Annotated in this window: 119 protein-coding genes and 3 tRNA genes (2 of these 122 running past the window's edge); 84 read left to right on the plus strand and 38 right to left on the minus strand. The window is 69.5% G+C overall.

Features of this window, described 5'->3' with window-relative positions; translation table 11 throughout:
* The 3 genes in view from IEZ09_RS10780 to IEZ09_RS10790 are tightly spaced (at most 15 nt apart) and all read right to left on the minus strand, a layout consistent with a single transcriptional unit that may run on beyond the window.
* On the minus strand, window positions 1-2,080 hold the start of the coding sequence (locus IEZ09_RS10780; protein ID WP_189253503.1) for a hypothetical protein. 2,393 nt of this gene lie to the left of the window's left edge; 2,080 of the gene's 4,473 nt are visible here — the first part of the coding sequence; its start codon is at window positions 2,078-2,080; its stop codon lies off the left edge, out of view.
* On the minus strand, window positions 2,080-2,994 hold the full coding sequence (locus IEZ09_RS10785) for a CobW family GTP-binding protein (RefSeq protein WP_189253504.1): 915 nt from the start codon (window positions 2,992-2,994) through the stop codon (window positions 2,080-2,082). The genes IEZ09_RS10780 and IEZ09_RS10785 overlap by 1 nt, the downstream gene beginning before the upstream one ends.
* A gap of 15 nt (window positions 2,995-3,009) precedes the next feature.
* Window positions 3,010-3,831, minus strand: a complete 822-nt coding sequence (locus tag IEZ09_RS10790; RefSeq protein WP_189253505.1) for an LLM class F420-dependent oxidoreductase — start codon at window positions 3,829-3,831, stop codon at window positions 3,010-3,012.
* 92 nt (window positions 3,832-3,923) lie between these two features.
* On the opposite strand from IEZ09_RS10790, the gene IEZ09_RS10795 reads away from it, so the two are divergent.
* From IEZ09_RS10795 to IEZ09_RS10805, 3 genes are read left to right on the plus strand one after another with little or no spacing between them, the layout of a single operon-like run.
* Window positions 3,924-4,451 carry a hypothetical protein gene (locus IEZ09_RS10795; RefSeq protein ID WP_189253506.1) on the plus strand — a complete coding sequence of 176 codons (528 nt, stop codon included), beginning with the start codon at window positions 3,924-3,926 and terminating at the stop codon, window positions 4,449-4,451.
* 1 nt (window position 4,452) lies between these two features.
* Window positions 4,453-6,378: a flotillin family protein gene (locus IEZ09_RS10800; RefSeq protein WP_229812440.1), complete on the plus strand. Its 1,926-nt coding sequence runs from the start codon at window positions 4,453-4,455 to the stop codon at window positions 6,376-6,378.
* Window positions 6,375-10,781, plus strand: coding sequence for a DNA repair ATPase (locus IEZ09_RS10805; protein ID WP_189253507.1), 4,407 nt, complete (start codon window positions 6,375-6,377; stop codon window positions 10,779-10,781). Before IEZ09_RS10800 ends, IEZ09_RS10805 begins: the two co-directional genes overlap by 4 nt.
* On the opposite strand, the gene IEZ09_RS10810 is transcribed toward IEZ09_RS10805, so the two are convergent.
* Both IEZ09_RS10810 and IEZ09_RS10815 read right to left on the minus strand, forming a co-directional pair.
* The gene (locus IEZ09_RS10810) at window positions 10,778-11,254 is read right to left on the minus strand and encodes a hypothetical protein (RefSeq protein ID WP_189253508.1); all 477 of its coding nucleotides are present in this window, start codon (window positions 11,252-11,254) and stop codon (window positions 10,778-10,780) included. The genes IEZ09_RS10805 and IEZ09_RS10810 overlap by 4 nt on opposite strands.
* Before the next feature lie 92 nt (window positions 11,255-11,346).
* The gene (locus IEZ09_RS10815; RefSeq protein WP_189253509.1) at window positions 11,347-11,757 is read right to left on the minus strand and encodes a PPOX class F420-dependent oxidoreductase; all 411 of its coding nucleotides are present in this window, start codon (window positions 11,755-11,757) and stop codon (window positions 11,347-11,349) included.
* Window positions 11,758-11,791: 34 nt separating this feature from the next.
* On the opposite strand from IEZ09_RS10815, the gene IEZ09_RS10820 reads away from it, so the two are divergent.
* Window positions 11,792-12,613, plus strand: a complete 822-nt coding sequence (locus tag IEZ09_RS10820) for an oxygenase MpaB family protein (protein ID WP_189253510.1) — start codon at window positions 11,792-11,794, stop codon at window positions 12,611-12,613.
* A gap of 84 nt (window positions 12,614-12,697) precedes the next feature.
* On the plus strand, window positions 12,698-13,513 hold the full coding sequence (locus IEZ09_RS10825; RefSeq protein WP_189253682.1) for a glutamate ABC transporter substrate-binding protein: 816 nt from the start codon (window positions 12,698-12,700) through the stop codon (window positions 13,511-13,513).
* An 18-nt stretch (window positions 13,514-13,531) separates the two neighbouring features.
* Here the strand turns inward: IEZ09_RS10825 and IEZ09_RS10830 are convergent, their stop codons facing one another.
* Entirely contained in the window at window positions 13,532-14,644 is a 1,113-nt protein-coding gene (locus IEZ09_RS10830) for a L,D-transpeptidase (protein WP_229812441.1), read from the minus strand.
* A gap of 359 nt (window positions 14,645-15,003) precedes the next feature.
* Here IEZ09_RS10830 and IEZ09_RS10835 point away from each other — a divergent pair, with 359 nt between their 5' ends.
* Window positions 15,004-15,207, plus strand: coding sequence for a cold-shock protein (locus tag IEZ09_RS10835; protein ID WP_030473173.1), 204 nt, complete (start codon window positions 15,004-15,006; stop codon window positions 15,205-15,207).
* A gap of 84 nt (window positions 15,208-15,291) precedes the next feature.
* Here the strand turns inward: IEZ09_RS10835 and IEZ09_RS10840 are convergent, their stop codons facing one another.
* From IEZ09_RS10840 to IEZ09_RS10855, 4 genes are all read right to left on the minus strand, one after another.
* Window positions 15,292-15,591: a hypothetical protein gene (locus IEZ09_RS10840; RefSeq protein ID WP_189253511.1), complete on the minus strand. Its 300-nt coding sequence runs from the start codon at window positions 15,589-15,591 to the stop codon at window positions 15,292-15,294.
* A gap of 256 nt (window positions 15,592-15,847) precedes the next feature.
* Complete coding sequence (locus IEZ09_RS10845) at window positions 15,848-18,019, minus strand: heavy metal translocating P-type ATPase (protein ID WP_189253512.1); 2,172 nt, start codon at window positions 18,017-18,019, stop codon at window positions 15,848-15,850.
* Window positions 18,019-18,225, minus strand: a complete 207-nt coding sequence (locus tag IEZ09_RS10850) for a heavy-metal-associated domain-containing protein (RefSeq protein ID WP_189253513.1) — start codon at window positions 18,223-18,225, stop codon at window positions 18,019-18,021. Before IEZ09_RS10850 ends, IEZ09_RS10845 begins: the two co-directional genes overlap by 1 nt.
* Before the next feature lie 55 nt (window positions 18,226-18,280).
* Complete coding sequence (locus tag IEZ09_RS10855; RefSeq protein WP_189253514.1) at window positions 18,281-18,541, minus strand: hypothetical protein; 261 nt, start codon at window positions 18,539-18,541, stop codon at window positions 18,281-18,283.
* 154 nt (window positions 18,542-18,695) lie between these two features.
* Between IEZ09_RS10855 and IEZ09_RS10860 the strand changes: the two genes are divergently transcribed.
* From IEZ09_RS10860 to IEZ09_RS10880, 5 genes are all read left to right on the plus strand, one after another.
* Window positions 18,696-18,941, plus strand: coding sequence for a hypothetical protein (locus IEZ09_RS10860; protein WP_167977708.1), 246 nt, complete (start codon window positions 18,696-18,698; stop codon window positions 18,939-18,941).
* Window positions 18,942-19,067: 126 nt separating this feature from the next.
* Window positions 19,068-19,706: a ScbR family autoregulator-binding transcription factor gene (locus IEZ09_RS10865; RefSeq protein WP_189253515.1), complete on the plus strand. Its 639-nt coding sequence runs from the start codon at window positions 19,068-19,070 to the stop codon at window positions 19,704-19,706.
* Window positions 19,707-19,836: 130 nt separating this feature from the next.
* Window positions 19,837-19,909: transfer RNA gene (locus tag IEZ09_RS10870), tRNA-Glu, on the plus strand.
* Window positions 19,910-19,951: 42 nt separating this feature from the next.
* Window positions 19,952-20,025, plus strand: a tRNA-Asp gene (locus IEZ09_RS10875).
* A gap of 16 nt (window positions 20,026-20,041) precedes the next feature.
* Window positions 20,042-20,115, plus strand: a tRNA-Phe gene (locus IEZ09_RS10880).
* Between the two features lie 72 nt (window positions 20,116-20,187).
* Here IEZ09_RS10880 and IEZ09_RS10885 read toward each other — a convergent pair.
* Complete coding sequence (locus tag IEZ09_RS10885) at window positions 20,188-20,892, minus strand: protein phosphatase 2C domain-containing protein (RefSeq protein ID WP_229812442.1); 705 nt, start codon at window positions 20,890-20,892, stop codon at window positions 20,188-20,190.
* Between the two features lie 61 nt (window positions 20,893-20,953).
* Between IEZ09_RS10885 and IEZ09_RS10890 the strand changes: the two genes are divergently transcribed.
* Window positions 20,954-21,163 carry a helix-turn-helix domain-containing protein gene (locus IEZ09_RS10890; protein ID WP_030473166.1) on the plus strand — a complete coding sequence of 70 codons (210 nt, stop codon included), beginning with the start codon at window positions 20,954-20,956 and terminating at the stop codon, window positions 21,161-21,163.
* Window positions 21,160-21,687 (plus strand): Clp protease N-terminal domain-containing protein, encoded by a 528-nt coding sequence (locus IEZ09_RS10895; RefSeq protein ID WP_229812443.1) that lies wholly within the window; start codon window positions 21,160-21,162, stop codon window positions 21,685-21,687. The genes IEZ09_RS10890 and IEZ09_RS10895 overlap by 4 nt, the downstream gene beginning before the upstream one ends.
* Here IEZ09_RS10895 and yczE read toward each other — a convergent pair.
* On the minus strand, window positions 21,653-22,291 hold the full coding sequence (yczE, locus tag IEZ09_RS10900) for a membrane protein YczE (RefSeq protein WP_189253517.1): 639 nt from the start codon (window positions 22,289-22,291) through the stop codon (window positions 21,653-21,655). The two genes, IEZ09_RS10895 and yczE, sit on opposite strands and share 35 nt — an antisense overlap.
* 61 nt (window positions 22,292-22,352) lie before the next feature.
* On the opposite strand from yczE, the gene yczR reads away from it, so the two are divergent.
* Window positions 22,353-23,789 (plus strand): MocR-like transcription factor YczR, encoded by a 1,437-nt coding sequence (yczR, locus tag IEZ09_RS10905; RefSeq protein WP_189253518.1) that lies wholly within the window; start codon window positions 22,353-22,355, stop codon window positions 23,787-23,789.
* A gap of 296 nt (window positions 23,790-24,085) precedes the next feature.
* On the opposite strand, the gene IEZ09_RS10910 is transcribed toward yczR, so the two are convergent.
* On the minus strand, window positions 24,086-24,871 hold the full coding sequence (locus IEZ09_RS10910; protein WP_189253519.1) for a hypothetical protein: 786 nt from the start codon (window positions 24,869-24,871) through the stop codon (window positions 24,086-24,088).
* 404 nt (window positions 24,872-25,275) lie between these two features.
* Here IEZ09_RS10910 and IEZ09_RS10915 point away from each other — a divergent pair, with 404 nt between their 5' ends.
* Window positions 25,276-25,962 (plus strand): S8/S53 family peptidase, encoded by a 687-nt coding sequence (locus IEZ09_RS10915; RefSeq protein WP_189253520.1) that lies wholly within the window; start codon window positions 25,276-25,278, stop codon window positions 25,960-25,962.
* Here IEZ09_RS10915 and IEZ09_RS47420 read toward each other — a convergent pair.
* From IEZ09_RS47420 to IEZ09_RS10935, 4 genes are all read right to left on the minus strand, one after another.
* On the minus strand, window positions 25,932-27,947 hold the full coding sequence (locus IEZ09_RS47420; RefSeq protein ID WP_189253521.1) for a CHAT domain-containing protein: 2,016 nt from the start codon (window positions 27,945-27,947) through the stop codon (window positions 25,932-25,934). The two genes, IEZ09_RS10915 and IEZ09_RS47420, sit on opposite strands and share 31 nt — an antisense overlap.
* Complete coding sequence (locus IEZ09_RS10925) at window positions 27,944-28,300, minus strand: hypothetical protein (protein ID WP_189253522.1); 357 nt, start codon at window positions 28,298-28,300, stop codon at window positions 27,944-27,946. The genes IEZ09_RS47420 and IEZ09_RS10925 overlap by 4 nt, the downstream gene beginning before the upstream one ends.
* Window positions 28,297-28,827, minus strand: a complete 531-nt coding sequence (locus tag IEZ09_RS10930) for an RNA polymerase sigma factor (RefSeq protein WP_189253523.1) — start codon at window positions 28,825-28,827, stop codon at window positions 28,297-28,299. Before IEZ09_RS10930 ends, IEZ09_RS10925 begins: the two co-directional genes overlap by 4 nt.
* Window positions 28,828-28,923: 96 nt before the next feature.
* Entirely contained in the window at window positions 28,924-30,087 is a 1,164-nt protein-coding gene (locus IEZ09_RS10935; RefSeq protein WP_189253524.1) for a pyridoxal phosphate-dependent aminotransferase, read from the minus strand.
* 113 nt (window positions 30,088-30,200) lie between these two features.
* On the opposite strand from IEZ09_RS10935, the gene IEZ09_RS10940 reads away from it, so the two are divergent.
* Both IEZ09_RS10940 and IEZ09_RS10945 read left to right on the plus strand, forming a co-directional pair.
* Complete coding sequence (locus IEZ09_RS10940) at window positions 30,201-31,343, plus strand: RNA-guided endonuclease InsQ/TnpB family protein (RefSeq protein WP_189253525.1); 1,143 nt, start codon at window positions 30,201-30,203, stop codon at window positions 31,341-31,343.
* Between the two features lie 124 nt (window positions 31,344-31,467).
* Window positions 31,468-32,715, plus strand: coding sequence for a DUF445 domain-containing protein (locus IEZ09_RS10945; RefSeq protein WP_370467692.1), 1,248 nt, complete (start codon window positions 31,468-31,470; stop codon window positions 32,713-32,715).
* On the opposite strand, the gene IEZ09_RS10950 is transcribed toward IEZ09_RS10945, so the two are convergent.
* Entirely contained in the window at window positions 32,688-33,185 is a 498-nt protein-coding gene (locus IEZ09_RS10950; RefSeq protein WP_189253527.1) for a CGNR zinc finger domain-containing protein, read from the minus strand. The two genes, IEZ09_RS10945 and IEZ09_RS10950, sit on opposite strands and share 28 nt — an antisense overlap.
* A gap of 86 nt (window positions 33,186-33,271) precedes the next feature.
* On the opposite strand from IEZ09_RS10950, the gene IEZ09_RS10955 reads away from it, so the two are divergent.
* Genes IEZ09_RS10955 through IEZ09_RS10965 form a run of 3 tightly spaced genes read left to right on the plus strand, consistent with a single transcriptional unit; the run spans window position 33,272 to window position 36,698 of the window.
* The gene (locus tag IEZ09_RS10955; RefSeq protein WP_189253528.1) at window positions 33,272-33,796 is read left to right on the plus strand and encodes a PadR family transcriptional regulator; all 525 of its coding nucleotides are present in this window, start codon (window positions 33,272-33,274) and stop codon (window positions 33,794-33,796) included.
* A complete protein-coding gene (locus IEZ09_RS10960) occupies window positions 33,793-34,467 on the plus strand; it encodes an ABC transporter ATP-binding protein (RefSeq protein ID WP_189253529.1) in 675 nt (224 codons plus the stop codon). The genes IEZ09_RS10955 and IEZ09_RS10960 overlap by 4 nt, the downstream gene beginning before the upstream one ends.
* The gene (locus IEZ09_RS10965) at window positions 34,464-36,698 is read left to right on the plus strand and encodes an ABC transporter permease (protein ID WP_189253530.1); all 2,235 of its coding nucleotides are present in this window, start codon (window positions 34,464-34,466) and stop codon (window positions 36,696-36,698) included. Before IEZ09_RS10960 ends, IEZ09_RS10965 begins: the two co-directional genes overlap by 4 nt.
* On the opposite strand, the gene IEZ09_RS10970 is transcribed toward IEZ09_RS10965, so the two are convergent.
* Window positions 36,634-38,652 (minus strand): NACHT domain-containing protein, encoded by a 2,019-nt coding sequence (locus IEZ09_RS10970; protein WP_229812444.1) that lies wholly within the window; start codon window positions 38,650-38,652, stop codon window positions 36,634-36,636. The genes IEZ09_RS10965 and IEZ09_RS10970 overlap by 65 nt on opposite strands.
* A 71-nt stretch (window positions 38,653-38,723) precedes the next feature.
* Entirely contained in the window at window positions 38,724-39,791 is a 1,068-nt protein-coding gene (locus IEZ09_RS10975) for a methyltransferase domain-containing protein (RefSeq protein ID WP_189253532.1), read from the minus strand.
* 118 nt (window positions 39,792-39,909) lie between these two features.
* On the opposite strand from IEZ09_RS10975, the gene IEZ09_RS10980 reads away from it, so the two are divergent.
* From IEZ09_RS10980 to IEZ09_RS11000, 5 genes are all read left to right on the plus strand, one after another.
* Window positions 39,910-40,287 carry a helix-turn-helix domain-containing protein gene (locus tag IEZ09_RS10980; protein WP_189253533.1) on the plus strand — a complete coding sequence of 126 codons (378 nt, stop codon included), beginning with the start codon at window positions 39,910-39,912 and terminating at the stop codon, window positions 40,285-40,287.
* A gap of 5 nt (window positions 40,288-40,292) precedes the next feature.
* A complete protein-coding gene (locus IEZ09_RS10985; RefSeq protein WP_189253534.1) occupies window positions 40,293-40,952 on the plus strand; it encodes a hypothetical protein in 660 nt (219 codons plus the stop codon).
* 134 nt (window positions 40,953-41,086) lie between these two features.
* Window positions 41,087-41,362 (plus strand): DUF2516 family protein, encoded by a 276-nt coding sequence (locus IEZ09_RS10990; protein ID WP_189253685.1) that lies wholly within the window; start codon window positions 41,087-41,089, stop codon window positions 41,360-41,362.
* Entirely contained in the window at window positions 41,359-42,015 is a 657-nt protein-coding gene (locus IEZ09_RS10995) for an alpha/beta fold hydrolase (protein ID WP_189253535.1), read from the plus strand. The genes IEZ09_RS10990 and IEZ09_RS10995 overlap by 4 nt, the downstream gene beginning before the upstream one ends.
* 9 nt (window positions 42,016-42,024) lie before the next feature.
* Window positions 42,025-42,573, plus strand: a complete 549-nt coding sequence (locus tag IEZ09_RS11000) for a type 1 glutamine amidotransferase domain-containing protein (protein WP_189253536.1) — start codon at window positions 42,025-42,027, stop codon at window positions 42,571-42,573.
* Between the two features lie 28 nt (window positions 42,574-42,601).
* On the opposite strand, the gene IEZ09_RS11005 is transcribed toward IEZ09_RS11000, so the two are convergent.
* Window positions 42,602-43,357 (minus strand): MerR family transcriptional regulator, encoded by a 756-nt coding sequence (locus IEZ09_RS11005; RefSeq protein ID WP_189253537.1) that lies wholly within the window; start codon window positions 43,355-43,357, stop codon window positions 42,602-42,604.
* A gap of 74 nt (window positions 43,358-43,431) precedes the next feature.
* Between IEZ09_RS11005 and IEZ09_RS11010 the strand changes: the two genes are divergently transcribed.
* Entirely contained in the window at window positions 43,432-43,992 is a 561-nt protein-coding gene (locus tag IEZ09_RS11010) for a YbaK/EbsC family protein (protein WP_189253538.1), read from the plus strand.
* Here IEZ09_RS11010 and IEZ09_RS11015 read toward each other — a convergent pair.
* Window positions 43,969-45,036 (minus strand): LOG family protein, encoded by a 1,068-nt coding sequence (locus IEZ09_RS11015; protein ID WP_189253539.1) that lies wholly within the window; start codon window positions 45,034-45,036, stop codon window positions 43,969-43,971. The two genes, IEZ09_RS11010 and IEZ09_RS11015, sit on opposite strands and share 24 nt — an antisense overlap.
* A gap of 125 nt (window positions 45,037-45,161) precedes the next feature.
* Between IEZ09_RS11015 and IEZ09_RS11020 the strand changes: the two genes are divergently transcribed.
* Together IEZ09_RS11020 and IEZ09_RS11025 are read left to right on the plus strand one after the other, a co-directional pair.
* Window positions 45,162-46,136 carry an aminotransferase class III-fold pyridoxal phosphate-dependent enzyme gene (locus IEZ09_RS11020; RefSeq protein WP_189253540.1) on the plus strand — a complete coding sequence of 325 codons (975 nt, stop codon included), beginning with the start codon at window positions 45,162-45,164 and terminating at the stop codon, window positions 46,134-46,136.
* 197 nt (window positions 46,137-46,333) lie between these two features.
* Window positions 46,334-46,738, plus strand: coding sequence for a YbaB/EbfC family nucleoid-associated protein (locus IEZ09_RS11025; protein ID WP_189253541.1), 405 nt, complete (start codon window positions 46,334-46,336; stop codon window positions 46,736-46,738).
* A 4-nt stretch (window positions 46,739-46,742) separates the two neighbouring features.
* Here IEZ09_RS11025 and purU read toward each other — a convergent pair whose 3' ends face one another.
* From purU to IEZ09_RS11045, 4 genes are read right to left on the minus strand one after another with little or no spacing between them, the layout of a single operon-like run.
* A complete protein-coding gene (gene purU, locus IEZ09_RS11030) occupies window positions 46,743-47,594 on the minus strand; it encodes a formyltetrahydrofolate deformylase (protein ID WP_308202388.1) in 852 nt (283 codons plus the stop codon).
* Between the two features lie 37 nt (window positions 47,595-47,631).
* Complete coding sequence (locus tag IEZ09_RS11035) at window positions 47,632-48,357, minus strand: maleylpyruvate isomerase family mycothiol-dependent enzyme (protein WP_229812445.1); 726 nt, start codon at window positions 48,355-48,357, stop codon at window positions 47,632-47,634.
* A gap of 9 nt (window positions 48,358-48,366) precedes the next feature.
* Window positions 48,367-49,173: a class I SAM-dependent methyltransferase gene (locus IEZ09_RS11040; RefSeq protein ID WP_189253543.1), complete on the minus strand. Its 807-nt coding sequence runs from the start codon at window positions 49,171-49,173 to the stop codon at window positions 48,367-48,369.
* Window positions 49,152-49,640 carry a DUF2505 domain-containing protein gene (locus IEZ09_RS11045; RefSeq protein WP_189253544.1) on the minus strand — a complete coding sequence of 163 codons (489 nt, stop codon included), beginning with the start codon at window positions 49,638-49,640 and terminating at the stop codon, window positions 49,152-49,154. The genes IEZ09_RS11040 and IEZ09_RS11045 overlap by 22 nt, the downstream gene beginning before the upstream one ends.
* On the opposite strand from IEZ09_RS11045, the gene IEZ09_RS11050 reads away from it, so the two are divergent.
* Together IEZ09_RS11050 and IEZ09_RS11055 are read left to right on the plus strand one after the other, a co-directional pair.
* Complete coding sequence (locus tag IEZ09_RS11050) at window positions 49,639-50,739, plus strand: UDP-N-acetylmuramate dehydrogenase (protein WP_229812446.1); 1,101 nt, start codon at window positions 49,639-49,641, stop codon at window positions 50,737-50,739. The genes IEZ09_RS11045 and IEZ09_RS11050 overlap by 2 nt on opposite strands.
* A 77-nt stretch (window positions 50,740-50,816) precedes the next feature.
* Window positions 50,817-51,830, plus strand: a complete 1,014-nt coding sequence (locus IEZ09_RS11055; RefSeq protein ID WP_229812447.1) for a chymotrypsin family serine protease — start codon at window positions 50,817-50,819, stop codon at window positions 51,828-51,830.
* Here the strand turns inward: IEZ09_RS11055 and IEZ09_RS11060 are convergent.
* Window positions 51,784-52,515, minus strand: coding sequence for an SDR family oxidoreductase (locus tag IEZ09_RS11060; protein WP_189253546.1), 732 nt, complete (start codon window positions 52,513-52,515; stop codon window positions 51,784-51,786). The two genes, IEZ09_RS11055 and IEZ09_RS11060, sit on opposite strands and share 47 nt — an antisense overlap.
* Window positions 52,516-52,608: 93 nt before the next feature.
* On the opposite strand from IEZ09_RS11060, the gene IEZ09_RS11065 reads away from it, so the two are divergent.
* The 20 genes from IEZ09_RS11065 (at window position 52,609) to IEZ09_RS11160 (ending at window position 70,760) form a co-directional block, all read left to right on the plus strand.
* Window positions 52,609-53,748, plus strand: coding sequence for a L,D-transpeptidase (locus IEZ09_RS11065; protein WP_189253547.1), 1,140 nt, complete (start codon window positions 52,609-52,611; stop codon window positions 53,746-53,748).
* Between the two features lie 43 nt (window positions 53,749-53,791).
* Window positions 53,792-54,556 carry an alpha/beta fold hydrolase gene (locus IEZ09_RS11070; RefSeq protein ID WP_229812448.1) on the plus strand — a complete coding sequence of 255 codons (765 nt, stop codon included), beginning with the start codon at window positions 53,792-53,794 and terminating at the stop codon, window positions 54,554-54,556.
* Window positions 54,553-55,800: a D-inositol-3-phosphate glycosyltransferase gene (mshA, locus tag IEZ09_RS11075; RefSeq protein WP_189253548.1), complete on the plus strand. Its 1,248-nt coding sequence runs from the start codon at window positions 54,553-54,555 to the stop codon at window positions 55,798-55,800. The genes IEZ09_RS11070 and mshA overlap by 4 nt, the downstream gene beginning before the upstream one ends.
* Window positions 55,797-56,276, plus strand: coding sequence for a type III secretion system chaperone family protein (locus IEZ09_RS11080; RefSeq protein ID WP_189253549.1), 480 nt, complete (start codon window positions 55,797-55,799; stop codon window positions 56,274-56,276). Before mshA ends, IEZ09_RS11080 begins: the two co-directional genes overlap by 4 nt.
* Window positions 56,277-56,314: 38 nt before the next feature.
* On the plus strand, window positions 56,315-57,175 hold the full coding sequence (locus IEZ09_RS11085; RefSeq protein WP_189253550.1) for a DUF4349 domain-containing protein: 861 nt from the start codon (window positions 56,315-56,317) through the stop codon (window positions 57,173-57,175).
* 399 nt (window positions 57,176-57,574) lie between these two features.
* Window positions 57,575-59,140, plus strand: a complete 1,566-nt coding sequence (locus IEZ09_RS11090) for a 4-coumarate--CoA ligase family protein (RefSeq protein WP_189253551.1) — start codon at window positions 57,575-57,577, stop codon at window positions 59,138-59,140.
* Between the two features lie 186 nt (window positions 59,141-59,326).
* Entirely contained in the window at window positions 59,327-59,482 is a 156-nt protein-coding gene (locus IEZ09_RS11095; protein ID WP_189253552.1) for a hypothetical protein, read from the plus strand.
* A gap of 88 nt (window positions 59,483-59,570) precedes the next feature.
* Entirely contained in the window at window positions 59,571-60,317 is a 747-nt protein-coding gene (locus IEZ09_RS11100; RefSeq protein ID WP_189253553.1) for a phosphoglyceromutase, read from the plus strand.
* 187 nt (window positions 60,318-60,504) lie between these two features.
* Window positions 60,505-61,677, plus strand: a complete 1,173-nt coding sequence (locus IEZ09_RS11105) for a sensor histidine kinase (protein ID WP_189253554.1) — start codon at window positions 60,505-60,507, stop codon at window positions 61,675-61,677.
* Window positions 61,674-62,354, plus strand: coding sequence for a response regulator (locus IEZ09_RS11110; RefSeq protein ID WP_053737067.1), 681 nt, complete (start codon window positions 61,674-61,676; stop codon window positions 62,352-62,354). Before IEZ09_RS11105 ends, IEZ09_RS11110 begins: the two co-directional genes overlap by 4 nt.
* A 27-nt stretch (window positions 62,355-62,381) precedes the next feature.
* Entirely contained in the window at window positions 62,382-63,362 is a 981-nt protein-coding gene (locus tag IEZ09_RS11115) for a Ppx/GppA family phosphatase (protein WP_189253555.1), read from the plus strand.
* On the plus strand, window positions 63,362-64,618 hold the full coding sequence (locus tag IEZ09_RS11120; RefSeq protein WP_189253556.1) for an Rv0497 family membrane protein: 1,257 nt from the start codon (window positions 63,362-63,364) through the stop codon (window positions 64,616-64,618). The genes IEZ09_RS11115 and IEZ09_RS11120 overlap by 1 nt, the downstream gene beginning before the upstream one ends.
* A complete protein-coding gene (locus IEZ09_RS11125) occupies window positions 64,615-65,427 on the plus strand; it encodes a sugar phosphate isomerase/epimerase family protein (RefSeq protein WP_189253557.1) in 813 nt (270 codons plus the stop codon). The genes IEZ09_RS11120 and IEZ09_RS11125 overlap by 4 nt, the downstream gene beginning before the upstream one ends.
* 10 nt (window positions 65,428-65,437) lie before the next feature.
* Window positions 65,438-66,334, plus strand: a complete 897-nt coding sequence (locus IEZ09_RS11130) for a proline dehydrogenase family protein (RefSeq protein WP_189253558.1) — start codon at window positions 65,438-65,440, stop codon at window positions 66,332-66,334.
* Window positions 66,331-67,113: a thioesterase family protein gene (locus IEZ09_RS11135; RefSeq protein WP_189253559.1), complete on the plus strand. Its 783-nt coding sequence runs from the start codon at window positions 66,331-66,333 to the stop codon at window positions 67,111-67,113. Before IEZ09_RS11130 ends, IEZ09_RS11135 begins: the two co-directional genes overlap by 4 nt.
* A gap of 10 nt (window positions 67,114-67,123) precedes the next feature.
* Window positions 67,124-67,933 (plus strand): pyrroline-5-carboxylate reductase, encoded by an 810-nt coding sequence (gene proC / locus IEZ09_RS11140; RefSeq protein WP_189253560.1) that lies wholly within the window; start codon window positions 67,124-67,126, stop codon window positions 67,931-67,933.
* Window positions 67,934-68,050: 117 nt separating this feature from the next.
* On the plus strand, window positions 68,051-68,263 hold the full coding sequence (locus IEZ09_RS11145; RefSeq protein ID WP_030477960.1) for a helix-turn-helix domain-containing protein: 213 nt from the start codon (window positions 68,051-68,053) through the stop codon (window positions 68,261-68,263).
* Between the two features lie 130 nt (window positions 68,264-68,393).
* The gene (locus IEZ09_RS11150) at window positions 68,394-68,495 is read left to right on the plus strand and encodes a 30S ribosomal protein bS22 (RefSeq protein WP_015105422.1); all 102 of its coding nucleotides are present in this window, start codon (window positions 68,394-68,396) and stop codon (window positions 68,493-68,495) included.
* A 252-nt stretch (window positions 68,496-68,747) separates the two neighbouring features.
* Window positions 68,748-69,785: an NAD-dependent epimerase/dehydratase family protein gene (locus IEZ09_RS11155; protein ID WP_189253561.1), complete on the plus strand. Its 1,038-nt coding sequence runs from the start codon at window positions 68,748-68,750 to the stop codon at window positions 69,783-69,785.
* Between the two features lie 15 nt (window positions 69,786-69,800).
* Window positions 69,801-70,760: a lysophospholipid acyltransferase family protein gene (locus IEZ09_RS11160; protein ID WP_189253562.1), complete on the plus strand. Its 960-nt coding sequence runs from the start codon at window positions 69,801-69,803 to the stop codon at window positions 70,758-70,760.
* Here IEZ09_RS11160 and IEZ09_RS11165 read toward each other — a convergent pair.
* Window positions 70,729-71,997, minus strand: a complete 1,269-nt coding sequence (locus IEZ09_RS11165) for an isocitrate lyase/PEP mutase family protein (RefSeq protein WP_189253563.1) — start codon at window positions 71,995-71,997, stop codon at window positions 70,729-70,731. The two genes, IEZ09_RS11160 and IEZ09_RS11165, sit on opposite strands and share 32 nt — an antisense overlap.
* Before the next feature lie 65 nt (window positions 71,998-72,062).
* Here IEZ09_RS11165 and IEZ09_RS11170 point away from each other — a divergent pair, with 65 nt between their 5' ends.
* A complete protein-coding gene (locus tag IEZ09_RS11170) occupies window positions 72,063-72,713 on the plus strand; it encodes an ArsR/SmtB family transcription factor (RefSeq protein ID WP_189253564.1) in 651 nt (216 codons plus the stop codon).
* Here IEZ09_RS11170 and IEZ09_RS11175 read toward each other — a convergent pair.
* Together IEZ09_RS11175 and IEZ09_RS11180 are read right to left on the minus strand one after the other, a co-directional pair.
* Window positions 72,710-72,946, minus strand: coding sequence for a glutaredoxin family protein (locus IEZ09_RS11175; protein ID WP_189253565.1), 237 nt, complete (start codon window positions 72,944-72,946; stop codon window positions 72,710-72,712). The genes IEZ09_RS11170 and IEZ09_RS11175 overlap by 4 nt on opposite strands.
* A 3-nt stretch (window positions 72,947-72,949) precedes the next feature.
* Window positions 72,950-74,425 carry an AMP-binding protein gene (locus tag IEZ09_RS11180; protein WP_189253566.1) on the minus strand — a complete coding sequence of 492 codons (1,476 nt, stop codon included), beginning with the start codon at window positions 74,423-74,425 and terminating at the stop codon, window positions 72,950-72,952.
* A gap of 192 nt (window positions 74,426-74,617) precedes the next feature.
* Between IEZ09_RS11180 and IEZ09_RS11185 the strand changes: the two genes are divergently transcribed.
* From IEZ09_RS11185 to IEZ09_RS11195, 3 genes are read left to right on the plus strand one after another with little or no spacing between them, the layout of a single operon-like run.
* Window positions 74,618-75,211: a sigma-70 family RNA polymerase sigma factor gene (locus IEZ09_RS11185; protein ID WP_370467694.1), complete on the plus strand. Its 594-nt coding sequence runs from the start codon at window positions 74,618-74,620 to the stop codon at window positions 75,209-75,211.
* Window positions 75,212-75,265: 54 nt separating this feature from the next.
* On the plus strand, window positions 75,266-76,336 hold the full coding sequence (locus tag IEZ09_RS11190) for a DUF5667 domain-containing protein (protein ID WP_189253568.1): 1,071 nt from the start codon (window positions 75,266-75,268) through the stop codon (window positions 76,334-76,336).
* Between the two features lie 41 nt (window positions 76,337-76,377).
* Window positions 76,378-77,274: an HAD family hydrolase gene (locus IEZ09_RS11195; RefSeq protein WP_189253569.1), complete on the plus strand. Its 897-nt coding sequence runs from the start codon at window positions 76,378-76,380 to the stop codon at window positions 77,272-77,274.
* A 234-nt stretch (window positions 77,275-77,508) separates the two neighbouring features.
* On the opposite strand, the gene IEZ09_RS11200 is transcribed toward IEZ09_RS11195, so the two are convergent.
* On the minus strand, window positions 77,509-77,871 hold the full coding sequence (locus IEZ09_RS11200; protein WP_189253570.1) for a hypothetical protein: 363 nt from the start codon (window positions 77,869-77,871) through the stop codon (window positions 77,509-77,511).
* A gap of 65 nt (window positions 77,872-77,936) precedes the next feature.
* On the opposite strand from IEZ09_RS11200, the gene IEZ09_RS11205 reads away from it, so the two are divergent.
* From IEZ09_RS11205 to IEZ09_RS11275, 15 genes are all read left to right on the plus strand, one after another.
* On the plus strand, window positions 77,937-79,406 hold the full coding sequence (locus IEZ09_RS11205; protein WP_189253571.1) for a molybdopterin-dependent oxidoreductase: 1,470 nt from the start codon (window positions 77,937-77,939) through the stop codon (window positions 79,404-79,406).
* Window positions 79,407-79,731: 325 nt separating this feature from the next.
* A complete protein-coding gene (locus IEZ09_RS11210; RefSeq protein WP_370467702.1) occupies window positions 79,732-80,460 on the plus strand; it encodes a redox-sensing transcriptional repressor Rex in 729 nt (242 codons plus the stop codon).
* A gap of 37 nt (window positions 80,461-80,497) precedes the next feature.
* Window positions 80,498-81,814: a glutamyl-tRNA reductase gene (locus IEZ09_RS11215; RefSeq protein ID WP_189253572.1), complete on the plus strand. Its 1,317-nt coding sequence runs from the start codon at window positions 80,498-80,500 to the stop codon at window positions 81,812-81,814.
* Window positions 81,811-82,746 carry a hydroxymethylbilane synthase gene (gene hemC, locus IEZ09_RS11220; protein ID WP_189253573.1) on the plus strand — a complete coding sequence of 312 codons (936 nt, stop codon included), beginning with the start codon at window positions 81,811-81,813 and terminating at the stop codon, window positions 82,744-82,746. The genes IEZ09_RS11215 and hemC overlap by 4 nt, the downstream gene beginning before the upstream one ends.
* 18 nt (window positions 82,747-82,764) lie before the next feature.
* Entirely contained in the window at window positions 82,765-84,297 is a 1,533-nt protein-coding gene (locus IEZ09_RS11225) for a bifunctional uroporphyrinogen-III C-methyltransferase/uroporphyrinogen-III synthase (protein ID WP_189253574.1), read from the plus strand.
* A 186-nt stretch (window positions 84,298-84,483) separates the two neighbouring features.
* Complete coding sequence (gene hemB, locus IEZ09_RS11230) at window positions 84,484-85,458, plus strand: porphobilinogen synthase (RefSeq protein ID WP_189253575.1); 975 nt, start codon at window positions 84,484-84,486, stop codon at window positions 85,456-85,458.
* Window positions 85,443-85,952 carry a hypothetical protein gene (locus IEZ09_RS11235; RefSeq protein WP_189253576.1) on the plus strand — a complete coding sequence of 170 codons (510 nt, stop codon included), beginning with the start codon at window positions 85,443-85,445 and terminating at the stop codon, window positions 85,950-85,952. Before hemB ends, IEZ09_RS11235 begins: the two co-directional genes overlap by 16 nt.
* A 9-nt stretch (window positions 85,953-85,961) precedes the next feature.
* On the plus strand, window positions 85,962-86,405 hold the full coding sequence (locus tag IEZ09_RS11240; protein ID WP_189253577.1) for a hypothetical protein: 444 nt from the start codon (window positions 85,962-85,964) through the stop codon (window positions 86,403-86,405).
* Window positions 86,402-86,800 carry a hypothetical protein gene (locus IEZ09_RS11245; protein ID WP_189253578.1) on the plus strand — a complete coding sequence of 133 codons (399 nt, stop codon included), beginning with the start codon at window positions 86,402-86,404 and terminating at the stop codon, window positions 86,798-86,800. Before IEZ09_RS11240 ends, IEZ09_RS11245 begins: the two co-directional genes overlap by 4 nt.
* Window positions 86,797-87,417: a hypothetical protein gene (locus IEZ09_RS11250; protein ID WP_189253579.1), complete on the plus strand. Its 621-nt coding sequence runs from the start codon at window positions 86,797-86,799 to the stop codon at window positions 87,415-87,417. Before IEZ09_RS11245 ends, IEZ09_RS11250 begins: the two co-directional genes overlap by 4 nt.
* Window positions 87,417-87,836 (plus strand): transport-regulating membrane protein Mce1N, encoded by a 420-nt coding sequence (mce1N, locus tag IEZ09_RS11255; RefSeq protein ID WP_189253580.1) that lies wholly within the window; start codon window positions 87,417-87,419, stop codon window positions 87,834-87,836. The genes IEZ09_RS11250 and mce1N overlap by 1 nt, the downstream gene beginning before the upstream one ends.
* 5 nt (window positions 87,837-87,841) lie before the next feature.
* Window positions 87,842-88,201, plus strand: coding sequence for a hypothetical protein (locus IEZ09_RS11260; protein ID WP_189253581.1), 360 nt, complete (start codon window positions 87,842-87,844; stop codon window positions 88,199-88,201).
* Window positions 88,202-88,212: 11 nt separating this feature from the next.
* The gene (hemL, locus tag IEZ09_RS11265) at window positions 88,213-89,508 is read left to right on the plus strand and encodes a glutamate-1-semialdehyde 2,1-aminomutase (protein ID WP_189253582.1); all 1,296 of its coding nucleotides are present in this window, start codon (window positions 88,213-88,215) and stop codon (window positions 89,506-89,508) included.
* A complete protein-coding gene (locus IEZ09_RS11270; protein WP_189253583.1) occupies window positions 89,505-90,134 on the plus strand; it encodes a histidine phosphatase family protein in 630 nt (209 codons plus the stop codon). The genes hemL and IEZ09_RS11270 overlap by 4 nt, the downstream gene beginning before the upstream one ends.
* Window positions 90,131-90,688, plus strand: coding sequence for a TlpA family protein disulfide reductase (locus IEZ09_RS11275; RefSeq protein ID WP_189253584.1), 558 nt, complete (start codon window positions 90,131-90,133; stop codon window positions 90,686-90,688). Before IEZ09_RS11270 ends, IEZ09_RS11275 begins: the two co-directional genes overlap by 4 nt.
* Before the next feature lie 12 nt (window positions 90,689-90,700).
* Here IEZ09_RS11275 and IEZ09_RS11280 read toward each other — a convergent pair whose 3' ends face one another.
* Window positions 90,701-91,675: a M64 family metallopeptidase gene (locus IEZ09_RS11280; protein WP_189253585.1), complete on the minus strand. Its 975-nt coding sequence runs from the start codon at window positions 91,673-91,675 to the stop codon at window positions 90,701-90,703.
* A 128-nt stretch (window positions 91,676-91,803) separates the two neighbouring features.
* Between IEZ09_RS11280 and IEZ09_RS11285 the strand changes: the two genes are divergently transcribed.
* The 4 genes from IEZ09_RS11285 to IEZ09_RS11300 all read left to right on the plus strand — a co-directional run bounded on the left by IEZ09_RS11285 (window position 91,804) and on the right by IEZ09_RS11300 (window position 96,478).
* The gene (locus IEZ09_RS11285) at window positions 91,804-92,580 is read left to right on the plus strand and encodes a cytochrome c biogenesis CcdA family protein (RefSeq protein WP_189253586.1); all 777 of its coding nucleotides are present in this window, start codon (window positions 91,804-91,806) and stop codon (window positions 92,578-92,580) included.
* Between the two features lie 41 nt (window positions 92,581-92,621).
* Window positions 92,622-94,097 (plus strand): cytochrome c biogenesis protein ResB, encoded by a 1,476-nt coding sequence (gene resB / locus IEZ09_RS11290; protein WP_189253690.1) that lies wholly within the window; start codon window positions 92,622-92,624, stop codon window positions 94,095-94,097.
* Entirely contained in the window at window positions 94,097-95,014 is a 918-nt protein-coding gene (ccsB, locus tag IEZ09_RS11295) for a c-type cytochrome biogenesis protein CcsB (RefSeq protein WP_189253587.1), read from the plus strand. The genes resB and ccsB overlap by 1 nt, the downstream gene beginning before the upstream one ends.
* 102 nt (window positions 95,015-95,116) lie before the next feature.
* Window positions 95,117-96,478: a MinD/ParA family ATP-binding protein gene (locus tag IEZ09_RS11300; protein ID WP_189253588.1), complete on the plus strand. Its 1,362-nt coding sequence runs from the start codon at window positions 95,117-95,119 to the stop codon at window positions 96,476-96,478.
* A 54-nt stretch (window positions 96,479-96,532) separates the two neighbouring features.
* Here the strand turns inward: IEZ09_RS11300 and IEZ09_RS11305 are convergent, their stop codons facing one another.
* Both IEZ09_RS11305 and IEZ09_RS11310 read right to left on the minus strand, forming a co-directional pair.
* Complete coding sequence (locus IEZ09_RS11305) at window positions 96,533-96,700, minus strand: hypothetical protein (protein WP_086667950.1); 168 nt, start codon at window positions 96,698-96,700, stop codon at window positions 96,533-96,535.
* A gap of 57 nt (window positions 96,701-96,757) precedes the next feature.
* Complete coding sequence (locus IEZ09_RS11310; protein ID WP_030473853.1) at window positions 96,758-96,964, minus strand: BldC family transcriptional regulator; 207 nt, start codon at window positions 96,962-96,964, stop codon at window positions 96,758-96,760.
* Between the two features lie 162 nt (window positions 96,965-97,126).
* Here IEZ09_RS11310 and IEZ09_RS11315 point away from each other — a divergent pair, with 162 nt between their 5' ends.
* Genes IEZ09_RS11315 through IEZ09_RS11355 form a run of 9 tightly spaced genes read left to right on the plus strand, consistent with a single transcriptional unit; the run spans window position 97,127 to window position 104,858 of the window.
* Window positions 97,127-97,591 carry an Lrp/AsnC family transcriptional regulator gene (locus IEZ09_RS11315; RefSeq protein ID WP_189253589.1) on the plus strand — a complete coding sequence of 155 codons (465 nt, stop codon included), beginning with the start codon at window positions 97,127-97,129 and terminating at the stop codon, window positions 97,589-97,591.
* A 4-nt stretch (window positions 97,592-97,595) separates the two neighbouring features.
* Window positions 97,596-97,865: a DUF4229 domain-containing protein gene (locus tag IEZ09_RS11320; protein ID WP_229812452.1), complete on the plus strand. Its 270-nt coding sequence runs from the start codon at window positions 97,596-97,598 to the stop codon at window positions 97,863-97,865.
* Between the two features lie 26 nt (window positions 97,866-97,891).
* Window positions 97,892-98,980: an L-cysteine desulfhydrase Cds1 gene (gene cds1, locus IEZ09_RS11325; RefSeq protein ID WP_229812453.1), complete on the plus strand. Its 1,089-nt coding sequence runs from the start codon at window positions 97,892-97,894 to the stop codon at window positions 98,978-98,980.
* 54 nt (window positions 98,981-99,034) lie between these two features.
* A complete protein-coding gene (locus IEZ09_RS11330) occupies window positions 99,035-99,340 on the plus strand; it encodes a hypothetical protein (RefSeq protein WP_189253590.1) in 306 nt (101 codons plus the stop codon).
* The gene (locus IEZ09_RS11335) at window positions 99,337-102,645 is read left to right on the plus strand and encodes a hypothetical protein (RefSeq protein ID WP_189253591.1); all 3,309 of its coding nucleotides are present in this window, start codon (window positions 99,337-99,339) and stop codon (window positions 102,643-102,645) included. The genes IEZ09_RS11330 and IEZ09_RS11335 overlap by 4 nt, the downstream gene beginning before the upstream one ends.
* A complete protein-coding gene (locus tag IEZ09_RS11340; RefSeq protein WP_189253592.1) occupies window positions 102,621-103,040 on the plus strand; it encodes a hypothetical protein in 420 nt (139 codons plus the stop codon). The genes IEZ09_RS11335 and IEZ09_RS11340 overlap by 25 nt, the downstream gene beginning before the upstream one ends.
* Complete coding sequence (locus tag IEZ09_RS11345; protein WP_189253593.1) at window positions 103,037-104,008, plus strand: hypothetical protein; 972 nt, start codon at window positions 103,037-103,039, stop codon at window positions 104,006-104,008. The genes IEZ09_RS11340 and IEZ09_RS11345 overlap by 4 nt, the downstream gene beginning before the upstream one ends.
* Window positions 104,008-104,457: a hypothetical protein gene (locus IEZ09_RS11350; protein ID WP_189253594.1), complete on the plus strand. Its 450-nt coding sequence runs from the start codon at window positions 104,008-104,010 to the stop codon at window positions 104,455-104,457. Before IEZ09_RS11345 ends, IEZ09_RS11350 begins: the two co-directional genes overlap by 1 nt.
* Window positions 104,457-104,858 (plus strand): hypothetical protein, encoded by a 402-nt coding sequence (locus tag IEZ09_RS11355; RefSeq protein WP_189253595.1) that lies wholly within the window; start codon window positions 104,457-104,459, stop codon window positions 104,856-104,858. The genes IEZ09_RS11350 and IEZ09_RS11355 overlap by 1 nt, the downstream gene beginning before the upstream one ends.
* A 6-nt stretch (window positions 104,859-104,864) precedes the next feature.
* On the opposite strand, the gene IEZ09_RS11360 is transcribed toward IEZ09_RS11355, so the two are convergent.
* The 4 genes from IEZ09_RS11360 to IEZ09_RS11375 all read right to left on the minus strand — a co-directional run bounded on the left by IEZ09_RS11360 (window position 104,865) and on the right by IEZ09_RS11375 (window position 108,894).
* Window positions 104,865-105,737 (minus strand): 1,4-dihydroxy-2-naphthoate polyprenyltransferase, encoded by an 873-nt coding sequence (locus IEZ09_RS11360; RefSeq protein ID WP_189253596.1) that lies wholly within the window; start codon window positions 105,735-105,737, stop codon window positions 104,865-104,867.
* A 46-nt stretch (window positions 105,738-105,783) separates the two neighbouring features.
* Entirely contained in the window at window positions 105,784-106,875 is a 1,092-nt protein-coding gene (locus IEZ09_RS11365; RefSeq protein ID WP_189253597.1) for a DUF8814 domain-containing protein, read from the minus strand.
* Window positions 106,876-106,950: 75 nt separating this feature from the next.
* A complete protein-coding gene (gene menE, locus IEZ09_RS11370; RefSeq protein WP_189253598.1) occupies window positions 106,951-107,982 on the minus strand; it encodes an o-succinylbenzoate--CoA ligase in 1,032 nt (343 codons plus the stop codon).
* A gap of 9 nt (window positions 107,983-107,991) precedes the next feature.
* On the minus strand, window positions 107,992-108,894 hold the full coding sequence (locus tag IEZ09_RS11375; protein ID WP_370467696.1) for a 1,4-dihydroxy-2-naphthoyl-CoA synthase: 903 nt from the start codon (window positions 108,892-108,894) through the stop codon (window positions 107,992-107,994).
* A gap of 19 nt (window positions 108,895-108,913) precedes the next feature.
* Here IEZ09_RS11375 and menD point away from each other — a divergent pair, with 19 nt between their 5' ends.
* Both menD and IEZ09_RS11385 read left to right on the plus strand, forming a co-directional pair.
* Window positions 108,914-110,485, plus strand: coding sequence for a 2-succinyl-5-enolpyruvyl-6-hydroxy-3-cyclohexene-1-carboxylic-acid synthase (gene menD / locus IEZ09_RS11380; protein ID WP_189253600.1), 1,572 nt, complete (start codon window positions 108,914-108,916; stop codon window positions 110,483-110,485).
* A 54-nt stretch (window positions 110,486-110,539) separates the two neighbouring features.
* Window positions 110,540-110,747 carry the beginning of a M1 family metallopeptidase gene (locus IEZ09_RS11385; protein ID WP_189253601.1) on the plus strand. 1,313 nt of this gene lie beyond the right edge of the window, so the window shows 208 of its 1,521 coding nt (coding positions 1-208); its start codon is at window positions 110,540-110,542; its stop codon lies beyond the right edge, outside the window.

A 110,747-nucleotide genomic window follows, 5' to 3' on the forward strand; every position in this document is an offset into this window, starting at 1 on the left:
GATCATCACCTCTGCGGTAGAAGTGATCGACGAGCGGCGCCAGCAGGACAGGATCTCCGACTCCGCCGGTCGTGTAGCGGTCCTGACCGAGCCGCAGGAGAACACCGCGTTGCTCGACGGACAACGTGGGCCAGGCCAGCTCGATCTCCGTCGCCGCACGGCTGGAGGTGAGCAGGGCTTCCAGCGGCAGTTCGGCCCACCTGCGGCCGTGCCCGTCCGCCAGCGTCTCGAACACCGCACGCACCTCGGCCTGGTCGGCGCCGTCCAGCGAGGCCTGGCACGCGAGTTTCGCCGCCCGCAACGCCCACCTCGGTGCTCCGGCGTCCGCGAGCACGGACCAGCCGTCGACGAGCAGCAGACGTGCGACCGCCATGTCCCGCACGAGGTCGCTGGCGAACTCCTCGCCGCGGCTCCACGCACTCAGCGGGCTGATGCCCAGCAGGAGTCCGTCCGACCGCAGCGATGCCAGCGCGGCCGGATCGAGTGCGGATCTAGCGCCGGTCAGGAGAGCCCGCGCCAGTGCCAGCAGGGCCTGCTCCCTGCCGTCCGGCGGGCTCTTGTCAGGGCTGCGCACGAGGCCGTGCCAGATCAGCGCGAACACGTCCGCCTCCGACACGGCTTCGTCGGGGCGCACCTGAACGGGGTGACTGCGCAGCAGGAGATCGATCAGACCGGGCCGGCGCAGGACCCAGGCCGATCGCCGGTCGTTCGCGAGGTGGTGCAGGCCGGTGAAGGTGCCGACGAGTTCCGCCGCCTCCGCGTCGTCCAGGCCGGGCACGACGTGTTCGAGCGGTGTTGTGGCGGCGCCGACCGCTCGTTGCGCGGCGAGCACGCAGTCCGCGACCGCGGCGGCGCCATCGGTGCGCGTGACGGCGGCGACCCCTGCCCCGGCACGCACGGCGCTCACCAGAACGTCGATCAACAACGACCGACGGCCCTCCAACACGGCTTCTGCGCCGTCCACGACCAGCAGGGATCCCGCCGACGTGCGGATTTCGCCGAGCACCTCGGTGAAGGCGGAGCCCAGTTCCGCCTCGAACTCGAACATCGTTGCCGGGAGGTCGCGCAGGCTCAACGCCACCACGCCCTGTGGCAGTTCCTCGACGGCCCGCAACGCGAGCGCGGACTTCCCGACGTCCGGCTCGCCGGTGATCACGAGAGGCCGGCGCTCCGCCACGGCCGCGTGCATGGCGGCGCGGAGGTCGGCCCTGGCGGTGCTTCTGTCGATCTCCAGTTCGCCGTCGCGGGTCAGCAGGCCCGCCGGTGTCCTGTCCCGCACCAGGACGGCGAGCCGATCGAGCAAAGACCACGCCCTGGGCACCGAATCCGGCTTTCGCAGCGGCCATCCGGCGAGATCACGACGCAGGACGACCTCGTCGACCGACGCACCCGCCGGCGCGTAGTCACCGGCCAGCTCAGCAAGTCTGCCGAACAACGCGCTCGCCGCGCCGACGGTTCGCTCCCTGGTGACGGCCCGCAACCCGCCCACGGCAGCACTCCGGCTCGCCTGGTCGGTGGCTTCCAGCCGCAGGTCGATCGGCCACAGCGCGACCAGCAACCGCCACGAGAGGTCATGATCGCCGACGAGCCGGTCGAAGCTGTCCAATTTGGACCGCAAGGTGCGGCTGAACCGCCTCGGCGTGCTCACCCGGTTGCGAAAGGCGGCGCGGTCGTGGCTCCTGCGCGCGATGTTCGCCAGTTCCGCCAGCTGCCGCACACCCGACGCGGCGGCGAGCCCCAGCCGCAGTCGGCCCGCTTCGATCTCCGCCCACTGCTCGCGCACTGCCCGCAGGTACGTGGCGATGAGCGCGGTGGTCGGGCCTGAGCTGACGGTGAGCTTCGGCGTTCGGCGCACCCCGACGGACAGCACGCGTTCCTCGCCGTCCGGGGCGCGGCCCACGACGGTGAGGTCGTCGACGGGGCTGAACTCGGTGGTCTGGAAGTGGATCCGGAGCGGTGTCACGTCGTCGCCGAGCGCGGGTATCGGGTCGCCCGTCAGCAGATGCGAGAGCAACGTGGCGCCGTACCGGTGTTCCAGGACGACGCCGCCGCCCCCGGTCGCGACGGCGCTGACCGCCATCAGCTCCTCCGCAGATAACGCTGCACGTACAGCAGGTCCTGATCGCTGATCGGCCCGTCCGCCACGCACGCCATCAGCCAGTCGGTCAACGAGTCCGCGTCGATGCCGGTGCCGATCAGCACCAGCTCGGTTCTGGCATGGTCGGTCTCTTCGAACGACACGAACCCGCCGACGGTGTGCATCGACAGCGACAGCGTCCCGAAGTTCACGAAACCCTTGGCGCGGAACAAGCCCTCGGGCCGAGCTCGGACGAAGTCCATGAACAGCTTGGGATGCATGGGGTCGGACGACTCGAAGGACACGCTGTCGTACGAGGCGTGGGCGTGCGTCGAGTGGTCGTCCAGGTCGTCGAACGACAGCTGGCGCGGCCCCATGTCCGGCGGCCGCACCTCGAACAGCAACGCCGGATCGATCCGCCCGTAGGACACGGGCAGCACCGGCGCCTCACACGGCAGCGAAGGCAGCGCGGACACCCGGTCGACCTTGTTCAGCACCACCAGATCCGCCAGCGCGAGGTCGCGGTCCAGATGCGGCACGGCGCCGAACTCCACGGCGTCGACCACGTAGATCAGCCCGCCGTAGGTCACCCCCGGCGCCTGCAGCACCATGCGGACCAGCGTCGACGGCTCGGCGAGACCGGACGCCTCGATCACGATGACGTCCAGGTCCGCCGCGGCCAGCTTCTCCAGCATGGCGTCGAGCTCGGTGCCGTCGACCGCGCAGCACAGGCAGCCGTTCGACAGCGACACCATCGAGTCGACCTGGGCCGAGACCGCGAAGGCGTCGATGTTGATCCGGCCGAAGTCGTTCACCACGACGCCGATCCGCGTGCCGCCTGACGTGCGCAGCAGGTGGTTGAGCAGGGTGGTTTTGCCGGAGCCGAGGAAGCCTGCGAGGACGACGACGGGGATCACGGCCGTCCAGGCTACCTACCGCAGCGCGATCAGCTTCGCCAGTGCCTCGTCCAGCGGCATGTCGATCGCCGAGGGGAACACGATCAGCTGGTCGACGCCGAGGTCCTCGTACTGGCGCACCACCGAGGCGTCCAGCTCGGCCGTCGCCACGATGTTGATCTCCAGTGCGCCGAGCGACTCCGGTCGTTCGGTCATCGCGGAGAGCCTGCGGATCCGCTTCAGGTTGGTCGCGGTCTCCTCGGGCGTTCCGATGCCGATCCACGCGTTGCCGCGGGTCAACGCGCGGCGCAGCGCACCGTCGGACGCACCGCCGACGGCGATCCGGGCGTTGGACGGTCGCGGATGGGCGTCGATGCCGCTGAACGACACGTGCTTGCCCTCGAAGGCCGGCGCGGGCGCCTCCCAGAGCGTCCGCATGGCGTCGATGTACTCGTCGGTGCGTTGGCCGCGACCCGCGAACGGGGCGCCGACCGCGGCGAACTCCTGGTGCAGGTAGCCCGCGCCGACTCCGAGCGTGAACCGGCCGTTGCTCAGGACGTCCAGCGACGCCACCTGCTTCGCGAGCACCACCGGGTTGCGCTGCGGCAGGATCACGATGCCGGTGCCCAGCTCCAGCCTGGTCGTGGCCGCTGCCACGAAACCGAGGCTCACCAGCGGATCGAGGATCGGCGTGTCCGGCTCCGACGGCGACGGGTCGACCCGCGGGCTCGGCAGCACGACGTGCTCCGACGCCCACCACGACCGGTAACCGAGCTGCTCCACCAGCTCGGCGAGCCGAAGGGTCTCCGCGGGGGCGACCGTGTCGCCCATGTTCAGTCCCTGCACCCCCATGTCCATGATCACTTCAACGACCGAGTGACGGCGGTCATTCCCCCGGACTCAACAAATCCGCTCCCCAAGACATCTAGTCGGCAAGAAAGGGGGCGATGATGACCGAGTTCGTGGCTGCCGCGCTGGCTTTTCCGACCGTGCTGTTCAGCTTCCTGGTGCTCGTGGTGCTGGCGTACTGGCTCACGGTCGCGCTGGTGGGCCTGGACTTCGACGCCCCGGTGCTGCCGATCTCCATCTCGATGTTCGTCGTGATCACGTGGTTCGCGGCGCTGGTCGGCACGGTGCTGACGCCGGAGGGCAAGCTCCGGTACGCCGTCCTGGCCGGCGCACTGCTGGTGGGCGCGTTCGCGACGAAGATCCTCAGCATCCCGGTGAGGAACTGGACCAAACCGGAGAAACCCGCCTCCCGCAACGACTTCGTGGGCCGCACGGCGATCGTGCGGACGGCGCGGGTCACCGAGAACTACGGACAGGCCGAGGTCACGGCCGACGACGGCGGTACGGCTGTTGTGCAGGTGCGAGCCGCGAAGAGCACCGAACTGCAGGCGGGTCAAACCGCGCTGATCTTCGACTACGACGCGGAAGGCGAGTTCTTCTGGGTCGTGGACATCACCACAGGGGGCTGACATGGGTGCTATTTCGACGGGTTTGCTCGTGCTGATCGCCGTGGTCGTCGTCGTGCTGATCCTGGCGATGATCACGTTGAGCAGGCTGTTCAAGAAGTGTGAGCAGGGCAAGGCGCTGATCGTCTCGAAGATGCGCAAGGTCGACGTGACCTTCACCGGCACAGTCGTCCTACCCGTGCTGCACAGATGCGAGACGATGGACATCTCGGTGAAGACCATCGAGATCCGCAGGGCCGGCAACGAAGGCCTGATCTGCAAGGACAACATCCGCGCCGACATCCGCATCACGTTCTTCGTGCGGGTGAACAAGACGGTCGAGGACGTCATCAAGGTGGCGCAGGCGATCGGCACCGAGCGCGCGAGCCACGAGAGCACGCTGCAGGAGCTCTTCAACGCCAAGTTCTCCGAGGCGCTCAAGACCGTCGGCAAGCAGCTCGACTTCGTCGACCTCTACACCCACCGCGACGAGTTCCGCGACCGGATCGTCCAGGTCATCGGCACCGACCTCAACGGCTACAGCCTCGAGGACGCTGCCATCGACTACCTGGAGCAGACGCCGCTCAAGCAGCTCGACCCGGCGAACATCCTGGACGCGCAGGGCATCCGCAAGATCACCGAGCTGACCGCGATCGAGCACGTCAAGACCAACGAGTTCACCCGCAACGAGGAGAAGGAGATCACGCGCCAGAACGTCAGCGCGCGTGAGGCGATCCTCGAGCTCGAACGGCGCCAGGCGGACGCGGAGATCAAGCAGAAGCGCGAGATCGAAACCGCCCGCGCGCAGCAGGAGGCGGAGACCCAGAAGGTCCAGGCCGAGGAACGACTCAAGGCCAACACCGCGTTCCTGCGCACCGAGGAACAGCTCGGCATCCAGGCCGAGAACAAGGCCCGCGAGATCGCCGTGGCGGAGAAGAACCGCGAGCGCGTGATCGCCGTCGAGACCGAGCGCATCGAGAAGGACCGCATGCTGGAGGTCATCGCCCGCGAACGCGAGACCGCGCTGCGCATGATCGAGAAGGACAAGGAGCTCGAGCACGAGCGCCGCGCCATCGCCGACCTGGTGCGCGAGCGGGTCGCGGTCGAGAAGACCGTGGCCGAGCAGGAGGAGAACATCAAGCGCCTGCGTGCGGTGGAGGAGGCCGAGCGCGAGCGCCAGCAGATCGTGATCCGTGCCGAGGCCGAGGCGCAGGAGTCGCTGGTCAAGGACATCAAGGCCGCCGAGGCCGCGGAACAGGCCGCGCAGCACAAGGCCCGCGAGGCCGTCGTGCTCGCCGAGTCCCGCCAGCAGGCCGCCGACCTCGACGCCCGCGCCAAGATGCGGCTCGCCGAGGGCATCCAGGCCGAGACCGCCGCGGCCGGCCTCGCGAACGTGCAGGTCAAGGAACGCGACGCCGAGGCCATCGAGAAGATCGGTCGTGCCGAGGCAGTGGTCGACCGCGAGAAGGCGCTGGCCGATGCCGAGGGCATCAGGGAACGCCTCAAGGGCGAGGCGGAAGGCCTGTCGCACAAGGCGGAGGCGATGGCCGCGCTCGACTCCGCGACCCGCGAGCACGAGGAGTACCGCCTGCGTCTGGAGGCCGAGAAGGAGATCAGGCTGAAGGGCATCGACGTGCAGCGCCAGGTCGCGGAGGCCCAGGCGATGGTGCTGGCGTCCGGACTGGAGAAGGCCAACATCGACATCGTCGGTGGCGACACGATGTTCTTCGACAAGATCGCCAGTGCGATCACCGCGGGCAAGCAGGTCGACGGGTTCGTCGGCGGCTCCGACGTCGTGCAGGCGCTGGGTGCCAAGTGGATGGACGGGACGGCGAGCTTCCCCGAGGACCTGACCAAGATCCTCAGCTCGTTCACCACGGGTGACGCGCAGAACCTGGCCGCCGCCCTGGCCCTGACCCAGATGGCCAAGAACAACGGCCAGCCCGCATGACTCAGTTGGACGCCGGCACGTACGAGGTGCTGCGGGCGAGGCTGGCCGACCAGGCCGCCGAACTCGCCCGCAGCACCGAGGCGCTGAACGCCCAGCGCGTCGAGACGTTCGGCAGCACCGCGCTCGAACTCGTTGCCACGGAACGGATCCGCACCGAGAACAACTGCGTGCCGCGTGACATCGTCCCGCTCGGCGAGCAGATGTTGTTCGGCTACAACGTGTTCCTCGGTCTCAAGCAGGAGACCACGGTCGCCGACGTCTTCGCGGTCCACGGCAAGGACTTCGGCGCGGTGCACGCCGACTTCCTCGAAGACCCGAGGTTCCTCAAGGACTTCGCCGAGCTCTACCGCTACTACCGCGACACCCGGCTGCTCCAGCTGCGGATCGTCGAGTCGCGGCTGCTCGCGGTGTTCCAGACCGGCGCGCGGATCGAGGACATCCGCGTGCTGCGCTGGGACGTCGCGGTCGACGGCACCGTCACCTACCTCGACAACCGGGGCGACCGCGACCACGTGTTCCCGCCCGCGCACGACTTCACGTGGGTCGAGACCACCCGTGAGCAGCACGTGCTCGGCAGGCACCCGCACATCGCGATCGAGAACGAGGTCTTCGTCGAAACGGTCGGCGGCACGCTGACCGTCAAGATCGAGAACAACACCGAGACCGGCGAGGGCGTTTACGACGAGCCCGTCGACGAACCGTTGCAGAGCCTCGCGGACGCCGACGTGCACTACGCCCGCGTCGGCCCGCTGATCCTGCTGCGCATCCGCCCGTACAACGAGACGGTCTGGCGGCACCTGGTCTTCAACACCCGCACCAAGGCCGTGGCCAGGCTCGACGGCATCGGCCAGGCCTGCCAGCGGCTGCCGGAGGACCAGGGGATCATCTTCCCCGGCGGCTACTACCTGGTGACCGGCGCGGACAAGACGTTCGACGTGGACACGGAAGACCTGGAGTTCGAGCGGGTCATCCGGTCGGCGAACGGCGAGGACGTGCTCTTCGTCTACCACGCCCGCCGCGAGGGTCGCAGCTTGTTGTTGCCGTACAACGTGATCCGCAAGGAGGTCGCGACCCCGATCACCTGCCACGGCTACTCGCTCTTCGCCGACGGCACGCTGGTGATCTTCCGCGAGACGAGTTCCGAGCCGGTACGCGTGCACCCGATGCAGGTGTGGCGCACGCCGTTCGTCCAGGACGAGGTGCTGCCGGAGCAGGCAGGTCCGCTCGCCCGCATCGGCAACGCCGAACTGGTCCGCGGCATCTCGGACTGCCTGAGCGTCACCCGCATGGCCGCCGAGATGACCCCGAGCGCACCGGTGTTCGAGGGCCTGATCGCGTTGTGCACCAGGGTGATCGACAGCGTCCACTGGCTCGCCGAGCTGGGGCTCAAGGACGACGTGCTCGCCGTCCGGGCCACGGCCGAGCAGGTGCTGGACGAGTTCGAGGCCGTCCGCAAGCTCACCGAGCACGCCGCAGAGCAACTCCACACGGCGTCCGAGAAGCTCTCCTCGCTGATCAGGCTCGCCAGGTCCGCCGCACCGCGCAGCGCGGACGAGTGGGTTCGCCTGCTGGCCGATCTGCGGTCGGCCCAGGGTCGCCTGATCACGCTCAAGGACCTGAAGTACGTCGACCTCGCCGAGATCGACCGCCGCGAGGCCGAACTGGTCGAGGAACTGGGCGCGTCGGCACGCCGCGCCGTCGCGTTCCTCAGCGGCGAGGGCGCGTTCGCCCAGTACCACGAGGAGATCGAGCAGATCGCGGCCGCGGAGCTGAAGACCGCCGCCGAGGCCGAGCCGCTGCGCGAACGCCTGGCGCAGCAACAGGCAGGCCTGGAGGTGCTGACCGAGGTCGTCAGCACGCTCGACGCCGCCGACACGACCACCCGCACCGCGATCCTGGCCAGCATCAGCGAGGTCCTGGCCGCGGTGAACCGCGCACGCGCCACTGTGGACGGTCGCCGCTCCCAGCTCGCGAACGCCGAGGGCAGGGCCGAGTACGCCGCGGAGTTCGCGCTGCTCGGCCAGGCCATCACCGGCGCGCTGTCGGTCGCGGACAGCCCGCAGCGCTGCGACGACCAGCTCGGCCGCCTCCTCCTGCAACTGGAGAACCTGGAGTCGCGGTTCGGCGAGTTCGACGACTTCCTCGCCCAGATCGGTGCCAAGCGGACGGACGTCTACGAGGCCTTCTCCGCCCGCAAACAGACGCTGCTCGACGAACGGGCGCGCAAGGCCGACAGGCTCGTGCAGTCGGCCGAACGCGTGCTCGGTACGATCCGCCGTCGCGTCGGGAAGCTCACGTCGACCGACGAGATCAACACGTACTTCGCGGGCGACCCGATGGTCGCCAAGGTCCGCACGGTGGCCGAGGAGCTGCGCAGCCTCGGCGACGTGCGGGCGGACGAGCTCGACGCGAGTCTGCGCGATGCCCGGCAAGAGGGAGGCCGGGCACTGCGGGACCGGGCCGATCTGTACGACGGCGCGTCGATCGTGCTCGGTCGTCACCGCTTCCCGGTGACGACCGAGCCGATGAACCTCACCCTGGTGCCGCGCGACGGCCGGTTGTTCTACGCCGTCACCGGCACCGACTACCGCAGCGAGGTCACGGGTTTCCAGCACACCCGCGGGTTCTGGGACCAGCTGCTGGTCTCGGAGACGCAGGACGTCTACCGCTCGGAACACCTCGCCGGATGCCTGCTCGGAGAGGGCCGCACCGACGTCGCCGACGCTGCGGCCGAACGCTACGACGAGGGCTACGAGAAGGGCGTCCACGACCACGACGCCGCGAAGATCCTCGCTGTCCTGCAACGACTGCACGCCGGTGCGGGACTGCTGAGGTACCCGCCGGCCGCCCGTGCCGCAGCCCAGATCTTCTGGTCCGAACAGCCGGAGGACCAGCGTGCGGTCTGGGCGCGGAAGGCCGAGTCGCTGGCCCGTGCCCGCACGATCTTCGGTGGCACGCACGGAATCCCCGAGCTGACGAAGCAGTTCGGCCTCGACGACCTGGCCGCCGAGTACCTGTTCGAGGAGCTCGCCTGCGAGCCGAGGGGATTCGTCACGAGCAAGGCCGCCAGGACCGTGATCGACAGGTTCAGGGCGGTGGTCACCGAGGACCTGCGCGACCGCGACCTGATCGAGGCGTGGCTGCGGGCGTTCCTCGGCGACGAGGACTGCCCGGAGTTCCCAGAGGTCGTCGCCGTCCTCCTCACCGACCTGCCGCGCTACGACTCCAGCGCCGCGCTGACCGAGACCGTCACCGGCCTGCTCGGCACGCACCCGCGGATCCAGAACCAGTCGATGGAACTCCGCCTGGACGAGACCCTGACCAGGCTCAGGACCTTCCAGACCGAGCAGGTGCCCGCGTTCCGCGCCTACCAGCGGCAACGCGACGAGCTGATCGCGCGGGAACGCCGCAGGCTCCGGCTCGACGACTACCGTCCCGCGGTGCTCAACACGTTCGTGCGCAACAGGTTGCTGAACGAGGTCTACCTGCCGCTGATCGGCGACAACCTCGCCAAGCAGCTGAACGACGGCACGGGCCTGCTGATGCTGATCTCCCCGCCCGGCTACGGCAAGACGACGTTGATGGAGTACGTCGCGAACCGCCTGGGCATGGTGTTCGTCAAGGTCAACGGCCCGGCGCTGGGCAGCGGCGTCACCTCGCTCGACCCGCAGGAGGCACCGAATGCGACAGCACGGCAGGAGGTCGAGCGCATCAACTTCGCGTTCGCCCTCGGCAGCAACGTTCTGCTGCACCTCGACGACATCCAGCACACATCGCCTGAGCTGCTGCAGAAGTTCATCTCGCTGTGCGACGCACAACGACGCGTTGACGGCGTGTGGGACGGCGAGGCACGCACGTTCGACCTGCGGGGCAAGCGCTTCGCGGTGTCGATGGCGGGCAACCCGTACACCGAGACCGGCCGCGCTTTCCGCGTCCCCGACATGCTCGCGAACCGCGCGGACGTGTGGAACCTCGGCGACGTGCTGTCCGGCCGCGACGCCCTGTTCGCGTTGAGCTACCTGGAGAACGCGTCAGGCTCCAACCCGACCCTGGGCGGTGTGGACGTGGAACCGTTGGTGCGCCTCGCGAACGGTGAGAGCGTCCGCCACGAGTACGAGACCGTCGAGCTGGAACGGATGCTGTCCGTGGTCAGGAAGCTGCAGCGGGTCCAGGAGGTCGTGCTCAAGGTCAACCGGGAGTACATCGCGTCGGCGGCGAGCGGCGGGGAGTTCCTGTTGCAGGGCAGCTACCGCAACATGAACCGGATGGCGGCGAGGATCGTCCCCGCGATGAACGACGACGAGGTCGAGGCGTTGATCGACGACCACTACCTCGGCGAGGCCCAGCTGTTCGGCACCCGTGCGGAGGCGAACCTGCGCAGGCTGGCCGAGCTCAAGGCCTAATCGCAGTCGAGGTCGAGATCGTCGAGCTCACGGCCGTTGTGGTCGCGCACGTCGATCAGGTCGTGGTCCTCCACGTACTGGCACAGCTCTTTCGGCGTGAGGGGCCACGGCAGGCAGCGCCCGATGTCGTCGTCGTCGAAGGACTTGTAGTCGCAGCGCAGGAAGTCGAGCAGGTCACGCGGCCGCGTCGTCGTGGTGGGCGCCGGCGTGGTCGGCGCCGGCTTCTGCCGGGGCAGCGGCTTGGCGGCCACGGGAGGAGGCGGCGGCGCGGGGGTGGTGGTTTCCACGGGACCGACGGCCGAGACGTTCGTGGTCGCGGTGGCGGTGACGGTCTCCGGCGCGGGAGGTGGCGGGGCCACGAGGCGGATGTCCACCGGTTTGTCCGGAGGGGCCGCGAACAACGCCGCCACCAGGGCAGCGCCCATCACCGCCACCGCGGCCGCCAAGTAGCCGCGGCGTCTGACACCAGTCATCGCTTTCGCTCCCCAGGTTCCGCCTGCCCGGTAGCCGCCGTCCCCGTGGAATCGTTGCTCCCGCTAACGGTGTTACCGGTTCGACGCGAGAATCACCCCGTCCTGTCCGGTCCCGCGCCGGTCAGGGAGATCCGCAGGACGACCCGCTGCTCGCGTTCCATCGCGGCCCGGTACTCGTTCCAGTCCTCGTGCTCACCGGAGATCGTCCGGTAGTACTCGACCAACAGGTCCATCGCCTCGGGCAACCGCACGATCGTCGCGGTTCCGTTGATCTGGATCCACCGCCCGAAGAAGCTGTCCGGCAGCACGCACAGCCAGACGTTCGGGTCGCGCTGGACCTGCTTGGTCTTGTAGGCGGTCGCTCGAGTGGAGACGAGCGCGTCCCCGTTGTCGTCCAACGCGACGAGCACCGGCGACATCGCCGGCGTTCCGTCCGACTTCAACGCGCAGAACACCGCGCGGTGCTGACTGCGGAGCACTTCCCGTGCCTGATCCAGGTCCATGGCCATCATCTTCGCGAGACGGGACGATGTCCGCATGCTCGTGCCCAACAATCCGAACTCCGTGAGCTGGCAGATGTACGCGGACCCGATGATGTGGGTCGCCGGGATCTCCAGCCTCTACCTGCAGTCGCTGCACCCGAAGGCGGTCGCGGGCGTCGTGCAGAACTCCAACTTCAAGACCGACCCGTTCGGACGGCTGCGGCGCACGGCGGACTTCGTGGGACTGGGCGTGTACGGCACCGACGAGGCGATCCAGGCCGCCGCGGCACGGGTCCGCGCCACCCACCGCGAGCTGCGCGGGGTCGTGGACGGCAGGACGTTCCGCGTCGACGAGCCCGAGTTGCTGCTCTGGGTGCATTGCTCCGAGGTCTACAGCTTCGAGACGGTTCTCGACCGCGCCGGTTACGGGTTAACGGACCGGCAGAAGGACCGGTACTACGCAGAGCAACGGTTCGCGGCCACCCTCGTGGGCCTGCACGCCGACGAGGTGCCGGGCTCGCGCCGCGAAATGGACGAGTACTTCGAGTCGGTCCGCCCGTCGCTCGCCAGGACGCCGGACTCCGAGTTGATCTACAACTTCCTGCACGGGCCGGCCACGCGGGGTGTTCTGCGCCACGGCATGCCGATCTACAAGGTGCTGGTGGGGCACCTGGCGTACTCGGTGCTGCCCGAGTGGGCAATAGATCTGCACGGTCACACTCCGTATCGGAACGCGACCCTTCGGCTGCGGATGCTGCGCCGAACGGCTCTGCTCATCCCGCCCGGGCTGCGCCGGATGGTCCCACCAGGCCACATCCGCAGGGCCATCGCCCGCGAAGGCCGGAGTGTGACACCGAGTAAGGCTCGACTGCCGTAGTTGTCACACATCACAGTTGATCATCGCCGCAGGTCCGTAGCATTGCGCACGAATCTCGAACAACCCTTCGGAAGGCCTGTTGTGATCCGTCGTGCTGCGCTCCTGACTGCCGTAGCGGTGCTCGCCACCGCCTGTGGGAGCGGTGACACCAGCACAGTCATCGGACGTGCGGACACCGGCAAGCTGACGATCGGCATCCGCTACGACCAGCCCGGCCTGAGCCAGCGGCGCCTCGACGGGCGCTACGTCGGCTTCGACGTCGACGTCGCCAGGTACGTCGCGAACGAGCTGGGCGTGAAGGAAAGCGGCATCACCTTCAAGGAGGCCCGCGGCGCCGCCCGTGAGGCGATGCTCGAGAACGGCGAGGCCGACCTGATCGTCGCCTCCTACTCGATCACCGACGCGCGCAAGGAGAAGGTGGCCTTCGCCTGCCCGTACTTCGAGACTGGCCAGGGCCTGCTGGTGCGTTTCACCGAGCAGTCCATCCAGGGTCCGGAGACGCTGAACGGCCGCAAGCTGTGCTCGGTCAAGGGCTCCACCTCCGCGCAGAAGGTGAAGAGCGACTACGCCCAGGGCGTGCAGCTCGTCGAGTACGGCCAGTACTCCGACTGCGTGGTCGCGCTGATGGCAGGCAACGTCGACGCCGTCACCACCGACGAGGTGATCCTCGCCGGGTTCGCCGCGGAGAACCCCGAGCTGCTCAAGCTCGTCGGCAAGCCGTTCTCCAAGGAGCGCTACGGCATCGGCGTGCCGAAGGGCGACACCAAGTCGCGGGACGCCGTCAACGAGGCCATCGAGAAGATGATTTCGAGCGGTGAGTGGAAGCGGGCCCTCGAACGCAACGTCGGTCCGTCGGGTTACGAGATCCCGCAGCCACCCCAGATCACCGAGAAGTCCTAGTGGTGTGGCGCCACACCACTAGTTCTTCACCGCGGACTTCGACGTCCAGGTCGCCCAGTCGAGCGCCCAGTCGTAGTAGCTGAACTGCGGCTCCTCGCTGAGGTGCACCGAGGAGTTCAGCACCTCGACCGGGTCACCGATCATCGTCAGGTCGAAGAACGTCTTCGCGTTGGCCGGCGAGAGGTTCGCGCACCCGTGCGAGACGTTCTCCCTGCCCTGCTGCGGAACCGAGTTCGCGTACTCGTGCACGAACTCGCCGTTGTCGGAGATCAGCACGGCCCAGGTGACCGGGACGTTCTCGTAGCCGAACTTCCGGTTGGTCATGGTGCGCTTGGCTTCCTTCTGCATCACCACGTGCGTGCCGGAACGGGTGACGCGGTCCCGGACGCTCTCCATCCCGTACGAGGCCGGGAAGTCGTGCAGCTGCACGCCGTCGCGGTAGATGACGAACCGGTGCGACTTCGTGTCCGCCTTCACCACCAGGGCCCTGTCCGCGATCTTGAACTGGACGTGCACGTCCTCCGCCCCGTACGCGCCGCCCCCGAACGACACTCCGTACACGTTGGCGTCCACGGACACCTCGGTGTTCGGCTTCCAGTACTCGCGCGGGCGCCAGTGCGCCTCGGTGTCGGACAGCCAGGCCCACGCGCCCTCGGTCGGCGTCGACGTCGTGACGGTCATGCTCTTCTGCACCGACGCCTTGTCCTGCACCGGCGAGCTGAAGGTCACCTTGATCGGCATCGCCACGCCGTACGTCTCGTGGTCACCGACGTTCATCGACGCGCTGGTGAGCCGCTGCGGCTTGAGCGTGCGGAACGACCCGCTGACGGGCACCTCCGCGCCGTCCTCGCCCTTCGCGGACCCCGACCACGTGTAGACCTTGTCGTAACCCAGGTCCTCGGTGGCGATCCACTTGTCGGCCTTCAGGTCCCCCTTGACCACCCGCCCGTCGGCGCCGGTGAGCGCGACGGCGGTCAGCGTGCCTCCCGTCACGCCGACCTGGAACGGGCCCGCCGGGCTGATCCCCTCGCCCGACGCGGGCGTCACGGTCAGCGCCGCCTTCGCCTTGTTCTCGACGACCTGCGTGGCCGGCGCCGACGGTGCGTCCGGCGCGGCACTGCAAGCGGTCAACCCCAGTAGTGCAGCCAACATCAACGGCCTGAACACGTGCTCTCCCCAAGATCCCCTCGGACAACGCACAGGAGACGCGCAGGGGTGCGGGCAAGTTGCATGGGAGAGCGCGATCACCCACCCGGACCAGCGGTTTCCTCCTATTGAGGCACGCAACTGGCCAGTACTGACCTGTAGTGCTATGACGCATCACACGTTAGGCTGACCCGCGCAGGCCGTGGTTTCTGTGTTCGTGCTTCACACGCTCGCGGAACGACACGCGGGCGTGCTGTGCGCTCGAGCTGAGCGGACTGACCGCCCCCGGGACGGCCGGGGCTGCACGGTGCAGCCCCAAGCTTTCCTGCGATGGAGGCAGGTACATGGCACAGGGCACTGTCAAGTGGTTCAACTCCGAGAAGGGCTTCGGCTTCATCGCCCAGGACAACGGCGGCGCAGACGTCTTCGTCCACTACTCGGAGATCCAGGGTCAGGGCTTCCGCACCCTGGAGGAGAACCAGCGCGTGGAGTTCGAGGTCGGCCAGGGCACCAAGGGCCCGCAGGCTCAGAACGTCCGTGCGATCTGATTCGCCGCAAATCTAGTCGCACGTGAGAAGGACCCTCGGCCGGGCTCGGCCGAGGGTCCTTCCGCGTTTGTTCGTATGACCGGATTACTGGCCGCGCTGACGCGCTTCCCACTCCAGTCGCTGCATGACCCACTCCGTGGCGAGCGCCTGCGGAGAGGTCTGGCGCTCCGCGGCGAGCTCCTTGAGCTGCTCGTTGGCCATGAGCTGCAGCCGCAGCTGGTACACCTGCGCGTTGCCGAAGCCCGATGCGGTGGTCTCGTTGTCCGAGTCCGGGGCCAGCGCTGCCAGGTAAGAGGTCAGCTCCTCGTCGGGCAACGTCTCCTGCGGTTCGTCCGCAGGGCGGTGACGGCCGGACTTGGAGCGTCCGAGGGATCCGATAGGCACCGGAACACGATAACGGCTCGGTCACGGAAGCCAAACCCCTGTGACCTGAGTCACCCCAAGGTGTAAATGGGTCCACTGAGAGTGGATCTGCACGGAGGGCCGTGCGAAGCGGTGCGGACATGGAGAGGCCCCCGCGCCAGGGGGAGGAACGCGGGGGCCGGAGGGGATCTCCACAGGCGCTGACCGGGGGTGTGTCAGCTACTTCGGATTGTTGCACGGGCACAAGGCGATTGGGGAGTGTCTTCGCGCAAGATTCTTAAGTTGCCGATGGACGGAAACCCCGTAGTCGCAAGCTGTTGGTAACAACGAACACGCTGCTGAAGGCCATCGCGGCCCCCGCGATCATGGGGTTCAGCAGCCCCAGCGCCGCGAGTGGAAGTCCAGCGACGTTGTAGGCGAACGCCCAGAACAGATTCCCCTTGATCGTGCCCAATGTCTTGCGGGACAACCGAATCGCATCCACCGCCACGCGCAGGTCGCCGCGCACGAGCGTCAGGTCGCTCGCCTCGATCGCGACGTCGGTGCCGGTTCCCATGGCCAGCCCCAGATCCGCGGCCGCGAGGGCCGGGGCGTCGTTCACGCCGTCGCCGACCATGGCCACAACTCGGCCCTGTGCCTGGAGATTCCGGACCGCTTCGACTTTGCCGGCCGGCAGGACGCCGGCGATGACCTCGTCGATGCCGACCTCCGCCGCCACGGCGGCGGCGACCTCGGCGTTGTCGCCGGTCAGCAGCACCGGGTGCAGGCCCAGTTCCCGCAACGAGCGAATCGCTTGTGTCGACGTGGGTTTCACGACATCCGAAACGATGATGAGACCGACAACCTTGTCATCAAAGGAAACTGCCACGACGGTGCCTTGTGCAACCGCGGCCTCGGTCAATTCCATCGGCGGTGAAACGTTCCGCAACCGTCCGACAACAACGCGTCGACCATCGACCACACCGCTAACGCCCACGCCGTCGGTGGAAACGAAGTCCGTCACCGGAAGAAGTTCCGGAACTTCACGGACGATCGCCGCCGCGATCGGGTGTTCGGACGCGTTCTCGACGGCCGCCGCGAACCGCAGCACCTCGTCGCGCGACACGCCGTCCGCGGGGATCACGTCGGTCAGGGTCAGCCGGCCGGTGGTGACGGTGCCGGTCTTGTCCAGCACCACGGTGTCCACGCGCCGTGTCGACTCCAGCACCTCGGGGCCCTTCACCAGGATCCCGAGCTGAGCGCCGCGCCCGGTGCCCACGAGCAACGCGGTCGGCGTCGCGAGACCCAGCGCGCACGGACACGCGATCACGAGCACGGCCACGGCGGTCGTCACCGCGAACTCGAGCGGGCGGCCGGCGAGCAGCCACGCGCCGAAGGCCACCACTGCGATCGCGACGACGACCGGGACGAAGACGGACGACACCCGGTCAGCCAGCCGTTGCACCTCGGCCTTGCCCGCCTGGGCCTGCTCGACGAGCCGTGCCATCCGGGCGAGCTGGGTGTCCGCGCCGACGGACGTCGCCGTGACGATCAGGCGGCCGCCAGCGTTGACCGTGCCGCCGACGACCGCGTTGCCCGGACCGACCTCGACCGGAACGGATTCACCCGTGACCATCGAGCGGTCCACGGCCGAGTTGCCCTCGACCACTAGGCCGTCCGTGGCGATGCGCTCACCCGGACGGACCAGGAACTGGTCGCCGACCCGGAGCTGGGCCACCGGGACCCGCGACTCGGCACCGTCCCGCAGCACCGACACGTCCTTGGCGCCCAGCGCGAGCAACGACCGCAGGGCGGCACCCGCGCTGCGCTTGGACCGGGCCTCGAGCCAGCGTCCGAGCAGCAGGAACACGGTCACGCCGACCGCGACCTCCAGGTAGATGTCACCGGAGCCCGCCGGCCGCGGCAGGAGGCTGAACTCGTGCCGCATGCCGATCGTTCCGGCGTCACCGAACACCAGCGCGTAGAGCGACCACAGGTACGAGACCGTGACGCCCATCGACACGAGGGTGTCCATCGTGCTGGCGCCGTGCCGTGCGTTGATGGCGGCCGCACGGTGGAACGGCCAGCCACAGACCCACACGACCACGCTGGCGAGCGCCAGCGACACCCACTGCCAGGTGGGGAACTGCCACGCCGGGACCATCGAGAACGCGATCACCGGCACGCCGAGCGCCGCGGCCAGGACGAACCTCAGGCCCAGGTCACCGGAGTCGTCGGTGACCTCGGGTGTGGGCTCCTCCGCGTCGTAGCCCGCAGCGCGCACGGTCGACACCAGGTCGTCCACGCGCAGGTTGTCCGGGAACTGGACGCTGGCCTTCTCGGTCGCGTAGTTCACCGTGGCGGAGACGCCGTCGAGCTTGTTCAGCTTGCGTTCGATGCGCCTCGCACAGGAGGCGCACGTCATGCCGCTGATGCTGAGCTCGACGTGGCGGGGCTCGGTGGTGGTCATCAGGCGACCTGGTACCCGGCCTCGGTGACGGCGGCGACGACCTCGGCCCGGTCGAGCTCGCGGTCGCTGGTGACGGTCACCGCGCCGGTCTCCAGGACGACGTCGACGCCCGTGACGCCGTCGACCTCGCCGAGTTCCTCCTTGACGGAGCTGACGCAGTGGCCGCAGGTCATGCCGGTGACGGTGTAGGTGGCGGTGACGGACATCGGGGTCCCTTTCTCTCAAGCGGGACGCCGATCATACCCCCCTGGGGTAAACCGTCTACTGAGGACCGTCAGGTTTCGGCTGGTCCAGGTTCTGGATGTCCTTCTCGATCTTGTTGACCAGGTCGTCGAGGCCCGCGAGCATCTTGTCGAGCTCGGCCATCCTGGCGCCGAACGCCGACTCGATGTCGGCGTCGATGGTCTCCAGGTTGATGCCGCTGATGGCCTTCAGGATCTCCTGCGGGTCGACCGGGGGCGGTATCTGCTCCGCGTTTTGGCCCTCTGCATCGGGGGAAGGCTCCGGCGTGGGATCAGTCATCGGTCCATCTTCCCTTGGCGAGATCCCCACGAGACAAGCACCGCACCTGTACGGAAAGTAACGCTGGGTGGCGGTGGAATCACTCTGCGGGGGGCTGCGGCCGTTGTCCCAGGTCGCTTAGCCTCGCGCCAACCTCAAGTCGGGGAGGGCACTCATGAGCGGGTCGCTGGAAGTACGGAAGTTCCTGTTCACACAGGACGACGGCATGTCACGACAGGGCGGGCCGAACGTGCCGGCCCAGCGCAGCGGGGAACCCTCGCGGATCTCCGACGAACAGGTCCACCGGGCCAGGCTCGCCGTCGCACGGAGCGCCCTGGGCACCGAGGACTGCAGGATGCTGCTCGACATGCTGGGCCTGTCACCGGGCGAGGACGGCGGTACTCCTCCAGTGCAGCGGTGACGTGATGCGAATGCGGATGCGGCCCTGACTTCAGACGCGCACCCCCCGGAGCGCGTCTGCAGGACAGGGCCGCATCTCGAAACATACCCACGGGTCTCTTTAGCGGCAACGGCTAACCTTGACCTCATGCCCCGCCAGGATCGGGCGTATGCGACACGAGAGGCGATACTCCACGCCGCGGCGGAGGAGTTCGACCGGCTCGGCTACGAACGCACGTCGCTCACCGCCGTGCTCGCCCGTGCCGGTCTGACCAAGGGCGCCTTCTACTTCCACTTCGCTTCCAAGGAAGCGGTCGCCGGTGCGTTGATCGAGCACCAGAGCGAGGTGTGGGCTCAGGTGCGTGAGACGTGGCAGGCCCGCGGGATCGACCCGTTGAGCGCACTGCACGGCATGTTCGCCGAATCCGCGGACCGGATGGCCGCCGATGTCGTGCTGCGCGCGGGCGTCCGGCTCGCCGCCGAACGCGAGATCGGCTATCCGGGAGTGCCCTCCACGCACATCATGTGGGAGAAGCTGATCGCGGGCTACGTCGCGGAGGCGGGCGAGCGGGGCGACCTGCGTCCCGGCGTCGACCCGGACGCGGTGGCGCGGACGCTGTGCGGGGCCGCCCTCGGTGCCCGGCTGATCTCCTCGGCGACGACGGCGTGCGCCGACTTCCCGTCCCGCATCCGCGAAGTTCTCGGACACGTGCTGCCGTGCGTCGCGTCTTCCTCGTGGAAGTTGTCTGGATCACAAAACACCGCTGACGAGGCTTCAGGGGCGTGAGCAGGCGTTTATTGATCTGGACCTTCTCGGCCCGGAGGCGGTTTCGGCAGGTCAGGGCATAAGTGGGACCCCCGTTTTGGAGGTGCGTGGACCCATGCCATATGCTTACGATGCTTCCAGCGACCAGCTAGTCCCCATCGTCTAGCGGCCTAGGACCCCGCCCTTTCAAGGCGGTAGCGCGGGTTCGAATCCCGTTGGGGGCACGCAGTAAAGTAAGTGCGGTAAGGTAAGATCTGCAAGAGCAAGGCCCAGTGGCGCAGTTGGTTAGCGCGTCGCCCTGTCACGGCGAAGGTCGCGGGTTCGAGTCCCGTCTGGGTCGCTTCTCTTTTGTTCATGGCCAGGTAGCTCAGTTGGTACGAGCGACCGCCTGAAAAGCGGTAGGTCGGCGGTTCGACCCCGCCCCTGGCCATCCTTCTTCGAAAGAAGCCCCGCAGAGTGCTGCGGGGCTTCTTTCGTCATGTGGTCAAGTCATGTCGCCAAGTCAGGTGCACAGCCTGACGATCGCTTGATCGTCGTGCGTTTTGAAGCGCGGCCAACGCTTGTGCTCCGAATCACCGCGTTCGGCTTCGCGGATTCGGTCCAGCGCTTCGCCCAGCGGAATTCGGGCGAGCTCTTCCCACGTGAAGAGTCCGTACTCGGACACTCCACATGAGACGCCGTCTGTGGCGACGATCACCTTCTCGATCTCCGCTCGCGGCCAGCTCGCGGTCAGGGCCTGGTGTGCCGCAACGGGTTCGGCCTCGGCGACCCAGTAACCGCCCGGCTTGTTCTTCCACCGGAGGATGTCCGGGTCCGGCCGGAGATCTTCGAGCCGCGTGTCTTCGAGCACGTGGGTCGTCCGTCCAAACGCGACCACCGGGGTGTCGCACAGGACAAGCGCGTCGATCGTGTCCTCGGTCCACCGCACGATCGCGGCGGTCGAGGACGGGGAGTCGCCGGGCACGAGGTCGTGGCGGGCGACGAGGGTGGTGATCGCCTGGGCCAGCAGGTCTGCGAGCGGATCCGTGTCGTTGATCAGCCGGGCGAGTTCGTCGGCGAGCTGTGTGGCGTACCAGCCGCCGTTGCGGTCCGGTGGCCTGGTTCGCGAGGTGACGCCGTCGAGCACCACGACGGCGTTCGGCAGCACGCGGATCCGATCCTCCGTGACTCGGCCCGGAGCCCCCTGCTCAGCGGTCTCGATCTTCACGGTCCCACCGTACGTGTCAACTTGGGTTGACGAGTCCTGTTTGTCAACGTACGTTGACAGCATGACTGAAGCGACGGATCTCGCCACGGCGGCTGGAGACCGCGACCCGAAGGTCGGGTTGCGGGCCGTCAGCGCACTGAGGCGACTTTTGGAACACCTGGAGGCGGCCCAGGTCCGCAGCGCGCGGGCCCAGGGCTGGTCGTGGCAGGACATCGCGGCGGAGCTCGGGGTCTCCCGCCAGGCGGTGCACAAGAAGCACGGGGGTCGATGATGATCGCGGAACGGTTCACCAAAGAGGCTCGCGAGGCCGTGAAGGCCGCGGTGCGGAGCGCGGAGGAGGAGCACGCCGGCGAGGTGGGCGTGGAGCACCTGTTGCTGGCGTTGCTCGACGCGCCGGTGCTCGACGGCTTCGACCTGCCGCGCGAGGAGCTGGAGAAGTCCTTCCGCGACTACCGGCGCAAGGGCGGGCTGACCAAGGCCGACGCGGAAGCGTTGCGGGGCTTGGGAATCGACGTCGACCAGGTGATCGACTCGGTGGAGCAGTCGCTCGGGTCCGGTGTGCTGCGGCCGGGACCGCGCCGGCGGTGGTTCGGCATGCCGCTGGAACCCGCGTTCAAGAAGGCGCTGGAGAACTCGCTGCGCGAGGCCCGCGACCTCGGCCACAACTACCTCGGCAACGAGCACATCGTGCTGGCTCTGTTGCAGGGCAAGGGAATCGTGGCCGAGGTGCTGACCGAACGCGGTGTCACCTACGCCGAGATCAGGAAGCGGGTTGCGAGCGCTCGCGCCAGGTGAGCCCCGGCAGGAACAGCTGGGAGAGCGGGCCGATGCTGACGGCGTAGAGGATCGTGCCGATGCCGACGGTGCCGCCGAGCAACCAGCCGGTGCCGAGCACGACGAGCTCGACGACGGTGCGGGTGAGGCGCAGGGAAACGCCCGTGCGGCGGCAGAATCCGGTCACCATGCCGTCGCGCGGGCCAGGCCCGAGGCGGGACCCGACGTACGCGGCGAACGCGACGGCGTTCAGCACGATGCCCAGTGCGAGCAGCACGATCCTGGGCAGAAGTTCCTGCGGCGCCGGGACGAGCGAGAGCGTCACGTCGACGCTGATCGCGATCACCACCACGTTGGCGACGGTGCCGACGCCGGGCTTCTGCTTCAACGGGATCCACGCGAGCAGCACCAGCACGCCGGTGATCGCGGTGATCAGGCCGAAGCTCAGGCCGGTGCGTCTGGCGAGGCCCTCGTGGAGCACGTCCCAGGGATCGAGGCCGAGCGTCGAGCGGATGTGCAGTCCCATGCTCGCGCCGTAGAGCCACAGACCTGCGAAGAGCTGGGAGAGGCGACGGATGGGCGCGATCCTCACGGGGACCTGGTGGAGTGCGGTCAATGTGGCCATGTGGCCATACTGGGTGGTGATTGGCCTGGCAATCTATAGCCAATTCAAGATAATTGGCCTCATGCTCCCGCCAGGTGGACGTATATCCGGAACTCGGCTGGCCCGGCTGCTCGGGTCGTGGCGCCGGGGTGGTGCGCGGCAGGGGTCGGCTGATCTCGCGGCCGCGCTGAAGCTGATGGTCGCGGACGGCAGGCTGCCCGTCGGCACCCGGCTGCCGTCCGAGCGCGAGCTCACCGACGCGTTGCCGGTGAGCAGGACGACGATCACCGCTGCCCTCGACCAGCTGCGTGCCGAGGGGGTGGTGGAGTCGCGGCGCGGGTCGGGGTCGTGGATCAACGGACCGGTCGGCGGCGGTGGTGGCATCACCGGTTTCGACGACACGTTGATCGACCTGTCCAGGGCCGCGCCGCCCGCGCTGCCCTCGGTGCGGGCGGCGATGGACGTCGCTCTCGCCCAGATGCCGGAGCACCTGGCGTCGCACGGGTACGACGAGCGGGGGCTGCTGGTGCTGCGGCAACGGATCGCGGACCGGTACACGGCGCGCGGGCTGCCGACGTCTCCCGACCAGATCGTGGTGACGTCGGGCGCGCAGCACGCGTGGGCGTTGGTGCTGCGGCTGTTCGTCGGACCCGGTGATCGAGTCCTCGTGGAGCAACCGAGCTATCCCAACGCGCTGGAGGCGGTGCGGGCGTCGTTCGGGATTCCCGTGCCGGTGCCGATGCTGAACGACGGCTGGGACGTGGACGGGTACGAGGCCGCTGTGCGGCAGGCAGGCCCCCGGTTGGCCTATCTGATCCCGGACTTCCAGAACCCGACGGGTCTGTTGATGTCGCCGACGCAACGGGAAGCGCTTTCCGCCGTGCTCCGCAGAGCGCGCACGCCCGCGGTCGTCGACGAGACGCTGGTGGAGCTCGGGCTGGACGTTCCCGTGATGCCGTTGCCGATGGCCGCGTTCGGCGGGGATTCTGTGGTGACGCTGGGATCCGCGAGCAAGTCGCACTGGGGTGGACTGCGGATCGGGTGGATCAGGGCGTCCGCGGAGATCGTGCACCGGTTGCTGTCCACGCGAGCGGCGATCGACCTCGGCACGCCGGTGTTCGAGCAGCTGGTGCTCGCCTCGTTGCTGGAGGACCCGGAAACCGTTCTGGCGCAACGACGTGCGGAGGCTCTGGAGCAGCGCGACGTGACGGTCGCGGCGCTGCGCGCTCACTGTCCACAGTGGAGCTTCACCGTGCCTTCCGGCGGGCTCGGCGTGTGGTGCACGCTCGACGGACCGGTGAGCACGCGGATCGCCGTCGTGGCGCAGAACCACGGCCTGCGGCTCGTGCCGGGTCCTCGGTTCGCGGTGCACGGCGGCTGCGAGCAGATGCTCCGAGTGCCGTACACGCAGTCGCCCGAAGTGCTGCGCGAAGCGATCGGCCGTTTGGGTGTGGTAGCTGCATCCGTTGCAGGAACAGGGTTTCCGGCGGATGCCGACGTCTCGGTACCGGTCGCGTGAGACACGCCGGCCCGGTCTCCCGCAGCGGTGGAGACCGGGCCGGCGAACTTGCCACCGGGTGGCCTGCGGCGGGGAACGTCCCAGGGATTGACGTCCCCCGTCCGCAGGTTTCCCGTGCGGTCCGAGACTGCGGGGGCAGCGCGGCACTCGGACCAGACCCGACCTGCCAGGGCGCGGTTGGCAGGTCAGGAAGACTTGGGTTCCTTGCGTACAACGGGAAATGCGAGAAGGAGTTATGCGCGCGACGGAACGAGACGGTCACAAATCGCGCAGAGGGCAGAGCTGTCCCGTCTGACTCAGTCGGGTGACGTGCTCGGCAGCCCTGGAAGGCTGCCTGGGCAGCGACCGTCGCGGCGCTCCTCGACCGACCACCTCGACGGCGGGAAGAGCGAGTTGTGCGACGTCAGAACGGCGAGCACGCCGCGCGTGCCGCCGGAGTTGTCGGAGTGGCCGGACGACGCGGAGGCCGTCGCGACCACGGGAGCCTGCTGCGGTGCGGGCAGCGGCAGGTCGTGGCCGGGAACCGACCAGTTGAGGTCGCTCTTCGGCGACGGCTCGGTCTTGGCGGGTCCAGGAACGGGCAGATCGGGCAGCTGCGGCACGACCTTCTTGACCGGGACGACGGGCGGCGCCGGCGGTGCGGGAGGCGGAGCCTCTGCGGCGGCTTTCGCGGCCTTGGCGGCGGCGCGGGCCTCGGCCTTCGCCTTCATGACCTCGGGCGGCGCCTGGTTCGTCACGGTGCCGGACCGGGTGTTGCTCTGCGAGCCGCCGGTGAAGTCGAGGACGGGGCCCTCGTCCTCCGGCTCGTCCTCGGGTTCCTGCGGCTTCGTGACGACCGGTGGGGGCGCGAGCTTCTGCGTCCGGTGCGTTTGCAGCACGGACGAGGTGAACGCCTTGGCCCAGCCTGCGGGGTCCTCGAGCAGCTGCGGCGCGTCCTGGGCCGCCTCGGCCCTGATCTCGACGGCCGGAGGTTCCCCGGTGTCCGCGAACGCGTCGGTTCCGCCCAGCAACCAGGCGGCGGCGGTCAACCCGCCCAGGGCAGCGGCCCGCAGCAGCAGTGCACGAGCTCCACCACCGGCCACAGGATCACCACCGTCCACCGTTCAGGTCACCGCCAACGCACAGCGCCGTCGGAGGTCGACGTTGAGCTATGTCTAGCACTGGTGAGTGACTTTGCGAACGAACTCGGCGCAAAACACTCGGAAGGGCGTTCCCGTGCGGCTGTCCGGGTTGCCCTGATCAGGCATGAACACCGTGTGTGTCGTCATCGGATCGAGTGACTTTGTGCCTCGGTCCCCTGTGGACCGTGTCGCGCCGGGGGATGGTGTCCGTTGTGGACGCGCCAAAGCAGGTCAACAGCCTCTCTGAGCTGGTCGATCACGCCTCAGCGGCCCTGGGCCCGGTACACGCCCACGACCCTGAGGGCCCAAACGAGTGTTTGGTCCGTTCGGGCGAACTGATCGTCCTGCCAGCAGACGCACCCACTGTGCGCAAGCGCTTGCGGGGCGTCTACTCCCACGAGGAGATCGCCACCGGCGCCATCCGGATGTACACGAAAGCTCCGGACCGCCTCCGGGTCGTCGACATCGCCCGCGAGGTGGGCGCCACCCCCAACCACGTCCACCTCTCCTGCCCGATCATGATCGGCACCTCCCGCCCGGTGGTCGGCGGCCACATCCCCGAGCTGCTCGGCGAGGGCACGGTGGCCCTGCTCGACACCCCTCTGGACGCCCCGCACGGCGCACTGGTGGCGGGCGTCCTGCGCCACCACGGCGCCACGGTCCGCCCGTTCCCGGTGCTGACCGCCTCGGGCTTCGGCGACGACCTGACCCTCGCCGCCGCCCTGCGCGCCACCCGCTCGCTGCCCGTCGTCCTGGTCGCGTCCGGCACCTACTCGTTCAACGACGAATGCCCGCCGGTCCTCGCCGCCACGGGCCGCAACGTCGTGGCCGCCGCAGGCAACGGGGGCTCCACCCGGCCCTGGTGGCCTGCCGCGCTGCCCGCCGTGACCGCGGTGGGCGCCTCCGCCGCCTTCTCGGGCCACGGGCCGTGGGTGGACGTCGTTGCCAATGGAGTGGACGTGCCGGCCACGGTGGGCTCAACGCAGGCGCTGTGCACCGGAACGTCGTTCGCCGCTGCGCTTCACGCCGCCACCCTGGTTCCGGTGCCGTAACAGCTGAACCCGAGGTCGGCTACGACTGCTGCCGCCTCGACCGGGTGGTCGATGAGCCGGTGAACCCGGGTCATGGCCCTGCTGACTCGCGCGTCCGGCACCGGCAGCACGCTGGCGATCACCGCCCTGGTTCCGGCGTCGAGGAACGCGCGGGCCAGCCCCGACTCGCAGGCCGACAGGACCACCACCTCCGGCGGGTGCTCGAGCCTCGCGATGTCGTAGCCGTAGAGCGGGCCGTCTTTCAGCTCCAGGTGGGAGAAGAGCGGATTGTCCGTGTTCACCTCGCCGTGTGCGGCGATGTGGACCACGCCCGCGCCCTCCATCGCCGCCAGCACGTCGTCGGCGAACGGTGTGATGCGCCGGCCGCCGTGTTCTTGTTGCAGCGCAGGCACTTCCTCGTACTCCAGCCCTGGTCCGGCGATCCAGATCCGGCGGCAGGGGCGTGATCGCCGGGGCGGTCGCCAATGCCGCAGCGAAGGAATGACGTGGACGCGTCGGCCCAGGGCCGCCCACGGCATCGCGTGCAGAACACCGTCCGGGATCACCACGACCTCTTCGGCGTCAGGAAGAAGCGCCTCTGCCGCTGACACGGGTCTGCCTGCCGCAACGGCCAGTCGTGCCTCCTGCACCAGCGTGGCCACGTGAGGGACATCGCGAAGGCGAGCCCTGCCGTTCACCACGGTCACGGCGCGCATTCGTCCTTTGTGGACCACGAAGCTGACCAGCGGCAGTTCCGGCAGCACAACGGTTTCCCGGACACCGCGCGAGCCGGTCGCGAGTGCGAGCCGTCGAACATCGCGCTCCAACGCCTCGACCGGGCCGCCGAGGGCCCGTGCCCGGCGCAGTGCGGTCAGCGCGTGTGCGAGTCCGGGATTCGGTGGTGGCAGCGGAGACCGCCAGCTCGTCCGGTGCTGTTCCGCCCAATGCAGCACTTCTCGTGCCGTGCGGGCGAGCCCCAGGGCATGACTCGTCAGCTCGCGGCGTGGCCAGTCGCCGAGGTGCTCGTCCAGCAACCTCAGCCCCGCCCGGCACGCCGCCAGCGCCCCTCGCCGATCCGACCGCCGCGCCTGCGCGAGCCACCCGAGCGCCCGCGTCTGCACCGGCCCGCGAAACCGGTGGGCCGCAACGGCGTCGAGCTTCCCGGCCGCGAGCATGAACTCGACGTCAGAGCCCCCGAGCCGCAAGGCCGGGCCTGGATCCCCGTCCCGCAACGCACAGCGCGCGCTCAGCACCGCCAGCTCCGGCACGTGCCGGTTGCACCTGCGGAGCAACTCCAGCGCCGGAGTCAGCACGCGGCGCGCTTCGGTCGTGAGTCCGGCGGCGAGCAGTGCCTCGGCGCGATCGACCAGAGCCTCCGGCCGGCTCGTCGAGTCGAGGCCTGCCTTGGCCGCGTCCTCGTACCGCCGCAGCGCGAGCGGCAGATCGCCGGCGAGCATCGCCACGAACCCGCGGTTGTGCAGGCACATCGCCGCACGCGCGTGCTCACCGATGGCTTGCAACACCGTCTGTGCGGCAGTGAAGTCGGCATCCGCTCTGGCCAGTTGGGTGGCGTTGCACCGTGCGATCCCACGGCCGATGAGCGCGTTGGCGAGCCAACGTTCATCGCCGTACCGCCGCAACTCCTTGATGACCGCGGTCAGCTCAGCGATCGCCAACCGCGGTTCGGCGGCGTGGCACAGATGGAGTCCGCGCAGGCATCTCGCCCGCGCCAGCTCCCGGCCTCGCAGGTGCGGTGCCGCGAGGTCCAGGTGCGCGAGGCTCTGCTGTCGGCGGCCTCGGTCCAGGTCGATCCACGCGAGCGTCAGGTGGAACCGGGCCTCGCCGGTGAGCCGCAGCCCGCGCTGGGCGTACCGGGCGGCGACGTCGAGGTGGCCGAGCTCCACGTGGGCGACGCTCAGGTCGTGCAGGGCATCGGCACGCTGGGCTTTCGTGCCGCGGACGGCCGTGGCGTCGATGGTGGCCCGCGGGTCGGCGGTGGCGCTCATGCGACGAACCACCCGGTCGTCAGCCCCAGCGACGGAACGGTCACGCACACGGGTCCAGGCGTGATGTCGGCCCTGAACCAGCCCTCGGCGTCCGGGCACAGGGCCTGGACCGAGCTGGGTGAACGAACCTCCACCGGCAACGACCGGTCGATGATCCCCGTCAGGCGGGTCGCGTCGAGCTGGAGGTGCAGGCGGCCGGCGCCGAGGTGGAACACGAGCTGCCTGGCCGGTCCGCGGACGGGCTCGTCGACGGCCTGCATCGGTTCGAGCCCGGTCGGGCGGGCCGTGAGGACGGGCGGCGGCGTGTCGGAGCTGAGCAGATCGGCGATCTCGTCGAACAGTGGGTCTCTCACAGCTGTCCCTCCAGCTTCCGCCGCAGCTGGGCGAGGCACCGGCTGCGCGTGGAGCCGACGTTCCCCAGCTTCATCCCCAGGGCTTCCGCAACCTGTGCATAACTCAGGTCAGGGCTGTGGGCAGCGATGCACAGCAGTCGCTGGCACCGCTCGTTCAAGGTCATCAACGCGGTCCACAGGCGGCGCTGCCGGTCGTTGGTCACGGCGACCTCCTCCGGCGCGGGCAACGACGACTCCGGCTCCCAGCGGTCCAACGGGACCTCTCGTCCGCGGGCGCGCACGACGGCGATCGACTGACGGGTGGCGGTACGGATCAGCCACGCACCGAGCCGCTCGGGTTGTCGGATGCGTGTCAGGTGCTCGGCCAGGCAGAGCCAGGTGCACTGGTACACGTCGGCCGCGTCGGCATAGCTCAGGCGGAACGATCTGGGCACCGACCAGACCAGCCGGGAGTAGCGCTCGACCAGCAACTCCCAGCCCGGCAGAGCTGCGCGGGCCGCATCGAGAACCTCGGAGTTCGAATCCATGCCATTTGGAGTCGAACTCCGGTCAGGAGGCTCCCCGGCTCACCCGAAAGTGGGTTGTCCACAGGTGTGGAGGAACTCATCCACACCTGTGGACAACTACAGCTTGTGGAGGCGCTCCACAGCCTCGTCGATCACCGCGTCCTGCTTGCAGAACGCGAACCGGATCAGGTGCTGCCAGTCCTCGGGGTGGTCGGTGAACACCTGGACAGGGACCGCGGCGACGCCGATCTTGGCGGGCAGGTCGCGGCACAGGGCCCAGCCGTCGGTGTAGCCGAGCGGGCGGACGTCGGCGCAGATGAAGTACGTGCCCTCCGACGACCGCACCTCGAAACCGGCCGCACGCAGCCCCTCGGCCAGACGCGCGCGCTTCGAGGCCAACGAGTCACGCAGCGACGTGACCCAGTCGAGCTCGGCGGTCAGGGCGTGGGCGACGGCGGGCTGGAAGGGCGCACCGCCCACGAAGGTCATGAACTGCTTGGCCGCCCGCACCGCGGACACCAGCTCGGCTGGCCCGCACACCCAGCCGATCTTCCAGCCGGTGCAGTTGAACGTCTTGCCCGCGCCGGAGATCGACAACGTCCTGCCCGCCATCCCCGGCAGCGACGCCAGCGGGATGTGCGAGAGCCCGTCGAACACCAGGTGCTCGTAGACCTCGTCGGTGATCGCGAGCAGGTCGTGCTCGATGCACAGGGCGGCGATGGCCTGCAGCTCCTCCAACCGGAAGACGGTCCCGGTCGGGTTGTGCGGCGAGTTGACCAGGATGGCGCGCGTCCTCGGCGTGACCGCGGCGCGCAGAGCCTCGACGTCCAGGGCCAACCGGCCGGAAGCGTCCTCGCGCAGACCGACGGTGACCCGAGTGGCACCGGCCATGGCGACCGATGCGGCGTAGGAGTCGTAGTACGGCTCGATGAGGATCACCTCGTCGCCGGCCTCGACCAGTGCGAGCAGCGACGCCGCGATCGCCTCGGTGGCGCCGACGGTCACCAGGACCTCGGTGTCCGGGTCGTACGACATGCCGTACCGCGAGCGGTGTGCGGCGATCGCCCTGCGCAGCACCGGCATGCCGGGGCCCGGCGGGTACTGGTTCACGCCCGACGAGATCGCCGACCGTGCTGCCTCCAGCATCGACTCGGGTCCGTCGGTGTCGGGGAAGCCCTGACCGAGGTTGACGGCGTCGTGTTGCACCGCCAGCGCCGTCATCTCCGCGAAGATCGTCGACGTGAACGGCTGCAACCTGGGGACTAGCGCTGGTACCCGCACAACGCAGGATCTTCACCTGAAACTCGCGTTGATGGAAGTCCATCCGTTCCGGGTCGGTCCTCTGTGCGGGTGCCCGGCAGGACTTGCTCGAACGTGTGTTCTATCTTGGTTCGGTGAAGATCGTCGTGCAGGTGCGTTTGCTGCCGTCCGCCGAGCAGGCGACGGCGCTAACGGCGACTCTGCGCGCGTGCAATGCGGCGGCGGACCGAGCCTCGCGGGTTGCCTTTGAGCAGAACGTGCATTCCCGCAACGATCTGCAGAAGTTGGTCTATGGCGAGATGCGGAGCTCTGGTCTAGGTGCTCAAGCCGCAGTGCGGACGGTGAAGAAGGTCGTTGACGCTTACAGCAGTGTGCGAGCGAGTGTTCGAACCGGGAACCCGCACGGTGTTCGTCAGGTCAACGCCCGAAGCAAGCCGATCAGGTTTCGCGAGTACGCGGCACAGCCGTTCGACGATCGCATGCTGTCGTGGCAGTACAACGCCGGGACGGTGTCGATCTGGACTGTGGTGGGCCGTTTGAAGGGCATTCGGTTTGCCGCGCACTCTCATCAGCTCGCGACGCTGGTCTCGCATCGTCAAGGTGAGTCCGACCTGGTGTTGCGAGACGGCAAGTGGCTGTTGATCGCCACCTGCGATGTGCCAGAACCAACCATGGTGGAGCCGCGCGACTGGATCGGTGTCGATCGCGGAATCGTCAACCTGGCCACCACATCGGATGGGCAGAACTTCCAGGGCCGCCGGTTGCAGCGGTACCGGCGGTGGCATGCGCGAAAGCGCGCTGAGCTGAAGGTCAAACGAACCAAGTCGGCGACCCGTCGTCTCCACAGGCGTGGCCGTCGGGAACATCGCCATGCAACGAACGTCAACCACACGATCGCCAAGAAGCTGGTGGCTGTCGCGCAACGCACCGGTCGCGGTATTGCCCTCGAAGACCTGGGTGGTATCCGCGACCGGGTACGGCCTCGTCGTGACCAGCGAGCCACTCACTCTTCCTGGCCGTTCCATCAGCTTGGCGCGTTCATCGAGTACAAGGCGAGGCGTGCCGGCGTCCGGGTGATTGTTGTGGATGCCCGTCACACCTCGCAGATGTGCCCACGTTGCGGTCACACCGCCCGCAACAACAGGCGTGACCGCGACCGTTTCCGTTGTCGCAGATGTGGCCTCGCTGGGCCAGCCGACCATGTCGCCGGGATCAACGTGCGCAACCGTGCACGCTCGGCGTGGGTACCTGTCAACGTGCCCGAACCTTCCGCCTGAACGGAAGGTTGATGCGGCCTGTCCGTCACAGCCAGTGGCGAACGGAGAACGCGACCCGGCTTGAAGCGGTGCAGAGCACAGCGCTCAGCCCTTCATGGTCGGGAAGTTGACGGACAATGGCTGTGTGGAGCAACTGACCGCCGCTGACCAGCAGAAGCGCACCGACCTGCGCCGGATGAAGCTCGTCGCGACCAGCTTCCTGGTCGGCGCCACGGTCATCTTCTTCGCGACGCACGCGTTCGAGGGCGCGTGGGTCGGCTACGTGCGAGCCGCCGCCGAAGCGGGCATGGTCGGCGCGCTCGCGGACTGGTTCGCGGTCACGGCCCTGTTCAGGCGCCCTCTCGGCCTGCCGATCCCGCACACGGCGATCATCCCCACCCGCAAGAACATGTTCGGCAAGACGCTCGGCGACTTCGTGGGCGTCAACTTCCTCAGCCCGGAAGTGGTGCAGGACAAGCTCAGGCGAGCCGGCATCGCCGAGCGCGCGGGTGCGTGGATCAAGCTGCCGGAGAACGCCGAACGCGTCACCAACGAGCTCGCGAACGTCATCAAGGGCGCGATCACGGTGCTCAAGGACGAAGAGGTGCAGGCCGTCCTGGAGCACGCGATCGTCAAGCGGGTCACGGCGCAGCCGTGGGGGCCGCCGCTGGGCAAGCTGTTGAACCAGGTGCTCACCGACGGCGCGCACCACAAGCTCGTCGACCTGATGTGCGACCGGGCCTACGAGTGGGTGCGCGACAACTACGACAAGGTCACCCTGATCGTCACCGACCGCGCGCCGACGTGGTCGCCCAAGTTCGTCGACTCGCTGCTCGGCGACAAGGTCTACACCGAGCTGGTCAACTTCGCCTGGGCGGTCAAGACCGACGTCAACCACCCGATGCGGCTCGCGGTGGACCAGTTCCTGCTCGAGTTCTCCACCGACATGCAGAACGACCCGGCCACGATGCAGCGCGCCGAGCAGGTCAAGCAGCAGGTGATCGAGCACCCCGACGTGCAGAAGCTCATCAACAGCGCATGGGGCACGGCGAAGAAGATGCTGATCGACGCCGCCGAGGACCCGTCGAGCGAGCTGCGCAAGCGCGTGACGCAGGGGCTGATCACGCTCGGCACGAACCTGACGGACGACGCCGGCCTGCGCGCCAAGGTCGACGGCTGGCTGGAGCAGGCCGCCGGGTACGTCGTGCAGAACTACCGCGCGGAGATCACCACGCTGATCACGGACACGGTCGAGCGCTGGGACGCCGAGGAGACCTCGCGCAAGATCGAACTGCAGGTCGGCAGGGACCTGCAGTTCATCCGCATCAACGGCACGGTGGTCGGCGCGCTCGCCGGCCTCGTGATCTACACCGTGGCCAACGCGCTGTTCTGAGACACGTTCTGGGCACGCGTTCGTTTTCGGAACGTCCTGGCCTTCTCGCGGTTGCCGCACACCTGCATCGAGCACCAGGTGCGCGAGCGGTTGCGCGAGCGGTCGAAGAACGCACGCAGGCAGTCGTCGGCCGGACAGATCTTGAAGCGTTCCCAGGACCCCAGCACGGCGAGCCGCGCGGACGCCGCGAGCACGGCACCCAGCGCGTCCGAGCTGGACAACACGGGGACACCGTCGGTCAGCTCGATGTGGACGACTCCCGCGGCGGTCTGGGGGCCTGACGACCCCTCGATCGACGACCGCAGTGCCGCCCGCGCGGCGCGCGCCTGTGCGATTTCCCCGCTCCGCCCGAGGCCGCGTTCGGTCACCCACGTGCGCCAGGAGGCTTCACTGTCCAGTACGTGTCGAGTGTTCAGGAAGTCGAGCAGCAGCTCGACGTCGTGATCCCAGCCGACAGTCAGACCAGTCACCCCACCACTGTAGGCGCCACGGCGGTTGTGCGTCAGGGCATCCGATGAATACACCCGGTGTATACACGGTGTGTATAGTGCTTCCCATGTCGATCGGACACGCACTGTTGGGCCTGCTAGAGAGCGGTCCAAGGCACGGATACGACCTCAAGCGCGCCTACGACGAGCGCTTCGGTCAGGACCGGCCGTTGCACTACGGGCAGGTGTACTCGACCCTGTCGCGGCTGCTGAAGAACGGTCTCGTGACCGAGGCGGGCGTCGAGGCGGGTGAGGGTCCTGAGCGCAAGCGGTACGCGATCACGGATGCCGGGGTCACCGATGTGGAGCGCTGGCTGAGCACCCCGGAGAAGCCGGAGCCGTACCTGCAGAACACGCTCTACGCGAAGGTGGTGCTGGCCCTGCTGTCCGGCCGCAGCGCCACGGAGGTGCTCGACACGCAACGCGCGGCGCACCTCGCCACGATGCGCGAGCTGACCAGGCGCAAGGTCGACGGCGACCTCGCCGACCAGCTCATCTGCGACTTCGCCCTGTTCCACCTCGAAGCCGACCTGCGGTGGCTCGAACTGACCGCCGCCCGTGTCGACCAGCTGGCCGAGGAGGTCACGCGATGAGCCTGTTGAGGGCAGAAGGCCTCACCAAGTCGTTCGGCAAGACGCACGCGCTCGAGGGCGCGGGCATCACGATCCGCGCGGGCGAGGTCGTGGCGGTGATGGGGCCGTCCGGCTCCGGCAAGTCGACGCTGCTGCACTGCCTCGCCGGGATCCTGCCGCCCGACAGCGGCACGGTGCACTACGGCGACCGTGAGCTGACTGCGATGAACGACGGCGAGCGCAGCGAACTGCGGCGCACCGAGTTCGGGTTCGTCTTCCAGTTCGGTCAGCTCGTGCCGGAGCTGACCTGCCTGGAGAACGTCGCGCTGCCGTTGCGCCTGAGCGGCATGAAGCGCAAGGACGCCGAACGCGCCGCGCGGGACTGGCTCGGCCGGCTGGAGGTCGACGGGGTCGCTGACCAGCGTCCCGGTGAGACCTCGGGTGGTCAGGGCCAACGCGTCGCCGTGGCCCGCGCCCTGGTCACCGGGCCGAAGGTGATCTTCGCCGACGAACCGACCGGCGCGCTCGACTCGCTCAACGGCGAACGCGTCATGCACCTGCTCACGACCGCGGCCCGCGAAACGGGTGCCGCCGTCGTGCTCGTCACGCACGAACCGCGCGTCGCCGCCTACTCCGACCGCGAGGTCGTGGTGCGCGACGGCCGTTCGCGTGACGTGGAGTTCGCCCGGTGAAGCGGGTGATCAGCGACCTCGCCCTCGGCGTCCGGCTGGCTGTCGGGGGCAGCCGGAAGTCCTGGGCGAGGCTCGCTCTGCAAGGCGTCGGCATCGGGCTCGGCGTCGCGTTGCTGCTGTTCGCCGCGTCGCTGCCGAGCGTGATCGACGCGCGAACCGACCGGCAGGCCGCGCGCGAAATCGTGGCCGAGGGCAACGGTCCGGCACCGCTGCTGGCCGAGCACCAGAGCCACGCGTTCCGTTCCGACTACGCCACCGGGTACTACCTCAAGGCTCTGACGCCGGATGCTCCGGTGCCGCCGGGCATCGACCGGGTGCCGGGCGACGGCGAGATCTTCCTCTCGCCCGCGCTCGCGAGGCTGCTCGACTCACCCCGCGGCGAGCTGCTCAGGCCGCGCTTCCCGCAGAAGGTCGTCGGCACGATCAGCCAGGCCGGCCTGCAGAACCCGAACGAGCTCACGTTCTACGCCGGCAGCGCGGACATCAGGGAGGACGACAACGCCGTCCACGGCTGGGGAGTCGCGCGGCAGGGCGGCGGGATGCACCCGGTGCTGTGGCTGCTCAGCGTCGTCGGCCTGGTGGTGCTGCTGTTCCCCGTGCTGGTCTTCGTCGGGGTCGCCACGAGGCTCGCCGCGGCCCAGCGCGACCGCAGGCTCGCGGCGTTGCGGCTGGTCGGCGCGGCCGCGAGCCGGGTGCGGCTGATCGCGTCCGGTGAGTCGCTGGCCGGCGCGCTGGCGGGGCTCGTGGTCGGGTTCGGGATCTTCTTCGGGGTCCGGCCGTTCGTCGACCGGATCTCCATCAACGAGCTGTCGGCCTTCCCGAGCGAGGTCATGCCGACGCCGGCGCTGACGCTCACCGTGATCGTGGCGGTGCCGGTGCTCGCGGTCGTCACGTCGCTGCTGGCGATGCGCCGCACGATCATCGAGCCGCTGGGCGTGGTGCGGGACCAGAAGCCGGTGCGCCGCCGGGTGTGGTGGCGGCTCGTGCCCGTGGTGGCCGGTGTCGCGCTGCTCGTCAGCCAGATCGGCAAGATCACCCAGACGGAGAAGCCCAACCAGTGGCCCGTCGTGTTCGGCATCGTGCTGCTGATGCTCGGCATCCCGGTGCTGCTGCCGTGGCTGGTGGAACGGGTCGTGTTCCTGATGAAGGGCCGCACACCGGCGTTGCAACTCGCCGTGCGCTGGTTGCAGCTCGACAGCGGCACGGCGGCTCGCGTCGTCGGTGGTGTCGCGGTCGTGCTCGCGGGCACCGTGACGCTGCAGATGATGCTCGCCGGCGTCGAGCAGGAGGTGCAGGCCAAGGAGAAGAAGCAGGCCGCCTTCCACTACCTGAGCGTCAAACCGCGGCAGGGTGCCGACACGAACGGCATCGCCGCGGCGCTCGAGAAGGGCAGGGGTGTGACCGCCCTGCACCGGGTCGAGCAGGCCTGGGGACAGCTCGACAGCGGCGGTTACGTGACGCTCAACATCGCCCCGTGCGCCGCGCTGACCAAACAGGCGACCATCCCGAACTGCACGGACGGCAAGGCCTACTCGGTGCGGGAGTCCACCGGGCTGCCGGCCGCCCAGGCCGGTGACGTCGTGACGTTCCGGCACTCGGGCGAGAGGTGGACCGTGCCCGCGGTCGAGGTGATCGAGGGAACGGGCAGCATCCCCGGCCTCCTCATCACCCCGGCGGCCGCACGTGGCCTGGTGCCGTTCGGCACGGAGGTCTTCGTCGAGCTCGACCCCGCGGTGCCCGATGCGGCCGAGCACGCGCGCAACGCCATGGCGGGCTACTCGTGGCAGGTGTACAGCTACTTCGGCGGCCAGGACGACACCGACGAGGCGGAACGGGTGTTCGGCGTGGTCCGTCGCGCGCTGCTGGCCGGCTCGCTGCTCACCCTGCTGGTCGCGGCGGCGTCACTGCTGGTCGTGGCGCTGGAGCAGGTCAGGGAACGCCGTCGGCCGCTCGCCGTGATGGCCGCGAGCGGGGTGCCGCGCGGCACGCTGGCCCGGTCGTTGCTGTGGCAGAACGCGGTGCCGCTGGCGATCTCCACCGCGGTGTCGCTCGCGACCGGCATCGGCCTGGGCGTGCTGGTGATCCGCGTGATCGGGGCCGAGGTCGCCTTCGACTGGGCGGGCATCGGCCTCATCACGGGGATCGTGGTGGGCCTGACGTTCGCGGTCACTGCTCTGACGTTGCCTTCGCTGAGAAGGGCGACCGGAGCACTTGGCCTGCGGACCGAGTAGTCACCTCGTGCTCTGCCAGGCGGTCCTGCACCAGTCCGTGCCGGAACTGGTAGCAGGCGCCCGCCCGGCAGAGCACGCCGAGCTTGCGCGAGTCCTCCAGGAAGACCATCAGCTCCCAGGGCAGCTTTCCGCGCAATGCCAGCCAGATTCGCGCCACGGTGAACCACCACCAGCGCAGGTGCAGCACGGCCAGCGCGAACCCCAGCATCAGCCCGGACGCGAGCCCGAGCCCGACCATGCCCGACTGCCCGGGGCCGAACACCAGCGCCGCCGCCGAGCCGAAGACCACGGCCAGGGTGAGGGATCCGGTCCAGACCGCGATCCGGTCGCGCGCCATCGTCCACTGAGGACTGGAGGCTTGCGAGAGCTCAGCGGAGCTCGACAGGGCGAACCGCAGCGCGACCGCCACGGCGAGCCCGAGACCGACCACGAGGCCGGCGGAAAGCCCGTACAGCGCACCGAAAACCAGGCCGGCGGCGAGTCCGAGGACACCCGGTACGAGCAGGAGGCTGCGCCAGATCCCCAGGCGCGGCTTGGCTTTGCGTTCCTGCGACGCGCTGAGCGCCGCCGCACCGACACCGATGCCCGCGACCAGGCCGGTGATCGGGGCGAGTGACGGCGTGATCGAGTACGCCATCAGCCAGGCCACGCCGAACCCGCCGATCGCACCCAGCACCAGCGCGCCGAGCAGCGCGAGCCACGTGTTGCCGACCGAGCGGCGCAGCTCCCACCAGGCCAGCTCGCGGATGCCGCGGTCGCGCATCTCGTGGGCGAGGAACTCCAGCCACCGGCGGGCCCTGTCGCGTGGCCAGACCTGCGTGGCCCTGGCGTGGTGCGCGAACGCCCTGTTGCCGAACGCCCGCGACACCAGCTCGTCGCAGAGGTGGTCGGAGATCGCCCGCGCGTCCGGGAAGCGGCCGCGGTCGAGCAGTTCGGTCGGCTCGGCCTCGCTGTCCGCGTAGACCATGCTGGCGAGCCACATCGTCAACGGCGTGGAGAGCGCGTCGGCGAGCCTGCCGTCCGGTTCCTCCCGCAGCTGGATGAACACCGGCTCCCACCGGGCCGCACCCACGGTGTCCGCGCTGGCCCGCAGGTAGGCGGCCACCTCCTCCAGGTCGAGCGGGGCCATCTCGACGACGTCGGCGCCGGGCAGCGGACCGGCGACGTGCACCGCCTGCTCGTACTCGGCGGTGCGGCAGGTCAGCACCAGCGGGCGGCTCGCGGGGAACGCCCTCGCGATGCGGGCGAGAGCGTCCGCGCGCTGGTGGCCGGGGATGTCGTCCAGGCCGTCCAGCACGGGCAGCACGCGTTGCTGCTCGACCAGAAGATCACCGGCGTAGCTGCCGTACAGCTCGGTGTTGCGCAACGCCGGGTGGTCCTCGTACAGCCTGCGGGTGAGCCACGTGCGGATGTCCTCGACCGCCGGGTTCCACGTCGACAGCGGCAGCAGCACCGGCACCATGCCGCCGTCGTAGCGGTCCAGCAGGCCGCACGTCAGCAGCATCGCGACGGTCGTCTTGCCGGTGCCGGCCTCGCCGAGCAGCACCATCCTGCGGTTGATCTGCCGTTCGAACGCGCCGACGACCGCGTCACTGCGCCCTGGCGGCGCGTCCGGTTCGTCGCTCACGTCCAGCTCGGGGGCGGTCCAGTGCAGATCGAGCACGTCGGGGTCGGTGAGGCCGCGTGAGCGCACCTCCTCGTTCCACTGCGCGTGCAGGCCGATCGCGAGCGCCCTGCACGCGGCGTCGAGGTGCTCGTCAGTGCTCAGCTCGGCGTTGTGCCTGCGGCGGACCCACGGGTCGAGTAAAGCCAGGAAGCCCAGGAACGCCAGCGCGAGGACGATCAGCCACACGTGCGGGTTGATGCCGTGGTCGGTCACGAACAGGCCGGCCGCGGTGAGCAACGCGGTCAGCACGCAACCGGTCAGCAGTGCCTGCTGACGGAATCTGGACATGCGTCGCATCATGACGCACCGCATCCGCCCGGTGTCGATTCAGTGACCCGTGTCGTGACGTTCGTTCATGATCACAGCTGCCACCTGTGGTCGTTCAGCGTCAGGAACTGGCCGCCGCGCCCGACCGTGATCCCGAAGTGGTGCCTGCGGGGCTTGCCCAGCGCGTGCCACTCGACGACGGCCTGTTCGGCGAGGTCCCACAGGTGGCGAGGGCCTGCCTGGTCGACGTGCGAGCCGTGGTGGTGCACCCACGAACCGTCCGGGTGGGCGAGCCAGTCGTTGCCCGCGACGACGCCGGGCAGCGCGATGCCGGCGAAGAACTCGAACGGGCTGGCCGGGTCGACCACGGTGTTCAGCGGCAACGTCGTGGCGCGGCGGTCGAACGTGCCGGAACCCGCGAGCGCCGGAGGGCGGGCGTGCGCGCGCAAGGGCATGAAACGTCCGTCTTCGATGAGCACGCGTCCCTCGCCGGTGCCGTCGCCGTTCGACTCGATCTTGACCAGGCCCGCGCCGATGGGGCGGTGCAGCGTGGTGACGACCAGGCCTCCCGGCCGCGTCTGCTCCAGCCAGGCGGTCGGGATGGTCGAGACGGAGCACGTCGCCAGCAAGCGGTCGTACGGCGCGCGCTCCGGATGGCCGAGCGCGCCGTCGCCCGTGACGCACGTCGGGAAGAAACCGTTGCGCAGCAGGTGTTCCCGCGCCCGCCGGGAGATGTTCGGGTCGACGTCGATCGTGGTGACGTTCGCGTCACCCACGACGTGGCAGAGGAGAGCCGCGTTGTAGCCGGTGCCGGTGCCCACCTCGAGCACCGACTGTCCGTTGTGGACCTCCAGTGCCTCCAGCATGATCGCCATGATCGTGGGCATGCTCGACGAGCAGGTCGGTGTGCCGCCGGTCACCGTGTCGTCGCCGTCGAACTGGGTAACCCACACCCGGTCGGCGTAGACGAGTTTCAGCCAGTCCGGGTGCTTCGCGGTGATCAGTTCCCAGTCGCCGCTGTGCAGCTGGCGGTAGAAGCGGGGCAGGAACTCGTGCCTCGGAACCGTGCGGAAAGCCTTGAGCCACTTGGAATCGCGCAGCACACCGTCACCGAGCAGGTGGTCCGCCAGCTCGGCGCGCAGGGCCCCGGCGTCGTCCATGTCACCCACAACGGTATCCCTGTGGCGGAGCACACGCAGCGGTTGCTAGCAGGGTGCTTGCAATAGTTAGCACTCAGGTCTAACGTTGTTGGTGGCACGAGGAACGGGAGCGGGAACAGTGGACAAGTCCATCGACAAAGCAGTCGCGGACCTCGGCCGCAACATCGGTGAGTACATCCGCGAGCAACGCAACAACGCCAAGATCTCCTTGCGGGAACTGGCGAAGCAGGCGGGTGTCTCCAACCCATACCTCAGCCAGATCGAGCGAGGACTGCGCAAGCCCAGTGCGGAGATCCTTCAGCAGATCGCCAAGGGGCTGCGCATCTCGGCCGAGGTCCTCTACGTCGAGGCCGGGATCCTCCAGCAGCGCGAAGGCGGTGCGTTGGCGGACGCCATCGTCGCCGCGACCGATCTGACCGAGCGGCAGAAGCAGGTGCTGCTCGACGTTTACGAATCTTTCAGGCGGGAGAACGCCGCCAAGAACAAGGAGGAGTGATCTCCATGCCGAAGCTCACCCAGGACGACGTCCGCAAGACCGCCGAGCAGGCCGCGCACGCCGCGCGTCAGGCCCTGCTCGCCGCGCTCGGCGCCGGTGACCTCGCCGCCAAGGCGGTCGTCGAGGCGCTGAACAAGGCCAAGGAGCGCGCGGAAGAGGCCCAGACCAAGGCCGCGGACCTCCCCGCCGAGCTCAAGGACCTGCGCGAGAAGCTGCAGCCGGCCGAGCTCAAGAAGCTGGTCGACGCCTACACCGCCTCCGCGGTGAACCTGTACACCTACCTCGCTGAGCAGGGCGAGCAGACGCTGGAGCAGATCAAGGCCCAGCCGCAGGTCAAGCAGGCCGTCGAGCAGGTCGAGCACGCCGTCGAGGCCGCGCAGAAGCGCGCCGAGTCCGCCGCCGCCGACGCCCGCGAGCTCGCCGACGACGTCCTCGGCAAGGTGACCCGCCGCACCCGCTCGGTCGGCGAGAAGGTCGCCCACGAGGTCGAGGAAGGCGCCGAGAAGCTGGCCGAGGAGATCGTCGAGGTCGGTGGCGAGGCCGCGCACGAGGTCCGCAGCACGACCCGCAAGGCCGCGAACCGCACCGCGCCGCGCAAGCCGGCGACGACCACCCGCAGCACCACCGCGGCCAAGAAGACGACCACGACGAACACCACCAAGTGAGTCGCTGAAGTCCGTTCAGAGTCTGTTCAGAGGGGAGCACGCCACCAGGCGCGCTCCCCTCTCGCCGTACCGGCACGTAGTCTGGGCCCGTGGTGTTCTCCGTGCCGATCTTCAGCTTCTGGAACCTCGACGGCATCGTGTACTTCTTCGCCGACCTGGGGTTCACGATCCTCGGGCTGTTCGCGTTCTTCCACGCGCTGGCCCAGCGCGTCGACGCCTACACCGCGGCCGAGAGAATGACGAAGCCGGCCTGGCTCGGCATCACCGGTGGTGGAGCGGCCGCGATGCTGCTCTTCTCGCCAGGAGGCGTCGGCTCGATCTTCTGGCTGGCAGGCCTTGTCGCCGTGCTCGTGTACATGGTCGACGTGCGCCCGAAGCTGATCGAGGTCCAGCGCGGCCCACGCTGGTGATCACGCACTCCTACGGCACCGGCGCGCCCGTCACGCTGGTGGCACCCGGCCTCGGCGCCACGCCGGGCGAGGCGCGAATCCCCGCCTCCGGCCTGCCCGGCACCCGCGTCGTCGTGACGCTGCCTTCGCACGGGGACGCGCCGGACGCACCGCCCGGCTACTGGGACTACGGCCGCATCGCCGCCGACCTCGCGACCGTTTCCGCAGATCAGGCCGTCGGCGTCTCGCTCGGCGCCGGGGCGCTGGTGCGCCTGCTGTCGCTCGAACCCGACCGTTTCCAGCGGGTGGCGCTGCTGCTGCCCGCCGTGCTGGACCAGCCGCGGCAGCCGTTCACGTTGCAGCAGCTGTCCGACCTGACCGTGGGGCCGCCGATCTACGTGGCCGAGCGGCGGCAGGCGTTGAGCCGGCTGTCCGCGGCCGCCGAGCAACTGCCAGGCCAGGTCGCTGTCGCCGACGCCTCGCTGTTGGCGGACGTGTCCATTCCGGTGCTGGTCATCGGGGCCGTCGGTGATCCGCTGCACCCCGAGGACGTGGCCAAGGCGACCGCGGCGGCGTTCCCCAACGGTGAGCTGTGGCTGATCGACTCACCCTCGCCGTTGATCACGCACCGGGCCGAGGTGCGGCACCGATTGGTCGACTTCTTCACCGGGTAGCCGAAGTGCATGGCCGAACAGAAGAAGATCGCATTCCTGGTCGACACGGAGGGGATCGAGCAGGTCGAGCTCACCGACCCGTGGACGCACGTCGAGAAGGCCGGCGGGGTACCGCGGCTGCTCGCGCCCAAGCTCGGTGAGGTCCGGGGCTTCAACCACCTCACGCCCGCCGACTCGTTCCCGGTCGACACCACGTACGCCGATGCCGTCGCGGACGACTACGACGGTGCCGTCATCCCGGGTGGTGTGGCCAACGCGGACTTCCTCCGGATGGACTCCGACGCCGTTGCACTGGTGAAGGCGCTGGTGGCGGCGGGCAAGCCGATCGCGGCGATCTGCCACGGGCCGTGGCTGCTGGTCGAGGCCGACGTGGTGCGCGGCAAGATGCTGACCTCCTTCCCGAGCCTGCGGACCGACATCCGCAACGCGGGCGGTGATTGGGCTGACCAGGAGGTCCGGGTGTGTGACATGAACGGGTGGACGCTCGTGACGTCCCGCAACCCCGACGACCTGCCGGCGTTCAACCGGGAGGCCTTGAAGGCGTTCGGGCTGGAGTGAGCAGGGTCTGCAGCCCCTGCTCGGTTTCCTAGAGCCGCGTCTGGGCGTAGTGGGCCATCGCGTCACGGACCCACTCGGCCATGTTGCCGCCGTCGACCTCGAAGTTCACCCGGAACTCCGCCGAGTCGACGTAGAGGTTGCCGAGGCCCGTGTAGGACTCCCGGTTCGGCGTCCAGCTCAGGAGGATCCAGCGGTAGTGGCGGTCGATCAGCTCCTGCGTCTCGGGAGCGTCGATCGCCTTGCCCGCGGTGAACAACGCTCCCAGTTCACGAGCGATCTCCTGCCACTCGTTGATGAACCGGTCCGCGTCGGCGCGGTTCCAGCCCTTCATCCTCTTCTTGCTCTCGGCGATGTGCTCCTTGGCACCATCGCCGTAGCGCTCGACCAGTTCGGCCTCGTAGCGCTCCTGCTTCGACGCGTCGAAGCCGTCGAACAGCTCTTCCAGTTCCACTTCGTCCCCTCCTTCCAGTTCTTCGATCGTTCGCGCGACGGTGTTGGCCAGCCGGCTCAGCCGCTGTTGCTCGCCCTGCAGCCACCGGTGGTGGTTGCGCAGGACGGTCAGCTGGTCGGTGCCGTTGAGCACTTCCGCCACCGCGTCGAGGCCCAGGCCCAGGTCGCGCAGCAGCAGGATCTGCTGCAGGCGGTGCACCTGTTCCTTCTCGTAGTAGCGGTAGCCGTTGTCGCCGACCCAGGCCGGCGGCAGCAGCCCGATCGAGTCGTAGTGCCGCAGCGTCCTGGACGTCACCTTCGACATCCGGGCCACCTGGGCGATCGACCAGGCCATTTCGGTTCCCCCTTCGCGCTTGGTCTCAACGGTAAAGGTTGACGTAGCGTCAAGGTCAAACCGAGTTTGGCAGGATGGTTCGTGTGTGGACCATCGCTGGATCGTTGGAACCCGTACCCGTGCTCTCCCGCCTCGACCTGGTGCCCGAACCGGTAGCGGCCGCGTTGAAGAACCTGGACGGCGCCGACCGCGTCGCCGTCGCCGAGATCGACGCCTCTCTCGCGGACACCGCGGAGTTCTGCGCGCACTACGGCTCGCCGCTCGAAGCCTCGGCGAACTGCGTGGTCGTCGCGGGCAAGCGCGGCGGCGAGATCCGTTATGCGGCCTGCATGGTGCTCGCGACCATGCGCGCGGACGTCAACGGTGTGATCCGCAAGCGTCTCGACGCGCGCAAGGCGTCGTTCGCGCCGATGGACGAGGCCGTGGCGTTGACGGGCATGGAGTACGGCGGCATCACGCCCATCGGCGTGCCCGCGGACTGGCCGATCCTGGTGTCACCGGAGGTGGCCGCCGCCCCTGAGCTGGTCGTGGGCAGCGGCATCCGGGGCAGCAAGATCCTCATCCCCGGCGACGTGCTGATGAAGCTGCCCGGCGCCGAGGTGGTGCCGGACCTAGCTCGCGTACTTGACCAGTAGCTCGACCGCCTCGTCGATCTCGTCGGTGACGAGGATCCACTGCTCGGCCTCCCGGCCCGCCGCCAGCTTCTGCACGAGCGGCGCGGCCGGCACCTCGTCGGTCCAGAACGCCTTGCCCAGGAACACCATGGGCGCGGCGGGGCCGACGCTGCCGTAGTAGTTCTGCGTGAAGTCCTGGAAGACCTCCTGGACCGTGCCCGCCTTGCCCGGCGTGTAGACGATGCCGCCGGTCGCGACGGTCAGCAGGCCCTCCTCGCGCACCGAGTTCGCGAAGTACTTGGCGTGCAGCTCGCAGGCCGGGTTGGGCGGCTCGTGGCCGTAGAACCAGGTCGGGATGCCGATCGTGCGCGGGGTGTCGAAGCTGGGGATCTCCGGGAACGCCGCGAGCCACCGGCCGATCGACTCGTCGTCGTGGCCGAACGTCGGTGCCTGCGCGAGGCAGGAGAGGACGTCCTTGTCGGCCTCGCCGAGCCGCACGCCCAGCGGCACCGCCTCCATCGCGCCCGGTCCACCGCCGGTCAGGACCGTGAAGCCGGCTCTGCCCAGCGCGGCGCCGAGCTCGACGGCGTTGCGGTAGCCGTCAGACCCGCGGGCGAGCGCGTGGCCGCCCATGACCGCGACCGGCGAGCCCGTCAGCGTCTCGTCGAGCGCCTCGGTGATCGAGTGGTCGTGCAGGCGTTCGGCCAGCGCGTGCAACGGGTCGGGGTGGTGGCCCTGCTGCTTGCTGTGCTTGTAGATCACCGCGTCCGGGGTGTCCGCGTACGACTTGGGGTCTGCCGGGTCGAAGCCCGCGAACAGCTCGGCGGGCGTGTACAGCGACGAGCGGTACACGTCGTACGGCACGTCCGGGATCACCGGGAAGATCAACGCTCCGGCCGCCTCGGCCCGGCGCTGCATCGTCTCGCTGAGCGTGCAGCCGAGCAGCAGCGCCCCGTCCAACGGGACCCGCACGTCCTCGCGCGTGAGGTCCAGCCCGATGATGACGGCTTTGCGCAGGTCAGGCTCTGCCCGCAGCTGCTCGAGGTCGGTGATTTCGATCCGCACGGGAAAAAGCCTATGCCGCGGGCGAACCGTCTGGCCGTGGAATCCGAATGACTTGTGGGAACTGAGGTCCGCTCGTCGTCCGTCGAGCGGCCGTGGGCCGCGCTGCCCAGGAAAGGTTCCCCGCAATGGCTACCGAACAGCTGACCGGCTGCGCCGCCCGTGGTGCCCGAGTGGTGGATCCCCACCGCGTCGAGTACCTGGACTGCGGCGGCTACGGAGTTCCCTTGCTCGGCCACGCCCACCCGGCGGTGGTGCAGGCGGTGGTGGGCCAGGTGCGCCGCCCGTCGCTGCTGGACCGCCTCATGCTCGACCTGGTCACCCCCAACGGCCTCGACCACGTGCACGTCTTCCCGTCGGCGTCCGAAGCCGCCCAGTTCGCCGTGGCCCTGGCACAGGCCAATGGCCGCCCGCGAGTGTTGACCACCGGCGAGGTCCCGTACGGCGGCATCGACTCGTTGCGCGCAGTGTTGGCGTCCGGCCCACCCGCCTGCGTGCTCGTCGAACCCGTCCGCGGCGTCTCGTTCCCGCCCTCCGGCTATCTGAGGGCGATCGCCGAGGTGTGCCGCGAGCACGACGCACTGCTGGTCGTCGACGAGACGCGCACGGGCCTGGGCCGCCTCGGCGTGTGGTGGGGCTCCGACATCGACGGCGTGACCCCGGACATCCTGCTGGTCGGCGAGGGCCTCTCCGGCGGCGTGCTGCCGATAGCCGCCGTCGTGGCATCAGCCCACGTCGAGGTGCCGCTGTGGCGCGGCCCGGAAGCTGTGTCACCGCTGGCCTCCGCCGCCGTCAACGCCTGCCTGCGCGTCATCGCCACCGAGGGCCTGGTGGAACGGGCGTCCTTGCTCGGCGACGAACTGCTCTACGGACTGCGCACGGTGGTGGCGGGCAAGGCACACGCGAGCGGCCGCGGCCTGCTGCTCGGCGTGGAGCTGCCGGACCAGCGCGCAGCCGACGTGTTCACCGGCGAGCTGCTGCGCCTGCGCGTGCTGGCCGATTTCCGCGGCCGGACGGTGAGCTTCACCCCGCCTGCCGTCATGACAGCCGCGGACGCCGGGTGGCTGGTCGAGGCCGTCGGGAGGGCCGCGGCCAAGATCTGAGTTCGCCCGGTACGCACGGCGCACTCCCGCCAAGATCCACGGCGGGGGTGCGCCGTGCTCGTACTTCTTCCGGTTCTGCCCCCGACCGACCCGTCTGGTGCCCGCGGTCCCGACAACGCCATCAGCCGGAAGCGGATCGAACTCGATGATCCTGCTGCACTGGAGAAGAAATACGGTCCGAGGCCGGAGAAGAAGAAATGAGCAACCCGATGACGCCCGACCAGTGGCTCGCCGACTTCGAGGCCAAGACGGCCGAACTCCAGCGCAACGCCGCGGCCTTCCGCCGCAACCTCGAATCGGCAGGCACGACGATGACGACCGAGGACAAGTCGATCACCGTCACGGTCGCCCCGAACGGCGCGCTGCTCGACCTGAAGATCGAGGGCAACACCGAGCTGGCCACCAGGATCCTGGCGCTCACGAGGTCCGCCCGCGAACAGGCCGACACGAACGTGCTCGGCGAGTTCCGCCAGGTCGTCGGCAGTCACGCCGGCGAACTGGACACCGACGTGTCGGTCCCGGCCCCGAAGCAGCAGAAGAAGGCCGTGCAGCCCGAGGAGGACTTCGGCGAGCAGGCCGTCTACCGCAAGGAAAGCTGGTAGCGCGTCAGAAGATCACCGTCTGGTTGCCGTGCACCAGCACCCGGTCCTCCAGGTGCCACCGCAGCCCGCGCGCCAGCACCACCTTCTCGATGTCCCGCCCCTTGCGCACCATGTCCGCGACGGAGTCGCCGTGGTGCACGCGCAGCACGTCCTGTTCGATGATCGGCCCCGCGTCCAGGTCCGCCGTCACGTAGTGGCACGTGGCGCCGACCAGCTTCACGCCGCGGCGGTGCGCCTGGTGGTAGGGCCGGGCGCCGATGAACGACGGCAGGAAGCTGTGGTGGATGTTGATCGTGCGGCCCGCCCAGGCCGCGCAGAGCTCCGGCGGCAGGATCTGCATGAAGCGCGCCAGGACCACCGCGTGCGGGTCGTGCTTGTCGACGAGCTGGCGCAGCTGGGCGAAGGCGGCCTGCTTGCCCTCGGGGTCGCCTGCCGGGAACGGCACGTGGTGGAACGGGATGCCGTGCGCGCGCGTGACGTCGCCCAGTTCCGGGTGGTTCGCGATGACCGCGGAGATCTCCACCGGCAGTTCGCCCGTCGCGACGCGGCCCAGCAGGTCGTAGAGGCAGTGGCCTTCCTTCGACACCAGGATCACCACGCGCTTGCGGACGCCCGTGTCGGTCACGGTCCACGTCGACTGGGCGCCCAGCGAGTGCGCCACCTCGGCGAACTGGGACCGCAGCTCGTCCACGCCGAACGGCAGGGAGTCCGCGCGGACCTCCTGGCGCGTGAAGAACCAGCCCGTCTCCGGGTCGGTGTGGTACGCGGCCTCGACGATCCAGCCGCCGTTCTCCGCGAGGAACGACGAGATCCTCGCGATGATGCCGGTGCGGTCCGGGCAGCCGAAGGTGATCACATAGCGACGCTCAGGCGATGACACGCCGCATGAGTATTCACGGCCTCGGCAGTGCCGCCAACAGCGACTCGTCGCCGGACACGATCGCGTGGCTCGGACGGCCCCACAACTTGCGGTAGATCGCGTCGGCGGTGCCCGCGAGGGTCGCGTCGGAGTCGATGGCCGAGTCGTGTGCGGGGGTGACGACCGGAGGCTCGCCCTTGGTGAGCTGCACCTCCCACGTGCGGCCCGCGTCGGCGGCGTGCACCACGAGCCGGCCGGTGCCCTCGATCACCCGGCCCCTCTGCAGCTGCCTGGGCACCATCACGGTGAGGAACTCGTCGATGCCGTCGGCGGCGAACTCCGAGTCGAACAGCAGTGTCGGCACGTCGTGGCCGGTCGCGAGTTCGGCGTCCAGGCGGTGGATCGACGTCTCGTGCGCCTGCCTGCGCGGCCAGAAGCTCGCGCGCTTGCTGCCGTCGAACGTCCACGCCGGACTGTCAGCGGACGTCTCGCGCAGCCGCTCCAGCAGCACCGCGAGCTCGGTGTCCCACCAGGCGAGCACCTCGTCGAAGTCCTGCGGCGGCTTCGGGAACTCGGGCGGGCCTGCCTCGGCCGGCGCGACGACGGCCTTCGCCGCCCACGAGTGCACCGCTGCCTGGTGCCGCACGAGGTCGAGCACCGTCCATCCGGGACACGAGGGAACCTCCGCGTCCCTGCCCGCCTTCACGACGGCCGAACGCATCAACGACGCCTGGGTCTCGATCTGCGCGACGAAGTCCACGAAACCACCCTAGGGCGCGACGGCCGCCCATTCGAGCGAGATTTCGCCGAGGCGCCAACGACGCCGGTCGTCCACCACCGGCCAGCCGCGCGAGGCCAGCAGCCGCGCCGACTCCACCCACCGCGCGCGAGGCCCGAAGGGGGCGAACGGGGCCGCGGTCGCCCAGCACGCGTCCAGCTCGGCCAGCAACGCGTGCACGCGCTCGCCGGGCACGTTCTTGTGGATCAGCGCCTTGGGCAGCCGTTCGGCGAGGTCGGACGGCACCTCGATGCCGGACGGCTTGCACGCCAGCGTGAACCTCAACGGCCCTTCCGACGACAGCGTCACCCACGTGCACCGACGACCGATCTCGTCGCACGTGCCCTCGACGATCAGGCCGCCGGGAGCCATGCGCGACAGCATGGTGTCCCACGCCTCAAAGGCCTGCTCCTCGGTGTACTGGCGCAGCACGTTGAACGCGCGCAACAACACCGGCCGCGCACCGGCGAGCTCGAAGCCGCCGCGCCGGAAGTCCAGCCACGGCGGGTCGGCCACCGCCTTGCCCGCCTCGACCCGGTCGGTGTCGATCTCCAGCCCGAGCACGCGCACGTCGGGACGCACCGTCCGCAGCCGCTGGGCCATCTCGACGGTGGTGATCGGCGACGAGCCGTACCCGAGGTCGACCACGAGCGGATCGGCCGCGTCCAGCAGGAAGCCGGACAGCGTGCCGGTCATCCACCGGTCGACGCGCCGCAGGCGGTTCGGGTTGGTCGTGCCGCGCGTCGGCAGGCCGAGCGCACGGGCCCGGCCGGCCGCTAGCCGCGGTTTGCGAGCCATTCCGACGTGAACTCGCTCTCCTTGTTCAGCAGCACGACGACCTGCTCGGCGATCAGCTTCTCGAGCTTGCCGCCCATGAGCGGGATGCTGACCTTGACCTCCCCCGTGAGGGTGAGCTTCGAGCCGGAACCGTTGCCCGTGATGGTGAACGCACCGTCCAGCCGGCCGGGCACGCCGTTGATCGTCACCTCGACGGTGCCCGCGAGCGCAGCCCAGTTCTCGACGCGCTGGATCACGAGGTCGCCGCCCAGCAGCGACTTGGCGATCGACGGCAGGTGCTCCGCGGGCACACCCTGCTTGAGCTGGTACGACGTCCTGGTCTCTGTGGTGGTGAACGTCACGAGCTCGGCGTCGTTGCCGCCGATCGCGGCCAGGCGGTCACGCAGATAGGTCTCGTCGACCAACGCGCCGAAGACCTTCTCCGCCGAATGGGGTGACGTGGTGTGGTGCTCGATGCGGCGTGCCATGTCGCGGAGGCTACCGTTGACGCCTGTGACCACCACGCAGTCCGTACCTCTGGCCGAGCGCACCACGCTCCGACTCGGTGGCCCGGCCGCGCGGTTCGTCCACGCCACGACCGCCGCTGAGCTGGTCGAAGCCGTGCGAACAGCCGACGCCGCCGCCGACGAGAAGGTCCTCGTGCTCGGCGGCGGATCGAACCTCGTGATCTCCGACAGCGGCTTCGACGGCACCGTGGTGCACGTGGCCACCAAGGGTTTCCGGCTCGACCCGCTGGGCGGCGGCATCGTCCAGTTCACCGTCGAGGCCGGCGAGGAGTGGGACGCGGTCGTCGCCGAGGCGGTCGCGCAGGGTCTCGGCGGCCTCGAGTGCCTGTCCGGCATCCCCGGCCTCAACGGCGCCACGCCGGTGCAGAACGTCGGTGCGTACGGCGTCGAGATCTCCCAGGTGCTGCAGTCGGTGGATCTTCTCGACCGGCGCAGCGGCAAGGTGCACCAGGTGCCCGCGGCCAAGCTCGGCCTCGACTACCGCACCAGCGTGCTCAAGGGCACCGACAACGCGGTCGTGCTGCGCACCAGGTTCGCGCTGACCGCCGGCGGCATGTCCGCCCCCATCCGGTACGCCGAGCTGGCGCGCGTTCTCGGTGTGGCGCAAGGTGATCGCGTTCCCGCCGACGAGGCCCGCAAGGCGGTGCTGGAGCTGCGCCGCGGCAAGGGCATGGTGCTCGACCCCGCCGACCACGACACGTGGAGCGCCGGCTCGTTCTTCACCAACCCGATCATCGACGACGCCACCTTCTCCAGCGTGCTGCTCCGCATCGCCGATCGGCTCGGCGCCGACGTCGACGTGCCGACCTATCCCGCGGGCCAGGGCTTCAAGAAGCTCTCCGCCGCGTGGCTGATCGAACGCGCCGGGTTCCGCAAGGGCCACCAGGGCCCCGGTGGCCGGGTGTCGCTGTCCAGCAAGCACACGCTGGCGCTCACCAACCGCGGCGGCGCGTCCACCGAGGACCTGCTCGACCTGGCGCGCGAGGTGCGCGACGGCGTGCGGGCGGCGTTCGGAGTGGAACTGCACCCGGAACCCGTTTTCGTAGGCGTTCAGCTCTAGGGCTGTTCGGGTGACTCCGTGTGACCAACCGCTACCTTGCGTGTTTCATTGACATAGGGGTTGGAACGGAGGTCGCTGTGAGCTACCTCGACGAGAACGCGCGAGAGGTCATCCGGCCGGTCAAGCGCATGGTCGAAGACGAGTTCCTGTCCCGGCCAGGTGTGATCGGCGTCGACATCGGCGAGAAGGTCACCGGTGGACGCCCGACGGGCCGGGCCGCGATCGTGGTCTACGTGTGCGCCAAGGGGCCCGACCATCCGCAGCAGATCCCGCCGGAGGTCAGCGGCGTCCCGACCGACGTCGTGGCGGAGTCGATCGTGCTGCACCGCGCCAGGCTGACCCGCACCGCGGACGTGGATCCCCTTGTGGCGGAACGGCATCCGGTGTTGCGAGGGGGCATCAGCATCGGTCCCGCGCGGTCGATCAGGGTCGTGCCCCCTGAGGTTCCCACCGCCGGTGAGTACGTGATCGCCGGCACGCTCGGCGCGTTCGCGGTCACCAACGACGAGCCGCGGAAGGTGTTGGGGCTCACCACCTTCCACGTCGGCTGCGTGGACGACTCGTGGTCGGTGGGCGACGAGTTCGTGCATCCGTCCAGAGTGGACGGTGGGATGCCCGGTGCCGATCAGGTCGCGGTGCTCGACCGCGCCGCGCTCGCGGGTTCGGTGTGCGCGGCGGGGCTGCGGATGGGCAACCGGCCGTTCCGCGCGGAGGTCCTCGACATCGGCGCGATCACCGGTGCCGCGCGAGCGGTGCTCGGCTCGACGGTCCGCAAACGCGGCCGCACGACGGAACTCACGTACGGCGTGATCGCGTCGACGGACGCGACGCTGCGGCTGGACTTCGGCGACGGGCTCGGCGTCAGGACGTTGCGCGACCAGATCCGCGTGCACTCGTCCGAGCGCTTCGGCGACCACGGCGACAGCGGTGCGGTGCTCGTGGACGCCGACAACCGCGTCGTGGGCCTGTACGTCGCCGGATCGGGCTCGACGGGGTTCGCGAACCCCATCGAGCCCGTCCTGCGTCAGCTGGACGTGGAACTGCTCACACCCGGTGTACCCGAGTCGCGGAAACCTGAGCCCGCGGCTTGAGCACGATCTCGTCGAGGTTCACGTGCGACGGCCGGGTGACCGCGAACGCGATCACGTCCGCCACGTCGTCGGCCGTCAGCGGCGTGAGGCCCTCGTAGACCTTGGCCGCGCGCTCGGTGTCCCCGCCGAACCGGTTGGCGGAGAAGTCCGTCTCGACCATGCCCGGCAGGATCTCGGTGATCCGCACCGGCTGGCCGAGCAGCTCGCCGCGCAACGTGCGGTGCAGCGCCGACTGCGCGTGCTTCGCGCTCGTGTAGCCGGAACCGTTGTCGTAGGCGTCCCGCGCGGCGACCGACGTCACGGACACGATGTGCCCGTCGCCGGACGCGATCAGCTTCGGGATGAACGCCTTGGTCACGAGCAGGGTGCCGAGGACGTTCGTCTCCCACATCCAGCGCCACTCCGCCGGATCACCTTCTGCCACCGGCGAAAGCCCGCGCGCGCCGCCCGCGTTGTTCACGAGCACCTTCGCCTCGGGTACCCCGTCGGCGAAGGCGGCGACGGAGGCCTCGTCGGTGACGTCCAGCTCGATGGCGGTCCCGTCGATCTCCTTCGCGATAACGTGGAGACGGTCCAGGCGACGTGCGCCGAGCACCACGTGGAAACCCTCGGCGGCGAGCCGCCGGGCGGTGGCCTCGCCGATGCCCGCGCTTGCTCCGGTCACTACTGCGACAGGTCGATTCACGGCTTCGATCGTAGGCTGCCGAACGGGGTGTGACCGACGTCACTCGCACCGTCACGTGGTCCTGCACGTCCACCATGGTGGGAGGTCGAAACCGTGAGAAGAACACTTGCTGCGCTGGTCGCCGGGCTGACGCTGCTGACCGGGTGCTCGAGTGTGGAGACGGGGTCGCCGAAGGCGGACAGCTCGCTGCCGTCAGCGAAGGTCACCCTGTCGCCGGTGGACGGCACCAAGGACGTTCAGGTCACCACGCCGGTCCAGGTGACCGTGGTGGACGGCAAGATCGAGTCCGTCGCGCTCAAGTCGCCGGAGGGCAAGGACGTCAAGGGCACCCTCACCGAGGACAAGTCCGGCTGGACCACCGCCGAGCCGCTGGGCTACGGCAAGACGTACACCTACTCCGGCAAGGTCGTCGGCACCGACGGCAAGCCGGTCGAGCTCAAGGGCTCGTTCACGACCGTCGCGCCCGGTTCGCAGACCCGCGCGACGCTCTGGCCGGGTGACAACCAGACCGTCGGCGTGGCGGCGCCGATCATGGTCAAGTTCGAGGCACCGGTCGAGGACAAGGCGACCGTCGAGAAGGCCCTCAAGGTCACCAACTCGGCGAACGTCACCGGCACGTGGGCCTGGCTCAACGCCCAGGAAGTCCACTACCGGCCGGAGAAGTACTGGCCGGCGAACACGCACATCAAGGTCGAGGCCAAGCTCTACGGCGTGAACTACGGCGGCGGCGCGTTCGGCAAGGCCGACGTGACGAGCGAGTTCGACATCGGCCGCAACCAGGTCGTGAAGATCGACAACCCGACGCACCAGCTCGTGGTGCTGCGCGACGGCCAGCAGGTCGCCTCGTACCCGGCGTCGTTCGGCAAGGACGCCGACCCCGAGCTGACCACGCCGAACGGCACGTTCGTGGTCATGTCGAAGCACGACACGTTCTCGTTCGACAACCCGCGCTACGGCTACACCAACGTCGTGAAGAAGTGGGCCGTCCGGTTCTCCAACCACGGCGAGTTCATCCACGAGAACAACGACAACGCGGGCAACATCGGCAAGGCGAACACCTCGCACGGCTGCGCGAACCTGCTGGAAGCCGACGCCAAGGCGTACTTCGACTCGGCGATGATCGGCGACCCGGTCGAGGTGACCGGCTCCATCACCACCCTGCCGCCCCAGTTCGACTGGTACGACTGGCAGATCCCGTGGGAGCAGTGGAAGGCCAAGTCCGCCATCAAGTAGGACCAGCGGGAATGCGTCCCCCGACCAGGTCGTTCGCACCTGTGTGCAGTTGACACACGTGACGGCGGCCGGCGGGGGACGACTGGCCGTCCGTGAGGCAGGACCGCCCGGCGCGCCACCGGTGGTGCTCATCCACGGCTGGGCGCAGACCGGAGCGGTCTGGAACCTGCCCGGCTTCCGGACGTACGCCGTCGACCTGCGCGGACACGGCGAGTCCGACGACTTTGGCGACTACCGGGACTCCACGCAATGGGCCGCGGACCTCGACGCCGTTCTCGGCCACACCGGGCCCGCGACCGTCGTCGGGTGGTCCTACGGCGGGCTCGTGATCGCCGACTACCTCCGCGCACACGGCACCGCGAAGATCAACGCTCTGGTGTTCGTGAGCGCCATCACCGAGATCGGCCGCGGTCGCCCAGGAGGCGAGACCGGGCCCGTGATGCGCGCCGCGTTGCCCGCCGCCATCACCGACGACGAGGCGATGGCGCGGTTCTGCCGCGCCATGGCACCCGCGCTACCAGCTGAGACGGTCGGCGAACTCACAGCCGCTGCGACGTCCGTGAGCCATAAAGTGCGAGGTGAGCTGTTCCGCAGGGATGTGGGCAGCGCCGACGTGTTGACCGCGGTCGACGTGCCGACCCTGGTGGTGCACGGAACTCAAGACGAGGTGGTGGCCCCTGCCGCCGCCGAGTACTCCGCCGCCCTGATCCCCGGAGCCGAGTTGAGCCTGTATCCCGACACCGCGCACGCACCGTTCCTCGAACGGCCGGAGCAGTTCGCCGCCGACCTGAAGCGGGTGGCGCGGTGAAGCGCGTCGCGGTGCTCTCGGTCCACACGTCGCCGCTGGAGCAGCCGGGGACGGGTGACGCGGGCGGGATGAACGTCTACATCGTGCAGACGGCCACGCGGATGGCTCAGCGCGGGGTCGAGGTGGAGATCTTCACCCGCGCCACGTCGTCGGAGCTGCCGCCGGTCGCGGAGCTCGCGCCGGGCGTGCACGTCCGGCACGTCGCGGCAGGGCCGTTCGAGGGCCTGGGCAAGGAGGAGCTGCCTGGCCAGCTCTGCGCGTTCACGGCCGGTGTCCTGCGTGCGGAGGCACGGCACGAGCCCGGCTACTACGACGCGATCCACTCGCACTACTGGCTGTCCGGGCAGGTCGGCTGGCTCGCGCGGGAACGGTGGGGCGTGCCGCTCGTGCACACCGCCCACACGCTGGCCAAGGTCAAGAACCTGGCGCTGGCCGAGGGCGACACGCCAGAACCGCGGATGCGGGTGATCGGCGAGGAGCAGGTGGTCGGCGAGTCGGACCGGCTCGTGGCCAACACCGACATCGAGGCCAGCGAGCTGATCAAGCTCTACGACGCGGAGCCGTCCAAGGTCGCCGTGGTGCCGCCCGGTGTCGACCTGGACAGGTTCACGCCCGGCGACCGCGCCGAGGCCCGGCACTCGTACGGCATCCCGCAGGACGCGGTCGTGCTGGCGTTCGTCGGCCGGATCCAGCCGTTGAAGGCGCCGGACGTGCTGCTGCGCGCGGCCGCCGAGATGCTGATCCGGGATCCAGGGCTGCGGTCGCGGCTGGTCGTGCTGATCGTCGGCGGGCCGTCTGGCAGCGGCACCGAGCGGCCGAAGGCGCTGGAGGAGCTGGCGGGACAGCTGGGGATCACGGACGTGGTGCGGTTCCTGCCACCCCAGCCGGGGCCCGCGCTGGCGAAGGTCTACCGGGCGGCGGACCTGGTGGCCGTGCCGAGTCACAACGAGTCGTTCGGGCTGGTGGCGCTGGAGGCCCAGGCGTGCGGGACACCGGTGGTCGCGGCAGCGGTTGGCGGGTTGCCGGTCGCGGTCAACGACGGTGTGTCCGGGGTGCTCGTGGACGGGCACGAGCCTGGCGCGTGGGCTGCGGCGATCGGGTCCGTCGCGTTGCCGCAGCGGGAGCACCTGGCGAGCAACGCCGTGGGGCATGCGCGACGCTTCTCGTGGGACCGCACGACTGATGCCCTGCTGGCGGGGTACCAAGAGGCGGCAGACGTGTTCCGCCGGGAGGTTTTCATTTGAGCGTCGACAGCGTGATCAAGTCCTTTTTGGACGAACGCGAGCTGAAGTACGACCGCCGCGAAGAGGGCAAGTTCTTCGTGACGCTGCCGGGCACCAAGAAGCTGCAGACCAACGTGTGGCTGGTCGAGACGGCGCACGCGCTGGTGGTCGAGGCGTTCGTGTGCCGGCGCCCCGACCAGTCGTTCGAGGAGGTCTACCGGTTCCTGCTGCGGCGAAACGCCCGGCTCTACGGCGTGCACTACACGATCGACGCCGAGGGTGACATCTACCTGGTCGGGCGGGTCGGCAAGCACGCCGTGACGCCGGACGAGCTGGACCGCGTGCTCGGGCAGGTGCTGGAGGCCGCGGACGGCGACTTCAACCCGCTGCTCGAGATCGGGTTCGCCGACGCGATCCGCCGGGAGTGGGCGTGGCGGGTGTCGCGCGGGGAGTCGCTCGCGAACCTGCAGGCCTTCCAACATCTCGTTTCGGAATAGGCGGCAACCCCGGGTGTGCCCACCACCGTCAGACGGGCATGGGCAGACCAGTGCTGTGGGTGGGAGTCGCGTTGCTGGCCCTGGTTTCCGCGGGGTGCAGCAACTCGAACACGAGCGGATCGGCGGCGTACGACGCCGCCCCTCCGCAGGCGGCGCAGAACAACGCGGCGCCGCAGGAGAAGCAGGGACAGGGGAACACACCGGCGGCCGTGCAGCCGGTGCAGCAGCAGGAACGGCAGCTGGTCCGCACGGCGACCGTCGACCTGCGCAGCGACGACGTGCTGAAGGCCATCGGTGAGGTGAAGAACCGGGCTCAGGCAGCCGGTGGGTTCGCGGGGCAGGAGAACTCGACCAAGGAGCGCGGGACGGTGACCGTGCGCGTGCCTTCGGCCGAGTTGGACAACCTGGTGAAGAACCTCGACGGCCAGGTCGGCGAGGTCACCCGCAGCGAGGTGCGCAGCGAGGACGTCACCGACCAGCTGGTCGACGTCGAGGCGCGGATCGCGACGCAGAAGGCCAGCGTGGAACGGCTGCGGGTGCTGTTCGAGCGTGCCGGGACCACGGCGGAGATCGCGCAGATCGAGAGCGAGCTGACCAAGCGGCAGAGCGAGCTCGAGTCGATGCAGCGGCGCAGCGAGTCGTTGAAGGGCAAGGTGGCGCTGGCGACGTTGACCGTGCAGGTCAGCACCGTTCCGATCGCACCGCCCGCGCCGGTCGAAGCGGGCTTCGGGTCGGCGTTCCTCGCCGGGTGGCACGCGGTGGTCACGGTGTTCAAGGCGATCACCGTGGGAGTCGGCGCGCTGCTGCCGTTCGTGCTGGTCCTGGGGGTGCCCGCGGCCGCGGTGATCTACGTGCTGCGTCGCCGGAAGCGTGTCACTCGAACGAACGAAGCGGCATGATCAAACTCTACTGAGAGTGTGCCTTTGTGAAGCGCGGAACGGCTCGGGAGAGAGGGGGAGTCGCATCGAGCCGTCCCGCGTCAAAGGTCCCCGCTGCATGGGTCCGTGGACGGGGGGAGCCTCCGGATCCCAAGCGGGACACGCGATCCGACGGGGGATGACGAACCGCGCGAAGTGCCTCGCGCTCGTCGAGTAAGCGTGGGAGCCGACTCGCGGAGGCGCTATCAACTTCCCAGATGCATCCTTGCGTTCACAAGTGCTTGTATTACTCCATTCGAGTGTAATTAGACGCGCTAAGTAACGTATCTGTAGCGATTGAGCGGTCCTTGACCTGTTCAGTGGGCTGGATCACGATGAGCCGCACAGGCTGGGTGTTCAGCGAGTGAATGAGGTCGCCGCATGGTCTTTCGCAGTCCGTTCCCCGATGTCGAGATCCCCGATGTGTCGCTGCACCAGCTGTTGTTCGGCGACATCGCCGACCGGGTGGACAGGGTTGCGTTGATCGACGGCATGTCCGGTGCCTCGCTCACGTACGGCCAGCTCGCCGGTGCCGTCGACCGCCTGGCCGCAGCACTCGCCGCACGCGGCATCGGCAAGGGCGACGTGGTCGGCATCCTCAGCCCGAACACGCCTTACTACGCCGTCGTCTTCCACGGCATCCTGCGCGCGGGCGCCACCGCGACCACGATCAACGCGCTCTACACGCCGGACGAGGTCGCGCACCAGCTGCACGACGCGGGCGCGAAGATGCTGTTCACCGTCTCGGTCCTGCTGCCGAACGCCGCTCCTGGCGCCGCGAAGGCGGGCGTCACGGACGTCGTGGTGCTGGACCAGGCCGAGGGCTACCCGTCGCTGGGCGAGCTGCTCGCCAACGACCACCCGGTGCCAGAGGTGGAGATCGACCCGGCCGAGGACATCGCGGTGCTGCCGTACTCGTCCGGCACGACCGCCTTGCCCAAGGGCGTGATGCTGACGCACCGCAACCTGGTCGCGAACCTCGTGCAGTGCGGCCCGATCCTGTCGGACGTCGGCCCGCACACCCGGATCCTGGCCGTGCTGCCGTTCTTCCACATCTACGGCATGCAGGTCCTGATGAACAACGGCCTGTACATCGGCGGCGTCGTCGTGACGTTGCCGAAGTTCGAACTGACCGAGTTCCTGCGCGTGATCGCCGAGCACAAGACCGACCGCGTCTACATCGCGCCGCCGGTCGCCGTCGCCCTGGCGAAGCATCCGATCGTCGACCAGTACGACCTGTCCCCGATGAAGATGCTCTTCTCCGGCGCCGCGCCGCTGGATGAGGACCTCGCCGACGCGGTGAAGAAGCGCATCGGCTGCCGGGTCGCGCAGGGCTACGGCATGACCGAGATGTCGCCGGTCAGCCACGCGATCCCGGACAGCCGCGACGACATCTCGATCGGCACGGTCGGCGTGATCATCCCGAACCTGGAGTGCCGCCTGGTCGACCCGGCAACCGGTCAGGACGTGGGCGTGGGCGAACGCGGCGAGCTCTGGTGCAAGGGCCCCAACATCATGAAGGGCTACCTGAACAACCCGGAGGCCACCGCCGCGACCATCGACGAGGACGGCTGGCTGCACACCGGCGACGTCGCGGTCATCGACGCCGACGGCATCGTCTCGATCGTCGACCGCGTCAAGGAACTGATCAAGTACAAGGGCTACCAGGTCCCGCCGGCCGAGCTCGAGGCCGTGCTGCTGACGCACGACGAGATCGCCGACGCGGCCGTCATCGGCGTGAAGGACGCGGACGGCGAGGAGGTCCCGAAGGCGTTCGTGGTGCGCCAGCCCGATTCCACGATCACCGAGGACGCCGTGATGGCGTTCGTGGCCGAGCACGTGGCGCCGCACAAGAAGGTCCGCGTGGTCGAGTTCATCGAGGCGATCCCGAAGTCGGCGTCCGGCAAGATCCTGCGCAAGGACCTCAGGGCACGCGAGCAGGCCTGATCGGCGTGTTCGCCGTCCGCTACAAAACTGAATCCAGGCTGAGTTCTGACAACTTGCAATTTTCGCTGGTCAGAGCTTTGTGAGGGCAATGCAGAGCGACAACCGGCCGTCGGGGCAGCCCCGACGGCCGGTTTTGTCCGGCGGAAGAGACCTCCAGGGCGTCAACCGACCCGGAGGTGTCCGAACATGATCACGAGCCTGTCCGCGTGCGCCGTCGCCGCCCTGCCGTCGGCCTGCTGGCTGATCTACCGAGTTCTCGTCCTCCGTCACCTGTCCCGCGCGCTCGACCTGAGCCCGGAGCACGCGCGGGCCCTGGCGGCTGCCATCAAGACCGCTCGGTGATCGACGTCCGCGCCGGCGAATCCCATGGCGTGAATCACGGCGACCTGCCGGGGTACGGCAGGTGGGTCGGCATGGCAGGCTAGCCGCCATGTCTGTCGGAACCTTGGTGCTGCTCCGCCACGGCGAGAGCACGTGGAACGCGGAGAACCTGTTCACCGGCTGGGTGGACGTTCCCTTGTCGGAGAAGGGCGAGCAGGAAGCCCGCCGCGGCGGAAAGCTGCTGCGCGAGGCCGGTCTCCTGCCGGAGATCCTGCACACCAGCCTCCTGCGCCGGGCGATCATGACCGCCAACCTGGCGCTCGACGCCGCCGACCGGCACTGGATCCCGGTCCGTCGCGACTGGCGTCTCAACGAGCGCCACTACGGCGCGTTGCAGGGCAAGAACAAGAAGCAGACGCTCGACACCTACGGCGAAGAGCAGTTCATGCTGTGGCGCCGGTCGTACGACACCCCGCCGCCGCCCATCGAGCCCGGCAGCGAGTTCAGCCAGGACACCGACCCGCGTTACGCGGGCCTCGGGCCGGACCTGCCGCTGACCGAGTGCCTCAAGGACGTCGTCGCCCGCATGCTCCCGTACTGGGACGAGGCGATCGTGCCGGACCTGCGCACCGGCAAGACCGTGCTCGTGGCGGCGCACGGCAACTCGCTGCGCGCGCTCGTGAAGCACCTCGACGGCATCTCCGACGAGGCCATCGCGGGCCTCAACATCCCCACGGGCATCCCCCTGCGCTACGACCTCGACGAGAACCTGAAGCCTCTGAAGCCGGGCGGCGAATACCTCGACCCGGAGGCCGCGAAGGACGCCATCGCGGCCGTCGCAAATCAGGGCCGCTGATTTTCACGCGGGGACCTTTCGTACTGCATGTCAGTACGAAAGGTCCCCGCGTGCATTTGAAGCATCACGACTGGGTGAACGACGGCTGACCAGCGACGGAACAACCGTCCACTGAGGTGTCGCGGGTATCACGGTTCACGCTGTCGTACTAGGCCAAGACACCTCTGAGCTGCTTACCATTCGCTTCGTGACCACAACGGGTTACCTCGCTGTGTCGATCGGCCTCGCGCTCATCGGCGTGATCGCCGCATTCTTCGTCGGCAGGTTCACCGCTCCGAGGCACCCGCGGAAGCCGGACGGACTCACGGTCGGCGATCTGATCCAGCGGATCGTCCAGGACTCCCACGACGGCATCGTCGTGCTGAACACCTTCGGCGACGTGGTGCTGCACAACCCGCGGGCCGAGGAGCTCGGGGTCGTCCGCAACAACCGCATCGACGACCGGGCGCGCAAGGCCGCGGAAGCCGTCCGCAACAGCAACGAGGTCGTCTACGTCGACCTCTCGCCGCTCGAAACGCAACGCGGCGGGCGTCAGCCGGAGGCCGTCCACGCCGAGGTCAGGCAGCTCATCGAGGACTTCATCGTCGTCGACGCCACCGACGAGTCCGAGGCCGTGCGGCTGGAGAAGACGCGACGCGACTTCGTGGCCAACGTGAGCCACGAGCTCAAGACCCCGGTCGGCGCCCTGGCGCTGCTGGCGGAGGCCGTGCTGGACGCGAGCGACGACCAGGAGGAGGTCCGCCGCTTCAGCGCGAAGATCATGCAGGAGGCGACCCGCCTCGGCACGCTCGTCACCGAGCTGATCGCGCTGTCCCGCCTGCAGGGTGCGGAGAAGCTGCCGGAGCTGTCCGACACCGAGATCGACGTCGTGATCAACGAGGCGCTGTCGCGGGCCAAGCTCGCCGCCGAGTCGGTCAACATCACGATCACCACCGACGAGCCGAGCGGGTTCGTCGTGCCGGGAGACCGGTCGTTGCTGGTCACGGCGCTGACGAACCTGCTGGACAACGCTGTCGCGTACTCGCCGCCCGGCAGTCCCGTCTCCGTCAGCAGGCGGCTGGTGGACGGGCACGTCGAGATCGCCGTGACCGACCGCGGCATCGGCATCGCCGAGGACCAGCAGCAACGCGTCTTCGAGCGGTTCTACCGCGTGGACAAGGCTCGATCGCGGGCGACCGGAGGCACCGGCCTCGGGCTCGCGATCGTCAAGCACGTCGCCGCCAACCACGGCGGCGAGGTGAAGCTGTGGAGCCTGCCAGGAACGGGGTCCACCTTCACGCTGCGGATTCCCGCCGCGGCGACCGAACCCAACCCGACCCTCGTCCCCACCGGCGCGGGTGACACTGGAGGAGAGCTGTGACCAGGGTGCTCATCGTGGAGGACGAGGAGTCCTTCGCCGATCCGCTCGCCTTCCTGCTGCGCAAGGAAGGGTTCACCGCGGCGCTCGCGGCCACCGGCCAGGAGGCGCTCGAGGAGTTCGACCGCAACGGTGCCGACATCGTGCTGCTCGACCTCATGCTGCCCGGCATGAGCGGCACCGACGTCTGCAAGCAGCTGCGGCAGCGCTCCGCCGTGCCGGTGATCATGGTGACCGCGCGCGACAGCGAGATCGACAAGGTCGTGGGCCTGGAGCTCGGCGCGGACGACTACGTCACCAAGCCGTACTCGGCGCGCGAGCTCATCGCCCGCATCCGCGCGGTGCTGCGCCGCGGCGGCGAGTCCGAGGACCTGCTCCCGCAGATCCTCGAGGCCGGTCCGGTGCGGATGGACGTGGAACGCCACGTCGTCACCGTCGGCGGCCAGGACATCAGCCTGCCGCTCAAGGAGTTCGACCTCCTCGAGTACCTGCTGCGCAACGTCGGCCGCGTGCTCACCAGGGGTCAGCTGATCGACCGCGTGTGGGGTGCCGACTACGTCGGTGACACGAAAACCCTGGACGTGCACGTCAAGCGGCTGCGGTCGAAGATCGAACCGGACCCGTCGGCACCACGTCACCTGGTGACGGTGAGGGGTCTCGGTTACAAGTTCGAGTCCTGACGGACACGACCAGGTACCGTTTCCGGCGTGCGCCTGGGCGTTCTCGACGTGGGTTCCAACACCGTCCACCTCCTCGTGGTGGACGCGCATCGTGGTGCCCACCCGATTCCGATGACGTCCGAGAAGACGATCCTGCGCCTGGCCGAGCAGCTCGATTCCAAGGGGCTGCTCACCAAGGCGGGCGCTGATCAGCTGGTTCGAGCTGTGGCGGGCGCGAAGGCGTCCGCTCGCAAGTCCGGCTGCGAGGATCTGATGGCGTTCGCGACCTCGGCGGTGCGCGAGGCGGGCAACTCCGCGGAGGTGCTCGACCGGGTGCGGGGTGAGACCGGGGTCGATCTCCAGGTCCTGTCCGGCGAGGACGAGGCCCGCTACACCTTCCTCGCGGTCCGCCGCTGGTACGGCTGGTCCGCGGGCAAGCTGCTGTGCCTCGACATCGGCGGCGGTTCGCTGGAGCTTGCTGTCGGTCGCGACGAGAACCCCGACATGGCCTTCTCCGTGCCGCTGGGCGCGGGCCGGTTGACGAGAACCCGGTTCAGGAAGGACCCGCCCCGCCGTTCGGAGGTCCGCGAGACCACCGAGTGGCTGGCCGAGCAGCTGGCGCCGGTGGCGCGGAAGCTGAAACGCGCGGGCGAACCCGATCGGGTGGTTGCGACCTCAAAAACCTTCCGAACGCTGGCGCGGCTCACCGGGGCCGCGCCATCGTCTGCCGGGCCCAGGGCGCGTCGTGTGCTCACCGACGCCGGCCTGCGGCAGCTGATCGCGTTCATTTCCCGGATGTCGGCCAGTGACCTCGCCGAGCTGGAAGGTGTGAGCACGTCGCGTGCGCACCAGCTCGTGGCGGGCGCCCTGGTCGCGGAGGCAACGATGCGAGCCCTGTCACTCACGCAGCTGGAGATTTGCCCCTGGGCCCTCCGGGAGGGTGTCATCCTCCGACGGCTGGACCACACTGATGGGACGGACCAGAGCGATACTGGACGGACTGGCCAGACCGGGGCACGGTGGAGTTGATGAGTCGAGAGAGCGGATCGGACCAGACGCAGCGCACTGTCGCTGAGCTGCTCGCCCAGTACGGCGGCAGCTCAGAGGGTGCGCCACGTCGGCGACGCCGCCGGGCGGCTGATGACGACGACGAGGTCCAGCAGCCGGAGACCGCGCCCCAGACGATCATCGAGCGGGTCCTGTCCGACAGCGGCCGGCTGATGGCGATCCGCGACGACGACGCCCCGTCCGGTCGTCGCGCGGCCCCCGAACCGCCGGCCCCGCCCGTCGCCAAGCCGCCCGTCGCGCCACCGCCACCACCTCCTCCCGCCGAGCGCACGGCCTACCAGCCGAAACCGCCGGTGGCACCGCCCGCAGGGCCGCCCCAGGTGCGCAGACCCGGGCCACCCGCGACACCGCCGCCGGCCGCCGCCGAGCAGACCCACCAGGTGCCGCAGGTCCGAGACCAGCCGTCGCGCGCCGACCTGCCGAGGCCCGAGGTCCTCAGCTCGCGCCTGGACGCCGGTGCCCCGCCGGCGCCGCCCACGCCGTCGCGCACGAACATCACCCGGCCGCCGAAGCCGGTGCCGCCGTCGGTGCAGATGCCCACCCCTGCCCAGAAGCCGGGCCCGCCGGGCATGCCGCCGCGCGAGGCGATGACCGAGCAGCTCCCGCGCATCCCGGCCAAGGCGCCGGTGGACCAGATCGCCGCGCTCGAGACCGAGTCCGTGCTGATCGTGCCGCCCGCACCGCCGAAGCTGCCCGACCCGCTGCCGAACAACCAGCCCGACGCGTGGTTCGGCGACGACGAGGCGGACCTCCAGACCGACCTGTCCATGCCTCCGATGGAGTCGACCGCGGCCCACCCCGGCCCGTACGTGGACGACGACGACTCGCAGGAGTACGCCGTCTACCGCCCCGAGGACGACTACCTGGAGGAGGAGAGCGAGGAGGACGAGGGTCCCGCCGGCCTCGACGACGCCGACGAGGCAGCGGAGGAGCCCGAGGAGGAGGCCCAGCGCTCGCCGGGCAAGGAATGGCTGATCATGATCGGCCAGCTCGCCGTCGGCGTGCTCGGCGGCGCCGCCCTGTGGCTCGCCTTCAACTTCCTGTGGCGCTCCGCACCCGCGGCCGCACTGGTGGTAGCGCTTGCGGTTACCGTTGGTCTGGTGTTGCTGGTTCGCAAGATCCGCCGAGCGGACGACCTCCAAACCACGGTCCTGGCCGTGCTCGTCGGCCTCATCGTCACCGTCTCACCAGCGGCGATGCTGCTGGTGAAGAGTTGACGGGCCGCATCCCGGTCGGGCTTTCCACGGCGTCGGTCTACCCGCAGCCCGCCGGAGCGGCGTTCGAGATCGCTTCCGAACTGGGCTACGACGGCGTCGAGCTGATGGTGTGGGCCGACCCGGTGTCGCAGGACATCCGGGCCGTCGACCGCCTGTCGTCCCGATCGGGCATGCCCGTCCTCGCCGTGCACGCGCCGTGCTTGCTGATCTCGCAGCGGGTGTGGTCGCCGGACCCGGCCGAACGCCTGCGCAAGGCGGTGCGCGCCGCCGGGGACCTGGGCGCTCCGACCGTGGTGCTGCACCCGCCGTTCCGCTGGCAGCGCAAGTACGCGGACGGGTTCGCCGAGCTCGTCTCGTCGCTGGAGGACGAGAGCGGCATCGCGATCGCGGTCGAGAACATGTTTCCCGTGCGCCGCCCGCTGGGCCGTGGCCGTTCGGTGCAGATGACGGCGTTCAAGCCGTCCATCGACCCGACCGACGTGGGCCACCGCAACTACACGCTCGACCTGTCGCACTCGGCGGCCGCGCACATGGACGCGCTGGAGCTGGCCAAGCGGATGGGCGACGGGCTGCGGCACATCCACCTCGCCGACGGGTCGGGTGCGCCGAAGGACGAGCACATGGTGCCGGGCCGCGGCACTCAGCCGTGCGCGGAGCTGTGCGAGATGCTGGCGCGCGGCGGGTTCGACGGGCAGGTCGTGCTGGAGGTCAACACGCGGCGGGCCGGATCGCCGACGGCTCGGCGGGAGATGCTGGCCGAGGCGTTGCTGTTCGCGCGGCTGCACTTGGACTGGCCGCAGTCGGGTTAGGGTTCGTGGTGTGAACCCGCTGCGAGCGTTGATCATGGCCGCGTCTCGCAACGAGACTGTCCGCCAGCTCGTCGCCAACGCGCCCATCAGCCGAGATGTGGTCAAAAGATTCGTCGCCGGCGAGACGACGGCCGACGCCGTCGAGGTCGTGCGGACCCTCGGCCTGCCGGTGACCCTCGACTACCTGGGCGAGGACACCACGGACAAGGCCCAGGCCGAGCAGACCGTGCAGGCGTACCTGGAGCTGCTCGACGCGCTGCACGCGGCTGGCCTGGCCCAGAACGCGGAAGTGAGCGTCAAGTTGTCCGCGGTCGGACAGGCGCTCGACGAGTCTCTCGCCCTGACGAATGCCAGCCGGATCTGCGCCGCGGCCGAGCAGTGCGGCACCACCGTGACGCTCGACATGGAGGACCACACCACCACCGACTCGACGCTGCGGATCCTGCACGAGCTGCGGCGCACCTGGCCGTGGGTGGGCGCGGTGCTGCAGTCGTACCTGCACCGCACGCTCGACGACTGCAAGCAGCTCGCGGGGCCGGGAAGCAGGGTCCGGCTGGTCAAGGGGGCCTACGCGGAGCCGCCGGAGGTGGCGATCCAGGACCCCCACGAGGTGGATCTGAACTACGTGCGGTGCGTGAACGTGCTCCTCGCCGGAGAGGGGTACCCGATGTTCGCCACGCACGACCCGAGGTTGATCGAGATCATCGGCGAGCGGGCTCGCTGGTATGACAAAACCGACTTCGAGTACCAGATGCTGTACGGCGTCAGGCCCGAGGAGCAGCGGCGCCTCGGCACTCGCGTTTATGTCCCCTACGGCGAGCAGTGGTACGGATATCTCATGCGGCGACTTGCGGAACGGCCTGCCAACGTGACTTTCTTCCTGCGCTCGCTGGTCAGCCGCTCATGACCTTCACCAAGTCCAGTGCGGTGCGTTCACTCGGTGACGGAACCTTCACCGCGTCCCTGCCCGCCGAGTGGACCGTCGGTCCCAAGCCCCACGGCGGGTTCCTGCTCGCGGTGATGACGCGGGCAGCGGCCCAGGCCGCCGACGGTGATCCGCTCGCGGTCTCCGCGCAGTTCCTGCGGGCTCCGGAGATCGGGCCGGTGCTGATCAGGACCGACATCCGCAAGGCGGGGCGCACGGCCACGGTCGTCGCGGTGTCGCTGGAACAGCGTGGGCAGGTGTGCGTCGAGGCGTCGGTGACGACGGGACGGATCCCCGAGCACCGCGCCGACTACGCGAACCTGCCGTCGATCGGTGCGGCGCCACCGCCCGGTTCGGTGGAGCTGGCGACGTTCCCGACCGGTGGCGCCTACAAGGTCGGCGGCCTGTGCGACCTGCGGGTGGACCGGGAGAGCGCGACGTTCCTCGACCGGCGCACGGACGGACCGCTGACGTTCAGGCTGTGGGCGCGGCCGATCGACGAGCAGCCCGACCCGTACTTCGCGTTGCTCGCCGGCGACCTGTCGATGCCGGTGACGTTCAACCTCGGCCGCTTCGGGTGGTCGCCGACCGTGCAGCTGACGGCGTTGCTGCGGGCCAGGCCCGCACCGGGATGGCTGCGCATCCACGTCACCTGCCAGGCCGTGCACGGGCAGTGGTTCGACGAGGACGCGACGGTGATCGACGCGGCAGGGCGGCTGGTGTGCCAGGCGCGGCAGTTGGCGTTGACGCCAGCTGTGTGAGACTTGACCGATGACGAAGATCGCGGTGCTCGGCGCGGGCAAGATCGGTGAGGCGCTGCTGTCCGGGCTTCTGCAGGGCGGCCGTTCCGCCGCCGATCTGATGTTCACCGAGAAGCACGAGGCCCGCGCGGCCTCGCTCACGGCGCAGTACGGCATCGAAGGCACCACGATCGCCGGCGCGGCCGCCAAGGCGGACGTGCTGGTCGTCGCGGTCAAGCCGCAGGACATCGAGCCGTTGCTCGCGGAGCTGAAGCCGGTGCTGAAGCCCGGCACGCTGATCGTGTCGCTGTGCGCGGGCCTGCCGACCTCCCTGTACGAGCGCAGGCTGCCAGAGGGCACGCCGGTCGTGCGGGTCATGCCGAACACGCCGATGGTCGTCGGTCAGGCGATGAGCGCGGTCTCCGGCGGTTCCAACGCCACGCCCGAGCACCTCAAGGTCGTCGAGGAGCTGCTGTCGACCGTGGGCAAGGTCGCGATCGTGCCGGAGTCGCAGCAGGACGCGGTGACGGCGCTGTCCGGCTCCGGACCCGCCTACTTCTTCTTCCTCGTCGAGGCGATGATCGACGCGGGCATCCTGCTCGGCATCCCGCGCGACCTGGCGTCGACGTTGATCATCCAGTCGGCGGTGGGTGCCGCGACGATGCTCAACGAGGGCTCGTCGCACCCGGTCATCCTGCGCGAGGCGGTCACGTCACCCGCGGGAACGACGATCATGGCGATCCGGGAGCTGGAGAAGCACGGCGTCCGAGCGGCCCTGCTGGCGGCCATCGAAAGCGCGCGTGATCGTTCCGTCGAACTGGGCAAGCAACACGAGGACTGACCAGTCGGACGTCGCAGGAGTCACACCAGTCCCGCTACTCTCAGGAGAGCACGTGCGTGTCGAACCGTCGGTGGGGAAGACCGACGGCACGACACGTGTCGAAGGATGCGGTGATACATGCCTGCGAAGGAGAACGAACGAACAGGTCTCGCTCAGGTCCAGTTCCTGACCGTGGCTGAAGTGGCCTCGATGATGCGGGTCTCGAAGATGACCGTGTACCGCCTGGTGCACTCCGGTGAGCTGCCCGCGGTGCGGGTCGGCAAGTCGTTCCGGGTGCCCGAGAAAGCGGTGCACGCCTACCTCGAGAACGCGTACTTCGACGCTGGCTGAAGGCTGCTGAAGACTGGCGAACCCCTCCGGGTAGACTGGTAGGCCGATCGTGCTTACCGGCGCGCCGTGCTTGACACGGCCAAGGCTGGGGCGCGCCAGTCAAAGCAACGTCTAGAGCTAAGGAACCCGCATGGGCTCGGTCATCAAGAAGCGCCGCAAGCGCATGTCGAAGAAGAAGCACCGCAAGCTGCTGCGCAAGACCCGTGTCCAGCGCAGGAAGCGCGGCAAGTAAGCCCGTGTGCGCTCTCACCGCCGCTGGCCCCCTCTCGGGGGTCGGCGGCGGTTGCGTTTCCCGGTGGTTGCGTCGGCACGGAATATCACCCAGTGAGACGAGTCGCCGGAAACACGGGAACGGTCGCCGCCGATCGGGTGATTAGCCGGTAAAGCCCGCGTGACCTGCGTCAAGACGGCGTTCCGGCCCCCTCCGGTTTCACATCTGGTCTGTAGCATCGACCAATCGAAACGCCCTTCAGCTTGGAGTCGCATGACGCCCAAGGTCGTCCTCGTCACCGGAGTCAGCCGCTTCCTCGGCGGCCACCTCGCCGCGCGGTTCGCCGCCAACCCGGACATCGAGCGCGTGCTCGGAGTGGACACCGAGCCGCCGCCACGTGACCTCCTGCGGCGGATGGGCAGGGCGGAGTTCGTCCGGGCGGACATCCGCAACCCGCTGATCGCCAAGGTCATCTCCACCGCGAACGTGGACACGGTCGTCCACGCCTCCGTCACCGCCAACCCGGCCGGGCCCACCGGTCGCACGGCGATGAAGGAGATGAACGTCATCGGCACCATGCAGCTGCTGGCCGCGTGCCAGAAGTCGCCCAAGGTGCGCAAGCTCGTCGTGAAGTCCACCAGCGCCGTGTACGGGTCCAGCTCGCGCGACCCGGCGGTGTTCACCGAGGACATGGGCCCGAAGGACCTGCCGTCGTCCGGCTACGCCAAGGACGCGGTGGAGGTCGAGGGGTACGTGCGCGGGTTCGGCCGCCGCAGGCCGGACGTGGACGTCACCACGCTGCGCTTCACGAACTTCATCGGCCCGCGCATCGACACGGTGCTGACGCGCTACTTCGCCCTTCCGGTCGTGCCCACCATCCTGGGTTACGACGCTCGTGTGCAGCTGCTGCACTCCGAGGACGCCCTCGCTGTCCTCGAACGCGCGACGCTGCACGACCTGCCAGGTGTGTTCAACGTGGGTGGCGACGGCGTGCTGCTGCTGTCGCAGGCCATTCGGCGGGCGGGCAGGCTGAACCTGCCGGTGCCCAGCATGGCCGTGCCCACGGTCGGCGGCTTCTTCAGGAGCGCCCGGCTCGTCGACTTCTCGCCCGACCAGATGAGGTTCCTCAACTGGGGGCGCGTGGTCGACACCACCCTGCTGAAGAAGGAGTTCGGGTTCACGCCGCGGTGGACCACCCAGCAGGCGTTCGACGACTACGTGAACGGCCGAGGTCTGAAGCCGCTCATCGACCCGGAGACGATTGAGGCCGCGGAACGGGGAATCCTCGCCGTGGCCGCTCGTTTCCGCTGATCTTTGTCTGAGGAGATGAACGCAGTGGCAGGAGCACGCGTTATCCCGCTGCACGACCCGGAGCGCGACGCCGCACGCAGATCGCGCCACGTCGAGGTGGTCCCCGAGCCGGCGCAGCAGCAGTCCGAGACGCCGGACTGGGAACGCAGGCTGGCCGACCTGCTGTCGTTCGCGCGCAGGCGGATCGCGGGCGACTACCAGATCGACGAGTTCGGGTTCGACCGCGATCTCACCGAGAACGTGCTGATGCCGCCGCTGAAGCCGTTGTACGAGAAGTGGTTCCGGGTCGAGACGATCGGGCTGTCCAACATCCCGATGGCCGGTGGCGCGCTGATCGTGGCGAACCACTCGGGCACGTTGCCGCTCGACGCGCTGATGACGTCGTACGGCATCGCGTCCGAGCACCCGGCGCAGCGGCACATGCGCATGCTCGGCGCCGACCTGGTCTTCCGGACGCCGCTGCTGGGCGCGCTGGCCCGCAAGTCCGGTCAGACCCTGGCCTGCAACCCGGACGCCGAGCGCCTGCTGTCGTCGGGCGAGCTCGTCGGCGTGTGGCCGGAGGGCTTCAAGGGCATCGGCAAGCCGTTCAAGGACCGCTACAAGCTGCAGCGCTTCGGCCGCGGCGGCTTCGTGTCGGCGGCCCTGAAGACCGGCGTGCCGATCATCCCGTGCTCGATCGTCGGGGCGGAGGAGATCTACCCGATGATCGGCGACATCAAGGCGCTGGCGCGGCTGTTCGGCTTCCCGTACTTCCCCGTGACTCCGTTCTTCCCGCTGCTCGGCCCGCTGGGCGCGATCCCGCTGCCCTCGAAGTGGTACATCGAGTTCGGCGAGCCGATCCGCACCGACGTGTTCGGCGAGAACGCGGCGGACGACCCGATGCTGGTCTTCAACCTCACCGACCAGGTCCGCGAGACGATCCAGCAGACGCTGTACCGCCTGCTCACCCAGCGCAGGAACGTGTTCCTCGGCTGATCAGCTCCTGCACGTCGGCGTAGCTGAAGGCTTTCCCGGTCGGTTCACCGTCGCGCACCGCCTCCGCGGTCGCGACGGTGTGCCGCAGCGCGGCCCTGAACAGCAGCGACCCGGTGCTGATCCTCCTGACGCCGAGGTTTCCGAGCTCCTTCGGCGTGCGCTGCTGGGCGAGCACGTTGAGCGGCGCCAGGTTCGCGAGCTTCTCGATGTCGCGCGGCTCGGTCAGTCCGGGCACGAAGATCCCGTCGGCGCCCGCGTCCACGTACCTCTTCGCGCGCTCCTCGGTCTCCTCGACGGCGAGGCCGTGCCAGTGGGTGTCGATGCGGGCGTTCAGGAACACACCGGGCGCGCGTTCCTTGACCCCGCGGATGATCAACGCCTGCTCCTGCGGCGTCGCCAGGCCGTGCGGGCGGCCGTCCTCCAGGTTCACGCCCGCCGCGTCCAGCCGGGCGACCAGCTCGGCCGGGTCCTGGCCGAATCCCGATTCCAGATCGACGGTGACCGGGCAGGGCAGGGTGGCGAGGAGGGCGGCGAGCGCGGTCGCCTGCTCGCCGGCCAGCCCCATGCCGTCGGGGATGCCGTGTGCGGCGGCGACACCGAGGCTCGTCGTGCCGATCGCCAGGAAGCCCGCCGCGTGCAGTGCGGCCGCCGACGCGTAGTCCCAGGCGTTGGGGAGGACCAGCGGCTCGTCCTGGTGGTGCATGGCCAGGAACGCCATGTTCTTGGCGATCCGCGTGGCGAGCTCCCGGCCGGGGCAGGCGTGCGGGCCGTGGCCGAACGGGTGCCCTTCGAGACTGACCTCGATCACACCGCCCTCAGCGGCCCTGCGCGTGATCGGAACGGGCGGGGTGGGGTCACCGGTGCGGAAGTGCTCCGCGAGGGCGTGAGTGGCCGCCCAGGCCTGCACGAGCAGTCCGATCCGTGCCGCTGTCTCCTCGTCGTGGCGGCGGGCCAGCCGGTCCACGGCCGCGTCCGCTTCGGCCGTGACCGGTTCGTGCGGCTGGTAGCAGGGCGCGATCACGGCGATGTCGTCGAGCGAGCCGGGCAGTTCGAGGGCGTTGGCGAGTTCGTCGAGCGTGGTGGCACGGACGTTCTCGATGAGCTTGGTCGTGAGCGCGCGCCTGCGTTCGTGCTCGGCGCCGTTGCTGAAACGGACGACGTTGGCTCGCAGCCACGCCACGCCGTGATCTCCGGCGGGCACCTGCGGGACGGGAAGGCTCAGCAGCTCTTCGGTCATGACCCGACGCTAGGGCGCCGACGTTTCGGCGCGGGCCGAAGTGTCGTGGCCGCAGAATGGCTGGCATGGAGGCACTGGCCCAGGTCGCCGCGCTGCTCGCGGACAGGACGCGAGCGGCGTTCTGCGGTGCCCTGCTCGACGGCAGGGCCTGGACGGCCACTGAACTGGCCGCACACGCTCGCGTGGCCCCTTCGACGGCCAGCGAGCACCTCACCCGCCTGATCGAGGGCGGCCTGCTCGTGGAGCACCGTCAGGGCCGTCACCGGTACGTGGCGCTGGCGGGGCCGCACGTCGCCGAGCTGCTGGAGACGATGACGGCCTTCGCCGGGCCCGATTCGAAGCCGCGCGGCCTGCGGGCGGTGTCCGCGTCGGAGGCGATGGCCCGTGGGCGCACCTGCTACGACCACCTGGCAGGGAAGCTGGGGATCGCGTTGAAGTCCGGGCTGGTGGAGCTGGGCGTGGTGACCGCTGATCTGGCGATCACTCCCTCCGGCCTGATCTGGCTGAAGGAGCTGGGGTTCGAGCCGTCGAAACGGCAGGTCAGCAGGGCCTGCCTGGATTGGACGGAACGCGTCCCGCACCTCGCGGGGGCCGCCGGGGCGCATCTGTGCGAGGTGTTCTTCGAGCGCGGGTGGATCCGTCGCATCGGCACCACCCGCGCGGTCGTGCTCACGCCCGCCGGTGAGCAGGGCTGGCGCGAGCTCGGATTGATCTAGTCGGCGAGGGCCGCCCGCAGGCGGTCCTCCTCCACCTTCCAGTAGCCGTGCTCGACCCCGTCGACCAGGAACACCGGCACCCGGTCCCCGTACTCGGCCCGCAGCTCCGGATCGGCGTCCACGTCCTCGACGGACCAGGTCGCGCCCATCTCGCCGCAGATCCGCTCGATCTCGGCCTCGGCGACGTGGCACGAGTGGCACGTCTCGCGGCTCATCACGGTCACGTGGTGCATCGGTCAGGCTCCCAACGGCTTGCGCAGGATGCGGCGGGCCAGCTTGCCGGTCGGCGAGTGGGGCAGGGCCGGGGCGAACTCGACCGACGTCGGCACCTTGAACTTCGCCAGGCGGCCGGCGCAGTGCGAGACGACGTCCTCCGCCGTCACCGACGCGCCGTCGCGCAGGACGACGACGACCTTCACGGACTCGCCGGTCTTCTCGTCCGGCACGCCGACGGCCGCGGCTTCCAGCACGTCCGGCATCTCGCCGATGACCTGCTCGACCTCGTGCGGGTAGACGTTGAAGCCGTTCACGATGATCAGGTCGCCCGCGCGGTCGACCAGGTGCAGGTCGCCGTCGGAGTCGATGAAGCCGACGTCGCCGGTGCGGAACCAGCCGGACGCGTCCGGGCCGTGGGCTCCGTCTGGCCAGTAGCCGCTGAAGAGGTTGTCGCCCTTCGCGGAGACCAGGCCGGTGCCGGGCTCGTCCTCGTCGATGTCGAGCACCGAGCCGTCGGTGTCGACCAGGCGGATCTCCACCCCCGGCAGCGCCCTGCCCACCGAGCCCGGCTTCGGCACACCGCTGACCAGCGTGGACGTCAGCACCGGGCCGGTCTCGGTCAGGCCGTAGCCCTCGAAGACGGGGATGCCGATGGCGTTGCGCATGTCGTTGATCACGCCCGGCGGGAGCGGGGCAGCGCCGGAGGTGAAGAGCCGGACCGTGGCCAGCTTCTCGCGCAGGACCTCGATCGGGTGTGCCAGCAGTGCCCGGTACATGGGCGGCACGCCGACCATCGTGGTCACGCGGTGCTGCTCGATCACGTCCAGTGCGGTCTCGGGGTCGAAGCGCTCCAGCAGAACCGCCGTCGCGCCGGCGCCCGCCACCTGCAGCAGGCCGGGACCGAGGCCGTAGACGTGGAACAACGGCAGCGCGAGCAGCACCCGGTCGCCCGCCGTCACGGGTGCGGGGCGCAGCGAGGCGCACTGGGAGACGTTCGCGAGCAGCGCGCGGTGGGACAGCATCGCGCCGCGCGGCACGCCGGACGTGCCCGAGGTGTAGCCGAGCACCGCGATGTCCTCGCCGTCGCGGACGGCCTCGAAGGGCTCGGCGGTGGCGCGCACGTCCGGAACGTCCAGAACGGTGGCGTCGGAGCCCTCGCCGTCGCCCACGAGGAACGCGGCGCCGGAGTCGGCCAGGATGCGCTGGAGCTCGCGCGGCGGGTTGCCGGGGCCGGTGGGCACGACGACGCCGCCCGCGCGCAGGATTCCGAACACGGCGACCGCGAACTCGGGGCTCGTGGGGAGGCGTACCGCCACTCGGTCGCCGGGTTCGAGACCGGAATCGGCCAAACGGCGGGCGAAAGCGTCGACCGCACCGTCGATGGTTTCCCACGTGAGGCTCACACCGCTCGCGACGTCGACCAGTGCGACGTGGCTCGGCCCCCGCTGTGCCGAAGCACGGACCAGATCTGCGACATTGCGAGCGGAAGTCAACATGGCCTCCTCATGAACAATTGAACGCTTCGAGCAGTCTTCCACGCGTGGCGCGCGTCACGAAGCCGTGGTTGGTACGTCTCCACATCGCAACCCCGCCCCTACCTACTACGGAGTAACAACACGTATGCTGCCGCCACGGCGACTCTGTGGAGGTGCCGCCAGCCGATGACTGCAAGGGCACGACCGACCACGATGAGGACCACCCGGACCATGACGGGAGGTCAGCACGACGACGCAGGCGACGAGCCGTGGCAGCTCGTCAAGGCCGCCCAGGAGGGTGACACCGAGGCGTTCGGCGTGCTCTACGACAAGTACGTCGACATGGTGTTCCGCTATGTCCTCTTCCGGGTGGGCGGAGATCGCGCGTTCGCCGAGGACGTGACCAGCGAGACGTTCCTGCGCGCGCTGCGCAGCATCGGTTCGGTCAGCTACCAGGGCCGGGACGTGGGTGCCTGGTTCGTCACGATCGCCCGCAACATCGTGTTCGACCACGTGAAGTCGAGCCGCTACCGGCTCGAGGTCACCACGGCCGAGCTCCAGGACAACCGCGAGGAGACGAGCGGTCCCGAGCAGGAAGTGATGACCGAGGCGACCAACGCGGAGCTGCTGCGGTGCGTTTCCCAGTTGGGTGACGACCAGCGCGAGTGCATCGTGCTGAGGTTCATCGAAGGCAAGTCGGTGTCCGAGGTCGCGCAGCTCATGGACCGCAACGAGGGCGCCGTGAAGGCATTGCAACACCGGGCCGTCCGACGGCTCGCGCAGATCCTCCCGTCGTGGTTGCGGTGATCACGATCGCAGGCGCGTAACCCAAAGCAGATCAACTTCGTTACTCGGGCTGAGATGGACGGTAAGGGAAGCACACCGCGGTGGCGGCACACGGAGCACGAGCGATTCGCCCGTGCGGTGGAAGGCGGTCCGCAGCCGGTCGGCCGGGACTCCGATCTCGCTGACGACCTGGCGATCGTCGCCCTGCTCCGCGGCATGGACGTCGGCCCCGACGCCGAGACGCGTGCGCGCATGAAACAGCGCATCCTCACCGCGCCGCCGCCGGAGAAGCCGCTGGTCCTCTCGTCGGTAAGACGCGTGGGAGCGCGCGCACGATTAGCAGTCGCAGCGGCCGCCGTGCTCTGCCTGCTGATGTCGCTCGGCGGCATGAGTGTGCTGCTCAGCCGTGACGCGCTCCCGGGAGACCCGCTCTACGGAGTCAAGCGCACCACCGAGAGCGCCTCGCTCGGCCTGACCTTCGACGACGAGTCGCGCGCTCTGAAACACCTGGAGTTCGCCGCGTCCAGGGTCAGCGAGATGGAGACGCTGGCCGACCGCGCGGCCGACCAGTCGGCCCAGCTCACCGCCCTGGCGGACCTCAACACCGACGCGGTGGAGGGCGCCCGCCAGTTCACGACCTACGCGACGTCGTCGGACGAGAAGGCGCTGCCTGCCCTGCGCGACTGGGCGCTGGCCCAGTACGTGAAGCTCGGCACGCTGCGCCCGCGCCTGCCCGGTGACGCCGGTGCCCACGCCGACACCACGATGTGGCTGCTAGCGAGCATCGCCCAGCGCGCACACGACCTGGCCGCCCGCGCCGGCTGCGCCGAGGTGGTCAGCGGTTCCTCTGACAAGCTGGGCCCGCTGCCGTCCAGGGACGAGTGCGCCTCGGTCGTCACGGACCCGAACTCGTCCGGCCGCGCCCCGTCCTCGGTCCAGCCCACGCCCTCCGGCCAGCCCTCGTCGTCGTCCGCGTCGTCCACGCAGCCGACGCAGTCGGTGCAGCCGGGCACCGGGGTCCCGCCGGTGTCGCAGCCGGGCACGTCCACGCCGCCGGCGTCGGACAAGCCGGGAATCACGATCCCGCTGCCCCTGCCGCTGCCCAGCATCTCGCTGCCGCTGCTGCCCGGAATCAGCTTCGGATGAGTCGAGGTCTTGCCGTCGGACCTGATCGCTAGGCTTGTGACATGGCGGGCAAGCGTGAGATGGAGAGCGATCGGCTGGCCGTGCTGGCCGGCGAGGCATCGGCCGAGGCGGCGGTGCAGGCTGCCGCGGCGGCGCCAGAGCTCGAGGCCTCCCTCGCGGTGCCCACGGACCTGACCGCGGCCGCGTTCTTCGACGTCGACAACACGATGATGATGGGCGCGTCGATCTTCCACTTCGCCCGCGGCCTGGCCGCGCGCAAGTACTTCTCCTCGTCCGACCTCGCGGGCTTCGTCTGGCAGCAGCTGAAGTTCCGCGTGGGCGGCCGCGAGGACCCGGCGTCGGTCAAGGCCTCGCGCGAGCAGGCCCTGTCCTTCGTGGCGGGCCGCAGCGTCGCCGAGCTCGTCTCCCTGGGCGAGGAGATCTACGACGAGCTGATGGCCGACCGCATCTGGAAGGGCACCCAGGCCCTGGCCCAGATGCACCTCGACGCAGGTCAGCGCGTGTGGCTCGTCACCGCCACCCCGGTCGAACTGGCCCAGATCATCGCCCGCCGCCTGGGCCTGACCGGCGCACTCGGCACGGTCTCGGAGTCGGTGGACGGCGTCTACACCGGCCGGCTCGTGGGCGACCTGCTGCACGGCAAGGCCAAGGCCCAGGCGGTGCGCTCCCTGGCCGCCAAGGAGGGCCTCGACCTGCGGCGCTGCACGGCGTACTCGGACTCGTCGAACGACGTCCCGATGCTCTCGGTCGTCGGCACGGCCGTCGCCGTGAACCCCGACTCGCAGCTGCGGGAGATCGCACGGCGCAAGGGCTGGGAGATCCGCGACTTCAGGACGGGCCGGAAGGCGGCCAAGATCGGCGTGCCGTCGGTGCTGGGCGCGGGCGCGCTGGCCGGCGCGGTGGCGGCGACGCTGGCGTACCGGCGGCGGGTGAAGTAGGGGCTTCGCGCTGGGCGGGGTGGCTGCCAGGAGCGACGTGCCGTCCGTGCTCGACGTGGGCGTGCGGTTGCCGAGTGAGGTGAGGCTCGGCGCGCGGCCTCGATCGGCGTCCCGTCGGTGTCCGGCGTGGGGGTGTGCGGCTGCCGGGTGAAGTAGGGCGCGGCGCGCGGCGGCCTGCATCCGGAGTGCCGTCAGCAGCGGCGCCTTCTCGGGCCTGACGTGGCCAGGCGCAGGTCAGCCGCCGCCCAGCTTCCGCCGCAACGCGTCCAGCTCGCCCGGTGTCGGCCGCGCAACGTCCTCAGGCGCGACGTAGCCGGGGTAGTCCGGCGGCGGCTCCGGCACCGGGTGCGTGTGCCAGTACGGGTAGTCGCAGCCGGCCATGAGGTGTTCCATCGCCCAGTGCCAGGCCACCTCGTGGAACACGAAGCCGCGATGGGACGCGTCCGGCGGCTCGTACTCGTAGAACTCGACCGCCGCCCGCCGGGCCTCCTCCTCGGACAGGCCGCCGTAGTGCCGCATCACCCAGGCGAAGTGCGCGCGCTCGGTCTCCAGGTAGGCGAGGTACTCGCCCTCGTCCCACGGCGTCCAGTCGCTCACACCAACTGATTACCAGGCGCTTACAGCTGAGGCGAACCACGGCCTCACCGGTGTCGAATGAGAGCATGAAGCCCGTCAAGGCCGCGCTCACCGGACTGCTCGCGCTCATCGCCGCCCTCGCGGCCGGGCACCTGGTGGCGGCTTTCGTGGGTCTGTCGGCCTCGCCGTACCTGGCCGTGGGCAACGCCGCGATCGACCTCACCCCGTCCTGGCTGAAGGACTTCGCGGTCTCCACGTTCGGCACCGCCGACAAGCTCGTCCTGCTCACCGGCATGGCGGTCGTTCTCGCGGGCATCGGTGTCGCGGCCGGTCTGGCCAGCAGGAGGAGCCCCACTCCAGGCACCGTGGTCGCGGTCGTGCTCGGCTTGGTGGGTGTCGTGGCCGTGCTGAACCGACCGGACGTGGGTCAGCTCAGCGTCCTCGCGCCGCTCGCCAGCATGGCCGCGGGCGTTTTCGTGTTCCGCTACCTGCACAAGGAGACCGAGGAGAGCCGGACGAGGCGCGACTTCCTCGTCACGGCCGGGCTCGCGGCCGTGGCCGGCCTCGCCGGGCAGGTCCTCGGCAGCCGCACGGACGTCGAAGGGTCGCGCCAGGCCGTCGGCGAGCTGAAGCCGAGGACTCCGGCGCCGGAGGTGCCGGTCAACGCCGACTTCCTCAAGGACGGCACCCCGAGCTTCATCACGAGCAACGACGACTTCTACCGCATCGACACCGCGCTGAGCGTCCCGCGGATCCGCGCCGAGGAGTGGGCCCTGCGGATCCACGGCATGGTCGAGCGTCCCGCGGTCCTCACGTTCGACGAGATCCGCAAGCGCGACCTGGTCGAGGAGACCGTCACGCTGACCTGCGTCTCCAACGAGGTCGGCGGACCGTACATCTCCACCGCGAAGTTCATCGGCATCAAGATCGGTGACGTGCTCCGCGAAGCCGGTGTGAAGGCAGGTGCCGACCAGCTGTTCAGCACCAGCGACGACGGCTTCACGGCGGGCAGCCCGCTCGATTACGTCCTCGAACGCGGCCTCATCGCGATCGGCATGAACGGCGAACCGCTGCCCGCCGAGCACGGATTTCCCGCGCGGCTCGTGGTGCCGGGGCTGTACGGCTACGTTTCGGCGACCAAATGGGTGACCGACCTGAACGTCACCACGTTCGCGAAAGAGCAGGGTTACTGGATTCCACGCGGCTGGGCCGTCAGGGCTCCTGTCAAAACGATGTCACGAATCGACCGGCCCAGGGGGCTGGGCAAAATCCGGGGCAGGACGGTGGTCGCCGGTACGGCCTGGGCGCAGCCGAAGGGCGTCGCCAAGGTCGAGGTCCGTGCGGACGGCGGGCCGTGGCGGGAAGCGGAGCTGGGCGCGGACGTCAGTGACAGCACGTGGCGGATGTGGCGGATCGAGCTCGACTTGAAGCCCGGTAATCACACGGTCGAGTGCAGGGCGACCGACAAAAGCGGTTACACGCAGGACCAGGCGCGGCTCGATCCGATTCCGGACGGCGTCACCGGGTGGCATTCCATTTCTTTCACCGTCGAGTAGAGCCACAAGAGAATTCGTTCCAAATGACCGGGGTGACAACCTGACGGTGAACGGCGCGCCGGTCCCGGGCGGCAACGCGCTGACGGGGAACGCCACCGTGTTCGCGATCGGCGAGCCGCTCACCCCGTAGAGATCAACAACCGCTCCAGTGCTGGTCACACCCCGTGACCAGCACTGTGGCGGGCACGCGCCGACTTTGTGCATGCGTTCACAAGCGGTACGGTGTGTGCATCACCAACGCCGCGGGGTCCCTGCGGTGAAGCACACCCGGAGGTCGGAGAGCGTGGCATCACAGCGGGGCGAAGGTGAGACGACCACCACCCCTCTGGAGCCTGCCGACAGGGAGCGCGCCCGCGCGATCCCCGAGGCGGCCGTGGCCAGGCTCGCCGTGTACCTCCGCGTGCTGTCCGGCATGGCCGACCAGGGCGTGACGGCCGTCTCCAGCGAGGAGCTCAGCCAGGCCGCCGGCGTCAACGCGGCCAAGCTCCGCAAGGACCTGAGCTACATCGGGTCGTACGGCACGAGGGGCGTCGGGTACGACGTCGAGGTCCTCGTGAGCCACATAGAGCGCATCCTCGGGCTCACCCGCAACCACTCCGTCGCGGTCGTCGGCATCGGTAACCTTGGTCACGCTCTGGCCAACTACGGCGGCTTCCCCGGCCGCGGTTTCCCGGTCACCGCCCTCTTCGACGTCGACCCCGATCTCATCGGAGTGCCTGTTGGGGGCATTCCCGTCAGCCACATCGACGACATCACCGCCGTTTGCCTGGAGCGCGAGGTCTCGATCGGAGTGATCGCGACGCCGCCTCCCGCCGCTCAGTCGGTTTGCGACCGTTTGGTATCTGCGGGCGTCCAGTGCATTCTGAACTTTGCACCAGTTGTCCTTCAGGTTCCAGACAACGTCGAGGTGCGCAAGGTTGACTTGGCGGTTGAGATGCAGATCCTGTCGTTCCACGTCGCTCGACGTGCGGACGAGGCCGTGCACAACTCAGGCGGCGGCGTCTCGGTCGGGAACAACGGACTCGGTGTGGACGGGATGGTGATTCGCCCGTGAGCGTGAGCCAGACGGCTCCGGCAGACGTGGTGAGAGCATGAGCGTGCTCGTAGTCGGTCTGTCGCACCGCACCGCCCCGGTCCCGGTCCTCGAACGCGTCACCGTGGCCGAGCCGGACCTGCCCAAGGTCCTCGGCCAGCTGCTGGCCGCCCCCAGCGTCTCCGAGGCGATGGTCCTGTCGACCTGCAACAGGGTCGAGGTCTACGCCGTCGTCGAGTCGTTCCACGGCGGCATGTCCGAGGTCGTCGACGTGCTCGCGCAGCACGCCCAGGTCGACCCGCAGTCGCTCTACGAGCACTTTTACGTGCATTACGCCGCCGCTGCCGTCGAGCACCTGTTCTCCGTCGCGGCGGGCCTCGACTCGATGGTCGTCGGCGAGTCCCAGATCCTCGGCCAGCTGCGCGGTGCGTACGCGGCGGCGGACGAGGCTGGCACCGTCGGCAAGACCGTCCACGAGCTCACCCAGAACGCGCTGCGCGTCGGCAAGCGCGTCCACGCAGAGACCGGCATCGACCACGCGGGCGCGTCGGTCGTGTCCGAGGCGCTCGGCGACGCCGAGGCCGCGCTGGGCACCCTCGTCGGCAAGCGCGCGCTGCTCGTCGGCGCGGGCGCCATGGGCGGCCTGGCGGCCGCGCACCTGCGCAGGGCGGGCATCGGTGAGGTCGTCATCGCCAACCGGACGCAGGCCAACGGTGTGCGGTTGGCCACGTCGCTGAAGGCGGAGGGCGTCCCCGCGACGGCCGTCGACCTGGCCCACCTGGCCGGTGAACTCGATCTCGCGGACATCGTCTTCGCGTGCACCGGGTCGGTCGACACGGTGGTCCGCGCGGACATGATCGGCAAGCGGTCGCGCCCGCTCGTGGTGTGCGACCTCGGCCTGCCCAAGGACGTCGACCCGGCCGCGGCCGAGCTGCCGAACGTTCGTGTGGTGGACCTGGAAACGCTGCAGCGGCGCCTCTCGGACGCCCCGGCGGGCCAGGACGCGCGGCTGGCAGCCCAGCTGGTCGCCGACGAGGTCAGGGCCTACCTGGCGACCCAGCGCTCCGCCGAGGTCACCCCGACCGTCACGGCGCTGCGCAAGCGGGCGGCCGAGGTGGTCGACGCCGAGCTGCTCCGCCTTGATTCGCGACTTCCCGAACTGGACGCCGCGACACGCGGTGAATTGGCCAAGACGGTGCGCCGCGTTGTAGACAAGCTCCTGCACACGCCGACCGTCAGGGTGAAGGAGCTCGCCTCCTCGCCGGGTGGTACCGGCTACGCGGAGGCTCTCCGCGAACTGTTCGGGCTCGACCCCCAGACGCCTGGGGCCGTGAGCCAGACCAAGAAGTCTTCAGTGGATGGTGAAACGCGGTGACCCGCACCCTACGGATCGGTACCCGTGGCAGCGCGCTGGCGCTCGCGCAGACGGGGACCGTCGCCGAGGCGTTGAAGGCTGCCGGAGCACAGGTCGAGATCGTCGTCATCAAGACGCCGGGTGACCTCTCCGACGCGCCCATCGCCCAGATCGGCATCGGCGTCTTCACGTCCGCGCTGCGCGACGCGCTCGCGAACGGTGAGATCGACGTCGCCGTCCACTCCTACAAGGACCTCCCGACCGCGCCGGACCCCCGTCTGGTCCTCGCGGCAGTGCCCCAGCGCGAAGACCCGCGCGACGCTCTCGTGGCGCGCGACGGCCTCACGCTCGGCGAGCTGCTGCCGGGGTCCACCGTGGGCACCGGATCGCCGCGCCGCGCCGCCCAGCTGGAGGCGTTGGGCCTCGGGCTGAACATCGTTCCGTTGCGCGGCAACGTGGACACCCGCATCGGCAAGGTCCGCAGTGGAGAGCTCGACGCCGTCGTGCTGGCTCGTGCCGGCATCGCGCGCCTCGGCCGCGCTGACGAGATCACCGAGACGCTGGAGCCCATCCAGATGCTTCCCGCGCCCGCGCAGGGCGCGTTGGCAGTCGAGTGCCGGGTCGACGACGTCGACGCCGAGCACCTGATCCAGTCCACTCTGGACGATTCGGCCAGCCGGGCCGCTGTGACCGCGGAGCGCGCCATGCTGGCCGCGCTCGAGGCGGGCTGCAGCGCGCCGGTCGGCGCGCTGGCCGATGTGGTGGAAGACCTCGACGACGAGGGGAAGGTCGTGTACCGCCTTTCCCTGCGCGGGGTCGCCGCGACGCCGGAGAACGATCTCCTCCGTGCGTCCGCCACCGGTGACTTGACCGAAGCTGAGGGACTCGGCCGTGCGCTGGCCGCCGAGTTGCTCGACCTCGGGGCCGCCGTGCTCAGCGGCCCAGAGGCGTAATCGATGGGGAGTGCCCTGATGACCCGCGCACGCAAGACCCCCGGACGCATCGCCTTCGTGGGCTCCGGCCCAGGCGACACCGGGCTGCTCACGGTCCGGGCCCACGACTTGCTCACCCGTGCGGAGCTCGTGGTCACCGACCCGGACGTCCCTTCGGACGTCCTCGCGACCGTGGCCGAGGGAGTCGAGGTCCGCCCCGCCGTCGGCGAGTCGGCCGACGTGGCCAAGGACCTGGTGAACGAGGCGAAGAACGGCGCCACCGTCGTCCGTCTCGTCGCGGGTGACCCGCTGACGCTCGACTCGGTCGTGAAGGAAGCGCAGGCCGTCGCGAAGTCGACGATCCCGTTCGACGTCGTTCCCGGCGTGCCGTCGGGCACCGCCGTCCCGGCCTACGCGGGTGTCGCGCTCGGTGGCGTGCACACCGAGGTCGACGTGCGCGCTGTCGCGGACTGGGCGGGTCTCGCCGCCTCGCCCGGCACTCTCGTGCTGCACGCGACCGGCTCGCACCTCGCCGAGGCCGCGTCGAACCTGGTCGAGAACGGCCTCGCGCCGCAGACCCCGGTCGCCGTGACCGCCGAGGGCACCGGCTTCCAGCAGCGCACCATCGACACCACGCTGGCCTCCGTCGCCGCCGACGCCGGTGAGCTGAACGGCCCGCTGGTCGTCACGGTCGGTGCCGCCGCTGCCGCCCGCTCGAAGCTCTCCTGGTGGGAGTCGCGGGCGCTGTACGGCTGGCGCGTGCTGGTCCCGCGGACCAAGGAGCAGGCCGGTGCGATGAGCGAGCGGCTGCACTCGCACGGCGCGATCGCCGTCGAGGTGCCGACCATCTCGGTCGAGCCGCCGCGCAGCCCCGCGCAGATGGAGCGCTCGGTCAAGGGCCTGGTCGACGGCCGCTACCAGTGGGTCGTCTTCACCTCGACCAACGCCGTCCGCGCGGTGTGGGAGAAGTTCCGCGAGTTCGGCCTGGACGCCCGCGCGTTCTCCGGCGTGAAGATCGCCTGTGTCGGCGAGGCCACGGCCGCGAAGGTGCGCTCGTTCGGCATCATCCCCGAGCTCGTGCCGTCCGGTGAGCAGTCGTCCGAGGGTCTCCTCAACGACTTCCCGCCCTACGACGACATCCTGGACCCGGTCGACCGCGTGCTGCTGCCGCGGGCCGACATCGCCACCGAGACGCTGGCCGCCGGCCTGCGCGAGCGTGGCTGGGAGATCGACGACGTGACGGCGTACCGCACCGTGCGTGCGGCCCCGCCGCCCGCCGAGACCCGCGAGATGATCAAGTCCGGTGGCTTCGACGCGGTGTGCTTCACCTCGTCGTCGACCGTGCGGAACCTGGTCGGCATCGCGGGCAAGCCGCACGCCCGCACGCTCGTCGCGTGCATCGGCCCGCAGACCGCCGAGACGGCGCGGGAGTTCGGCCTCCGGGTCGACGTGCAGCCGGAGGAGGCGAACGTGCCCGCGCTGGTCGACGCGCTGGCCGCCCACGCCGCCCGGTTGCGCGCCGAAGGAGCGCTGCCTCCTCCGCGCAAGACCAAGCGCCTGCGGCGTTCATAGGCCGCGCCTCCGGCGCGGCGGCGATTTCGCCTTGAAGTCGGTCATCCGGCCGACTCATTCGCCTCGATTTGGGCTCCGCCGAAATCGAGGAGAATGGGTGACCGGATGACCGACGCGAAATCGCGGACCCGGTGAGAGCCGACCAGGAGGCCGGCCCTCTGGAAAGCTCCACATGGGAGTTCGGAGATGTACCCACTTCACCGGCCGAGGCGTCTGCGCACGACGCCCGCCATGCGCCGCCTGGTCTCCGAGACCGAGGTGCGCCCGAGGCAGCTCATCCTGCCGATGTTCGTCAAGGAAGGCCTGAGCGCGCCCGCCGAGATCGGCAGCATGCCCGGCGTCCTGCAGCACACCCGTGACTCGCTGCGGAAGGCCGCGGTCGAGGCCGTGCAGGCCGGTGTCGGCGGCATCATGCTGTTCGGCGTTCCCGCCGAGCGCGACGCCGTCGGTTCCGCGGGCACCGACCCGAACGGCATCCTCAACGTCGCGCTGGCCGACCTCCGCGCCGAGCTGGGCGACAGCACCGTGCTGATGTCGGACTGCTGCCTCGACGAGTTCACCGACCACGGCCACTGCGGCGTGCTCGCCGCGGACGGCACCGTGGACAACGATGCGACTTTGGAGCTCTACGGCGAGATGGCCGTCGCGCAGGCGCGCGCCGGTGCTCACGTCGTCGGCCCCAGCGGCATGATGGACGGCCAGATCGGCTTCATCCGCAACGCGCTGGACGAGGCGGGCCTGCAGGACACCGGCATCCTCGCCTACTCGGTCAAGTACGCCTCGGCGTTCTACGGCCCGTTCCGCGACGCCGTGGAGTCGCAGCTCGCCGGTGACCGCAAGACCTACCAGCAGGACCCCGGCAACGGCCGTGAGGCCATCCGCGAGGTGCAGCTGGACCTCGCCGAGGGCGCGGACATGGTCATGGTCAAGCCGGCGCTGCTGTACCTCGACGTGCTGCGGTCCGTCGCCGAGGTCTCGGACGTTCCCGTTGCGGCGTACCAGATCTCCGGCGAGTACTCGATGATCGAGGCCGCCGCCGCGAACGGCTGGATCGACCGCGAGCGCGCGATCCTCGAATCGCTCACGGCCATCCGGCGCGCGGGCGCGGACATGGTGCTGACCTACTGGGCCGTGGAAGCCGCCCGGTGGCTGGACAGGTAAAGGCCCCGGTCCCGAAGCTCGTCGACGTCGCGCGCTGGTTGTGGATCACCAGCGCGTGCGTCGGCGTGGTGCGGTTCGTCGCCCAGCTCTTCGACCGCGAGATGCTCATCGCCGAGGCGCGCCGGCAGAACCCGGCGCTCGGCCAGGACCAGATCGACGCCGGCGTCAACGGCGGGATCATGTTCGGCCTGCTGATCGCCGTGACGATCCTCGTCGCGTACACGCGGCTGGCGAACACGATGGCGCGCGGGCGGAACTGGGCTCGGATCGTGCTGACGGTTCTCGGCGCCGCCTCCGTCGCGTTCGGACTGTTCCGGCTGGTCGCGTGGGCCAGCGGGATCGCCGCCGGCCTCGGGGTGGCGATGTCGCCGGTCGACCTCGGCGTCACCTTCGTCACGACGGTGCTGGACGCGATCGCGATCGTGCTGATGTACCGGGTGTCGGCGCACTTCAGGAAGCGCGTCACGGTGGACAGCGCTTCTCCGCGGTCCTAAGTTCCGACCGTGAAGTCTCCGAAGGAATCGGGCACTCCCGCCACGATCACCGCGGGCTACTGGCTCGTCGTGACCGGCTCGGTGTTGTGCGTGCTGGCGGCGGTGTACGTGCTGCTCGGCAAACAGCAGCTGATCGACGCCGCCGTCCAGGGGAACAAGGACCAGAAGGCCACCCCGGACATGATCGCCAACACGGTCAACGTCGTGCTGATCGTCTCGCTGGTGGTGACGGTCGTGCTCGCCGCCCTCGCGGTGTGGTTCGCGGGGAAGGTCCGCAACGGGCTGAAGAAGAGCCGCACCGGCTTGATGATCACGCTGCTGATCGGCCTGTTCTTCCAGATGATCACGAACACGCTGGGCGTGGTGGCGGCGTTGATCGCCATCGCGGGTCTCGTGCTGTTCTACTTCCGGCAGTCGACCGACCACCTGACCGAGCGCGAGCAGCTGACGTGAACGACGCTCCCCGGCCGGTGCGGATCGCGGTCGGCCTGTGGCTCGCCATCGCCGTGTTCGTGCTGTTCACCACCGCGGGGTTGTGGTTCCAGCGCGGTGAGATCGAGCGGCTGAGCGGCAGGCCGTCCGGCGAGGTGACGAACTTCCTGGTGGCGATAACCGTCGTGTCGGTGCTCTTCGCGGCGGGGTACGGCTGGCTGACCCGGATGTTCCTGAAGCGGAAGAACTGGCCGCGCATCGCGTTGTCGCTCATGGCGATCGTGCACATGCTGTGGTTGCTGCTCGTGGGCGTCAGTCCGGCTGCCCTGGTCACTTTGCTGCTCATCTGCGTCGCAATCGTCTTCACGTGGCAGGCGCGTACGGCACAGTGGCTGGCGGAGGTGCGTGAGCAGTGACGAATCCCCAGGACCCGAACCCGTGGGCGAACCAGGACAACGCGCAGTGGCAGAACCCGGCGGGGTCCTATCCGGTGGCGCCGCAGCCTCCCGGCCAGTACCAGGTGAGCCACGTCGGCCAGGCGAGCTTCTCGATGGCACCGCTCGCGCCCGTGCTGCCGCAGGAGCTGGCACCGGCGCGGCCGGCGACGATCACCGCCGCGATGTGGATCTGGATCGCGGCCGCGGTGCTGTCCGTCGCGGTGATCCCGGTGCTGCTGCTGAGCAACATGGACTCGATCGCCGCCGACCTGCGCACCGACAGCGACCCGGAGATCAGCGAGGCTCCCGAGCTGCTCGTGCAGGTCTGGGCGGTGATGGCGGGCTTCGGCATGCTCGTGGCCGCGGCGCCGTACGTCGCGTTCGCCATCGTCCTGCGCAACGGGCACAACTGGGCGCGGATCCTGCTCACGGTCCTCGGGGTGCTCGGGTTCATGTCGATGATCGCGATCATGCTGCTGGGCCTGCAGGCGCCGGTGTGGCAGGCGGGGGTGGCGATCAGCATCGTCGTGATCGGGCTGACCGTCGCGGCCGTGGTGCTGCAGTTCCTGCCCGCCTCGAACAAGTTCGTGCGGTAGTGCTGTACCGCGAGTCCGGCAGCAGCTGGTGGCCGCTGCTGTGGGGACCGGCGTTCGCGGTCGCCGGGTACCTGATCGAACTCATCACCGGTCCCGCGTCCGTGGCGCTGTGGACGGCCGTGGGGCTCGGTCTGACGCTCGGCGCGGTGTTGTGGGTGTACGGCAGGATCAAGACCGGCAGCGTCGCGCTCACGGCCGAGGAGGCCCAGTTCGGGCGGGAGAGGCTGCCGGTGTCGATGATCGAGGCCTGCCGGGACGTCGGGGCACCGGCAGGGGCGCGGGTGCTCGGCGGTGGCTGGTCGGTGCCGAAGGGCACGACCGCGGTGCCGCTGCGGCTGCTCGACGGCACGGTGGTGCTCGCGTGGGCGCGTGATCCGGAAGCCTTGCTCGCGGCGTTGCGCCGGGTCGTGAGAGGGTGAGCGACGTGACAGAGGCCGTGACCGATCAGGAGTCGGAGACCGCGGTGGAGGAGCCTGACGTGGCACCGCCCGCCGGTCCGAGCCTGCACCAGCCCAAGCGGTGGCTCATCGCCGCGGGCGAGGTCGTCGCGATCGTCCTGCTGGTGTGGCTCGCCGTGTGGGCCTGGAACCGGGGTGTGGTCAAGCTCGCGTACCCGATCCTCGAGGGGCACGAGCCGTTCATCTCCACGCGCTACCACGGCAACTGGCTCGGCACGGCGGTCGGCGCCTTCACGCTGGCCGTGATCCTCGCTCTCGACGCCGTGCGGCAGGTCGTGCTGGCCGTGCGCACCCGGCCCCAGAAAGCCGCAGAAGCCGACGTGTGAGACTGGGGGACGTGACTGCGAGTCGATCCCAGGCCCTGTTCGAGCGCGCGTCGACGCTGACCCCCGGCGGGGTCAACTCTCCGGTGCGGGCGTTCCACTCCGTCGGCGGCACCCCGCGTTTCATGGTTCGCGGCGAGGGCCCGCACCTGTGGGACGCGGACGGCAACCGGTACGTCGACCTGGTTTCCTCGTGGGGCCCGATGATCCTCGGGCACGCCCACCCGTCCGTCGTGGACGCCGTGCAGAAGGCGGCGGTCAACGGCCTGTCGTTCGGCACGCCGACCGAGGGTGAGATCGAGCTCGCGGCCGAGATCATCGACCGCGTCGAGCCGGTCCGCCAGGTGCGCCTGGTCAACTCGGGCACCGAGGCCACGATGAGCGCCATCCGGCTGGCCCGCGGCTTCACCGAGCGGCGCAAGGTCATCAAGTTCGCCGGCTGCTACCACGGCCACGTCGACGCACTGCTCGCCCAGGCGGGCTCCGGCGTCGCGACCCTGGGCCTGCCGACCTCGCCCGGCGTCACGGGCGCGCAGGCCGCGGACACGATCGTGCTGCCGTACAACGACATCGAGGCCGTGCGGGCGGCGTTCGAGGAGAACCCCGGCGAGATCGCCTGCATCATCACCGAGGCCGCGGCGGGCAACATGGGCGCGGTCGCCCCGCTGCCGGAGTTCAACGCCTCGCTGCGCGAGATCTGCGACGCCGACGGCGCGTTGCTGATCATGGACGAGGTCATGACCGGCTTCCGCGTCTCCCGCGCGGGCTGGTTCGGCCTGGAGCGCGTCCGCGGCGACCTCTACACGTTCGGCAAGGTCATGTCCGGCGGTCTGCCCGCGGCGGCGTTCGGCGGCCGCGCGGACGTGATGGCCCGCCTGGCTCCCTCCGGCCCCGTCTACCAGGCGGGCACGCTGTCCGGTAACCCCGTCGCGGTGGCGGCCGGTCTCGCGACCCTGCGCGCCGCCGACGCCGAGGTCTACGCGGCCCTCGACCGCAACGCGACGCGGCTGGGCGCGCTGTTCACGGCGGCCCTGACCGACGCGGGCGTCGAGCACCGCGTGCAGTTCGCCGGGAACCTGGTGAGCGTCTTCTTCGGTTCTTCCGAGGTGAAGGACTACGCGGGCGCGCAGGCGTGCGAGACGTGGCGCTTCCCGCCGTTCTTCCACGCCCTGCTGGAACGAGGCGTCTACGCGCCGCCGTCGGCGTTCGAGGCGTGGTTCGTCAACGCCGCCATGGGGGAAGAGGAGTTCGCCGTGATCGCCGACGCGCTGCCTGCCGCGGCTCGCGCTGCCAAGGAGGCTCGCCAGTGACCCGCACCGTCGTCCATCTGCTGCGCCACGGTGAGGTGCACAACCCGACAGGCATCCTGTACGGCCGCATCCCCGGTTTCCGGCTGTCCGAGCGCGGGCAGAAGCAGGCGCTGACCGTGGCCGAGCACCTGGCGGACCACGACATCGTGCACGTCGTCGCCTCGCCGTTGGAGCGGGCGCAGCAGACCGCGGCGCCGATCGCCGACTCGCACCGCCTGGAGCTCGCCACCGACGAGCGGCTGATCGAGGCGGACAACCAGTTCGAGGGGTTGAAGGTCGCCGTCGGGGACGGGGCTCTGCGGTCGCCGCAGCACTGGCCGAAGCTCGTCAACCCGTTCAAGCCCTCGTGGGGCGAGCCGTACATCGAGATCGCCCACCGGATGTTCGCCGCCGTGCAGAAGGCTCGCGCGGCCGCCGAAGGGCATGAGGCCGTGTGCGTTTCGCACCAGTTGCCCATCTGGACGGTGCGGCGGTTCCTGGAGGGCAAGCGGATGTGGCACGACCCGCGCCGCCGGGAGTGCTCGCTGGCCTCGCTGACCTCGTTGATCTTCGAGGGTGAGCAGCTGGTGCGGATCGCCTACTCGGAGCCGGTCGGCGCCACGAACCCGCGGGTGACCGGGGCATGAAGCGGCTGCTCGTCCTGCTGTTGCTCGTGTCCGGGTGCACCGTGGGCAAGGACGCCGCTCCCATCGGCGGCGGCGACTTCTACCTGGTCGCGCCCGGTGGGCAGGTCAAGATCCGGTATGCGCCTGCCGAGCGGAAGGCGCTCACCGGGCTCGAGGGCGAGTCGCTCATGGAGGACGGGAAGACGGTCCGGCTGGCCGACTACGCAGGCAAACCCGTTGTGATCAACATCTGGGGTGCCTGGTGCGGGCCGTGCCGGACCGAGGCTCCGGAGATGCAGAAGCTGTTCGAGGCAGGGACCCAGGTCGTCGGTGTCGACGTGAAGGAGACCGCGAAGAGCCATCCGCAGGACTTCATGAAGGACCGGTCGCTGACGTATCCGTCCATTTACGACGCTTCCAGTCGCAGCTTCATCAACGTCTTCAAGGGTCTTCCTGCCAACACCGTGCCGTCGACGTTCGTCGTCGACAAGAACCACAAGGTGGCGGCGGTGTTCCTGGTTCCCGTCCTCGCGTCCGACGTCCAGCCCGTTCTCGACGAGCTCGCCAAGGAGTGACTCGCCGCGCGGTCAGGGAGTGGCCGGCGGCGTGATCTTCGCCTGGAACGCCTTGATCATCGCGTCCCTGCCGATCGAGTTGAACTCCTTGCCCAGGGTTCGCATGATCGAGTTGGCGCTCGGGCGGTAGAGGCCGTTCTTGTAGTAGCGGGCACCCTCGACAGGGCCGATCACGCCGCCGTCCGGGGTCGGCTGGCCCAGGTACTCGCCCCACTTCGCGCCGGTCGGGTCCTTGGTGACGTTGATCTCGCTCGGCTCAGCGCCGGTGTAGGTGAGGTACGGGTAGTCGTACTCGTCGGCCAGGCCGCCGATGGAGTGGCCGAGCTCGTGGATCGCGATCTGGCCCGACTGGGCGTTGGAGCCCGCGGCGGTGGCGACCGAGCCGCCCGCGCCGCCGTACTTGGCGGTGTTGCCGAGTGCGATCACCTGGTCGGCCTGTGGGGCCAGGGCCGCGTACTCCTTGGCCTTGGTCTCGTTCACGCAGAGGAGGCGTTCGGTGTTGGCATCCCGGCCCTGACACCAGAAACCCATGTCCAGCGCGGTGTCCTTCAGGACGCCCTTGGTCGGGTCGTGGTCCACACCGGACTCGTTCGAGATGACGTCGACGCGCCAGACCTTGAAGCTGCCCTTGTACTCCGCGAACGGCTGCACGGCGGAGAGCTCGGCCCACTTGCTCTCCACGTTGGCCGCGTACGTTTCGAGGTCGTCAGCCGTGTAGCCGTCGCCGACGAAGACGAGGTCGAACCGTTCGGACGACGGGCCGTCGTTGCCCGCGATCTGCACGACGTTGGCCGCGACGGCTGTTCGGAAGCCGGTTGTGGTCTTTTCGGCAGGGGCCTTCGGGGTGAGGGTCTGGGTGATGGAGCCGTCTTCGTTGAAGACTTCGCGCCATTCCATCGCAGGGGCAGCGCCGCCGGCCGGTACCTGCGCGAACAGAGCCAGCGCGGTCACGGTGAGCGCAGGGAGGATCAGCCGGGCACGGTGCATGCGCTGACGCTAAGCAACCGTGATGTCACCCACAAGGCGGCGATCGTCGGTACTTCCGGGCCAGTCGGGCGGGTGTGAAAGGGACACCGGTCGTCACGTGATCCGGGCAACTACCTACTCTGAGGTGTGTGAACCCCACCGATCTGGCGATCTCCGGGCCCTTGCTGCTGGCCACCGGGGTCGCTCTGCTCGCTGGTTTCATCTCGTTCGCCTCACCCTGTGTGGTGCCGCTGGTTCCCGGTTACCTGGCGTACCTCGCCGGGCTGGTCGGGGCCGAGGCGCCTCGGGTCGACGCGAACGAACCCGCCAAGCAGGGGCGGTGGCGGGTGGCAGGGGCCTCGCTGTTGTTCGTGCTCGGGTTCACGGTCGTTTTCGCGCTGGCCTCGATGGCGATTCTCGGGGCGTCGGACGCGTTGCTCCTGAACGCCGACCTGTTCCAGCGGATCGGCGGGGTCGTCACGATCCTGATGGGACTCGTGTTCATCGGACTCGTGCCCGCGCTGCAGAAGGACGTGCGGTTCCACGCCAAGCCGAAGGCGGGGTTGGTCGGGGCGCCGTTGCTCGGGGCCGTGTTCGCGCTCGGGTGGACGCCGTGCCTCGGGCCCACGCTCGCCGGGGTGCTCGCGGTGGCGCGGAGCACGGAGATCGGGTCGGCGACCGCTCGCGGGGCCGTGCTGGTCCTGGCCTACTGCCTGGGACTCGGGTTGCCGTTCGTGGTGCTCGCGCTCGGGGCGCGGTGGGCGCTGGGCGTCACGAAGTGGCTGCGGTCGCACGCCCGGCAGGTGCAGATCTTCGGCGGCGTTCTCTTGATCATGGTCGGGATCGCGCTGGTCACCGGGCTCTGGGGTGAGTTCGTCGGGTGGCTGCGCTACTCGTTCGTCGACGTCGTGAGGCTGCCGCTCTAGTGATCGCCTTCCTCCGCAACACGTGGCGCGGGCTCACCTCGATGAGGACCGCGCTGACCCTGCTGTTCCTGCTCGCGCTCGCGGCGATGCCCGGTGCGTTGCTGCCGCAGCTGTCGCTGAACGCGGCCAAGGTCGACGAGTACGTCGCCCAGCACGGGTGGTGGGGACGGTTCCTGCTCAAGCTCGGGTTCTTCGAGGTGTACGCCACGCCGTGGTTCGCCGCGATCTACCTGCTGCTGTTCACGTCCCTCGTCGGGTGCCTGCTGCCCCGCACGTGGGAGTACTTCAAGCAGATGCGCGCGAAGCCGGTGCTGACGCCGCGCAACCTCTCGCGCATGCCGCACCACGCCCAGGCCGTGCTCGACGTGACGCCGGAGGTGGCTGTCGGGCGGGCGAAGAAGGCCCTGCGCGGCTGGCGGATGGACGCGGGTGACGACACGGTCAGCGCCGAGCGCGGATACCTGCGCGAGACCGGCAACCTGGTCTTCCACTTCGCGTTGCTCGGGCTGCTGGTGTCGTTCGCGCTGGGCAAGATGTTCAGCTACGAGGGCCAGGTCATCGTCCAGGCCAACGGCGGGCAGTTCTGCAACGGCGGCATCTTCAACTACGACTCGTTCCGGCCGGGCCTGCGGGTCGACGGCACGGACCTCACGCCGTTCTGCGTCGAGATCGGCAAGTTCTCCGCCGAGTACCTGGAGAACGGCCAGCCCGTCGGGTACCAGGCGGACATCCGCTACCAGTCGGGTGACGACCTCGCCGCGAACACGTGGCGGCCCTACACGCTGCAGGTCAACCATCCGCTGCGCACCGGCGGCGACCGTCTCTACCTGCTCGGGCACGGGTACACGCCGACGTTCACGGTGACGTTCCCCAACGGCGAGAAGCGCACGCAGGGCATCCAGTGGCTGCCGAGCGACCAGCGCACGCTGGCCTCCGAGGGCGCCACGAAGTTCGACCCGCCCGGCGTGACGGACTCCGAGCAGCGGCGCAAGAACCAGATCGCGGTGACGGGCCTGCTCGCGCCGACGCCGTTGCTGCACGGCAACATCCTGAACTCGAAGTTCCCCGCGCTGAACAACCCGATGGTCGCGGTCGACGTGTACCGCGGTGACCTCGGCGTGGACGACGGCCGGGGCCAGTCGATCTTCTCGATCGACATGAAGATGGTCGAGCAGGGCCGGTTGCAGAAGGTCGCGCGCAAAAACCTCGCGCTGGGCGAGGAGATCGCGCTCGACGACGGCACCAAGGTGCGGTTCGACTCCGTGAGCGACTGGGTGTCGTTGCAGGTCTCGCACGACCCGACGCAGGGGTACGTGCTGGCGTTCGCCATCCTGATCATTCTCGGCCTCGGGGTCTCGCTGACCGTGAAGCGCCGCAGGGTGTGGGTGCGTGCGACCCCTCGGGACGACGGGCGTACGTTGGTCGAGGTCGGTGGGCTTGCCCGCACTGACCAGGCAGGATACGGCGAGGAGTTCACGCGGCTCGCCCGCGCGGTTCTGAACGAGGAGAAGTCCTGATGCCGGTTGACGAGACACTCGCGACCTACAGCGACTGGCTGTACCGCAGCGCTCTGGGCGTCTACCTCTTCGCGATCCTGCTCTACGCGGTCGAGCAGGCGTTCGCGCGTGCCCCGCGCAAGGCGGAGGCGCTGGTCGGCGCCGGTGCGCCGGTCCTCGTCGACGCCGAGCCGAAGCGCGACGTCAGCAAGCCGGAGCGCGTCGGCCGCATGGGTGCCGCGCTGACGGTGCTCGGCGCGCTGCTGCACCTGGCCTCGCTGGTGATGCGCGGTCTTTCCGCAGGTCGTGCGCCCTGGGGCAACATGTACGAGTACATGTCGCTGCTGTGCCTCGCCGCGGTCGTGACGTGGATCGTGCTGATGGCGAAGTTCCCGATCCGCCGCCTCGGCGCGTTCGTGCTGACGCCGATCCTGGTCCTGCTGTTCCTCGGCGGCACGGTCCTCTACGCCGAGTCGGCGCCCGTCCAGCCGGCTCTGCGGTCGTACTGGCTGGTGATTCACGTCTCGGTGATCTCGATCTCCTCCGGCGTGCTGCTGATCCCCGGTGTGACGTCGATCCTCTACCTGCTCAAGGACAGCAAGTCCGACCGCTTCCCGAAGCTGCCGTCCGCCGACGTGCTCGACCGGATGTCGTACCGCACGACGGTGCTGGCGTTCCCCCTGTTCACCGCGGGCATCATCTGCGGCGCGATCTGGGCGGAGGCCGCGTGGGGCCGGTTCTGGGGCTGGGACCCCAAGGAGACGGTGGCGTTCGTCTCGTGGGTGGTCTACGCGGCGTACCTGCACGCGCGCGCGACGGCCGGTTGGCGTGGTCGTGGGGCCGCCTGGATCAACGTCGTGGGCTTCGCGCTGAACGTGTTCAACCTGTTCTTCATCAACTTGGTCACCACGGGGTTGCATTCGTACGCGGGTCTCTAACGAGTTAGCCCCCAGGTCGATGGAACCGGCGTCGGTTGCGTACCGTCGCAACCTGGGGGTCGGGGAGGTCTCGATCCTCCTTGCTCAGGGAGGGCCACAGCGGTGAACTGGCAACCACCGGGTGAGGAACAGGGCTCCGGCCCGCAGTACGTCGACTCGCAGACGGCCTACCTCGACCCGCAGCAGTCCGGTCCGCAGCACGTCAGCGGCGGTCAATCAGGTCCGTACAGCGTGGGCGGCCCCCAGGGGGACCCGTATCAGGTCCCCGGCAACGCCTCAGGCCCCTACCAGGTGCCCGGCAGCGCGTCCGGTCCGTACCCGGTGCCCGGCAACGCCTCCGGTCCCTACCCGGTGCCCGGTTCGCAGTCCGGCGCGTACTCGGTGGACGGCTCCGGCCCGTACCAGGTGGGCGGCGGCCAATCGGGTGCTCATTCGGTCGGTGGCGGGCAGTCCGGACCTCACCACCTGCCGCAGAGCACGGCCCAGTACGGCCAGTTCGCGGGTTCGCAGTTCCCGAACAACTTCCCGCAGCAGCCGTACCGCTCGCAGGCGCAGGAAGTCTCGTCGCAGCAGCTGATCAAGAAGGAGAAGCGCCCGCCGGCGTCCGGCTGGCGCAAGTCGCTGCACGCGGTGACCGGTGGTGTGGTCAACCTCGGTGAGAGCCCCGCCGACATCCGCCGCCGTGAGCTGATCGCGCGGATCAACCAGCCGCTGCGCGGCTGCTACAAGATCGCGATGCTGTCGCTCAAGGGCGGCGTCGGCAAGACCACGACGACGACCACGCTGGGCTCGACGTTCTCGTCGCTGCGCGGCGACAGGGTGATCGCGGTCGACGCGAACCCCGACCGCGGCACGCTGGCGTTGAAGATCCCGCGGGAGACCACGGCGACCGTCCGGCACCTGCTGCGCGACGCCTCGCGGATCACCCGCTACAGCGACGTGCGCGCGTACACCTCGCAGTCGCCCGCGCGCCTGGAGGTGCTGGCGTCCGAGCAGGACCCGGCCGTGTCGGAGGCGTTCAGCGAGGACGACTACCGGCGCACGGTGGCGCTGCTCGAGCACTTCTACAACATCGTGCTCACCGACTGCGGCACCGGCCTGATGCACTCCGCGATGAAGGGCGTGCTGGACGAGGCCGACCAGCTCGTGCTGGTGTCGTCCGGCTCGGTCGACGGCGCGCAGACCTCGGCGGCGACGCTGGACTGGCTGGAGGCGCACGGCTACCGCGACCTGGTCGCGAAGTCCGTCTGCGTGATCAACTCGGTGCGCCCGAAGTCGGGCAAGGTCGACCTCGACAAGCTCGCCGCGCACTTCCAGCAGCGGTGCCGGGCCGTCGTCCGCCTGCCGTTCGACGAGCACCTCGAAGAAGGCGCGGAGATCGCGCTGGACCGGCTCGCACCGGAGACCCGGCTGGCGCTGCTGGAACTCGGCGCGGTGGTCGCGGACGACTTCCCCAACGCGTGACCGGGTGGTTCTGACACGACGAAAGGGGCCCTGGGGACAGGGCCCCTTTTTCGTTCACTCGTCGCGTTTGCGCTGCTCGTCGAGCTTGCGCAGGAACTCCGGGTCGTCGTCGGGTGCGATCACTTTGCGGCCCGGGGTGTACTCCGAATGCTGCGGGGCGAAGGCTCGCCACACCAGCACAGCCACGGTGAGCGCACCGATCACCGCCAGCAGGTAGATCATCTGGTCGCCACCTCCCTTTGCCACGAGATTACCCGCGGCCCAGGGATAACTACGGTTTCAGTGGCGGACGGGTTCAGTCGCCTCGGTGGTGAGCTCCGACAGCAGAGCCTTCACCTCGGTCTCACGGAACCTGCGATGTCCTCCAGGGGTGCGAATCGAACCGATGCGACCTGCGGTGGCCCATCGGGTCACGGTCTTCGGGTCGACCCGGAACAGATTGGCGACTTCCCCAGGCGTCAAGAGCCGCTCGGTGGCTGCAGTCACTCGTCCTCCTCAGATCAGACGTTCCGGTCTGATCGTGGCACTTGACCCATCAGGTACTCGAACGCTTGTTTTTTGGTAAAGAGGTAGTAAGGGACGCAGGGGGCGAACCGGACATGTGACCGGGACGACCCCGGAGCACACCGTGGGCATAGGGTGTCGCGGGTGGATGCTCTTGATCGCCAGATCATCGCCGCACTGCGCGCCAACGGCCGGGCCACGTACGCCGAGCTCGGCAGGCAGGTCGGCCTGTCCGCCTCCGCCGTGCACGAACGCGTCGGCAAGCTCGAGTCCAGCGGCGTGATCGTCGGGTATCACGCGGTCGTCGATCCCAGCGCGGTCGGCCTGGGCGTGACCGCGCTGATCGGCATTCATCCCACCGACGTCGCGGACGACAACGAGGTCGCGGACGCGCTGAGCGAGCTCATCGAGGTCGAGTCCTGCTACCGGGTGGCGGGCGACGAGTCGTTCATCGTGAAGGTCCGCGTGGCCACGGTGGACGACCTGGAGCGCTCTCTCGGGCGGCTGCGGCGCATCCCCGGTGTGGCCCGCACGCGCACGACCGTGGTGCTGTCCACGCGCTTCGAGGGGCGGCCGAACACCGGTGACGAAGAGGGCGACGTAACCTGAACGGGTGCTCGCTCGAGATGTGACGCTTTACGTTCTCGCCCGCCTCGGTCTCGTCGCGGTGGTGACGGGCGCGCTCATGCTGTTCAAGGTTCCGCTGCTGCCCGCGCTGGCCGTCGGCGTGGTCGTGGCGCTGCCTGCCTCGCTGTTCATCTTCAAGGGGCTGCGCCAGCGCGTGGCGGTCGGCCTGAACGAGCGTCAGGCCGCGCGGCAGGCGGAGCGGGACAAGCTGCGCGCCGAACTGCGTGGTGACGAAGGTCCTCTCACCCAGGCGTAGGACGTCTGCGCGGTTATCGTGCCGCTGTGAGTACCTCCGTTGACCGTTGTTGCAGCAGGACCAGGCACTGGGTGTGCGAGGCCGTCGGGATCATCGAGGCGGACGCGAACCGCAGCGCGGACACCCACCTGCTGCGCTATCCGCTGCCGCTCGACTGGGGCATCGACCTCTACCTGAAGGACGAGTCGACCCACCCCACCGGCTCGTTGAAGCACCGGCTGGCGCGGTCGCTGTTCCTCTACGCGATCTGCAACGGCTGGATCACCGGCGGCACGCCCGTGATCGAGGCGTCGTCCGGGTCGACGGCGGTCTCCGAGGCGTACTTCGCGCGGCTGCTGGGGCTGCCGTTCATCGCCGTGATGCCCCGCTCGACCTCGGCCGAGAAGGTCGCGCTGATCGAGCGGCAGGGCGGGAAGTGCCACTTCGTCGACGAGCCGTCGGCGATCTACGACGAGTCGCGGCGGCTGGCGAGTGAGCTCGGCGGCCACTTCATGGACCAGTTCACGCACGCCGAGCGCGCGACGGACTGGCGTGGCAACAACAACATCGCCGAGTCGATCTTCGACCAGATGAAGCTGGAGCCGTCGCCGGAGCCGGACTGGATCGTCGTCGGGGCGGGCACGGGCGGCACGTCGGCCACGATCGGCCGGTACATCCACTACCAGAAGCTGACCACGCGCCTGGCCGTCGTGGACCCCGAGTTCTCGGTGTTCTTCGACGCGTGGCGGGACAGCGCGCCGGAGCTGGTCGGCACGCGCGGCTCGCGGATCGAGGGCATCGGCCGTCCGCGGGTGGAGCCGTCGTTCGTCGGCCAGGTGATCGACCGCATGATCAAGGTGCCGGACGCGGCGTCCGTGGCGACCATCCGGTACGTGGAGGAGCTGCTCGGGCGGCGGGTCGGTGGTTCGACCGGAACAAATCTCTGGGGAGCGTTCCAGATCGTCGCCGAGATGCGGCAGTCTCGCACGCGCGGAAGCGTGGTGACTCTGCTTTGTGACGGTGGCGAGCGTTACGCGAACACCTACTACGACGACTCATGGGTATCCGCACAAGGCATGGACCTCGACCCGTGCCTGGAACGCCTGAACAACTTCCACCGCACGGGGAACTGGTGACGAGAGTTGTGCGTCACAGCGTGACCTGAGCACTCGAGTCCGCAGGGGGGACCCGTGTCGTCGCTGTCCACCGACGCAGCTGAGCTGCGCGCATACGCCGAGTATCTGCGCACGGAGGCGCAGGAGTTCGAGACGATCCGCAAGTACGTCCACGCCACGGCGTGCGACAAGGCGGGCTTCACGGGCCTGCTGGCGTTGCTGCAACCGGGCGTGGACGTCGTGCGCGCGCTGTTCGACGAGACGCTCGACTTCGGCAAGTCGAAGCTGGAGGGCGCGGCGTCGGCGGTGGACGCGACGGCGCAGGTCTACGAGGCCGTCGACAGGGCCCAGATGACGATGTTCGAGGGGATCCTGAAGTGACGACCGCGTACCACGACCCGCGCCCGGTCGCGGCGTCGCTGAAGCAGCCCGAGATCGACAGAGCCTCGCTGAACGACGTCCTGGCCGACCAGGGCTGGGGCGTCCAGGCGGTGAACTGGGTCTTCGAGGCCGTGACCGGCGAGTCGCTGGTCGCCACGATCATCACGCCGATCACCGGCGACTGGTCGAAGATCCGCGCCGACGGCGATGCGTGGCGCATGGTCGGCAACGCGATGAACGACGTCTCGTACAACCTGACCGACGCCGTCGGCAAGGTGCGCGACCACTGGGACGGCGACGCGGCCAAAGCCCACGAGCGCTACATCGCCCTGGGCTGGAAGGCCGCCCTGTTCGCCGAGATGGGCGTCGCCCAGCTCATCGCCAAGGGCTTCGACACCGTCGCGTCCGGCGCAGAGGCCCTGGGCAAGCAGGCCGCGCGGTTGCTCGACTACCTGGTCAACAAGCTGCTCGAGGCCGCGGCCACCGTCTGGATCCCCCTGGCCGGCTGGATCAAGGCCGCCGAGATGGTCTGGAACGCGTACCAGATCTACCGCCGCGTCATGGACATCATCGACACGGTCCAGAAGCTCATCTCGGACGTGAAGGCCCTGTTCGACGCCGTGGGCCGCGTCTTCTCGGCCATCGGCAAGCTGAAGGACGCCGACTCGCTGGCCGAGGCCATGAACGCCACCCAGGAGGTGGCGGAAGCGGGCCGCGACGTCCGCAACGCGGTCAACGACATCCACGACGACATGACGTCCATCAAGGACTCGGCGACCGAAATCGCGGACCGAGGCCGCGACATCGGCTCCCACGTCCGCGAGGTCTACACCCCGCCAGGCGGCGCCGACGGCACCAAACCGGCCGCCGTCACCGCCGTGGCACCCGGCGGCGCCCCGGTCTCCGCCCCGCCGCCCGTGCACGGCGGCCCCGACGCGCCCGCCACCCACACCGCCACCGCCGCGGGCCCCTCGGTGTCCGCACCGCCCACGCTCGGCTCCGGTTCCGGCGGCTCTGGTGGTGTGCCCACGGGTGGCGGTCACGGCGGTCCAGGCGGCGTGCCGACCGGCGGCCACGGCGCCCCACCGCCTCGCCCGGACACCACGCACACCGCAGGCGCGGCCCCGGCAGCCGCCCCACCGGCGCAGCACGCGACCCCGGTCGGCGGCGCGATGCCGATGGGCGCACCCCCGATGGCCGGTGGCGGCGGCGGTGACTCCACCCGCAGCTCCGGCTCGCGGCCGGGCTCGTCCGCGGGCTCGGCCTGGCCCACCTCCGGCTCCGGCACGCCGTCAGGCCAGGTCAAGCCACCGGCGAGCGGCCTCCCGACGCCTCCCGGACACACCGGCCTTCCGACGCCTCCCGGCTCCGGCGCGGGTTCCCGCCCAGGTGGCCTGCCCACGCCGCCGTCCGGCACGGGTTCGGGCTCGGCGCCGGGCACGGCGGGTTCGCACCCGACACCGGGTTCGTCGGGTTCGCACCCGACACCAGGCGCCGCCGGTTCGCACCCGACGCCGGGTTCTGCGGGTTCGCATCCGACGCCGGGCACCGCCGGATCGCACGCGACGCCGGGTTCCGGCTCAGGCAGCGGCCTGCCCACGCCTCCGAACTCGGGCGCCCACCCGACGCCGGGTGGTTCGGGCGGCCTGCCCACTCCTCCCGGCCACCCGAGTGCGAGCTCGGGCACGGCGACGGCTCCCGCGCCCTCAGGCACGGGCAGCGGCCTCCCGACCCCGCCCGGACATGCGACCCCGAACTCCGGTGGCACCTTGCCGTCGCCTCCCGGACACGAGAGCCCGAGCAGCGGCGGTGGTTTGCCGTCGCCGCCCGGACACCCGACGCCGAGTTCTGGCGGCGGTCTTCCCTCGCCCCCTGGACACCCGAGCCCGAGCGCGGGTGGCGGCCTGCCGTCGCCTCCTGGGCACCCGAGCCCGAGCGCGGGCGGCGGCTTGCCTTCGCCTCCTGGACACGAGAGCCCGAGCAGCGGCGGTGGTTTGCCGTCGCCGCCCGGACACCCGAGCCCGAGCACGGGCGACCACTCGACGCCCAACGGTTCAGGCGGCTCGGCACCGCACGACCCGTCCACGCCGCGTCCCCACGAGGGCTCCACGTCGACCGAAACACGGCCGCACGACACCACACCCAACGGCGCGACGGACACCAAGCCGCACGACGCACCGGACGGCACCAAGCCGCACGACGCGGACGACAAGCCCCACGGCGACGACAAGCCCCACGGCGACGACAAGCCTCACGACGGCACGGGTCACGACGACAAGGCCCACGACACCGACACCAGCGACGCCGACGGCACCAAGCCGCACGACGACCACCCGGACACCACCCCGGCCGACCACCCCACCGAGCACGACACGGACCCGAAGCACGACTCCGACGCGCCCAGCGGCCACGACGGCCAAGGCGGCGACGGCAACGGCGGCGACGACACGCCCCGCTCGCCGAAGGGCCACGACCTCACCCCGGCCTTCGACCACGCGGCCATGGCGGCGTCGGGCGACGGCTACAAGCACCAGCTCGAGCAGATCCTGCCGACCGAGGCCGAGCGCGAGCGGTACGTCGAGCTGAGCAAGAAGCTGTCCACCGAGCTCAGCCCCAGCGAGGCCCAGCACGTGGCCGACGTCCGCAACCAGATCAAGGTGGGCTCCGGCGACCTCGTCACCAAGGTGCTGCACCAGAACGCGGTCGACGGCTACCTCAAGACCCACGAGGACCCCACCTCGGAGGCCGCGCGCCGGCAGGGGACGGTGGCCGGCAGCATCGCCAGGGCCGAGGACGTCCACGACATCAACACACCGATGGGGCTGCGGGAGGGCCTGGCGCTGGACGACAAGGGCGAGGGCTGGACGCCGATCAAGGACAAGGCCGACTCCGCGATGCAGCTCCGCTACCACATGACCGACGACCAGGCCAGGACCGCGACCATCCCCTACGGTGGTCCGGAGAAGTCGGATCGCGACTTCAGCCAGCCGCCGACGCCCGGCCAGGAGCACCGCGAGTACCAGAGCCAGCAGGAGAAGGCGCACTACGACGCGGCTGCCAAGCAGATGGCGGACGCCGGTGGTGCCGCCGAGCCGAAGCGGGGGCGGGACCCGTTCACCGGTACCGGGTCGACCGGTGGCGGTGTGCCGGAGTGGGTCGCCAAGCCCGCCGACCTGCCGGACCGCGCGGAGATCTGGGAGGTTCGGGACGGCAAGGAGCGCCTGCACGCCGTGTACGAGAAGGGGCTCGGCTGGTACCAGCTCAAGGAGGATGAGTCGGCGTGGTCACCCACACCCGTGAAGTGATCGAGTACCGGGGCGAGGTCTACTACGCGGGCACGGTCGAGGGGGACAGGATCTGGATCGTCAAGATCCCCGGTGAGACCTACTCGACCGACGAGGGCTTCGAGCACCGGCAGGAGCTGCGCCTCAAGCAGGTGCCGATCGCGGAGCTCGACGCGTGGTACCGCGACGAGATGACGGCCAAGTGGCATGGCCAGCCGTTTGTCGTGCATCCGAACCGCGACGGCACGATGGGCGCCGACTACGTCGGGCCGTCGCAGGTCTGGGCCGAGGACAACGGGCTGGAAGGCGACCCCTACAACGGCTTCCACAAGATCCTCGACGCCGACGAGCTCGAGGACGTGCAGGTCGACCGCACCGACTACCTGGCGCGGTGGAAGGAGAAGAACCCGGGATGAGCACCCCACAGGCCGTGCAGAAGGCGGCCGGCATCGGGCCGGAGACGATCCTGCAGAAGATCGTGCACCCCGCTGTCGCGCAGCTCCACCTGGGCAACGTCGTGGTTCCCGGCCGGTTCGAACCGCACCGCACCGCCGGGTTCGTGACGCGCGGTCAGGACTTCCCGCAGGGCACCGCCGACCAGTTCGCCGAAGTGTTCGGCGTGGACAAGGTCGAGGGCTGGCCGAAGGGGTCGCAGTACGTGCTGCGGTTCCTGGCGCACACCACGGCGCTCTTCGACACCAGCTTCGGCGGCCCCACGCTCGAGGGCGCGCAGAAGATGGGCACCACCCGCGTCTACCCCGTGCCGTTCACCGGCACCGGGTACACGCCCAGCGCCCAGCCGATCCCCGAGTACGTCATGGAGCTGACCGAGCTGCCCGCCGGCACCGAGCTGTGGCGGTTCGAGCCGAACGGGGACAGCAAGGCCGTGGGCAAGTACATCAACCGCCAGATCGGCTGGTACCCGATCGGCGACGTCGGCTTCGGGCCGGGGAGGTACTGGCAGGCCCCGGTCGCGCTGCGGCCGACCGTCCGGCGTGGACTGGTCGCGAACTACCGCGGCCAGAGCTTCGACGTCGACTTCGGCCCGCGGCCCGGTGTCCTGACGCTGCACCCGCTCGCCGGTCAGCCGGCACCGGAGGACTTCACCGAGGGCGTCCTGGAGGTCCCCGACGCCGCGGTGGAGGAGCTCGCGTACCTTCGCAAGCTCTGCACGTTCCGCGGCGCGGAGTTCGAGATCATCGGTATTCAGGGCGACCAGGCGGTCCTGCACTTCCTCGGCGAGAACTACGAGGTGGCGCAGCAGCTCGGACTGACCGAAGTGGACTTCCGGCAGTGGCGCGCGGTCGTCGGACGCGGCGAGCTCGGTGACGTCCGCGACGAGGTCAGGGCGATCCGGCGAGGCCTTTTCGGGAGCGAGAACTGATGACCACCCCCAACGACAGCTGGAAGTCGCCCGAGCTGCGGGCGGCAGAGGCGCAGGTCGACGCGCGCTTCAAGGAGGCGCAGGACCTGGCCAACCGGCTCAAGGACACGCCGCTGCCGCCGATCCCGCCCGTCGACTTCAAGGCGATCGCGCAGCAGGTGGAGCGGGCCGCGCAGGAGCGGGACGCGCCGGAGCAGCTCAAAGCGTTGAAGCGCAAGGTCGACGCGGGCGAGTTCACGTGGGAGGACGTCGTCTCCGGCAAGGCGGCCGGGGATCCCGACGTGCAGGCCATGCAGCAGGAGAACGTCAAGAAGATGAAGCAGGCGTTCCAGATGCTGCAGGAGGGCATGACGGCCGACGAGATCATGAACGCGCAGGGTCCGCGCAGAGGCCGGGGTGACGACGGCGACGAGAACGACCCGGACATCTTCGCGGAGGACAAGTGGTGATGACGGCCTGGCGGACACCGGACATCCTCGCGGCAGAGGACTTCCTGACGAGCGCCGTTGCCGAGGCGGACCGCGCGATGCGGTCCGCCCAGCAGAGCATCCGGGGCAAGGAGCCGTCCACTGAGGACATCCGCAGGGTGATGCAGTTCGCCAGGTCGAGCGACGCGTCACCGGCGATGCGCCAGCTGGCCGACCGCATCGCCCGCGGTGCCGGGCTCAGCTGGCGTCAGGTCCTCACCGGCGAGGCCGGCCACGATCCCCTTGTGCGCCAGGCACTCGAAGCCGACCGCGCGACGCTGGACGAGCTGATCAAGGGCGAGACGGCACCGCCTCCTCCGCCGCGCAGGCCCGCGCGGCGGGACGAGGACGAGCCGACCCAGTTCACCGAGGACGCGTGGTGACGCCCGTCAGTCGAGGAACAACCCGGCGCTGACCAGCAGAGCCCAGGCCAGCATCGCGAACCCGGTGAACTGCAGCACCGGGATCAGGTCGCGGCCGCCGCGCCCGGCCGCCACCCGGCGCACCGCGGGCAGCAACACCGGCGCCGCGAGGAACCCGAGCAACGCGAAGGGCACCCGCACGGTCATGCCGAGCGCGATCAGGAACGGCACAGCCACCAGCGCGAGGTACAGCCTGCGGGTGTCCTTGTCACCCAGCACGACGGCCAGGGTTCGCTTGCCCGACACCGCGTCCGTCGGGATGTCCCGCAGGTTGTTCGCCACCAGCACGGCGGCCGAGATCGACCCCATCGCGATGGACGCGCCGATGCCGATCCCGGTGATCTCGCCGGTCTGCACGTACAGCGTGCCGAGCACCGCGGCCGGTCCGAAGAACAGGAACACCGCGATCTCGCCGAGCCCCGCGTAGCCGTACGGACGCTTGCCGCCCGTGTAGAACCACGCTCCGGCAATGCACACGGCGCCGAACGCGATCATCCACCAGTGCCCGGACAGCGCCACCAGCGCGATGCCGGCCAGCGCACCGATGCCGAGCGAGATGAACGCGGCCAGCCGCACCTTCGCGGGCTCGGCGGCACCGGAACCGGTGAGGCGGAACGGCCCCACGCGGTTGTCGTCGGTGCCGCGGATGCCGTCGGAGTAGTCGTTGGCGTAGTTCACGCCGATCTGCAGTGCCACCGAGACGACGAGCGCCAGCACCGTGTAGAGCACGTTGAACTCGTCGATGTGGTGTGCCGCCGCCGCTCCCACGATCACGGGCGCGATCGAGTTCGGCAGGGTGCGCGGGCGGGTCCCCTGGATCCACTGGACGACTGAGGCCATGCCTCCATCCTCCGCTATGGCTACTGAGGACCCGCCAACGGGTGTATCAGCAGCTAGTCGCTCCGGAGACGCCCGCCACATAGGCCTTGGCGATGTGCTTGCCCGACGCGATCCGGTACCAGATGTTCGACGTGCCCTGGGTTCCGGTGACGGACTCGCCGGTGAGCTGGCAGGTGACCCTCACCTGGGCGTGGTTCGCGGCCAGGCCCACCTGTGCCGTGTCGGAGTTCGCGCCGCTGCGCACGTTCACCGTGCCGTTCGCCGCGGACGTGCGGACCGTCCCGACAGGACCGGAGCCGGTCCACAGGTACGTCACGGTCACCCACGAGTTCGTGGTGAGCTTGAGGCCGTCCCAGAACGTGCCGTCGGCCAGGTCGATGCCGGCCGGGTTCGCCACCTCGCGGCCGAACTGGTCCTTACCGCCGTTGTAGTTGTCCTGGTAGGCGGCCTGCGCCTCGGGCTTGCCCTGCGGCAGGTCCTTCCACATCTCCCGCGTGGAGGACGGGTTCCAGTAGTCGTCCTTGGTGTTCCACGGGCCGACGTCCCACACCGGCGCCCACTCGCAACGCCCGTTCGACGCGCAGATCTGCACGCTGTAGGTGCCGGAGTTGTTGGGCGCCAAGCCACGCCGCGACGGCAGCGCGACGAAGTGGTCGCGCGAACGGATCGTGTGGCCGTTCGCCGTCGTGCCGCCGACGAGACCCTCGCGCGTCGCGTAGACGCGGTACGAACGTCCAGCGGCAGCAACGGAAACGTCTTCCGAAGCGGCTGCCGGCGCCTGGGTGGCCGTCAGCTTCACGCGTGATGCTTTGCCACTGCTGAGAACAACGCGCGTCTGGACGGTGGAGGTGGTCACCGGCAACGTGGCCGGCGCCTCCAGCCACTCGGTCCACTGACCGTCCGGACGCAGACCGCGCACGTCCACGACGCCATCACCGGTCACCGCCGCCGTGACCTTGTTGGCGGGCTGAGCGAGTCTGTGCGGTTCCAGCTCGATCAGGCCCATCCGCGGGGAACCGCCCCACGAGACGAGCTTGTAGTTGAGGTCGGCTGACCACTCGTTGCCGGCCGCCTGGGCGGGGGACGCGAGTCCGACCACCAAGGCGGAGCCGACGACCAGCGGTAACAGGTAGCGCATGAGAAACCCCCATCGCCAGCGCGCACGGCTGGGTCCGTGCGCGTCGCGGCGAGAGTTGTCCTCAGCGGTAAAGGTTCACCTAAAAGAGTCGGCGACGGCCGTTCGGTCGACCTTTCCCGGTCCGCGCAGGGGCAGTTCCGAGACGAACCGCACCAGCTTCGGCACCGCCGCCCGGCCCACGGCCTCCAGGACCGCGGCCTTCAGCTCGTCGAGGGACGGCTCGTCGCCGCGCGCGACGACGGCCGCGGCCACGATCTGGCCCCACTCGTCGTCCGGCACGCCGGCGACGCACGCCTCCAGCACTCCCTCAACGGTCGCCAGAGCCCGTTCCACCAGCACCGGCGGCACCTTCTCGCCGCCCGTGACGATCACGTCGTCCGCGCGCCCGAGGACCTCCAGCCGCCCGTCGCGCAGCCGCCCGAGATCACCCGTGCGGAACCACTCGCCGAACGGGTCGGGGCTGCCCCGGTATCCCAGCGCCAGCACGGGACCGCTGATCTCGATCACGTCGTCGGTGCGCACCCGGACGTCCCGCAGCGGTTCGCCGTCGTACACACACCCACCGGCCGTCTCGCTCATGCCGTACGTGGTGACGACCTGAACGCCGAGCGCGCGTGCCTGCTGGAGGAGCTTCGGCGGGGTGGCGGCCCCGCCGATCAGCACGCCGTCGAACTGCCGCAGCGCCCACAGTCCCGGCCCCTCGCCCGCGACGAGCCGGGAGAGCTGCGTCGGTACCAGCGCCGTGTAGTGGCGTCCCGGCTGGGCGAGGACCGGCCGGGCGGCCTGCGCGAACCCCATGGCGCGGAAGCCCTTCGACATGTCGAGCACGCCGGGCGTGGTGCCGGCCACGATCGACCGCACCAGCACCTGGATGCCGGCGATGTGGCCGGTGGGCAGAGCCAGCAGCCACGTGCCGGGCCCGCCGAGCCGCTCGTGGGTCGCCTCCGCGGACGTCGTCAGCGCGGCGGCGTCGAGCAGCACGGTCTTCGGCTCGCCCGTCGACCCGGAGGTGGGCACGCCGAGCACGGCCCGCTTCTCCCAGCCGTCGAGCGGGCCGTCCACCAGTGGCTCACCGCCGGTGAGCGCCGCGCGCAGTTCGTCGAGCATGTCGGCTGCTCAGAAGTAGTACGGGTAGTTCGACCAGTCCGGGTCGCGCTTCTCCAGGAAGGCGTCGCGGCCCTCGACGGCCTCGTCGGTCATGTACGCGAGCCGGGTCGTCTCACCGGCGAACAGCTGCTGTCCCACCAGACCGTCATCGATCAGGTTGAACGCGTACTTGAGCATCCGCTGGGCGGTCGGCGACTTCCCGTTGATCTCACGGGCCCACTGCAGCGCCGTGGTCTCCAGCTCGGCGTGCGGCACGACGGCGTTGACCGCGCCCATCTTGTGCATGTCCTCTGCCGAGTACGTGCGGCCGAGGAAGAAGATCTCGCGCGCGAACTTCTGGCCGACCTGCCGGGCGAGGTACGCCGAGCCGTAGCCGCCGTCGAACGAGCCGACGTCCGCGTCGGTCTGCTTGAACTTCGCGTGCTCCTCGCTCGCGAGGGTGAGATCGCACACCACGTGCAGGCTGTGGCCACCGCCGGCGGCCCAGCCGTTCACGACCGCGATGACGACCTTCGGCATGAACCTGATCAGGCGCTGGCACTCCAGGATGTGCAGCCGTCCCGCGCGCGCCGGGTCCACCGTGTCGGCCGTCTCGCCGGACGCGTACTGGTAGCCGCTGCGCCCGCGAATGCGCTGGTCACCGCCACTGCAGAAGGCCCAGACGCCGTCCTTGGGGCTGGGGCCGTTGCCGGTCAGCAGCACGCAGCCGACGTCGGACGACATCCGCGCGTGGTCGAGCGCGCGGTACAGCTCGTCCACGGTGTGTGGCCGGAACGCGTTGCGCACCTCGGGGCGGTTGAACGCGATGCGGACCGTGCCCTGGTCGACGGCGCGGTGGTAGGTGATGTCGGTGAAGTCGAAGCCCTCGACGGGCTTCCACAGCGACGGGTCGAAGAGCTCCTGATCTGCCACGGTCTGAGACTCTAGGCGCATGAATCCGTCCACGGCGCAGGCGAGGGTGATCGTCGACGAACTGGTCCGCAACGGCGTGCGCCACGCCGTGCTGTGCCCCGGTTCGCGCAACGCCCCGCTGTCGTTCGCACTGCATCAGGCCGAACAGAAAGGCCTGCTCACGCTGCACGTGCGGATCGACGAGCGCACAGCGGGGTTCCTCGCGCTCGGACTGGCCAAGACGGGCACGCCCGCCGTCGTCACTTGCACGAGCGGCACGGCCGTGGCGAACCTGCACCCCGCGGTGATCGAGGCGCAGCTGACCGGTGTGCCGTTGATCGCGCTCACCGCCGACCGCCCGGTCGACCTCTACCGCACCGGCGCGAGCCAGACGATCAACCAGTACGACGTCCTCGGCCTCCCCACCCTGCACATGCCGGAGGGCGCCGACGAGCCGACCACGCGCTCGTTGATCTGCCGCGCGATCGCCACTCCCGGCCCGACGCACGTCAACGTGCCGTTCCGACCGCCGCTCACGCCTGATGACGCCTCATGGCCGTCCACCGACCGCTCGCCGTGGACGGTGACGGACCGCACGTTCACCGTCGAGACCAGACCGTCGGACCTGCCGTCCCGCACGCTGGTGCTGCTCGGCGACGACCACCCGGAGCGGCTGCGCAGGGCGTCGGAGCTCGGCTGGCCGGTGATCGCGGAACCGACCGCGCCGGGCGGGCTGCGGCACGGCTCGTTGCTGCTCAACGCGGGACTGCCGGAGCACCTCCAACCGGACGCGGTGCTCGTCGTCGGGCGCGTGACCCTCTCTCGTGGCCAGCAGACGCTGTTGAAGAACGCGCGGACCGTGCACGCCGTCGGTGACCAGGCGCAGTGGGCGGACGTGCAGTTCACCGCCACCCGCGCGTCGACCTGGCTGCCCGAACCGGTCTCGGTCGACGGCGAGTGGACGCAGGCGTGGCAGAGCGCGGTGAAGAACGTGAGCGCCGCCGTCGACGACCTGCTGGACGCCGAGCCGTGGCCGACCGGCCTGCACGTCGCGCGTGACCTCACCCAGGCGATGCCGTCGGGGTCGTTGCTGTTCGTCGGTTCGTCGAACCCGATTCGCGACGTGGACTTCGTGGGCGAACGCCGCCCGGACATCACCGTGCACGCCAACCGGGGCGCCGCGGGCATCGACGGAAGCGTGTCCACGGCCGTCGGTCTCGCCGTGAACCATCAGGGTCCTTCATACGCGCTGATGGGCGACCTGACGTTCCTGCACGACATCAACGGCCTGCTGGCCGACCACCGCCCGGACCTCACGATCGTCGTGCTCAACGACGACGGCGGTGGGATCTTTTCGTTGCTGGAACAAGGCGCACCGGAGTACGGCGGCAGTTTCGAAAGGATATTCGGCACTCCGCACGGGACTGATCTGACCGCTTTGTGCGCGGGCTACCGAATTCCACACTCCACAGTGGACGGACAGGAGGAGTTCCGTAGCGCACTTGCGCGGCCGAAGGGCCTCCGAGTGGTGGAAGTGCAGGCAAAACGAGCGGGACTGCGCGCGCTGCACCAACGTCTCAAGTCGACGGTGTCAATCATTTTCAGCAGGTAGGAAACCTACGTAAGTCGGTGGTTCCCACCTCGGCGTCTGGATAGCGTCCCGCGCATGTCGATCAGATCCAAGGCGACGGCCGCGGTCGCGTCCGCGGCCGCCATGACCCTTTTCGCGGGGACGGCGCTCGCGGCGTCTCCCGGAGCACCCGGCGCCGGTGACCCGTACTTCCCGAAGTACGGCAACGGCGGATACGACGTCTCCCACTACGACATCAGGCTCAACTACAACCCGAACGGCGACCAGCTGTCCGGCACCACGA

The organism is Lentzea flava, assembly GCF_014648475.1.
Classification (GTDB): Bacteria; Actinomycetota; Actinomycetes; order Mycobacteriales; family Pseudonocardiaceae; genus Lentzea; species Lentzea flava.

Bases quoted from the DNA above. Each gene is read 5' to 3' on its own strand.
- IEZ09_RS10865 (WP_189253515.1), top strand. From the start codon at position 19,068: ATGCCCCGCCAGGATCGGGCGTATGCGACACGAGAGGCGATACTCCAC.
- IEZ09_RS11350 (WP_189253594.1), top strand. From the start codon at position 104,008: ATGACCACCCCCAACGACAGCTGGAAGTCGCCCGAGCTGCGGGCGGCA.
- IEZ09_RS11280 (WP_189253585.1), bottom strand. From the start codon at position 91,675: ATGCACCGTGCCCGGCTGATCCTCCCTGCGCTCACCGTGACCGCGCTG.
- IEZ09_RS11155 (WP_189253561.1), top strand. From the start codon at position 68,748: ATGACGCCCAAGGTCGTCCTCGTCACCGGAGTCAGCCGCTTCCTCGGC.
- IEZ09_RS11090 (WP_189253551.1), top strand. From the start codon at position 57,575: ATGGTCTTTCGCAGTCCGTTCCCCGATGTCGAGATCCCCGATGTGTCG.
- IEZ09_RS11175 (WP_189253565.1), bottom strand. From the start codon at position 72,946: ATGCACCACGTGACCGTGATGAGCCGCGAGACGTGCCACTCGTGCCAC.
- IEZ09_RS10795 (WP_189253506.1), top strand. From the start codon at position 3,924: ATGACCGAGTTCGTGGCTGCCGCGCTGGCTTTTCCGACCGTGCTGTTC.
- proC (WP_189253560.1), top strand. From the start codon at position 67,124: ATGACGAAGATCGCGGTGCTCGGCGCGGGCAAGATCGGTGAGGCGCTG.
- IEZ09_RS10960 (WP_189253529.1), top strand. From the start codon at position 33,793: ATGAGCCTGTTGAGGGCAGAAGGCCTCACCAAGTCGTTCGGCAAGACG.
- IEZ09_RS10930 (WP_189253523.1), bottom strand. From the start codon at position 28,827: ATGGATTCGAACTCCGAGGTTCTCGATGCGGCCCGCGCAGCTCTGCCG.
- yczE (WP_189253517.1), bottom strand. From the start codon at position 22,291: ATGGCCACATTGACCGCACTCCACCAGGTCCCCGTGAGGATCGCGCCC.
- IEZ09_RS11095 (WP_189253552.1), top strand. From the start codon at position 59,327: ATGATCACGAGCCTGTCCGCGTGCGCCGTCGCCGCCCTGCCGTCGGCC.
- IEZ09_RS10845 (WP_189253512.1), bottom strand. From the start codon at position 18,019: ATGACCACCACCGAGCCCCGCCACGTCGAGCTCAGCATCAGCGGCATG.
- IEZ09_RS11185 (WP_370467694.1), top strand. From the start codon at position 74,618: ATGAGGACCACCCGGACCATGACGGGAGGTCAGCACGACGACGCAGGC.
- IEZ09_RS11225 (WP_189253574.1), top strand. From the start codon at position 82,765: ATGACCCGCGCACGCAAGACCCCCGGACGCATCGCCTTCGTGGGCTCC.
- IEZ09_RS47420 (WP_189253521.1), bottom strand. From the start codon at position 27,947: ATGAGCGCCACCGCCGACCCGCGGGCCACCATCGACGCCACGGCCGTC.
- IEZ09_RS10975 (WP_189253532.1), bottom strand. From the start codon at position 39,791: ATGGACGACGCCGGGGCCCTGCGCGCCGAGCTGGCGGACCACCTGCTC.
- IEZ09_RS10855 (WP_189253514.1), bottom strand. From the start codon at position 18,541: ATGACTGATCCCACGCCGGAGCCTTCCCCCGATGCAGAGGGCCAAAAC.
- IEZ09_RS10800 (WP_229812440.1), top strand. From the start codon at position 4,453: ATGGGTGCTATTTCGACGGGTTTGCTCGTGCTGATCGCCGTGGTCGTC.
- IEZ09_RS11165 (WP_189253563.1), bottom strand. From the start codon at position 71,997: ATGACCGAAGAGCTGCTGAGCCTTCCCGTCCCGCAGGTGCCCGCCGGA.
- IEZ09_RS10895 (WP_229812443.1), top strand. From the start codon at position 21,160: ATGATGATCGCGGAACGGTTCACCAAAGAGGCTCGCGAGGCCGTGAAG.
- IEZ09_RS10820 (WP_189253510.1), top strand. From the start codon at position 11,792: ATGCTCGTGCCCAACAATCCGAACTCCGTGAGCTGGCAGATGTACGCG.
- IEZ09_RS11100 (WP_189253553.1), top strand. From the start codon at position 59,571: ATGTCTGTCGGAACCTTGGTGCTGCTCCGCCACGGCGAGAGCACGTGG.
- IEZ09_RS10955 (WP_189253528.1), top strand. From the start codon at position 33,272: ATGTCGATCGGACACGCACTGTTGGGCCTGCTAGAGAGCGGTCCAAGG.
- IEZ09_RS11040 (WP_189253543.1), bottom strand. From the start codon at position 49,173: ATGGCTCGCAAACCGCGGCTAGCGGCCGGCCGGGCCCGTGCGCTCGGC.
- IEZ09_RS11180 (WP_189253566.1), bottom strand. From the start codon at position 74,425: ATGTTGACTTCCGCTCGCAATGTCGCAGATCTGGTCCGTGCTTCGGCA.
- IEZ09_RS11170 (WP_189253564.1), top strand. From the start codon at position 72,063: ATGGAGGCACTGGCCCAGGTCGCCGCGCTGCTCGCGGACAGGACGCGA.
- IEZ09_RS11005 (WP_189253537.1), bottom strand. From the start codon at position 43,357: ATGGCCTGGTCGATCGCCCAGGTGGCCCGGATGTCGAAGGTGACGTCC.
- IEZ09_RS11360 (WP_189253596.1), bottom strand. From the start codon at position 105,737: ATGGCCTCAGTCGTCCAGTGGATCCAGGGGACCCGCCCGCGCACCCTG.
- IEZ09_RS11160 (WP_189253562.1), top strand. From the start codon at position 69,801: ATGAACGCAGTGGCAGGAGCACGCGTTATCCCGCTGCACGACCCGGAG.
- IEZ09_RS11025 (WP_189253541.1), top strand. From the start codon at position 46,334: ATGAGCAACCCGATGACGCCCGACCAGTGGCTCGCCGACTTCGAGGCC.
- IEZ09_RS10970 (WP_229812444.1), bottom strand. From the start codon at position 38,652: ATGTCCAGATTCCGTCAGCAGGCACTGCTGACCGGTTGCGTGCTGACC.
- IEZ09_RS11050 (WP_229812446.1), top strand. From the start codon at position 49,639: ATGTCGCGGAGGCTACCGTTGACGCCTGTGACCACCACGCAGTCCGTA.
- IEZ09_RS10815 (WP_189253509.1), bottom strand. From the start codon at position 11,757: ATGGACCTGGATCAGGCACGGGAAGTGCTCCGCAGTCAGCACCGCGCG.
- IEZ09_RS10790 (WP_189253505.1), bottom strand. From the start codon at position 3,831: ATGGACATGGGGGTGCAGGGACTGAACATGGGCGACACGGTCGCCCCC.
- IEZ09_RS10890 (WP_030473166.1), top strand. From the start codon at position 20,954: ATGACTGAAGCGACGGATCTCGCCACGGCGGCTGGAGACCGCGACCCG.
- IEZ09_RS11010 (WP_189253538.1), top strand. From the start codon at position 43,432: ATGGTTCGTGTGTGGACCATCGCTGGATCGTTGGAACCCGTACCCGTG.
- IEZ09_RS11355 (WP_189253595.1), top strand. From the start codon at position 104,457: ATGACGGCCTGGCGGACACCGGACATCCTCGCGGCAGAGGACTTCCTG.
- resB (WP_189253690.1), top strand. From the start codon at position 92,622: ATGAGGACCGCGCTGACCCTGCTGTTCCTGCTCGCGCTCGCGGCGATG.
- IEZ09_RS11305 (WP_086667950.1), bottom strand. From the start codon at position 96,700: ATGATCTACCTGCTGGCGGTGATCGGTGCGCTCACCGTGGCTGTGCTG.
- IEZ09_RS10805 (WP_189253507.1), top strand. From the start codon at position 6,375: ATGACTCAGTTGGACGCCGGCACGTACGAGGTGCTGCGGGCGAGGCTG.
- IEZ09_RS11190 (WP_189253568.1), top strand. From the start codon at position 75,266: ATGGACGGTAAGGGAAGCACACCGCGGTGGCGGCACACGGAGCACGAG.
- IEZ09_RS11000 (WP_189253536.1), top strand. From the start codon at position 42,025: ATGGCCGAACAGAAGAAGATCGCATTCCTGGTCGACACGGAGGGGATC.
- IEZ09_RS11135 (WP_189253559.1), top strand. From the start codon at position 66,331: ATGACCTTCACCAAGTCCAGTGCGGTGCGTTCACTCGGTGACGGAACC.
- IEZ09_RS10810 (WP_189253508.1), bottom strand. From the start codon at position 11,254: ATGACTGGTGTCAGACGCCGCGGCTACTTGGCGGCCGCGGTGGCGGTG.
- yczR (WP_189253518.1), top strand. From the start codon at position 22,353: ATGCTCCCGCCAGGTGGACGTATATCCGGAACTCGGCTGGCCCGGCTG.
- IEZ09_RS11205 (WP_189253571.1), top strand. From the start codon at position 77,937: ATGAAGCCCGTCAAGGCCGCGCTCACCGGACTGCTCGCGCTCATCGCC.
- menE (WP_189253598.1), bottom strand. From the start codon at position 107,982: ATGCTCGACGAACTGCGCGCGGCGCTCACCGGCGGTGAGCCACTGGTG.
- IEZ09_RS11345 (WP_189253593.1), top strand. From the start codon at position 103,037: ATGAGCACCCCACAGGCCGTGCAGAAGGCGGCCGGCATCGGGCCGGAG.
- IEZ09_RS10850 (WP_189253513.1), bottom strand. From the start codon at position 18,225: ATGTCCGTCACCGCCACCTACACCGTCACCGGCATGACCTGCGGCCAC.
- IEZ09_RS10985 (WP_189253534.1), top strand. From the start codon at position 40,293: ATGCCGAAGCTCACCCAGGACGACGTCCGCAAGACCGCCGAGCAGGCC.
- IEZ09_RS11020 (WP_189253540.1), top strand. From the start codon at position 45,162: ATGGCTACCGAACAGCTGACCGGCTGCGCCGCCCGTGGTGCCCGAGTG.
- IEZ09_RS11275 (WP_189253584.1), top strand. From the start codon at position 90,131: ATGAAGCGGCTGCTCGTCCTGCTGTTGCTCGTGTCCGGGTGCACCGTG.
- IEZ09_RS11045 (WP_189253544.1), bottom strand. From the start codon at position 49,640: ATGGCACGCCGCATCGAGCACCACACCACGTCACCCCATTCGGCGGAG.
- IEZ09_RS11195 (WP_189253569.1), top strand. From the start codon at position 76,378: ATGGCGGGCAAGCGTGAGATGGAGAGCGATCGGCTGGCCGTGCTGGCC.
- menD (WP_189253600.1), top strand. From the start codon at position 108,914: ATGAATCCGTCCACGGCGCAGGCGAGGGTGATCGTCGACGAACTGGTC.
- IEZ09_RS11150 (WP_015105422.1), top strand. From the start codon at position 68,394: ATGGGCTCGGTCATCAAGAAGCGCCGCAAGCGCATGTCGAAGAAGAAG.
- hemB (WP_189253575.1), top strand. From the start codon at position 84,484: ATGTACCCACTTCACCGGCCGAGGCGTCTGCGCACGACGCCCGCCATG.
- IEZ09_RS11085 (WP_189253550.1), top strand. From the start codon at position 56,315: ATGGGCAGACCAGTGCTGTGGGTGGGAGTCGCGTTGCTGGCCCTGGTT.
- ccsB (WP_189253587.1), top strand. From the start codon at position 94,097: ATGCCGGTTGACGAGACACTCGCGACCTACAGCGACTGGCTGTACCGC.
- IEZ09_RS10860 (WP_167977708.1), top strand. From the start codon at position 18,696: ATGAGCGGGTCGCTGGAAGTACGGAAGTTCCTGTTCACACAGGACGAC.
- IEZ09_RS11215 (WP_189253572.1), top strand. From the start codon at position 80,498: ATGAGCGTGCTCGTAGTCGGTCTGTCGCACCGCACCGCCCCGGTCCCG.
- IEZ09_RS11145 (WP_030477960.1), top strand. From the start codon at position 68,051: ATGCCTGCGAAGGAGAACGAACGAACAGGTCTCGCTCAGGTCCAGTTC.
- IEZ09_RS10835 (WP_030473173.1), top strand. From the start codon at position 15,004: ATGGCACAGGGCACTGTCAAGTGGTTCAACTCCGAGAAGGGCTTCGGC.
- IEZ09_RS11120 (WP_189253556.1), top strand. From the start codon at position 63,362: ATGAGTCGAGAGAGCGGATCGGACCAGACGCAGCGCACTGTCGCTGAG.
- IEZ09_RS11365 (WP_189253597.1), bottom strand. From the start codon at position 106,875: ATGCGCTACCTGTTACCGCTGGTCGTCGGCTCCGCCTTGGTGGTCGGA.